Annotated in this window: 100 protein-coding genes and 3 pseudogenes (2 of these 103 only partly in view); 37 read left to right on the plus strand and 66 right to left on the minus strand. The window is 63.7% G+C overall.

The features are described 5' to 3' along the window. From ISS97_RS13350 to ISS97_RS13360, 3 genes are all read right to left on the minus strand, one after another. Nucleotides 1-637, minus strand: partial view of an isoaspartyl peptidase/L-asparaginase family protein gene (locus ISS97_RS13350; protein WP_379983998.1) — the 5' portion only. The gene continues 356 nt to the left of window position 1, outside the view; 637 of the gene's 993 nt are visible here — the first part of the coding sequence; it begins with the start codon at nt 635-637; the stop codon falls past the left edge of the window. A 117-nt stretch (nt 638-754) separates the two neighbouring features. Further along, a complete protein-coding gene (locus ISS97_RS13355; RefSeq protein WP_379983999.1) occupies nt 755-2,023 on the minus strand; it encodes a M56 family metallopeptidase in 1,269 nt (422 codons plus the stop codon). Further along, entirely contained in the window at nt 2,010-2,381 is a 372-nt protein-coding gene (locus ISS97_RS13360; protein WP_379984000.1) for a BlaI/MecI/CopY family transcriptional regulator, read from the minus strand. The genes ISS97_RS13355 and ISS97_RS13360 overlap by 14 nt, the downstream gene beginning before the upstream one ends. A 190-nt stretch (nt 2,382-2,571) precedes the next feature. Between ISS97_RS13360 and ISS97_RS13365 the strand changes: the two genes are divergently transcribed. After that, the gene (locus ISS97_RS13365) at nt 2,572-3,933 is read left to right on the plus strand and encodes a 3-oxoacid CoA-transferase (RefSeq protein WP_379984001.1); all 1,362 of its coding nucleotides are present in this window, start codon (nt 2,572-2,574) and stop codon (nt 3,931-3,933) included. Nucleotides 3,934-4,049: 116 nt separating this feature from the next. On the opposite strand, the gene ISS97_RS13370 is transcribed toward ISS97_RS13365, so the two are convergent. The 3 genes from ISS97_RS13370 to ISS97_RS13380 form a co-directional block, all read right to left on the minus strand. After that, complete coding sequence (locus ISS97_RS13370) at nt 4,050-5,015, minus strand: sensor histidine kinase (protein ID WP_379984002.1); 966 nt, start codon at nt 5,013-5,015, stop codon at nt 4,050-4,052. 28 nt (nt 5,016-5,043) lie between these two features. Continuing rightward, nucleotides 5,044-5,766, minus strand: a complete 723-nt coding sequence (locus ISS97_RS13375) for a response regulator transcription factor (RefSeq protein ID WP_090450813.1) — start codon at nt 5,764-5,766, stop codon at nt 5,044-5,046. Nucleotides 5,767-6,041: 275 nt separating this feature from the next. Next, entirely contained in the window at nt 6,042-6,653 is a 612-nt protein-coding gene (locus ISS97_RS13380) for an arylesterase (RefSeq protein ID WP_379984003.1), read from the minus strand. On the opposite strand from ISS97_RS13380, the gene ISS97_RS13385 reads away from it, so the two are divergent. After that, complete coding sequence (locus tag ISS97_RS13385) at nt 6,652-7,386, plus strand: ABC transporter ATP-binding protein (protein WP_379984004.1); 735 nt, start codon at nt 6,652-6,654, stop codon at nt 7,384-7,386. The two genes, ISS97_RS13380 and ISS97_RS13385, sit on opposite strands and share 2 nt — an antisense overlap. Beyond that, nucleotides 7,383-9,872 (plus strand): ABC transporter permease, encoded by a 2,490-nt coding sequence (locus ISS97_RS13390; protein WP_379984005.1) that lies wholly within the window; start codon nt 7,383-7,385, stop codon nt 9,870-9,872. The genes ISS97_RS13385 and ISS97_RS13390 overlap by 4 nt, the downstream gene beginning before the upstream one ends. Nucleotides 9,873-9,888: 16 nt before the next feature. Here ISS97_RS13390 and ISS97_RS13395 read toward each other — a convergent pair whose 3' ends face one another. The 3 genes from ISS97_RS13395 to ISS97_RS13405 form a co-directional block, all read right to left on the minus strand. Further along, the gene (locus ISS97_RS13395; RefSeq protein ID WP_379984006.1) at nt 9,889-10,479 is read right to left on the minus strand and encodes a 2-hydroxychromene-2-carboxylate isomerase; all 591 of its coding nucleotides are present in this window, start codon (nt 10,477-10,479) and stop codon (nt 9,889-9,891) included. Between the two features lie 37 nt (nt 10,480-10,516). Further along, the gene (locus ISS97_RS13400; protein WP_379984007.1) at nt 10,517-11,458 is read right to left on the minus strand and encodes a CmcJ/NvfI family oxidoreductase; all 942 of its coding nucleotides are present in this window, start codon (nt 11,456-11,458) and stop codon (nt 10,517-10,519) included. 119 nt (nt 11,459-11,577) lie between these two features. Next, the gene (locus ISS97_RS13405; protein WP_379984008.1) at nt 11,578-12,483 is read right to left on the minus strand and encodes a LysR substrate-binding domain-containing protein; all 906 of its coding nucleotides are present in this window, start codon (nt 12,481-12,483) and stop codon (nt 11,578-11,580) included. Between the two features lie 129 nt (nt 12,484-12,612). Between ISS97_RS13405 and ISS97_RS13410 the strand changes: the two genes are divergently transcribed. Both ISS97_RS13410 and ISS97_RS13415 read left to right on the plus strand, forming a co-directional pair. Continuing rightward, a complete protein-coding gene (locus ISS97_RS13410) occupies nt 12,613-13,242 on the plus strand; it encodes a glutathione S-transferase family protein (RefSeq protein WP_379984009.1) in 630 nt (209 codons plus the stop codon). Continuing rightward, nucleotides 13,239-14,360 carry an SLC13 family permease gene (locus ISS97_RS13415; RefSeq protein WP_379984010.1) on the plus strand — a complete coding sequence of 374 codons (1,122 nt, stop codon included), beginning with the start codon at nt 13,239-13,241 and terminating at the stop codon, nt 14,358-14,360. Before ISS97_RS13410 ends, ISS97_RS13415 begins: the two co-directional genes overlap by 4 nt. On the opposite strand, the gene ISS97_RS13420 is transcribed toward ISS97_RS13415, so the two are convergent. Further along, nucleotides 14,361-15,137: a GIN domain-containing protein gene (locus ISS97_RS13420; RefSeq protein ID WP_379984011.1), complete on the minus strand. Its 777-nt coding sequence runs from the start codon at nt 15,135-15,137 to the stop codon at nt 14,361-14,363. Nucleotides 15,138-15,269: 132 nt separating this feature from the next. Between ISS97_RS13420 and ISS97_RS13425 the strand changes: the two genes are divergently transcribed. Beyond that, nucleotides 15,270-15,812 carry a hypothetical protein gene (locus tag ISS97_RS13425; RefSeq protein ID WP_379984012.1) on the plus strand — a complete coding sequence of 181 codons (543 nt, stop codon included), beginning with the start codon at nt 15,270-15,272 and terminating at the stop codon, nt 15,810-15,812. 249 nt (nt 15,813-16,061) lie between these two features. Here ISS97_RS13425 and mazG read toward each other — a convergent pair whose 3' ends face one another. The 5 genes from mazG to ISS97_RS13450 all read right to left on the minus strand — a co-directional run bounded on the left by mazG (nt 16,062) and on the right by ISS97_RS13450 (nt 19,966). Next, the gene (gene mazG, locus ISS97_RS13430; protein WP_379984014.1) at nt 16,062-16,877 is read right to left on the minus strand and encodes a nucleoside triphosphate pyrophosphohydrolase; all 816 of its coding nucleotides are present in this window, start codon (nt 16,875-16,877) and stop codon (nt 16,062-16,064) included. Next, entirely contained in the window at nt 16,870-17,697 is an 828-nt protein-coding gene (gene cysQ / locus ISS97_RS13435; RefSeq protein WP_379984015.1) for a 3'(2'),5'-bisphosphate nucleotidase CysQ, read from the minus strand. The genes mazG and cysQ overlap by 8 nt, the downstream gene beginning before the upstream one ends. Then, the gene (nudE, locus tag ISS97_RS13440; RefSeq protein WP_379984016.1) at nt 17,694-18,251 is read right to left on the minus strand and encodes an ADP compounds hydrolase NudE; all 558 of its coding nucleotides are present in this window, start codon (nt 18,249-18,251) and stop codon (nt 17,694-17,696) included. Before nudE ends, cysQ begins: the two co-directional genes overlap by 4 nt. Before the next feature lie 117 nt (nt 18,252-18,368). Beyond that, on the minus strand, nt 18,369-19,193 hold the full coding sequence (locus ISS97_RS13445; RefSeq protein WP_379984017.1) for an inositol monophosphatase family protein: 825 nt from the start codon (nt 19,191-19,193) through the stop codon (nt 18,369-18,371). Next, a complete protein-coding gene (locus ISS97_RS13450; RefSeq protein ID WP_379984018.1) occupies nt 19,190-19,966 on the minus strand; it encodes a type II secretion system protein N in 777 nt (258 codons plus the stop codon). The genes ISS97_RS13445 and ISS97_RS13450 overlap by 4 nt, the downstream gene beginning before the upstream one ends. Nucleotides 19,967-20,167: 201 nt before the next feature. On the opposite strand from ISS97_RS13450, the gene ISS97_RS13455 reads away from it, so the two are divergent. Beyond that, nucleotides 20,168-21,535 carry an adenosylmethionine--8-amino-7-oxononanoate transaminase gene (locus ISS97_RS13455; protein WP_379984059.1) on the plus strand — a complete coding sequence of 456 codons (1,368 nt, stop codon included), beginning with the start codon at nt 20,168-20,170 and terminating at the stop codon, nt 21,533-21,535. A 261-nt stretch (nt 21,536-21,796) separates the two neighbouring features. On the opposite strand, the gene ISS97_RS13460 is transcribed toward ISS97_RS13455, so the two are convergent. Beyond that, a complete protein-coding gene (locus ISS97_RS13460) occupies nt 21,797-22,159 on the minus strand; it encodes a hypothetical protein (RefSeq protein WP_379984019.1) in 363 nt (120 codons plus the stop codon). Nucleotides 22,160-22,333: 174 nt separating this feature from the next. On the opposite strand from ISS97_RS13460, the gene ISS97_RS13465 reads away from it, so the two are divergent. Continuing rightward, nucleotides 22,334-23,068 carry a 16S rRNA (uracil(1498)-N(3))-methyltransferase gene (locus tag ISS97_RS13465; protein ID WP_379984020.1) on the plus strand — a complete coding sequence of 245 codons (735 nt, stop codon included), beginning with the start codon at nt 22,334-22,336 and terminating at the stop codon, nt 23,066-23,068. A 6-nt stretch (nt 23,069-23,074) separates the two neighbouring features. Here the strand turns inward: ISS97_RS13465 and ISS97_RS13470 are convergent, their stop codons facing one another. After that, entirely contained in the window at nt 23,075-24,664 is a 1,590-nt protein-coding gene (locus ISS97_RS13470; RefSeq protein ID WP_379984021.1) for an oleate hydratase, read from the minus strand. A 156-nt stretch (nt 24,665-24,820) separates the two neighbouring features. After that, entirely contained in the window at nt 24,821-25,741 is a 921-nt protein-coding gene (locus ISS97_RS13475) for a DNA ligase (protein WP_379984022.1), read from the minus strand. Between the two features lie 77 nt (nt 25,742-25,818). Here ISS97_RS13475 and ISS97_RS13480 point away from each other — a divergent pair, with 77 nt between their 5' ends. Together ISS97_RS13480 and ISS97_RS13485 are read left to right on the plus strand one after the other, a co-directional pair. Then, the gene (locus ISS97_RS13480) at nt 25,819-26,232 is read left to right on the plus strand and encodes a type II toxin-antitoxin system RelE/ParE family toxin (protein WP_379984023.1); all 414 of its coding nucleotides are present in this window, start codon (nt 25,819-25,821) and stop codon (nt 26,230-26,232) included. After that, nucleotides 26,229-26,531 carry an addiction module antidote protein gene (locus ISS97_RS13485; RefSeq protein WP_379984024.1) on the plus strand — a complete coding sequence of 101 codons (303 nt, stop codon included), beginning with the start codon at nt 26,229-26,231 and terminating at the stop codon, nt 26,529-26,531. The genes ISS97_RS13480 and ISS97_RS13485 overlap by 4 nt, the downstream gene beginning before the upstream one ends. 7 nt (nt 26,532-26,538) lie before the next feature. Here the strand turns inward: ISS97_RS13485 and ISS97_RS13490 are convergent, their stop codons facing one another. The 6 genes and pseudogenes from ISS97_RS13490 to ISS97_RS13515 all read right to left on the minus strand — a co-directional run. Beyond that, complete coding sequence (locus ISS97_RS13490) at nt 26,539-26,907, minus strand: hypothetical protein (RefSeq protein WP_379984025.1); 369 nt, start codon at nt 26,905-26,907, stop codon at nt 26,539-26,541. Between the two features lie 250 nt (nt 26,908-27,157). Then, a complete protein-coding gene (locus tag ISS97_RS13495; protein WP_379984026.1) occupies nt 27,158-28,744 on the minus strand; it encodes a DUF4034 domain-containing protein in 1,587 nt (528 codons plus the stop codon). A gap of 381 nt (nt 28,745-29,125) precedes the next feature. Beyond that, nucleotides 29,126-29,491 carry a hypothetical protein gene (locus tag ISS97_RS13500; RefSeq protein WP_379984027.1) on the minus strand — a complete coding sequence of 122 codons (366 nt, stop codon included), beginning with the start codon at nt 29,489-29,491 and terminating at the stop codon, nt 29,126-29,128. A 192-nt stretch (nt 29,492-29,683) separates the two neighbouring features. Further along, nucleotides 29,684-29,935, minus strand: a complete 252-nt coding sequence (locus tag ISS97_RS13505) for a hypothetical protein (RefSeq protein WP_379984028.1) — start codon at nt 29,933-29,935, stop codon at nt 29,684-29,686. A 1-nt stretch (nt 29,936) separates the two neighbouring features. Further along, complete coding sequence (locus tag ISS97_RS13510; protein WP_379984061.1) at nt 29,937-32,969, minus strand: RHS repeat-associated core domain-containing protein; 3,033 nt, start codon at nt 32,967-32,969, stop codon at nt 29,937-29,939. A 1,008-nt stretch (nt 32,970-33,977) separates the two neighbouring features. Further along, nucleotides 33,978-34,088: pseudogene (locus tag ISS97_RS13515) on the minus strand (DUF6531 domain-containing protein); the annotation flags it as partial. Between ISS97_RS13515 and ISS97_RS13520 the strand changes: the two are divergent. Then, nucleotides 34,047-34,178 carry a hypothetical protein gene (locus ISS97_RS13520; protein WP_379984063.1) on the plus strand — a complete coding sequence of 44 codons (132 nt, stop codon included), beginning with the start codon at nt 34,047-34,049 and terminating at the stop codon, nt 34,176-34,178. The pseudogene ISS97_RS13515 and the gene ISS97_RS13520 sit on opposite strands and share 42 nt — an antisense overlap. A gap of 779 nt (nt 34,179-34,957) precedes the next feature. Here ISS97_RS13520 and ISS97_RS13525 read toward each other — a convergent pair. The 7 genes from ISS97_RS13525 to pilG form a co-directional block, all read right to left on the minus strand. Then, a complete protein-coding gene (locus ISS97_RS13525) occupies nt 34,958-35,434 on the minus strand; it encodes a chemotaxis protein CheW (RefSeq protein WP_379984029.1) in 477 nt (158 codons plus the stop codon). Further along, the gene (locus ISS97_RS13530) at nt 35,431-37,200 is read right to left on the minus strand and encodes a chemotaxis protein CheB (RefSeq protein ID WP_379984030.1); all 1,770 of its coding nucleotides are present in this window, start codon (nt 37,198-37,200) and stop codon (nt 35,431-35,433) included. Before ISS97_RS13530 ends, ISS97_RS13525 begins: the two co-directional genes overlap by 4 nt. Continuing rightward, entirely contained in the window at nt 37,193-43,282 is a 6,090-nt protein-coding gene (locus tag ISS97_RS13535) for an Hpt domain-containing protein (protein ID WP_379984031.1), read from the minus strand. The genes ISS97_RS13530 and ISS97_RS13535 overlap by 8 nt, the downstream gene beginning before the upstream one ends. Before the next feature lie 116 nt (nt 43,283-43,398). Next, the gene (locus tag ISS97_RS13540; protein WP_379984032.1) at nt 43,399-45,429 is read right to left on the minus strand and encodes a methyl-accepting chemotaxis protein; all 2,031 of its coding nucleotides are present in this window, start codon (nt 45,427-45,429) and stop codon (nt 43,399-43,401) included. 125 nt (nt 45,430-45,554) lie between these two features. Next, the gene (locus tag ISS97_RS13545) at nt 45,555-46,088 is read right to left on the minus strand and encodes a chemotaxis protein CheW (RefSeq protein ID WP_379984033.1); all 534 of its coding nucleotides are present in this window, start codon (nt 46,086-46,088) and stop codon (nt 45,555-45,557) included. Nucleotides 46,089-46,096: 8 nt separating this feature from the next. Beyond that, nucleotides 46,097-46,468, minus strand: coding sequence for a response regulator (locus ISS97_RS13550; protein WP_090450845.1), 372 nt, complete (start codon nt 46,466-46,468; stop codon nt 46,097-46,099). A gap of 31 nt (nt 46,469-46,499) precedes the next feature. Then, nucleotides 46,500-46,856 carry a twitching motility response regulator PilG gene (pilG, locus tag ISS97_RS13555; RefSeq protein WP_114238650.1) on the minus strand — a complete coding sequence of 119 codons (357 nt, stop codon included), beginning with the start codon at nt 46,854-46,856 and terminating at the stop codon, nt 46,500-46,502. 380 nt (nt 46,857-47,236) lie between these two features. On the opposite strand from pilG, the gene gshB reads away from it, so the two are divergent. The 7 genes and pseudogenes from gshB to ISS97_RS13590 all read left to right on the plus strand — a co-directional run. Next, nucleotides 47,237-48,214, plus strand: coding sequence for a glutathione synthase (gene gshB / locus ISS97_RS13560; RefSeq protein ID WP_379984034.1), 978 nt, complete (start codon nt 47,237-47,239; stop codon nt 48,212-48,214). Then, nucleotides 48,211-49,077: an energy transducer TonB gene (locus tag ISS97_RS13565; protein ID WP_379984035.1), complete on the plus strand. Its 867-nt coding sequence runs from the start codon at nt 48,211-48,213 to the stop codon at nt 49,075-49,077. Before gshB ends, ISS97_RS13565 begins: the two co-directional genes overlap by 4 nt. Nucleotides 49,078-49,218: 141 nt before the next feature. Further along, nucleotides 49,219-49,788, plus strand: a complete 570-nt coding sequence (locus ISS97_RS13570; RefSeq protein ID WP_379984036.1) for a YqgE/AlgH family protein — start codon at nt 49,219-49,221, stop codon at nt 49,786-49,788. Further along, nucleotides 49,785-50,237, plus strand: coding sequence for a Holliday junction resolvase RuvX (ruvX, locus tag ISS97_RS13575; RefSeq protein WP_379984037.1), 453 nt, complete (start codon nt 49,785-49,787; stop codon nt 50,235-50,237). The genes ISS97_RS13570 and ruvX overlap by 4 nt, the downstream gene beginning before the upstream one ends. Nucleotides 50,238-50,253: 16 nt before the next feature. After that, nucleotides 50,254-51,180: an aspartate carbamoyltransferase catalytic subunit gene (locus tag ISS97_RS13580; protein WP_379984038.1), complete on the plus strand. Its 927-nt coding sequence runs from the start codon at nt 50,254-50,256 to the stop codon at nt 51,178-51,180. A 578-nt stretch (nt 51,181-51,758) separates the two neighbouring features. Further along, on the plus strand, nt 51,759-53,537 hold the full coding sequence (locus ISS97_RS13585) for a hypothetical protein (RefSeq protein WP_379984039.1): 1,779 nt from the start codon (nt 51,759-51,761) through the stop codon (nt 53,535-53,537). Between the two features lie 628 nt (nt 53,538-54,165). Next, nucleotides 54,166-60,591: pseudogene (locus ISS97_RS13590) on the plus strand (autotransporter-associated beta strand repeat-containing protein); the annotation flags it as partial. 114 nt (nt 60,592-60,705) lie between these two features. On the opposite strand, the gene ISS97_RS13595 reads toward ISS97_RS13590, so the two are convergent. Beyond that, on the minus strand, nt 60,706-63,768 hold the full coding sequence (locus ISS97_RS13595) for a TonB-dependent receptor (protein ID WP_379984041.1): 3,063 nt from the start codon (nt 63,766-63,768) through the stop codon (nt 60,706-60,708). Nucleotides 63,769-64,289: 521 nt separating this feature from the next. Here ISS97_RS13595 and ISS97_RS13600 point away from each other — a divergent pair. Further along, the gene (locus tag ISS97_RS13600; protein WP_379984042.1) at nt 64,290-64,658 is read left to right on the plus strand and encodes a BON domain-containing protein; all 369 of its coding nucleotides are present in this window, start codon (nt 64,290-64,292) and stop codon (nt 64,656-64,658) included. 73 nt (nt 64,659-64,731) lie between these two features. On the opposite strand, the gene ISS97_RS13605 is transcribed toward ISS97_RS13600, so the two are convergent. Both ISS97_RS13605 and ISS97_RS13610 read right to left on the minus strand, forming a co-directional pair. After that, nucleotides 64,732-65,898, minus strand: coding sequence for a PilT/PilU family type 4a pilus ATPase (locus ISS97_RS13605; protein ID WP_090450855.1), 1,167 nt, complete (start codon nt 65,896-65,898; stop codon nt 64,732-64,734). A gap of 38 nt (nt 65,899-65,936) precedes the next feature. Further along, nucleotides 65,937-66,974, minus strand: coding sequence for a type IV pilus twitching motility protein PilT (locus ISS97_RS13610; RefSeq protein WP_090450856.1), 1,038 nt, complete (start codon nt 66,972-66,974; stop codon nt 65,937-65,939). Nucleotides 66,975-67,783: 809 nt separating this feature from the next. Between ISS97_RS13610 and proC the strand changes: the two genes are divergently transcribed. Genes proC through ISS97_RS13625 form a run of 3 tightly spaced genes read left to right on the plus strand, consistent with a single transcriptional unit; the run spans nt 67,784 to nt 69,754 of the window. Next, a complete protein-coding gene (gene proC / locus ISS97_RS13615; protein WP_379984043.1) occupies nt 67,784-68,608 on the plus strand; it encodes a pyrroline-5-carboxylate reductase in 825 nt (274 codons plus the stop codon). Further along, complete coding sequence (locus tag ISS97_RS13620) at nt 68,605-69,180, plus strand: YggT family protein (RefSeq protein WP_379984044.1); 576 nt, start codon at nt 68,605-68,607, stop codon at nt 69,178-69,180. Before proC ends, ISS97_RS13620 begins: the two co-directional genes overlap by 4 nt. Before the next feature lie 22 nt (nt 69,181-69,202). Beyond that, a complete protein-coding gene (locus ISS97_RS13625; protein ID WP_379984045.1) occupies nt 69,203-69,754 on the plus strand; it encodes a hypothetical protein in 552 nt (183 codons plus the stop codon). A gap of 177 nt (nt 69,755-69,931) precedes the next feature. Here ISS97_RS13625 and ISS97_RS13630 read toward each other — a convergent pair whose 3' ends face one another. The 3 genes from ISS97_RS13630 to pdxH all read right to left on the minus strand — a co-directional run bounded on the left by ISS97_RS13630 (nt 69,932) and on the right by pdxH (nt 72,155). Further along, nucleotides 69,932-70,735, minus strand: a complete 804-nt coding sequence (locus tag ISS97_RS13630) for a cobalamin-binding protein (RefSeq protein ID WP_379984046.1) — start codon at nt 70,733-70,735, stop codon at nt 69,932-69,934. Nucleotides 70,736-70,823: 88 nt separating this feature from the next. Then, nucleotides 70,824-71,264: a secondary thiamine-phosphate synthase enzyme YjbQ gene (locus tag ISS97_RS13635; RefSeq protein ID WP_379984047.1), complete on the minus strand. Its 441-nt coding sequence runs from the start codon at nt 71,262-71,264 to the stop codon at nt 70,824-70,826. 303 nt (nt 71,265-71,567) lie between these two features. Beyond that, nucleotides 71,568-72,155, minus strand: a complete 588-nt coding sequence (gene pdxH / locus ISS97_RS13640; protein ID WP_379985872.1) for a pyridoxamine 5'-phosphate oxidase — start codon at nt 72,153-72,155, stop codon at nt 71,568-71,570. A gap of 39 nt (nt 72,156-72,194) precedes the next feature. Here pdxH and ISS97_RS13645 point away from each other — a divergent pair, with 39 nt between their 5' ends. Beyond that, nucleotides 72,195-73,025 (plus strand): kinase, encoded by an 831-nt coding sequence (locus ISS97_RS13645; protein ID WP_379985871.1) that lies wholly within the window; start codon nt 72,195-72,197, stop codon nt 73,023-73,025. Between the two features lie 171 nt (nt 73,026-73,196). Here ISS97_RS13645 and ISS97_RS13650 read toward each other — a convergent pair whose 3' ends face one another. From ISS97_RS13650 to ISS97_RS13660, 3 genes are all read right to left on the minus strand, one after another. Beyond that, nucleotides 73,197-73,400 (minus strand): dodecin family protein, encoded by a 204-nt coding sequence (locus ISS97_RS13650; RefSeq protein WP_379985870.1) that lies wholly within the window; start codon nt 73,398-73,400, stop codon nt 73,197-73,199. 121 nt (nt 73,401-73,521) lie between these two features. Further along, on the minus strand, nt 73,522-73,866 hold the full coding sequence (locus ISS97_RS13655) for a YbjQ family protein (RefSeq protein ID WP_379985869.1): 345 nt from the start codon (nt 73,864-73,866) through the stop codon (nt 73,522-73,524). 435 nt (nt 73,867-74,301) lie between these two features. Beyond that, nucleotides 74,302-75,129, minus strand: coding sequence for an SDR family oxidoreductase (locus ISS97_RS13660; protein WP_379985868.1), 828 nt, complete (start codon nt 75,127-75,129; stop codon nt 74,302-74,304). Nucleotides 75,130-75,155: 26 nt separating this feature from the next. On the opposite strand from ISS97_RS13660, the pseudogene ISS97_RS13665 reads away from it, so the two are divergent. The 8 genes and pseudogenes from ISS97_RS13665 to ISS97_RS13700 all read left to right on the plus strand — a co-directional run. Further along, nucleotides 75,156-75,626 (plus strand): annotated as a pseudogene (locus ISS97_RS13665) (shikimate kinase); the annotation flags it as partial. A 71-nt stretch (nt 75,627-75,697) separates the two neighbouring features. Beyond that, nucleotides 75,698-76,798, plus strand: coding sequence for a 3-dehydroquinate synthase (gene aroB / locus ISS97_RS13670; RefSeq protein WP_379985867.1), 1,101 nt, complete (start codon nt 75,698-75,700; stop codon nt 76,796-76,798). A gap of 24 nt (nt 76,799-76,822) precedes the next feature. Further along, nucleotides 76,823-77,071 (plus strand): hypothetical protein, encoded by a 249-nt coding sequence (locus ISS97_RS13675; protein WP_379985866.1) that lies wholly within the window; start codon nt 76,823-76,825, stop codon nt 77,069-77,071. Between the two features lie 109 nt (nt 77,072-77,180). Beyond that, complete coding sequence (locus ISS97_RS13680; protein WP_379985865.1) at nt 77,181-77,441, plus strand: hypothetical protein; 261 nt, start codon at nt 77,181-77,183, stop codon at nt 77,439-77,441. Nucleotide 77,442: 1 nt separating this feature from the next. Continuing rightward, nucleotides 77,443-78,513 carry a uroporphyrinogen decarboxylase gene (gene hemE / locus ISS97_RS13685; RefSeq protein ID WP_379985864.1) on the plus strand — a complete coding sequence of 357 codons (1,071 nt, stop codon included), beginning with the start codon at nt 77,443-77,445 and terminating at the stop codon, nt 78,511-78,513. Nucleotides 78,514-78,524: 11 nt separating this feature from the next. Next, on the plus strand, nt 78,525-78,878 hold the full coding sequence (locus ISS97_RS13690) for a DUF3147 family protein (RefSeq protein WP_379985863.1): 354 nt from the start codon (nt 78,525-78,527) through the stop codon (nt 78,876-78,878). A gap of 28 nt (nt 78,879-78,906) precedes the next feature. Continuing rightward, a complete protein-coding gene (locus ISS97_RS13695; protein ID WP_379985862.1) occupies nt 78,907-79,323 on the plus strand; it encodes a VOC family protein in 417 nt (138 codons plus the stop codon). Nucleotides 79,324-79,547: 224 nt separating this feature from the next. Then, nucleotides 79,548-82,376 carry a valine--tRNA ligase gene (locus tag ISS97_RS13700; protein WP_379985881.1) on the plus strand — a complete coding sequence of 943 codons (2,829 nt, stop codon included), beginning with the start codon at nt 79,548-79,550 and terminating at the stop codon, nt 82,374-82,376. A gap of 531 nt (nt 82,377-82,907) precedes the next feature. On the opposite strand, the gene rimI is transcribed toward ISS97_RS13700, so the two are convergent. From rimI to ISS97_RS13715, 3 genes are read right to left on the minus strand one after another with little or no spacing between them, the layout of a single operon-like run. After that, nucleotides 82,908-83,378 (minus strand): ribosomal protein S18-alanine N-acetyltransferase, encoded by a 471-nt coding sequence (gene rimI, locus ISS97_RS13705; protein ID WP_379985861.1) that lies wholly within the window; start codon nt 83,376-83,378, stop codon nt 82,908-82,910. Nucleotides 83,379-83,381: 3 nt separating this feature from the next. Beyond that, the gene (locus tag ISS97_RS13710; RefSeq protein ID WP_379985860.1) at nt 83,382-83,861 is read right to left on the minus strand and encodes a hypothetical protein; all 480 of its coding nucleotides are present in this window, start codon (nt 83,859-83,861) and stop codon (nt 83,382-83,384) included. Between the two features lie 5 nt (nt 83,862-83,866). After that, nucleotides 83,867-84,643, minus strand: a complete 777-nt coding sequence (locus tag ISS97_RS13715; protein WP_379985859.1) for a CDP-alcohol phosphatidyltransferase family protein — start codon at nt 84,641-84,643, stop codon at nt 83,867-83,869. A 106-nt stretch (nt 84,644-84,749) separates the two neighbouring features. Between ISS97_RS13715 and ISS97_RS13720 the strand changes: the two genes are divergently transcribed. The 3 genes from ISS97_RS13720 to ISS97_RS13730 all read left to right on the plus strand — a co-directional run bounded on the left by ISS97_RS13720 (nt 84,750) and on the right by ISS97_RS13730 (nt 87,615). Next, a complete protein-coding gene (locus ISS97_RS13720; protein WP_379985858.1) occupies nt 84,750-85,172 on the plus strand; it encodes a DUF4124 domain-containing protein in 423 nt (140 codons plus the stop codon). Nucleotides 85,173-85,312: 140 nt separating this feature from the next. Then, a complete protein-coding gene (locus tag ISS97_RS13725; RefSeq protein ID WP_379985857.1) occupies nt 85,313-87,010 on the plus strand; it encodes a proline--tRNA ligase in 1,698 nt (565 codons plus the stop codon). A gap of 281 nt (nt 87,011-87,291) precedes the next feature. Next, nucleotides 87,292-87,615 carry an H-NS histone family protein gene (locus tag ISS97_RS13730; RefSeq protein WP_379985856.1) on the plus strand — a complete coding sequence of 108 codons (324 nt, stop codon included), beginning with the start codon at nt 87,292-87,294 and terminating at the stop codon, nt 87,613-87,615. An 83-nt stretch (nt 87,616-87,698) separates the two neighbouring features. On the opposite strand, the gene ISS97_RS13735 is transcribed toward ISS97_RS13730, so the two are convergent. The 20 genes from ISS97_RS13735 to ISS97_RS13830 form a co-directional block, all read right to left on the minus strand. Further along, the gene (locus ISS97_RS13735) at nt 87,699-89,006 is read right to left on the minus strand and encodes a threonine/serine exporter family protein (RefSeq protein WP_379985855.1); all 1,308 of its coding nucleotides are present in this window, start codon (nt 89,004-89,006) and stop codon (nt 87,699-87,701) included. 74 nt (nt 89,007-89,080) lie between these two features. Next, a complete protein-coding gene (locus ISS97_RS13740; RefSeq protein WP_379985854.1) occupies nt 89,081-89,530 on the minus strand; it encodes an NfeD family protein in 450 nt (149 codons plus the stop codon). A gap of 116 nt (nt 89,531-89,646) precedes the next feature. Next, nucleotides 89,647-90,585, minus strand: a complete 939-nt coding sequence (locus tag ISS97_RS13745; RefSeq protein WP_379985853.1) for an SPFH domain-containing protein — start codon at nt 90,583-90,585, stop codon at nt 89,647-89,649. Nucleotides 90,586-90,651: 66 nt separating this feature from the next. Further along, entirely contained in the window at nt 90,652-92,034 is a 1,383-nt protein-coding gene (locus ISS97_RS13750) for a sensor histidine kinase (RefSeq protein ID WP_379985852.1), read from the minus strand. Between the two features lies 1 nt (nt 92,035). Next, nucleotides 92,036-92,353 carry a hypothetical protein gene (locus ISS97_RS13755; RefSeq protein WP_379985851.1) on the minus strand — a complete coding sequence of 106 codons (318 nt, stop codon included), beginning with the start codon at nt 92,351-92,353 and terminating at the stop codon, nt 92,036-92,038. A 626-nt stretch (nt 92,354-92,979) separates the two neighbouring features. Further along, nucleotides 92,980-94,320, minus strand: a complete 1,341-nt coding sequence (locus ISS97_RS13760) for a sigma-54-dependent transcriptional regulator (RefSeq protein WP_379985850.1) — start codon at nt 94,318-94,320, stop codon at nt 92,980-92,982. Between the two features lie 73 nt (nt 94,321-94,393). Continuing rightward, complete coding sequence (locus ISS97_RS13765) at nt 94,394-96,211, minus strand: DUF885 domain-containing protein (RefSeq protein WP_379985849.1); 1,818 nt, start codon at nt 96,209-96,211, stop codon at nt 94,394-94,396. Nucleotides 96,212-96,292: 81 nt separating this feature from the next. Continuing rightward, nucleotides 96,293-97,507, minus strand: coding sequence for an ABC transporter permease (locus ISS97_RS13770; RefSeq protein ID WP_379985848.1), 1,215 nt, complete (start codon nt 97,505-97,507; stop codon nt 96,293-96,295). A 7-nt stretch (nt 97,508-97,514) separates the two neighbouring features. After that, entirely contained in the window at nt 97,515-98,837 is a 1,323-nt protein-coding gene (locus ISS97_RS13775) for an ABC transporter permease (RefSeq protein ID WP_379985847.1), read from the minus strand. 112 nt (nt 98,838-98,949) lie between these two features. Beyond that, complete coding sequence (locus tag ISS97_RS13780) at nt 98,950-100,173, minus strand: ABC transporter permease (RefSeq protein ID WP_379985846.1); 1,224 nt, start codon at nt 100,171-100,173, stop codon at nt 98,950-98,952. A gap of 10 nt (nt 100,174-100,183) precedes the next feature. Beyond that, nucleotides 100,184-101,488, minus strand: a complete 1,305-nt coding sequence (locus tag ISS97_RS13785; protein WP_379985845.1) for an ABC transporter permease — start codon at nt 101,486-101,488, stop codon at nt 100,184-100,186. 27 nt (nt 101,489-101,515) lie between these two features. Beyond that, nucleotides 101,516-102,754: an ABC transporter permease gene (locus tag ISS97_RS13790; protein ID WP_379985844.1), complete on the minus strand. Its 1,239-nt coding sequence runs from the start codon at nt 102,752-102,754 to the stop codon at nt 101,516-101,518. Nucleotides 102,755-102,761: 7 nt separating this feature from the next. After that, nucleotides 102,762-104,075 carry an ABC transporter permease gene (locus ISS97_RS13795; RefSeq protein WP_379985843.1) on the minus strand — a complete coding sequence of 438 codons (1,314 nt, stop codon included), beginning with the start codon at nt 104,073-104,075 and terminating at the stop codon, nt 102,762-102,764. A gap of 46 nt (nt 104,076-104,121) precedes the next feature. Then, nucleotides 104,122-105,360 carry an ABC transporter permease gene (locus ISS97_RS13800; protein WP_379985842.1) on the minus strand — a complete coding sequence of 413 codons (1,239 nt, stop codon included), beginning with the start codon at nt 105,358-105,360 and terminating at the stop codon, nt 104,122-104,124. Between the two features lie 10 nt (nt 105,361-105,370). Next, the gene (locus ISS97_RS13805) at nt 105,371-106,684 is read right to left on the minus strand and encodes an ABC transporter permease (RefSeq protein ID WP_379985841.1); all 1,314 of its coding nucleotides are present in this window, start codon (nt 106,682-106,684) and stop codon (nt 105,371-105,373) included. A 64-nt stretch (nt 106,685-106,748) separates the two neighbouring features. Next, a complete protein-coding gene (locus ISS97_RS13810) occupies nt 106,749-107,471 on the minus strand; it encodes an ABC transporter ATP-binding protein (RefSeq protein ID WP_379985840.1) in 723 nt (240 codons plus the stop codon). 36 nt (nt 107,472-107,507) lie between these two features. After that, nucleotides 107,508-108,779: an efflux RND transporter periplasmic adaptor subunit gene (locus tag ISS97_RS13815; RefSeq protein ID WP_379985839.1), complete on the minus strand. Its 1,272-nt coding sequence runs from the start codon at nt 108,777-108,779 to the stop codon at nt 107,508-107,510. A 157-nt stretch (nt 108,780-108,936) separates the two neighbouring features. After that, complete coding sequence (locus tag ISS97_RS13820) at nt 108,937-109,512, minus strand: hypothetical protein (protein WP_379985838.1); 576 nt, start codon at nt 109,510-109,512, stop codon at nt 108,937-108,939. Nucleotides 109,513-109,617: 105 nt separating this feature from the next. Continuing rightward, a complete protein-coding gene (gene hemP / locus ISS97_RS13825; protein WP_379985837.1) occupies nt 109,618-109,836 on the minus strand; it encodes a hemin uptake protein HemP in 219 nt (72 codons plus the stop codon). A 111-nt stretch (nt 109,837-109,947) separates the two neighbouring features. Continuing rightward, nucleotides 109,948-110,916 (minus strand): potassium channel beta subunit family protein, encoded by a 969-nt coding sequence (locus ISS97_RS13830; RefSeq protein ID WP_379985836.1) that lies wholly within the window; start codon nt 110,914-110,916, stop codon nt 109,948-109,950. Between the two features lie 164 nt (nt 110,917-111,080). Here ISS97_RS13830 and ISS97_RS13835 point away from each other — a divergent pair, with 164 nt between their 5' ends. Continuing rightward, the gene (locus tag ISS97_RS13835; protein WP_379985835.1) at nt 111,081-111,494 is read left to right on the plus strand and encodes an SRPBCC family protein; all 414 of its coding nucleotides are present in this window, start codon (nt 111,081-111,083) and stop codon (nt 111,492-111,494) included. 100 nt (nt 111,495-111,594) lie between these two features. After that, complete coding sequence (locus ISS97_RS13840) at nt 111,595-112,680, plus strand: MBL fold metallo-hydrolase (RefSeq protein WP_379985834.1); 1,086 nt, start codon at nt 111,595-111,597, stop codon at nt 112,678-112,680. 10 nt (nt 112,681-112,690) lie between these two features. Here the strand turns inward: ISS97_RS13840 and ISS97_RS13845 are convergent, their stop codons facing one another. Together ISS97_RS13845 and thiL are read right to left on the minus strand one after the other, a co-directional pair. Next, nucleotides 112,691-113,188 (minus strand): phosphatidylglycerophosphatase A family protein, encoded by a 498-nt coding sequence (locus ISS97_RS13845; protein ID WP_379985833.1) that lies wholly within the window; start codon nt 113,186-113,188, stop codon nt 112,691-112,693. Beyond that, nucleotides 113,185-114,165, minus strand: a complete 981-nt coding sequence (thiL, locus tag ISS97_RS13850) for a thiamine-phosphate kinase (protein WP_379985832.1) — start codon at nt 114,163-114,165, stop codon at nt 113,185-113,187. Before thiL ends, ISS97_RS13845 begins: the two co-directional genes overlap by 4 nt. Before the next feature lie 142 nt (nt 114,166-114,307). On the opposite strand from thiL, the gene ISS97_RS13855 reads away from it, so the two are divergent. Beyond that, complete coding sequence (locus ISS97_RS13855; RefSeq protein WP_379985831.1) at nt 114,308-114,778, plus strand: nuclear transport factor 2 family protein; 471 nt, start codon at nt 114,308-114,310, stop codon at nt 114,776-114,778. Nucleotides 114,779-114,900: 122 nt separating this feature from the next. On the opposite strand, the gene ISS97_RS13860 is transcribed toward ISS97_RS13855, so the two are convergent. Beyond that, nucleotides 114,901-115,343, minus strand: the 3' portion of a protein-coding gene (locus tag ISS97_RS13860; protein ID WP_379985830.1) for a GNAT family N-acetyltransferase. 79 nt of this gene lie beyond the right edge of the window; the window shows 443 of its 522 coding nt (coding positions 80-522); the start codon falls outside the window, past its right edge; it ends in the stop codon at nt 114,901-114,903.

Consider the following 115,343-nt stretch of genomic DNA (forward strand, 5'->3'; position numbering starts at 1 on the left):
TCGGCGAATCGCCGACACGGCCCCAGCGTTTGTCGGTCATGCCGCCCGTGGACGTGCCCGCCGCCAGATGCCCCTGCGTATCCAGAGCCACCGCGCCCACGGTGCCGAAGTGCTTGGCTGTTTCCACGTCAGCGTGCGGCTTGCGCGCTGCATCTTCCTTCAGCGCCTTTTGCAATTGCTGCCAACGCTCGTCGGTACGGAAATACGAGGGATCGACCAGTTCGACACCAGCATCCTTCGCGAATGCCTCGGCGCCCTCGCCCACCAGCATCACGTGCTGGCTTTTGTCCATCACCGCGCGCGCCAGCAGGATCGGGTTCTTCACGCGATGCACGCCAGCGATCGCACCGGCCTTCAACGTGTAGCCGTCCATGATGGCGGCGTCCAGCTCGTTCTTGCCGTCATGCGTGAACACCGCGCCCTTGCCCGCGTTGAAGTTGGGATCGTCCTCCAGCACCGTGATCGCCGCCGTCACCGCATCGAGCGCCGGCTTGCCGGCCTTGAGCTGTGCATAACCGTTCTGCAGCGCCTGGGTCAGCGCCGCGCGCACCGCTTTCTCGCGGACCGGGTTCATTTCGCGCTTGATCACGCCGGCGCCACCGTGAATGACCAGCACCGGTGTAGCGGCATGGCTCATGGCGACAACTCCAAGGGCGGCAAAAGCAACAAACAGGCGGCACAGCTTCACAGATCACTCTCCCCGGATGGTCGGGGCGAGTATAGCCAGCTGTACCGCCGTACTCAGCCGAATGTCTCAGCAACCCAGGCGAGCCGTGACATCCAGCCTGATGGAATGATTGGATTTCACATCGCCGTGATGCACTTCACCCACTTCGATGGTGGCAGTCTGACCTGGCTGACCACGCACCTTGGGATGCACCGGCTCCTCCAAGGTGCCTCCACTCAAGTCGCCCTGCACTTCGAGCTGCCCGCCCTCCGCAGGCACTACCGTAAAACGTCCGTTCCAGGCCGCCACGCCCGTGGCGCTTCCATTCACCGTAACGTACTGTCCAGGTTTGAGACATTGCGCGAAGTGCGTTTCCGGTGCTCCGCCGTTGTAGGCCACATCTATGCTCAAGCCATAGTGATTCGGCGCCACGCCTTTCCCTTCAGGTACTGCCGGCGTGGCGGCATACACCATGCCAGCCAGCGTGCTTGCGCAAAAAGCGACAACATACCCGCCTATGCGGTGACGGGTCAGACTCGGCTTTTCCTTCAGCATGGCAATGCGCTCCGTGAGTGGATGGCGGGGAGACCACGCGCAGCCCACAGGAAGTGCGCTGGCTGCGGACAGGGTTTTCAACATCGCTTGGGCATAGCGGCGGCGAAGGCCGTGGTGATCGCGCATCACTGCCGCATCGCAGGCTAGCTCCTGATCCAGCCTAAACAGGCGCCATCCCAGCCATGCCAGCGTATGCGGCCAACACACGGCGACCACGACAACTGCACACAAGGACCACAAGCCATCGCGACGACGGGCATGCGCTTCTTCGTGGGCCAGAATCAATGCCTGCTCGCATTCGTCATAACGCGTTTTGAAATCCGCAGGCAAGATAATGCGCGGACGCCAGGCGCCGACCAGTGCAGGACCAAGCTCAGGCTCCGCGGCGAACAAAACCGGCCAGCGGGATGGCCCCGATGCTGGCGTTGCGTTCCGCAGTCGATGCCAATAGCGCGATTGAACAAACCATCCCAACAAGCCGACTGCCACCATGCCAGCCAACCATGCCGCGACAACCGCCGTGCGCCAGTCGGAAGACATCGTCGCCTGCGGCATCGCCGGAAACGCACCGCCAGCGGTCGCGACAATATGCACAAGCGTCGGTGGCGCTGCCGTGTGTGTGATCGCGTGCGGCAACTGACTCACCAGCATCGCCAATGGCGGCAGCATCCACAGTTGAAAACTGCGTTCCGCGCCCAACCATCGACGGCATGGCCGCCGCAGCAAGAGCACAGCGAGCACGGCCATCGTAAAGGCGAGCTGCAACAGCCACAGGCGTGAAATCCATTCAGAGCTGATCATCGCCCAGCTCCTCCAGCAGCTTCTTCAGATCGGCGACATCCTTGCGGCTCAATTTGCGCTGCTCGGAGAAATGCGCCACCAGCGGTGCAATCCGGCCGTCGAACAGGCGGTCCAGCAAGCCTTTGCTTTCCTGCGACACGTACTGTTCGCGGGTCAACTTAGGCATGTAGAGGTAACGGCGGCCTTCGCGCTCGGCTTTTACCGCTTTCTTTTTCAGTAGGCGGTTGAGCAGAGACTTCACCGTGCCCTCCTGCCAGCCTTGCTGTGGCCCGACTTCGGCAAGGATTTCCTCGGCACTGCGCGGGGCCTGCCGCCACAGCACTTCCATCACCACGGATTCGGCTTCACTGATTGACATGGCACACCGTTTACACGTGTAAGTGATAATTAAATTTACACGTGTAAACGGAATCGTCAAGTGTCCTCGATCCCGCCCGAGGACGGATACCCAGAACCCATCCTGCGTGGCTGCGACCTTGGTACAGCATGAGCCGTCACCGATCCGTCGTATCCTAGGCAGCTGGCTCTCCCTGCAAGAAGGCATCGCAATGGACAAGGTTTATGCAAGCGCGGCGCAGGCTCTGGACGGTCTGCTGTTCGACGACATGACCCTCGCTGCGGGCGGCTTCGGCCTCTGCGGCATTCCCGAAAATCTGATCGCCGCGCTGCTGGCGGCCGGCACCAAGGGGTTGACCATCGTCGGCAACAATGCCGGTGTGGACGACTTCGGCATGGGTCCGCTGCTGAAGACGCGCCAGGTGAAGCGCGTGTACGCCTCCTACGTGGGCGAGAACAAGGAATTCGAGCGCCAGGTGCTGGCCGGTGAGCTGGAGTTGCACCTAGTGCCGCAAGGCACGCTTGCCGAGAAGCTGCGCGCCGGTGGCGCTGGCATCCCGGGTTTCTATACGCGCACCGCGTTCGGCACCAAGCTCGCCGAAGGCAAGGAAACCAAGGTCTTCGACGGCAAGGAATATGTGCTGGAAGAAGCCATTCACGCGGACGTGTCGATCGTGAAGGCATGGAAGGGCGACCGCCTCGGCAACCTGGTGTTCCGCAAAACCGCGCGCAACTTCAATCCGATGATCGCTACCTGCGGCAAAGTCTGCGTGGCTGAAGTGGAAGAACTCGTCGAAGTGGGCGCTCTGGCGCCGGATGAGATCCATGTGCCGGGCATCTACGTCGACCGCATCATCCAGGGGCCGTCGTACGAGAAGCGCATCGAGTTCCGCACCGTGGCCGGCGCCAATACCGGCAAGGAAAGCCCGATCCGCACCGCCATGGCGCAACGCGCCGCGAAGGAGCTGCGGGACGGCTTCTACGTCAACCTCGGCATCGGTATCCCGACCCTGGTAGCCAATTACATCCCGGCGGGCATCGACGTCACCCTGCAGTCGGAGAACGGCCTGCTCGGTATCGGCCCGTTCCCGGACGAGGCCCATGTTGATCCGGACCTGATCAACGCCGGCAAGCAGACCATCACCACCCTGCCCGGCTCCAGCTTTTTCTCCAGTGCCGAATCGTTCGCGATGATCCGTGGCGGCCATATCGACCTGTCCATCCTTGGTGGCCTCGAAGTGTCGAGCCATGGCGATCTCGCCAACTGGATGGTGCCGGGCAAGATGGTGAAAGGCCCGGGTGGCGCGATGGATCTGGTCAGCGGCGTGAAGCGCGTAGTGGTGCTGATGGAACACACCGCGAAGGATGGCTCGCCCAAGATCAAGAACGAATGCGACCTTCCGCTCACCGGCAAGCAAGTGGTGGATCTGATCATCACCGACCTGTGCGTGTTCGAGGTGGAGAAAGGCGAGGGCCTGACCCTGATCGAACTGCAGGAAGGCGTGACGGTGGATGAGGTGAAGGCGAAGACCGGCTGCGGTTTCGTCGTATCGCCAAAGCTTCAGGCTGCCTAGAAAACACCGTAGGAGCGCACCCTGTGCGCGAAAGCCCCGCGCCAGCGGGGCTGCTCTTTTCTCGTACAGCAAAAGCGGCCCCGCTGGCGCGGGGCTTTCGCGCACAGGGTGCGCTCCTACACGTTCGCCGGTAGCGGCTTGGGAAAACGGATGCGCGCGATGTGCTGCTTGCCGTCGCGCGTCTGCAGCTCCAGCGGCCAGGCGAAGCGCTCGCTGATGCGCTGCGCGATCGCCAGCTCGAAACCGTGGCGATCCGCTTTGTACGTATCGGCTTCCATGGCATTGGTGACGGTCACCGCGCCAGGCAACACGGTAATGACCACCGTCCCCTGCTCGGCCTGCTGACAGGCATTGCGGATCAGCTGCCAGCACAGCACGGCAAAAACGCGCGGCGAACCGTGCAACGCGAAACGCGCCGGCTCGTCCAGGCGCAGGGTTATCGGCTGCCCTTCCAGCAGTTCGCGCGCGTCGATCAGTTCCCGCTCAAGCACATCGTTGACGACGAAGTCTTCTTCGGTGAGTCCGTTGTCCGATTCGCGAGCAAGAATCAGCAAGGCCTCGACCAGCGCCTCCATCTCGCGTGTAGCACGCTTGATCCGCTGCACTGAGCGCTGCCCGAACTCACCTAGCGCGAGCTCGTCCGCGAGCATGTCGGCAGACATCTTGATCACCGTGAGCGGACTGCGCAGTTCGTGGCTGGCGTCGCGGGTGAAATTGCGCTCGCGCTGGTTGTAGCCGGCAATACGACTGGCGAAGGTGTACAGGCCCTGGGCGAGCACCGCGACGTCGGCATCGGCTTGGCGCGGTAGCTGGCCCGGCTGCCACTGCCCGAGGTCCGGCTTGTGCTCGTCCCACTTCTTTACCGCACGCGCGAGCCAGCGTACTTCTTTCCACTGACGCCGCGTCACGAGCCAGGTAAGCACGCAGATCGCCACGATCAACAGCAGCGTCAGCGGCGCGGGAGCCAGTCCATACATGCCAAGCAGGCAAACCGCGACCACCGCCACCATCTGCAGGCCGAAAATCCATGCCAGGCGGCGATGGAATGCGTTCGCCGCTGTCGGAAAAGCACGGGAAGTCATCGCTACTTCATGAGGGCGCGCAACGCGCTCACGTGGCCGTGGCCGCTTCCGATTCGAGATCGGCCAGGCGATAGCCTGCAGAGTGGATGGTATGCAGCAACGGGCGATCGAACGGTTTGTCGATCACGCGGCGCAGGTTATAGAGATGCGAACGCAGGGTGTCCGAGTCGGGCAAGGTATCGCCCCAGATCTCGCGCTCGATATCGCGCCGGCTTACCACGCGCGGCGATTCGCGCATCAGGATCGCCAGCAGCTTGAGCCCGATCGGCGACACGGTGAGCTCCTGCCCCCCACGCACCAGACGCAACGTGGCGGTATCCAGCGTCATGTCACCTACGGTCAGCACTTCGGTGGAAACCTGGCGGCGGTCGCGACGGATCAACGCACGCAGGCGCGCCTCCAGTTCACGCACCTCGAACGGCTTCACCAGATAGTCGTCGGCGCCGGCTTCGAGGCCAACCAGCTTGTCCTCCAGCGTGTCGCGCGCGGTGAGCATCAGCACCGGAGTGGACTTCTTGGCCTCCTTGCGCAGCTTGCGGCACACCTCCAGGCCGTCCATGCCCGGCAACATCAGATCGAGCACCACCACGTCGTAACTGTTGGAGACGGCCAGATGCAGGCCGCTGACGCCGTCAGCGGCGTAATCCACCGAGTAGCCCCGGCGCTCCAGGAATTCGCCGACCATTTCGGCGATCTGGCGGTTGTCCTCCACTAGAAGGATCAGTCCGGCTTGTTCGTCACGAGAACTCATCCCTGCCTCCGCCGTCGGTCTTCACATAGGTGAAGGCTACCTTCGCGCCGGGTGAGCAATATGTGAAGACGCTTTCACAACGGGAGCAAAAAAGGGGGGCCTTGGGTATTCGTCATTCCGGCGAAGGCCGGAATCCAGTGAAGTATGCGTGCGCAGCACACAAAACCGCTTTTGAGTGCTTCGCACGAATTATTGAACTGGATGACCAGCTTCGCTGTTGTGAAGCGCCTCCGGCCTTCGCCGGAATGACGGGTCGTTGCGTCCCACCCTCTTACTTACCGCAACAGCGGCCGCAGGGCATTCCACACGTTATCCAGCACCTTGGGCTCCCCCGCCGCCGTGGGATGCAGGCCATCGTCCTGCATCAGCTTTGGATCGAGGGCGACCCCGTCGAGCAGGAAGGGCACCAGACCGGTGCGCTTCTGTTTGGCCAGGTCCGCATAGACCGTACGGAGACCATCCCGATATTGCGGCCCATAGTTCACCGGCAGCTCGATCCCCAGCAGCAGGACCCTGGCTCCGGCATGCTGGGCGGCGTCGATCATGCTGGTCAGGTTGTCGCGCAAGGCCGGCAGCGGCAGGCCGCGCAGGCCATCGTTGGCGCCCAGCTCGATCACCACCACGGCCGGCTTGTACTTGGTCAGCAGCGCCGGCAGCCGGTTACGTCCGCTCAGCGAGGTTTCGCCGCTGATGCTGGCATTGATCGCCGTCCAACCCGGCTCCATCTGTTCCAGACGTACTTCCAGCAGATGTACCCAGCCCTGTTCGGTCGCAATGTTGTGCGCGGCGGAAAGGGAATCGCCCAGTACCAGCACGGCCTTCGAAGGCGCAGCCTGCACGGCGCCAGCGCAACACAGCAACAGCAGAAGCCAAAGGATACGACGCATGAGTGATTCTTCTCCCGCGCTGGGTAGCGCCGATCGGGTCAGCAATGTTCTTCTCGATGCCCGCGATGTTAGCAAGTCAGTGCGCGGCCCCGAGGGGCAGCTGGACATCCTGCGCGGCGTGACCCTGCAGGTGCATGCGGGCGAGAGCTTCGCCATCGTCGGTGCTTCCGGGTCGGGCAAGACCACCCTGCTCGGCCTGCTCGCCGGGCTGGATACGCCGAGCAGCGGACATATCGCGCTGGACGGCCACGCCCTCCAACAACTGGATGAAGAGGCTCGCGCCGATCTGCGTCGCCGCCTGGTGGGCTTCGTTTTCCAATCCTTCCATCTACTGCCGGCACTGACCGCAGAAGAAAACGTGATGCTGCCGCTCGAACTGGAAGGCAGCGACGACGCCAGAAACCGCGCCCGTGCCGCACTGGATGCCGTCGGCCTGAGCCCGCGCCGGCGCCATTACCCCGCGCAGCTCTCCGGTGGCGAGCAACAGCGCGTGGCGATCGCCCGGGCCTTCGTTCACAGCCCACGCCTGCTGTTCGCCGACGAGCCCACCGGCAATCTCGATCAGCGCACCGGCCACCATGTCAGCGATCTGCTATTCGGGCTCAACCATGATCACCGCACCACCCTGGTGCTGGTCACCCACGATCCGCTGCTCGCCGAGCGCTGCGCGCGCCGGGTGGAATTGCACGAAGGTCGGGTGATCGCCCGCGGCCCGGCGGAGCTCACCGTATGAGGCTGCTGCGCCTCGCCCTGCGCAGCCTGCGCCGCGAATGGCACCTACCCGAACTGCGCACCCTGGCCGCATCTCTGACCCTGGCCGTGGTCGCACTCGGCGTGGTCGCCACCCTCGCGACGCGCATCGAACGCGGCATGCTGGCGAATGCGGCCGAACTGATCGGCGGCGACCTTGGCATCAGTTCGCCGCAGCGCTTGCCTGACGACTATGCCGCGCAAGCGCGCCAGAGTGGTCTTGCCATTACGCGCGGCGCGGGTTTTCCCAGCGTGGCGTTCGCCCACGAACAGAGCCAGTTGCTCGATGTGCAGGCCAGCGACCACGACTATCCACTGCGCGGCAAGCTGGAATTGCGCAACGCCGCGCAGGGCGACTACGTCGGCCATGGTCCAGCGACAGGTGAGGTATACCTCGACCATCGCGCGCTGGTCGCACTCAATCTGAAAGCCGGCGACCACGTGCAACTCGGCGGCCGCGATCTGCGCATCGCCGCCGAGCTGGTGCGCCAGCCCGATGGCGGCGAGCTGTTTGCACTGGCGCCGCGCGCCATCATGAATCTGGGCGACGCCGAACAGGTCGGCCTGCTTGGTGCCGGCAGTCGCGCCCGACATCGTTTGTTGATCGCTGGCGATCCCGCCGCCGTAGCGCGCTGGCGCACCTGGGTGCAGACGCAGAGCCTGCCGCAGGGCGCGGAACTGATCACGCCCGAGCAGACCCAGGAGCGCATGCGCACCGCTTTCGATCGCGCCAGCGCCTTTCTCCGATTGACCGCGCTTCTTTCCGCGCTGCTGGCCGGCGTGGCCATCGCGCTGGCCGCGCAACGCTATGCGCGGCGCAAGACCAATGAAGTGGCGTTGCTGCGCGCACTGGGCACACCACGCCGGCGTGTGCTCGGCTTGCTGCTCGGCACATTGGGTGCGCTGGCCTTGCCTGCTTCGCTGCTGGGCATCGTGCTCGCACTCGGCATTGCGCAGGGCGCATGGGTCTTCGCCAGCACGCTGTTCACCAGTGTTCCAGTGGCGCTGCCGCTCGCCCCCGCCTTCGCCGCCGCCGCGATGGGCGTGGCCGTGCTGGCCGGCTTCGCATTGCCGCCACTGGCACGCTTGGCGGAAGTGCCACCGGTGGCGGTGTTCCGCGAAAGCATGGCGCGCAAGGTGCGGCGTTTCGATGCGTTGTATGTGATTCCAGTAGCCGTCGCCCTGGTACTGATCTGGAGCCAGAGCGGCTCCGCACGCATGGCAGGCATTCTCGCCGTCAGCCTGCTCGGCGTCGCGGCCATCGCCGCGCTTCTCGCCGCCTTGCTGCTGTGGACAGCACGGCGCGTAGCACCCGGCGCGCATCCGGCCTTACGGCTCGGCCTGGCGGCGCTGGCGCGCAGACGCGGCATGAGCCTGCTTCAGGCAACCGCGCTCAGCCTCGGCCTGGTGGCGCTCCTGCTGCTCGCCATTGTCGCGCCGGCACTGCTCGAAGGCTGGCGGCGCGAACTGCCCGCCGATACCCCGAACTGGTTCGTGCTGAATCTGCAGGACGACCAGCGGCCCGGTTTTGAGCAGGCATTGGCTGGCATCGGCGGCCAGCAGCTCAACATGCTGCCGCTGGCCGTGGGCAAGCTCACCGGCATCAACGGCCACCCGATCGACCAGCTCAGCTTCAAGGACGAGCGCGCCAAGGAATGGGCCGACCGCCAGCTGCGCCTGTCCTGGGCCGGCGAACTGCCACCTGCGAACCAGGTGATTTCCGGCGCCTGGTCCGGACCGCAGCCGGCACAGCCCGAGATCTCCATCGACACCATGTGGCGCGACATGTTTGCGCTGAAGGTGGGCGATACCATGAGCTTCAGCATTGGCGAAGGCACCATCGACGCCAAGGTGGCGAGCATCCGGCAGGTGGACTGGAGCTCGTTCCGCGTCAACTTCTTCCTGCTGCTGGATCCGGCACACGCCAGCGAGCTGCCGCATACCTGGATCGCCAGCTTCTATGTGCCGCGCGGGCATGCCGAATCGCTGGCGAGGCTCTCGCGCGATTACAGCAACCTCAGCCTGATCGATGTGGATGCCTTGCTCGATCGCGTGCGCGAAATCGTCGATCGGGTCAGCCACGCCGTACGCTGGGTGCTGGGCTTCAGCCTGCTCGCCGGCGCGCTGGTATTGGCCGCCGCGCTCGCCGCCAGCGCCGCCGAGCGAAGGCATGAGGCAGCGCTACTGCGCACGCTGGGTGCGCGCCGCGCGCAACTCCGCGCCGCTGCAGCCTGCGAGTTCGCCCTGCTCGGCCTCGCCGCCGGCCTGACCGCGGCACTCGGCGCCGCTGGCACCGGCTGGTGGCTGGGGCGTGCCGTGTTTCATATCGAAGGCTTCGTGCCACCACTGTGGCCGTTGGTGCTGGCCGCACTCGCCGCTGCCGTGGTGGTGATGTTGCTTGGTTTGGCCGGCACCCGAAAGGTCACGCGGACATCGCCGATGCGGTTGCTGCGAGAAGGAGGCGGTTGAACGACCGCCCCCAGCTTCAGGCAGAGGCGGCGGCCCATGCCAGCGCATCTTCCAGGCGATCGTCGCCCCAGAACATTTCGTTGCCGGCGAAAAAGGTGGGCGCGCCGAAGATGCCACGCGCCTGTGCTTCTTCCGTCGCGTGCCGCAGTGCGAGCTTATTGGCCTCGGATTGTGCACCGGCAAGGATATCGGCCACGGGTAGATTCAGTGCCGCCAGCACTTCGCTCACGACTTCGGGCGAGTCGACCTCTCGGTCATGCACGAAATTCATCTGCATGATGCGCTGGCAGTAGGCCTCCATCCATGGCTGGTCGGCCCCAATCAGTGCCACGCGCATCGGCAGCAACGCCCGCCGCGGAAAATGGCTGGGCCGAACCCAGGGCAGACCGTACTTCGCGCTCCTGCGCTCCATGTCGCGCCAAACGTAGGCGCCCTTCTCCTTTTGCAACACAAAGGGGGAGCTGTCCCAACCGAACGATTTGAAAATCGGCGCCAACAGAAAGGGGCGCCATTGCACTGTCACTCCATGGTGCGCCGCGAGTGCTCCGATGCGCATCACGCTCAGATAGCTGTAATTGCTGCCGAACTCGAACCAGAACTCGATCATCGCCACACCTCAAGGTTGACTCGACTACACCATTGACTCACTCGTAAATCACCAGGCAACGCGTCTCGATGCTTTCGCGCAGCGGTGCATCGGCGGGTGCATGGGGATGATCGAACGCCGCGTGCGGCGTGAAGCGGGCCACGCCGCTCAGTTGCGAGTCGTACTGTTTGAATACCAGCGCCTCGTGACGATCCATCATCGAGAAATAAGACCAGCGATGCCGCAATGCATGCAGTGCGAGATAGATGTCGCCGGTGCGCTTGGGGTAGTGCACATCCGCGCTGACCAGATCCGTCGCGGCCACGGTCCGCGCATCGCATACCGCCAGCGGCGTATCCAGCACGGGACCTTTGATGGAGCGCCAGATATTGACGATGCTGTAGCGTGCACCTCGCATCGCCTCGGCGGCCGGGCCGAGTACAAGATCCCATCGCCGGCGTCCCGATTCCTCGGTGTAGTCGTTGTGGATGCGCCCGTTGGCGGCCGCCGGCCCGCCCTTCGCCGATCGCCCGAAGCCGAGTTCGGCACGATCCGCTTCCCGCCGACGCACCAAGTGGTCGAACACATAGGCGTATTTGGCGCCGGTCGCCGCGCAGGCCAGCTCCGCGGCTTCGGGGTAGTAGCGCCGGACGATCGCGTCGCGGTCAGTGAAGTCGCGCAGCGTGGAAGGAGCATCCCAGAGTTCGAAGCCCTCAGCGTGAACCGAGCTTCGCGTCGACAGAAACCGGGCGTCCGCAATGCGTACTTCGCGCGCCTCGTAACTGCCGCTCTCCCAAGGCGTACCTTCGGGCGGCGGATACGCGTACTGGAATGGCCGCTCCTGCGTAGGCGTGAGATAACTCAGGCGAGCCATGACATAGGGCATGTGCGCCGCCGAGGGCGCATAGCCGCGATCCAACGAGGCCAGGAAAATCTCACCGGAATCGCCGGATCCGATGCGCCCGGACGGGCGGGCTTCGGCAGTGTCGGTCGTGGTCATGGGCGTCACCGGAGATGGAAGATGCATCGCGCACCGATGACGGCATTGGGCGCCCGCCAAGGCACCGCTTCAAACGACTTTTCATGCCATGTCGCATGCATCAAGCGCATGCGAAAAATTCAGGCACCAGCCTCGCGGATCAACCAATCGATAACGGCCTGCACATGAGGGCGCGGCTTCGGCTCGACCTGCAGCAGCCAATAACCGTGGTTCGTCGCCGGCATCGAAGCCGAGGATGACAGGCGCACCAATCGGCGATCGGCCAGCATTGGCCCCAACAGGGCCAGCCGCCCCAGCGCAATGCCCTGCCCCGCCATCGCCGAATGCACCACCTGGTCGTACTGATTGAAGCGCAACACGCCTTTGGGTTTTATCCGGCGCCAGCCGATCGCTTTCGCCCACTCGCTCCAATGCAGCCATGGTCGCTGCGGATCGTCGAATTCCAGCAACACCTGACTCTCAAGTTGCTCGGGCGTGCGCAGGGTGCGCAGCTTCAGCGAAGGGTGCGCCACCGGTGCGACGGTTTCCCCAAACAGGCGAAGCGCACCCTCGGGCGCCGCGGCATCGGCGCAGTAACGGATCGCCAGATCGATGTTCTCCGCGCGCAGATCAACCAGACGATTGTTGGCAGCGATCCGCAGGTCGATCCCCGCATGCGCTTGCTGGAAATGCCCCAATCTCGGCAGCAGCCACAGGCCGGCAACGCCGATGCTCGCGGTAAGCGTGACGGGGCGCCGCTCCTTATGGCCTCCTACAGCCTCGAACGCGTCCTGCAACTGCTGCAAAGCCAGATCCGCGCTCCGGAACAACCGCTCGCCTTCAGCCGTGAATGCGATCGAGCGATGCCCGCGCACCAGCAACCGTACGCCGAGCCGAGCTTCCAGCGCCTGGATCTGCCGGCTCACCGCCGACTGCGTGAGGTAAAGGTCCTCAGCAGCCAGCGTGATGCTCATGCGCCGGCCAACCGCCACGAAACCGCGAATCGGCTCCATCAGCAAGGCCAGGGGAACGAGCGGAGATGACATGCGTGGCCCTCATGCGTACAGGGGGACCGTAGCCGCCGGGGAGCGGAGGGTCAACTCGGGTCGCCGGCCATACGAAGTTCACGGGCAGGCTCTAAGATGCTCGATCGCATCCATCGCCACGGAAGCCCCATGTACACCCTCTACTACTCCCCCGGCACCGCCAGCATGGTTGTCCACCTGGCGCTGCTCGAAATCGGTGCCCCGTACCAGCTCGAGCTGGTGGACTTCGACAAGAAGGCCCAGCGCGACCCCACCTATCTCAAGCTCAATCCCAATGGCCTGGTACCCACGTTGGTCATCGATGGACAGCCACGCGTCGAGTCCGCCGCGTTGCTGACGATGCTGGCCGAACGCCACCCGGAGGCCGGCCTGATGCCTCCTGCGGGTACACCCGAACGCGAGCTATGGCAGCAGTGGGTGGTGTATCTGAGCAACACGCTCATGTCTGCCTACCGCCTGTGGTTCTACCCCGAGGAATTGGGTAACGAGGAACATCCGCCCGCCGTGCGTGCCGCCCTGCAGCGCAAGATCGAAAGCGTGTGGGATCACCTCGACGCCCATCTCGCCGCCCACGGTCCTTATCTGCTCGGCGCTCAGTTCTCCGGCGCGGACCTGCTGCTGACCATGCTGATGCGCTGGTCGCGCAACATGCCGCGCCCGGTCACCGAATGGCCTGCGCTGAAGAACCTCGCCAATCTGGTCCGTGCGCGCCCAAGCTGGAAGAAATTGTACGAACTGGAAGGCCTTACCGAGTGGTGAACAAGCCGACCCACTGGCGCCAGCGCCTCAAGGACGAATGGCTGCTGCTTGCCTTCGGCTTGCTCGCACTGTTGCTTGCGCTGATCGACCCGCATCCGCTTGCCGACCACCAGCGCTGGCTGCAACTGCCGACGCTGGCCGGCTTGCTCGGTTTGCTGATCGCTATCCAGGGCATTCGCGACAGTGGACTGGTGCAGCATCTGGCCGGCGCGCTGGTGGCACGCGCGCATTCGCAACGTGTGATCGGCCTGCTGCTGGTGACGATCACCGCGTTGCTGTCGATGGTGCTGACCAACGACGTAAGCCTGTTCCTGATCGTGCCGCTTACGCTCGCTATCGGCGCCATCTCCAACCTGCCCGTACTGCGCATGGTGATTCTGGAAGCGCTCGCGGTGAACGCGGGCTCCACCTTGAGCCCCATCGGCAACCCGCAGAACCTGCTGCTCTGGCAATACGTGCGATTGCCTTTCGTGCAGTTCGTCACGGCCATGTTGCCGGTGGCGGCGACCATGTTCGCGCTGGTCGCACTGCTGGCCTGGTTCTGGTTGCCCAAGGGGCGCGTCACGCTGCATGCGGAGCAGATCGACGGGCACACCGTGTCTGCGTCGCAAGCGGTGCTTTCCATCGTTGCGCTATTGATGATGGTGCTGATGATGGAGCACGGCCATGCGGTACTGGGCGCTGCGTTGCTGCTGTTGCCGTTCGCCCTGTTCGACTGGCGCCTGCTGGCGCGCGTCGACTGGCTGCTGTTGGCCACCTTCGCCGCGATCTTCCTTGGCCTGGGCCACTTCGCCGAGCTGCCGCTGGTGAAACAGGGATTGGAATCGATCGACTTCAATCAGCCGCTGCGGCTCTACGCGAGCGGCATTCTCGCCTCGCAGCTGATCAGTAATGTGCCGGCTACGGTGTTGTTGATGGAGCGCACGCCGGATGCGATCGCGCTGGCGGTGGCGGTCAATGTCGGCGGCTTCGGTGTGGCCATCGGCTCGCTGGCCAATCTGATCGCCCTGCGCCTGGCGAAACAGCCGCAAGGTCTGCGGCTGTTTCATCTCGTATCCATTCCCTTCCTGCTGGTATGCGCGCCACTGGTCTATCTCGTGTGGCGCTGCCTGGGATGATCAGTCCCGATCGCGCGGGACGTTCACCTTGCCGCGCACACCCGAGTGATTCACATCGCCGCTGCCCTTGGCACCCAGGCTGAGATCGCCGTTGACCTCGCGCACAGTGAGGTCGCCCGAGCCCAGCGTATCGGCTTGCACATTGCCGCCGACACGCGACAGTGCGACGTCGCCCGAACCGATGCTGCCGACGCGCGCATTGCCTTTGATGCCATCGACCTTGAAATCGCCGGAGCCCACGGCGCCGAGGTCGAGGCTGCCGATATCGCTGGCATCGACATCGCCGGAACCGACGCTGGCCGAGAGCGGTCCGGCGATCTTGTTGACGTGCAGATCACCGGAACCGACATGCGCGTCCAGCCGCTGCAGGCCGGTCACCCAAGCGTCGCCAGAGCCGACATTGAGCGTCACGGGTAACAAAGCGGGCACTTTCAGATTGAGCTCGAGGTTGGTGTACGAGCGCCCCGTCAGATTGAACATGATGTGGTCCCTGCTGCCGCCGGCATCCACGATCAGCACATCGCCCTCGCGGCGCTGGGTCACCACCAGGCTGTCCAGCAACTGCTGATCGGAAGCGCAGGCGCGCCCCGTCAGTTCGCCCGTCCGCGCGCCGGCATCGCCGTTGAGATGCAGGTCATAGCTGTGCAAATCCACCTGCAGCGACTTCACCCCGGCCAGATCGAGCTGAAGGTTGCGCGGTGCCTGGAATTTGCAGTCGTCATGGGCCTGCGCAACGAGCGGGGCCAACAGCAGAGCGGCGAGAAATAGATGACGCATAGGGAAGCTCCTGGATGAACGGTCAAGCCTGAGATGCCGGCCGTGCCGAAAAGGTTGCAAGCCACGCCAAGCGGGTCAACCGCCATTCGGCAGGGGCGTTCAAATCGGGAATGCTCATCATGGAGTTGCACGATGTCACGCAAGACCCTGCTCGCTTCCACCCTGGCCTTGCTGCTGGCCGGCACGTCCGCCCTCGGGATCGCACAGGACGCCGCACCCGTGGCACCCGCCGCGCCACAAGCTGCCGCCAAACCCATGCCGCCGGGTGGCGCCAAGCCGGCCAGGATGTTGCGCACCGAGCGCCATGAGCGCGGCCCGGACAACGACGGCCCCGACTTCGGCGGCCGCGGTTTCGGTCCGGAATCACCCGTGATCTCGGATCTACGCGCGCTGGAGCGCCTGTACATGACCCAGGGCCGCATCAAGGAGCTGCCCGCGCTCTACAACGCCGTGCTGGCCAAATCGCAGGACCCGCGCGTGCGCACCTACGTTTACCACCAGCTGGCCCGCACGCAGATGGTGCCGGCCAATGCGGACCAGGCCATCGCCACGCTCCGCAAGAGCCTGGACGAAAACCTGGCCAACGAAGCCAAGCGTCGCGAAGAAATGGAAAAGATGCGCGCCGCGTGGGAACAGCATCGCGCCGACAAGACACCGCCGCCTCCGGCGCAGTAAGCCATGCCCCAGTTCAAATAACGAGAAAGGAAACACAGACAACGCTGTGTGCCCGCACAGTCGGATGGAACTTAAGGCGCGAGGACCCCAGACCTCGCGCCTTCTTTGTCTTGGTGGAACGGTAGGAGCCCACCTTGTGGGCGAAAGCCCTGCAAGGCAGGGCCGCTCTGTTCTCATCATGTGGCAAAAGCGGCCCTGCCTTGCAGGGCTTTCGCGCACAGGGTGCGCTCCTACCACGGGGCGGAACAATCAGCCGGTGACTTTCTCGCCGCGCTTGGCTTGCTGCCATAGCGCTTCCTGCGCGTCCAGACTGCGCTCCGCCAAAGGCGTGCCTTCGGCATGGGCGATGGCTTCCATCTCGCGGAAGCGCCGCTCGAACTTGGCGTTCGCATGACGCAGCGCCTGAGAGAAATCGACATCCGCGTGCCGCGCGAGATTCACCACCACAAACAGCACGTCGCCGATCTCGTCCTGGAGGCGCGCCTTGTCAGCACCTGCTGCAAACTCGGCGCGAACTTCTTCCGCCTCCTCGACCAGCTTGTCCAACACGGGATGGGCATCCGGCCAATCGAAACCCACTTTAGCCGCGCGCTGCTGCAACTTGAGCGCGCGCTTCCACTCCGGCAGGCCACGTGACACGCCAGCCAGCGCACTGTCGTCGTGCTGCTCGCCCTTGGCGGCACGCTCTTCCGCCTTGATCGCTTCCCACGCTTCCTTCTGCGCCTCGACGTCGTCGTAGCTGACATCGCCGAACACGTGCGGATGGCGGCGGATCATCTTGTCGCTGATGGCATGGGCGACATCGGCAAAATCGAACAGACCGGCTTCCTTGGCCATCTGCGCATGGAACACCACCTGCAGCAGCAGGTCGCCAAGCTCATCGCGCAGATCGTGCCAATCCTTGCGATCGATTGCGTCGGCGACTTCGTACGCTTCCTCGATGGTGTACGGCGCGATGGTGGCGAAGTCCTGCTGCACATCCCATGGACAGCCCCGCTGCGGATCGCGCAGGCGCGCCATGATGGCGAGCAAGTCGTCGAGGTTGTGCTTGGTCGTGTCAGTCATTGGCGTCCAGGTCGGCCGCACGCAGGCGTACGGCCCAGTCGATGGCCGTGTCGCCCACGGCGAGGAATTCCGGGTTGATCAGCGAATCGCCACGGTTGTAGCGCAATGGGCGCCCCGCTAGGTCCAGCACCGCGCCACCGGCGGCTTCGAGCACGCATTGGGCGGCGGCGGTATCCCATTCACTGGTGGCGCCGCGACGCAAATAGACGTCCGCATCGCCGCGCGCCAACAGGCAGAACTTCAGTGAAGAACCCATGGGCGATTCAAGATAGTCGTCACCCAGCAGCTCCTGCAGCAGAACAGCGCCATGACTGCCGTGCGAGCGGCTGCCCGCCACTACCGGCGGACTGGCCAGCGATCGTGTAGCGATGCGCTCCCAGGGAGCTGAAGCACTAACCTGTCGCCAGGCGCCACCACCGCGCTCGGCGGCATAGAGGTCGCCCGTCACCGGCGCCAACACCACGCCGAGCACCGGCGCATGCTGATCGATCAAGGCGATGTTGACGGTGAACTCACCATTGCGCTTCACGAATTCGCGCGTGCCGTCGAGCGGGTCGACCAACCAGTAGCGCGTCCATGTCTGGCGCTGCGCCCACGACGCGATGCGTGCCTCTTCCGACAAGACCGGCAGCACCTCATCGAGCTGCGCCAACCCGGCGGCAATCACGCGCTGCGCGGCAAGATCGGCGGCCGTGACCGGCGAGCGGTCGGACTTGTGCTGCACCTCGAAGTCCTGGCTATAGACCTCAAGGATGGCGGCAGCGGCGGCGCGTGCGATGTCGCCGATCTGCAATAACAACGGAGAGACGGGCGACTTCATGCCGGCTTGAAACGGCCAGCGAGGTACTCGCGGGCCATGAACAGTGCTGCGATGGAACGGCCTTCAGTCACGTCGTCGCGAGCAATCAGCTCATGCAGGTTCGCCAGCTTCCACGGCACCACTTCGAGCTCTTCCGGCTCGTCGCCTTCGAGCCGCTCGGGATACAGATCCTGCGCCAGCACCACATGCGCCATGTGCGTCATGTACGAGGGCGACAGCGACAGGTTGTGCAGGATTTTCAGCTGGCGCGCGCCGTAGCCGATCTCTTCCTTCAACTCGCGATCGGCCCCCTGCTCGGCGGTCTCGTCCTGATCCAGCCGTCCCTTGGGCAGGCTGAGTTCGTAACGGCCCACGCCAGCGCCGTATTCGCGCACCAGCAGCACGGTTTCGTCGTCCAGCATGGGCACGATGATCACTGCGCCCAGGCCGCCGCCCTTCAGGCGCTCGTAGGTACGGCGTTCGCCGTTGGAGAACTCCAGGTCGAGCTGCTCGACATGCAGGAAATGGCTGTCGTGCACATCACGGGTGGCATGGATGATCGGTGGTTTGCGCATCGGAACATTCTAGAGCCTGTTCAGAATCTCCGCCCGCTCCTTGTAGGAGCCCACCCTGTGGGCGAAAGCCCTGCGTAGCAGGGCCGCATTTGCCACAAGGAAAGGAAAGCGGCCCTGCTACGCAGGGCTTTCGCCCACAGGGTGGGCTCCTACAAGCGGTTGCGCGGCTGCGCGAAGGCGGGCCAGCGTATGCCTATGCAGCGCAGGGGTGCCCGCCAGCACACTGGTGGAATCCAGAGTAAGCGGTTGGCCGTCCAGGTCGGTAAACACACCACCCGCCTCGCGCACGATCACCGCCAGCGCCGCCACGTCGAGAATATTGACGTCCGACTCGATCACCAGATCCAGCCCGCCCCGCGCCAGCAAGTGGTAATGGCAGAAGTCCCCATAACCGCGGATGCGATTGCTGTCGCGGATCATGGCGCCCAGCTCGTCCCAGCGCGCATCGCGGGTCAGCGATTTGATATTGCCGGTGGAGATCGACGCCTGCGCCATCGCCTCGGTCGCCGCCACATGCACGCGCTCGCCCTCGAACCAGGTGCCGCCGCCCGCGCTCGCCCACATCGTTTCGCCATAGATCGGCGCACTCGATACGCCCAGCACCAGCTCGCCCCGCTGCATCAGTGCGATCTGGGTGGAGAAGAACGGCGTACGGCGCACGAAACTCTTGGTGCCGTCGAGCGGGTCGACCAGCCAGAGCAGCTCCTGCGTGCCGCCGTCGTGGCCGAATTCTTCGCCATAGATCGCCGCTTCGGGCAGCGCCTCGTGCAATACCTTGCGGATCGCCAGCTCGGCCTCGCGATCGGCAACGGTGACGGGCGTAGCATCGCTTTTTAGCTCCACCGCGACACCGCGGCGCCAGTAATGGCGAATCACTTCGCCCGCGGCTTCCGCCGCTTCGCGCGCTGCATGCAGGGCCGTGGACAGATTCAACGAGCTCATTTCTTCCCCTTGGAAGCAGCCGCGATGCCGCCGCTGCGTTGAACATGCATGGTGCCATCCGCACCGGTCGACCCGAAACCGGCAAGCCACTGGCTCAGCGCCGGATCGGGCTGACGGGGCTTGGCCTTGATGTCGTAGCGCCAGCCGAGCGGACTCAGGTCGAACTGGCCGGACAGTTGCAGCGGGCCGTTGCCGTCGTCCTGCAGCGTGGCCTGCACCACGCCGCCCTCGCCCTGCGCCTGCAACTGCAGGTTGCCCAAGCCGAAAATATGGTCCTGACCCAGCAGGCGAGCCTCGTCCCAATGCGCCTTCGCGTCGAGATCCAGCGGCCAGCGGCCTTGCAGCACCAGCCGCGCCACGTCGATCGCCAACAGGCCACGCAAGCGGCTGCCAACCGGAAGGAAGCGCTCCGACAGCGTTACCAGGTCGCTTTCGATATGCAGCGCGCTCCATTCCTCCCGCCGCGCATCGAGCTTATGCATCTGGCCACGGAAACGGCCCCACGCACCGAACAACTCCACCCCGAGCTGCGTGTCCCCGATCAGGGCGCGCCGCGAGAGCGTCCAGTCCAGCCGCCCCAGGTCGCTGCCATCGACAGCCAGCACTTTGTCGGCATGTCCCTGCCACACCGTGCCGCTGAGCCCTTCCAGACGCAGGCCGTGCAGGCGCGCCTCCAGCTGCGGCTTTACCCACGACGCAGGCAGGAAGGCCACCAAGGCCCCCAGGGCAAGCAGCACAACAAACAGGGCCAGAGCGGCGCGCGACCGGTTCAAACGTCTCTCCCAGTTAACAGGTATCTCTCAAGCCCGTCATTCCGGCGCAGGCCGGAATCCAGTGAAGCATGCGTGCGCAGCACACAAAGCCGCTTATGAGTGCTTCGCACAGGCTTTTTGACTGGATTCCGGCCTGCGCCGGAATGACGAGCTCAGGCAGCAGGCTTGAGCCGCCGTATGCCGAACAACGATCATAACCGGATGACCCCGAACGAAAGCCGCAACCGCGCCCTCGCCGCGCGCGACCTACGCCACCTGTGGCACCCCTGCACCCAAATGCATGACCACGCCGGCACCGTACCGATGCTGCCCATCGTGCGCGGTGAAGGCGCCTGGCTGGTCGACGCCGACGGCAAGCGCTACCTGGACGGCATCAGCTCGTGGTGGACCAATCTGTTCGGCCACGCCAACCCGCGCATCGGCGCGGCCTTGAAGCAACAGCTCGACACGCTGGAGCACGTGATCTTCGCCGGCTTCACCCACGAGCCCGCCATCGAACTGGCTGAAGAACTGGTGCGGATCACGCCGGCCGGCCTGGATCGCGTCTTCCTGGCCGACAACGGTTCGGCCGCGATCGAAGTGGCGCTCAAGATGAGCTTCCACTACTGGCTCAATCAGGGCCATGGCGAGAAAACCCGTTTCATCGCACTTACCGGCAGCTACCACGGCGAGACGCTCGGCGCGCTCTCGGTGAGCGACGTGGCGCTGTATCGCAAGACCTATGCGCCCCTGCTGCTCACCCCCATCCTCGCGCCCTGCCCCGATACCTACGAAGCCGAGCCGGGCGAAAGCCCCGAAGCCTGCGCGCAACGCCGGCTGGGCGAACTGCGCACATTGCTCGAACGCCATGCCCACGAAACCTGCGCGGTGATCGTGGAACCGCTGGTGCAATGCGCCGGCGGCATGCGCATGTACCACCCCGCGTACCTGACCGGCCTGCGCGCACTGTGCGACGAGTTCAAGGTGCATTTCATCGCCGACGAGATCGCCGTGGGATTCGGCCGTACCGGTACGTTGTTCGCCTGCGAGCAGGCGCATGTGTCGCCCGACTTCATGTGTCTGTCCAAGGGGCTCACCGGCGGCTTCCTGCCGTTGTCAGCCGTGCTCACTACGAACTCCGTCTACGACGCGTTCTATGCCGAGTACAACGCCGGCAAGGCGTTTCTTCACTCACATAGCTACACCGGCAATCCGCTGGCCTGCCGCGCGGCGCTGGCCACCTTGCAGATCTTCCGCGACGAACCGGTGCTGGAACGCAACCGCGCCCTCGCTGCTCATCTGGCTTACCGCCTCGCACCGTTACGCGATCACCCGCATGTGGCTGACGTACGCCAGACCGGCATGATTGCCGCGGTGGAACTGGTGCAGGACAAGGCGACCCGCCGTCCTTATGCCGCTGAAGACCGTCGCGGGCTGCGTGTGTATTTGCACGGACTGGAACATGGCGCCCTGTTGCGTCCGCTGGGCAACGTCATCTACTTCATGCCGCCTTATGTGGTTTCGGAGCAGGAGATTGATCATCTCGTTGACGTTGCCGTCGCTGGCATCGCGCTGGCTGTAGACGTCTAAACCGCTAAGAGCTCGCAAGACTTGCGGCCCTGTCGCAAGGGCTTACCCCCTCCCAGCCTCCCCCTGCGAGCAGGGGGAGGAGCCAAGGGCTCGTGACAACCTACCCCCTCCATTGCTTGCAGGGAAAAGAGCCAAAGGCTTGCGACAACTTGCTCCCTCCCCTGCTCGCGACGCGAAGCTAGTCCCGTGGGACAGGGGAGGGTTGGGGAGGGGTGAGTACTTGAGAAAACGTTTCGGAGAGGGTTTCTCAAGCCTCCAACCTCAATGCCCGCGCGTCGTAATACTCGGATCCAACTTCTCCAACGCAGGCCCCAGATCCCGCTCACCAGTACGGTCAATGTCATCCTTGGTATAAACCCGCCCGGCGATCGGCAGGCACTTCCCTTTCTTCGCCTTGATCAAACTGCCCGTTTCGCGCAGGCAATTTCGATCGTTGACCTTGGCAGCCGACTTATCTGTCTTGTCGTTGGCGTTAGCTGGATCGGGCTTGTAAGGACTGGTCTCCAGACCCTCGACCCGATGCGTGCGGGCATCGGTCGATGTGGCCTGGGTGCTCTGCGCAAAGGCACTGGCGCTTCCCAGCGCCACGAGCAACGTGGTGGCAATAATGGCTGGTTTGAACATGACATCGAACCTCATGAAAGGCCGTGGGGGACGGGCATCCAGCATGCTGCGCCTGATCCGGCCATGCCGGCAACGGCCGGAGCCCGGACATCTCGCGAAAATTCAGCTTCGCCAGCGCCTCGGCTATCCTCTTCGCCCTGTCTGAATGCCTTTCCGCCGAGTCGTTGAACCGCCATGCGCACTATCCGTATCCACGTCGATCAGCCCCTCGCCCCCGGCCAGGAACTGACCTTGCCGAGCCAGGCTGGCGAACATGTGGCGCGTGTGCTGCGCATGGTGGCCGGCGACGAACTCACCCTGTTCAACGGCGACGGCCATGACTACCTCGCCATCCTTGCTGCCGTGGGCAAGCGCGAAGTAAGTGTGAGCGTGCAGTCCGCACAGCCCGTGGATAACGAGTCGCCGTTGTCCCTCACCCTCGCCCAAGGTGTCGCACGCGGGGAAAAGATGGATCTGATCGTGCAGAAGGCCACCGAGCTGGGTGTCGCTCGCATCGTGCCGCTGCTCACCGAACGCTCTGAAGTAAAGCTCGACCCAAGCCGTGCCGAAAAGCGCCTCGCTCACTGGCGGGCCGTAGCCGCCAGCGCCTGCGAGCAGAGTGGCCGTGCGCGCGTACCGGAAGTGGTCGCCGCCCTGCCCCTGGAAACCTGGCTGCGCGACCTGCGTGACGACAGCGCGCTGCGCTTGGCCCTGTTGCCCGATGGCGATACGCAGGCACGCACACTGTCGTTCGATACCACTGGCGGCATCTTGGTTGTTGGCCCCGAGGGCGGCCTGGGCGAGCGCGATGTTACGGCGCTACGCGCGGCCCGCTTCCAGGGTTTGCGCCTGGGGCCGCGCATCCTGCGCACAGAAACGGCCGGCCTTGCCGCGCTGGCGGCGCTGCAGGCTCTGCACGGCGACATCTAACGCTCGCTAAGCCATGTCGTGCAGCGCCCGGAATGCAGCGAAAAGATGCCGCGGGTCGTACTGCCCCTTGTAGACAGCCGGCGGCTCTTTTTTCAGATCGAGCAACGTGTAGACCGCGGTCATCGCCGAACGCACCGAGTACTCCACGGTAAACACCACATCATCCGGCTGCTCGCAGAACTGGCCGACGATGGCGAGATTGCGGTAACCCTCCGGCCGTATCGCCGGGCGATCGCCATGCTTCCTGCGCAGGAACTGACTGGTAATGAACGGCATCATGCAAGGCAGGCAGATGCTGTTCTGGAGAATGGCCTCAGCCTGATCGACAAAGCCGAACTGACCCAACAACTCCGTCATCAGCTCGCGACCGCTGCAATCCGCCATCGGCTTCTTCACAAAGTCACCGGGCTTGTCCACCGCCAAGCCATACCCCCACAACACCTGCACGTCCTCCGGCTGGCCGATGAAATGCGGTTGATGCGGCAACACCACCGACATCAGCCACGCAGAGTCGGCGAACGTCACCAGACCACCTTCGCCGGGCACGTTGCCGGTGAACTCCATGATCTTCCGGAACAACAAGGGATCTTTCATCGTCGCCGTGAACGACACCCACCTGGACTCATCCACGTGACCCGCGAACGCCGCCGGGCTGCCTAGCTCGGGCCGCCACTTGGCCACCTTCTCCCATAGTGCCCACGCGCCGCCATCACGCCTGCCGAGCATCTTGGGCGCCTCGCCCATCGTGCCCATGCTGGATGCTTCGGTCATCGAGCCCAGGGTAGCGATCACCAGATCGTCCGGACCCACCGCGATCTCATCGGCAACGCCATCGCGCAGGCAGCGAATCGCATAGACCACCGTTTCATCCTGGTCATCCGAAAGCCCCAGGTCGGTGACCTGGCAGTCCATCCGGAACACCACGCCGCGCTCTTCTAGCCAGCGACGCAACGGCAGCACCAGCGAGTCGTACTGGTTGTATACCGTGCGCATGATGCCCTGCAGCTCGTTGAACCCCTGCACCATATGCGTGAACCGCAACAGGTAACGCCGGAACTCCGCCGCGCTATGCCACGGCTGGAACGCAAACGTGGTGCACCACATCAGCCAGAAATTGGTCTGAAAGAAATCATCGCCAAAATGATCGGAAATGCTGGTCGCACCGAGCAATGCCTCCGGCTCCATGGCCAACTTTTCCAGCGCCAGAATGTGCCGTTCGGCAAGACCGAATTCGGGCGCGTCGATCTTGTGTCTACCACGCACCAGCCGCGACTTTGAGCGCGTCTGCATGACCCGGTTCCACTCAAAGATCTCCTGCGTGACGGTCTGCTTCTTGTCGAGCGTGGGGATCGAATCAAACAGATCGTAGGTGCAGAGGTATTTGCTCTCGATCATGCGGCCGCCGCGAACCACATAGCCGTGCTCGGCGTCGCCCGAGCCGTCCAGGCTCCCGCCGAGGCGCCGGAGTTCTTCATAAATCGTGATGTTCTGCCCCGGCAGATCGCCATCGCGAATCAGTATCGCCGCCGCCGCCAAAGAGGCGATGCCGCCACCGATAAGGTGGGCCCGGGTCATGCTGCGATCTGGCTTCGACATATCCATTCCTGACGCCAACCGACAAGGCGGCCTGACACCAATCTAGTCAGCACGACCTCCGCCCATCTTGAGCTGCGTCAAGTTCGAGTCACTTAAGGCGGCGACAAACGCCACGCGACACCCACATAAGCCCACACCGGTCGCGCCGGAAGGTGCTTACTCCCGAACCCGTAGGAAACTCGCGAAGCGCGGCTTGCCCGCTGGCGTCATGCCACGAAACCGATAAGTCACCTGACTCCCCACAGCCGGCGGATGCCGGCGCTGCTCATCCGTAAACCCCGTACCAAGACGAAACTGCGCTCCATCGGGCATCTCCACCAACAGCGACCCCATCATGCCGGCGTATTTACCCTTGCCGGGCAAATGCGCAACCACACGAGCCTCGGCGTCTTCATACGGCTTGTATTTCAGCAAATCGTCGCTGCGGACGGCGCGATACAACGATGCTCCGCGGTGCAATACCAAGCCTTCGCCGCCCTCTTTAACTACTCGAGCAAGCTCCGCCTCCAACGCAGCCTCGTCGGCCACCTTGTATTGCCGCACCGCCTGCACCCACGGAACGTTCAGCTGAGTAACCAACCCATGAAGCGCCGGAATGCGCTCATCAAATATCCCGGGATGCCCCGGCAGATCGAACACCATGAAGCGCATACGCCGCCAAGCCGCATCGTCAGCAGGTTCCTGGCGAATGGTGGCTGACGCGACATCAAACTTTCCGCGCCCGGCCCAAAGCTCACCATCCATCGGCGTCCTGGGCCAATGCGCAGTGAACCAAGCGGGCGCATGGATCACTGCGCCGCTGCGAGCCAGAAGCTGCTCACCGTCCCAGTAGCCGCGCACGCCATCGTATTTTTCGCTCACCCAATACGCATCGAGCTTGATACCCGCGTGATAGACATTCGCCAGCATCACGGGCGCGGTGTTGTTGCCCGCGTTACAGGTCGGACTGACGAGTAGCCCGATTAGCATCAAGAGTGCGTGGAGTATGCGGAGCCATCGAACGAATCGCTGCATGACGTTTGCCGGAACGAAGCGTTGTGGAACATCGACAGGATCGAGACATGGCAGCTGCGGCATGGTGCTTGCGCTCGGGATGCGGAAGCCAAGCGTGCGATTACCAAGTTTGGGCGTCTGTCAGAAAGCGCCGCCACCGCATGACGGAGCCGCCCTCCTGCTTTCTGTCGATACACCGCCGCTCTCCGTCGCTTGAGCAAGTCCAGCGGCATGCAGAGCGCCATAAATCGATTGCGGAAATGTATCCTGTAGGCTACACTTCCGTCGTGAAGATCGAACGGACTGCCGAATTCGCCATCTGGCTGGATAGCCTGAAAGACTTGGAGGGCCGTGCCCGCATTCAAGCGCGTATCGCACGCTTGGCGGACGGTAACCCGGGACAGTCGCGCCACCTGACCGGCGGCGTGTCTGAGTTGAAAATCGATATTGGCCCGGGCTATCGCGTGTATTACACGCAGCGCGGCAACGTTCTCATCATCCTGCTTTGCGGCGGCAACAAGTCCACTCAGCAAGCGGATATCCGCAGAGCTCAAGCCATGGTGAAACAGCTATGACTACCAAGAAACTCAAAACCGTTTCCTACGATGTTGCCGAGCACCTGCGCACCCCGGAAGAGATGGCGCTGTATCTCGATGCCTGCATTGCCGAAAGCGACGGTGACGCCGCCTTCATCGCCAAGGCGCTGGGCGACATCGCCCGCGCTCAAGGCATGTCCAAAGTCGCGAAGGATGCTGGCGTATCGCGAGAGAGCCTTTACAAAGCGCTGTCAGGCGAACGCAACCCGGATTTCTCGACCATCCTCAAAGTGACCCGCGCACTTGGTGTGCAGCTGCACGCTACCGCTGCTCAATAAGAAAGACTCACACCTGGCGGGATGGCTCGTTCACATCGCCCCCGGGCACATCAAGCAAGGCCTGACTCAACACCTCGGCACGCTCGCTCAACACATAAAGCGCGGCAAACAAACCCTCGGTCGTCTGCGCATCCAACGGCCAATGCCCGGGCTCGACCCGCTGACTGTGCACCTGGGTATCACGTAACGCTTCGTTGTTGGCGAGGATGCGCGTGAGCGCGTGCAGACCCATCGCGATGCCGACGAGCGTGGCGGGAACGCGTTGCCCGGACTCCGCAGCAAGTGCTTCGATCCAGAACGGACGGCCAAGCGGATTGGTAGGTTTGGCAGGTGAAACGTAGGGACGTGCGGATGCCGTATGATCGGGCTTAGCCATCATCAACTCTCGATTAGTTGGTTTTGGTCAGCGGGTCGTATGGGTTGCCGCCCATGCGGCCCGCGTTTTTTCTACCGTGTTGTTGTCGCGATCATCGGCGACATCGCTTGCGAGATAACACCGATGATGGATCGAATGTAGCAAGCGACCCGGCGAGCGTCTGTCAGGTTTAGTCGCGTCGTGATGAGCGTTGATCGATAGGGCGACACGATGGCGCGAGCGATGGATCGATCATTCGTCATGCCACCGACTATCGAAGCTGCATCGCCCGCATCTGAGCCATTGCCCCTTGCTGAGCAGGATCACTTCCGAATCGAGAGATAAAATCGGAGACAGTCTGATCGAGCCCGTCTCGAGGCTGATTTTTCTGAATGCTCGCGCGAAGCAACCAGCCCTGGGGATCGTCTGGACTCACCTGGATAAGCCGATTGGCCACCGCCCAACCCTTATCCCAATCGTGAGTCGATCGCACATAAATGTCTCCAAGTCTCACCAGCGTCCACGTGTCCGTTGGATTCAGACGCAGTGCCCGCTCGTAGTCGTCGACGGCGTGAGAAAAATTTCCGGCTGACTCGTACGCCAAGCCACGCACCTCGAATGCATTCTCATCCTGCGGGCTAAGTGCGATAAGTGCATTACCCTCCGCAAGCGCCCAATCGGATTGACCCACCGCTGGCAGGTCAAATGCGCGACCTGCACGGTGGTCTAGCTTACTGGGATCAAAGCGGAGCACCTGAGAGCGATAGATAACCGAAAGCATGGGGAAGTTGCGATTCTTAGCGGCCCATCCCCCGCTCATCAACATACCCACCGGTGCCGCCTCGGCAAACACCTCTCGGTACAGATTGAACTCGGCTGCAGTGTCACAGCTGCAGTCCTCGACATAAGCTTCGCCACCACTACTTTCCGACGCGAGCAACTTAAGTAAGGGGTTCTTATCAGCGTGGTGCTGCGCGCTGATAATGATGCGTTGCATACCCTCCACCGACCCGCCCCATTTGGGCTGAGCCATCCAGACCAGGCGCGCGTAAATGGTGTAATTGGCCGGGTCGGCAGCAAGGCCACGCTTGGCCGCACTCATTGCGTACGCACCATCGCTTCCCAACGTAGCCGCGTAAATCATCGCCGTGTAGGCCGGAGTCAATTTCGGATTGAGCGTCGCCGCCTGATCCAGGTCTGCACGTGCGCGCTCCAGCAGGCGACTCATCGATTCGAAGGAGCTTTGCGATGTCTTCGACGCGTAGTCGGCTCCGCGTATCTGCTGCGCCATTTGTACGTAAGCCGTACCGCTGGCTGCCAGAGCAAAAGGACTCGCCGGTAACTGGCGTTTCCAGGCGTCCATGAGTGAACGGACTTCCTCCGACCCGTTCCTGAAGTCGATGTTGAACGTACGATCCAATGCCCCCTGCGCACCTGGCTTTGACGCCTGTGCCTCCATAGCCTCGGCCAAACGCCGGTCCAATTCCTCTGCATGACCGGCCTGTATGAGCCGGCGTGCGTCGTCCGGTGTCACCCACGGATCGAACTGATAGTGGCAGTACGCAGAGGTTACGGACTTTGACCAGGTCAGCCCTGGGGGATCCGGGTAGACCAGGCACCGCTGCAGCGGATCGGAAATCGTCTCTGCCTGTCGGGCGGCGGCCAGGAACTGATTGAATTGATCATCACTAAACGGCCGCACGTCCACGTTATGTGGCGGCGTCGGTCGCCTGGCGGCCGGATGCGCGATCAAGGTCACAGGAGGCCGAGTCTCGCTCGGCTGCCAGAGCAGCGCGCAGACCGCGACGCATATCAAGAGCACTCCGACGGCCAACAGCCAGCGCGCACGTGACGTCATGTCCTGCACTCCTTGTCGACCATCACTAAGTTTGGGCATACAAAACCGAGGTCAGGGTGCACTTCTGCAAACAACTCTCACCCTTGCCGGTTGATTGGTCTCGAAAGTTCAACCTGACCCCTGTTTTCGTTTTCTCGGCCATCATCCTCTGGCGGATATTCGTCAGGTAAGAATGGCCACACAACCGCATCCGCCTGAACATCTAGTTGGTTGTGGTTAGCGGGTCGCATGGGTTGCAGCCCATGCGACCCGCGCTTCTTCACTGCATTGGTGCGGTGATCACCGACGCAGCCCTTGATGAGGCTACGTCAGTGCCATCACGAAAAGCGAACCCAGCACCACCTCTCCCGCGCCAGGGCTCGGCCGAGGGCATTCGCCCAGTCAAGACCTAGAGACAATATCCGAGTACGGCATGACGACCAAACCAGCAAAAGCAATGGTACTTACTAGCGAGAAGATGAGAAGCAATGTCGCCGTCTTCGCATTCCTCGCACCACCTCGATACTTGATAAATACCCAAAGTCCGATTGCCACTGCTACAGCCACGATCAGATAAAGAAAAACGCCAAATCTTCCAAAGCTGATCAGGTGCGGCATAAATCCGCCCGCCTTATAAGCCATAGTGACAATGTGATAGACCTGACCCGCGGTATATAAGAACTGCAGGCCGATAACTATCGCAGATGCCAAGAGCATCGCCGCTACAAAAGCAGACTGCATGGCCGTGTTGCTGTTTCTTGCACTCATGGAGTCACCACCAGAGTCACTACCAATTTACCGTAATGCCTGACGGAAGTTCCGACAGGGCCAAGAACCGAGGCGAGAACTCGGAGGCGAGGTGCACTTCTTTCAAAAGGCCTCTCACACTTGTTGGCTGATTGGTCTCGAAAGTTCAACCCGCCCCTGTTTTTGCCTGTTTTGGCTCATTGGTTCAGGCAGCTACAACTGCGGAAACCAAACCCCTCTATTCGATGGCGTGGACATATTCGGTATCACATGCCCTTGATCAAGAGTATTGACATCGACGTCAGCAATCACCTCTAGAATATCTCTCGCTCCAAACACTGAAAAAATCTTCTCGCGCAGCAGGCTCTTGGCGTCGTCTACGTCATAAGCAGTTATCCCACACCCAATATTTAGCACCGAAGGCGTGCTGGTGCTGGACAACCTAAACCAGTAGCGATGCAACATATCAACCTCCTGGCGACGCGTATGGCGGCGCAAATGGCTCAAAACGAATTGATGGCCCGATATTGGGGTTTGCCAACCCCGGAATCATTCCTGTGGCCGGATCAATAGATGGCAATCCACCCTGAAGACCCTCGTAGTACGGCAAGCTACCTGGAGGAGCGATATAGTCAATATCGCTTCGCGTACCCGCGCCTTTTCCTATCGGAAAATTAGTTCCAACTCCGCGCCTGCTGCCCCTTGCCGCGGAGCCCACTATCTCCAGTGGCCTTCCTGCTTTGTTGACGACCCCTTGTATCGCATCTACCTCTGCGTTGGTTAAGTCTCCAAGCCCCGAAGCCGCGCCGCTTCCACGACAGACGGCCATGGAGGCAGTCGTGACTCCACTCATCATCTTGGCTGCCGCCATAAACTCAAATGGGGTAACGATCGACTGGATGGAATCATCACCAGGCCGATTACGCTGATTAACGTTCACTCCAAAAAGCAAGTACGCAAGAATCGCCCCATTGGTATCCGCCCTCTGCTCCCAATTCACTGCGTCGTTATTGACGGTCCCAGCGACCTGCAATCCGTCTCGATCAACATACCGCAGCGGATTGTTGCCGACAGCAGCATACGTACTGATACCTCCGATCAGACCTATCGGATCACTTTGCAAGAAGCGCCATGTATAGCGATCGCGCATTCGATAGCCATTGCTGTTCAAGCCGCTTTCTTCGTCGTAGTACTCGCCCGCCGAACGCAAATTGAATGCGTACCCCGCACTCGACGTCGGTAGCTGCTCCTGAAATGGATTGCCCTGATAGCTCAACTGCCAAATCGCAGCACCCGTCGCATCGGTGACGGCGCGCGGCGTACCCAGCCCATCGGCATGCACATAGCTCACCGTACTAGTGGTGCCTGCGGTATCGACCACCGCCACCGGCAGATCACCCAACCAGATGTAGTCACGATTCGTCGTGCCGTACTCGCCAATCAACTGACTAGCTTCGTCATAGGCAAAACGCTGATTGACGGTTTGCGGGAAGGTGCTGTTCTTAGCCACCCGCTGCCCCATCGCGTTGTAGCTGTAAGTGGCGACGGTCTGATTGTTCCGCTGCACCACCGTCATGCGGTTACGTCCGTTGTAGCCGTAGCCAAAGGTCTCGCCTGCCGCCGCACTCCCCGTGGTGTTGCCATTGGCATCGTAGGTGCGCGCGCTGCTCCCAATGCTGGTCAACCAGTGCGTCCCGCTCTGATAGCCGTACGTGCCTGTGGCTAGCCCACTCGCCGTCTTGCTCAACCGATCCCCAGTCTTGCTGTAGGTGTAGCTCTCGATGGCGTTACCGCTGGCATCTTTCAGTCCGGTGAGCCGATACAGCGGGTCGTAGCTGTACGTCTCAATGGCCGGGTTGGCCCCCGGTGCATTGCCCAACGCCGTGGGGTTGCCCATCGCATCCCGCGCAAAGTGCAGGTTGAGCGCTGGGCTGGTGACGTCGGTGAGAGCGTAGTTGGCGTCGTAGCTGCGGGTGATGGTCTGGCCGTTGCCCAGGGTGTAGCTGGCGATGGGGCCGAACGGCAGGTAGCTGATGTTGGTGACGACGTTGCCGGCCCCAGCGCCGGTGGTGCCGGGCGGCAGTGCGGTGACGCTGCTGATGCGGCCGGCGGCGTCGCGGTTGTATTGAATGGACGTGCCGCCCGGTGTGAGCGTGCTGGCGAGGCGGTCGGCCAGGGTGTAGCTGTAGGCGGTGGTGTCGGTCTGGGTGCCCTGGGTCTGGCGCTTCTGCACCACGTTGCCGCGCGCGTCGTAGCAGTAGGTGGTGCTGACGGCGGTCTCGATCACGCGGGTGAGACGGCCCACCGGGCGGGAGCCCACGCAGCCGGTGACAGTGCCGGGCTCGTCGTAGTGGTAGGCGACGTTGAGCGTGGCGTCGGCGTAGCTCACCGCGGTGAGGCGGTTGAGGGCGTCGTAGGTGCTGGTGCTGACCGTGCCCTTGGCGTCGGTGGTCTGGGTGCGGTTGCCGGCGGCGTCATAAACCACTTGCGTGGTGCCGGTGTCCGGGCTGTGCACGGCGGTGGCGTTGCCCAGGCCGTCGTAGTCGTAGGTGGTGTTGAGGCCATCCGGATCGCCCACGCCCAGCAACTGGTCGCGTGCGTCGTAGGCGAACACGCTCTGGGTGTTTTGGGTGGCGGTATCGGTGCCGTTGTAGTTGTCCAGCGTGCTGACCAGGCGGTTGAGACCGTCGTAGCCCTGCTTGCGCTGGATGCCCAGCGCATCGGCGCTGCGCACCAGGTTGCCGTTGGCGTCGTAGCTGTTGGAGAAGCTGGCGTCGAACACCGTGCGGCTCAGGCCATCCTTGATGCCGGTGAGCTGGCCCAGGGTGTTGTAGGTGCGGGCCAGCGAGCGGCGTAGCGTGCCGCCGGTGTCGAAGGTCTCTTCCTTGGTTTTATTGCCGGCCGCATCGAGGGTGTAGCGGATGCGGTTGCCCAGGGCGTCGGTGATGTCGGTGAGGCGGTGGGCGGGGTCGTAGGTGTAGGTGACGGCGATGCCATCGGGGTCGGTGATCGATTGCACTGCCGCGTAAGGGGTGTAGGCGATGGTGGTGGTGGCATCGCCGGCCGATGGTGTGCCACTCGCGTTGGCGCGCACGGTTCGCGTTTGCAGCATGCCGCGCGGGGTGTAGGTCAGATCGGTGATGACACCGTTGGTGTCCTTCTGGCGTACCACGCGGCCATTCTTGTCGTAGGCCACCATGGTGGTGACGTGGCCGAGAGCATCGGTGACTTGGTAGAGGTCACCGGCGCGATGGCAAGCGCCACCGGTGGTACCGCAACCGGACTCGTCGGTGGTGAGGTAGTAGCCATAGCTCATCGTGCTACTGACATCAGTGCGTGGACTAGTGGTGCTCAACAGCAGGCCGACGAGGGGGCATTGAGTGCTGTCGACGGCGTCGCAGTAGGTGTAGGTAGTGCGGCGGACCCGTGCGGGCGGCGTGCCGGTAGTGGCGCACGTGTAACCCGTTACCACGGGATCAATATCGCAGCGGGCCGTCACCTGGGCGCGGGCGTTGTAGACCCAAGCCGTGCGAGTCTGTACCGCGCCGCTTGCGTCAGCGATCGAACGAGTCAGCGGGACACGGTTAGCTGTATCCCAACTTGTTGAAGTCGTGCGCTGTGCGGCTTCGCCCGAAGCTTCAACTTGTGTGACAGGGAGGCCCTGAGCGTTATAGGTGGATTGAGTGACGTGGCCATTGAAATCCGTCGCGGATGACGGGTAACCGTTGGCGTCATAAACGACCGTGGCAAAGCCTAGGTTGCAGCTTGGCGAGCAAGGTTGACTGCTCTGACCAAATCGCAATGCACCATTAGGAATAACGCTTGTAAGGCGCGCCTGAACACCCAATGGGTATTGGACAGTGACGACGCCATTGGCTCCATAAGTAACCTGAGTCAGCTCACTAATCCCGCCTAGCAAAGAGGAGACAGCGCGCCCCTGAGCATCATAACGAACGTCCGCATACCGCCCACCCCGTTCGTCGATCACGCCTGTCAGCGCACTAGGCAGACTAACGGCCACATGGTCCGCCTCACCATATTTGTAGCCAAGCACGGATGAATCAGGATATGTAACTTGGCTCAAATTGCCTATCGCATCGTAGCCATAACCCAGCAACCCACCACCAGGCAAAGCCACCTGCACTATCTGATCATTACTGTTGTAGACAAAGTTTAACTGCCGACCAACAGGGTCTATAACCTCAATCAGCAAGCCAGCCCTAGACGCTACGGAAGGCGATGTCGTCGCATCGCTATAAGATAGGGTGGTGATCCTTCCATCCCCATGCTCTATTGATATCATTAACCCTTGTGCGTTGTAGGACTCCGTCTGTCTAGTGGATACGCAGAAGTAACGCCAGCCAACGAGATTCGAATGCGCGTCATCAATTTCAGTTAGCCGATCTGCGATATCCGGATCGGCCACCCAGTCACCATCAATCTTCTTAAAACGAATCTGCTTTCCGTCAGCGCGATATACCCTGACAGCCGCATACCCGTCGCTGGCGAGAAACTCAATACTTCGATCAAAGGTATGGCGCCAGCGAGTCCCTAAGTGTGACGAGACGGTCGCCGCATGGCTGTTGTAATAGCGATGAAAGCCCAGTCCTCCTGGCAACGCGATATCCGTTTCTTCACGGTATTCATTACCGGTACCGAGGTTGATCGGATCACCAGCAACAAGTTCGCTGCACGTTGGGCATCCTAAATTTTTGCCAGGCTCGTATGCATAAGCGGTTGCATAAGCAGGGTTACCACCACTGCAGAACCCATTGGGAGAGAAACCTGCAGCCTCAGAGCTATAGTCATTAGGCTCGCGATACTTGACTGTGTATGCGCACCAGTCCGTCAAAGAACCTTTGTAGCCGTAGTAACGATCCCAGTAGTAGCCGTATCCCTTCCACCAGTTCTGCTCTGCGTCACCAAGCGTCTCGTACAGGCCATCTGCCCAGTAGGTACCTGAGAGTATGTAGGGAGGTCCATAGTAGTGCGCTTGTGACGACGCCACACCGCACCAGAAAAGCATCACCCATAACAAGCTAACGGCGACTAATTTCACTACCTTCTCCCTGGTGGTTTTAGCTCTCAAAGGAAAAGGCTAAGTTCATTTGGCTCTAAAAGATGAAGCCACCACTTATCACCGCCCTGCCCGTTAGATTTGAACGCTATCAAGTCCTACTGGCTGCGTATAGAAGCGCCCCCTTACGATGGGCGTCGCAAATCTGTCAGCCTTGTCATAGCGAGCGCACTGTTATGCGTGCGGCGGAATTCGAAGCGCCTCCGAAAACTCTACAAACCAGCGACCGATGGACATGAAATGTCTTCGGCAGCTTCAGCGGGAACCGCAGAGCACCCTGAACTCCATCAATAGATCAAAGACACGGAAGCATAAGCAGTTTTGGCTACCCGCCCGAGTTATCAGCACCCATTCCGCAGTCATGTCACTTGCATCCGTCCATGGCAGACGCCATGAAGGCGCCGCGGTTCTCAGCTCGCCAAATCAAGCATCTCGACAAGCTGCTCTTCGATCCCTTCCAAATCCGGAATCACCGCCACGTCATCGCGCACCAGCACTTCGGCCTTGACGCCCGGCGGCAACGGCGTGCCGTCGTGGGTGGGAATGATCAGTTCGGCATTGAGCGTAGTGAGGCGTGGGAAGCCTTGGGTGACGACAGCGACGAACGGCAGTTTGGCGTGGCCGCCGAGTGCTTTCAGTACGGCGACACGCATGCTGAGCGAAGTGTCGCCCTCTTCCGCGCCGGCGAGTTTGGTGAAGGAGACGAGCGGTACGCGCCAGCCGCGCCAGGCGATGCGGCCGAGCAGCCAATCGGGTGCGCTCTCCACCGGCTCGGGTGTGGGCAGGGTGATGACTTCGGCGACGGTGGCGTTGGGTAGCAGCAGGCGCAGGTTGCCTACCGGGACCAGTACGCAGCGAATTTCGCGCGGTAACGGTTGCTCGCTCATCGCTGTGCCTCCACCGAAAACTCCTCGACCAAACGTGCCGCCAGTTCAAATGGCGTGCCTGAGAAACCTGCGAGGCGCTCGGCCTCGACTCCGTGCACCATGTCGCCGTAGTGCTCGCCCATGGTTTGTTCTACCCACACTTTGCCGCCACGGTCGTGCACGGCCTGCGCGCCTGCTACCGCATCAGTAGCGTGGCCAGCGAAGACGATGGCTACCGCGTCGCGGCCGAACACGCTGGCCGCGGTGGTGAAGCTGGCATCGATGGAGGGGTTCTGGAACGACGAGACTTCCACCGCTTCGCATTCGATGCGGCCGTCGCGCAGCAGGCGCACGTGGCGACTGGCGGGCACGACCAACACTTCGCCAGGACGTGCGCGCATGCCGTGGCTGGCAACGCGCACCGGCAAGACGGAATGCTTTGAAAGACGCTCCACCAGATCGTCGGCGGAGATGCCGCCCTGGTGCTGGGTGTGCAGCACGGTCATACGCAGGCTGGCGGGCAAGGCGGCAAGGAAGGCGCACACCGAGTCGGTGCTGTCCATGGTGGCGCCCAGCAGCAGCAGGCGGCCTAGTGCGGTTTCCAGCTCGCCAAGGTGCACTTCGTGGCTGTAATCCATGTTCTGCGGCGCGATGGCTTCTTCGATGGAGACCAGCTCCAGAGTCATGCCTGGCCGGATGATCGATTCGTTAGCGTCGCCACCTTCCGGCGCCAGGTAATCCGCAGCGCTCATCTTTTCGATGCCGAAGTCTTTCGGTGCGTCGCTGGTTTGCGCCACCGACGCTGCGTCATCGTCAACCAGCGACCAGCCGGTGTGCAGCGCCTGTGCGGGCGAGACTTTTTCAACGGTGATGGGCGTATCCAGCGGCGGCAGGAAGTTGTCGTCCAGTGGCGTCAACGCCATATGGTCAAGCTGGAAGGCCGGACGCGAGGCCGACTCGACGTTGGCTTGCGGTGGCGGCGGCAACGGTGCCGGGCCCTGGGTCATCAGGATGTCCGAACCGAAGTGGCCGTCATGCAGCTCTTGATGTTCGCTGATGTCGTAATTGAGGCCGCTGCCGAACTCGTCTTCAGCCGGCGCGCCTTCGTCGGCGGCGAGCAGGGCTTCCAGCTCGGCGGCGAGGGTTTCCGATTCTTCGGCGGCGTCGCCGTGGACGGGGGATAGCAGGACTTCGACGGTAGGTTCGGGTTCGACGGCGTCCAGCGCGGCTAGCGGCGCTATCGGTTCAACTTCTTGTAGGAGCCCACCCTGTGGGCGACCGAGCGCTGCGGCGTCATGCTCCGTAGGGATTTCGCGCACAGAGCCTGCCCCGGACTCGATCCGGGGGTGCACTCCTACAGAGGCGTGCGCGGGCGCGGGTTCGTGCACGGGCAAGGGGTCGTGGATGGGGGGCTCGAAAGCCGGGGCGTCGAGCGGGCGTGGCGGATCGATGTCGCCTTCGGCGAGCACTTTCACGGCGAGGTGGCGCGCCCAGCGGGCGCGGTCCCAGCCGTCCAGCTTGCGGCTGGCCTGGGCGTCGTTGAACACCACGCGCGGCTGGTCGCCATCGATCACGTCATAGAGATGATCCAGCGCATCGGCGGCTTCGTCGTCCAGATTGACCACGACGACCTGCGCGCCGGCGTTGACCAGCGTGTCGCGACTCAGCGTGGCGAGCGTACCTTCGTGGACGATCCGCGCCCCGCGTTCGTGCAGGGCTTCGCGCAAATGGGCACCCAGCTCTGCATCATCGAACAGCAGTGCGACTGCTGGTGCCGTTTCAGCCATTAGCCGACTCCATGGCCTGATCCTGCAAGGCGCGTTGTTCCAGCACTTCACTGATCTGCATCAGCAGTTCCGCTTCCTGATACGGCTTGCCGAGGTAGCGGTCCACACCGATGTCGAACGCGCGCTGGCGATGCTTATCGCCGGTACGCGAGGTGATCATGATGATCGGCACGCCACGCAGGCGCGGGTCGGCCTTCATGTGCGTGGCGAGTTCGAAGCCGTCCATGCGCGGCATCTCGATATCGAGCAGCATCAGGTCCGGCACGCGCTCGTGGAGTTTCTCCACCGCGTCCACGCCGTCCTTTGCCGTGCTGACTTCGTACTCGTGACGTTCCAGCACGCGGCCGGTGACTTTGCGCATGGTGATGGAGTCGTCGACCACCATGACTAGCGGCCGCACGCGTACTTCTTCCACCACCGGCGCCTGCACCGCGCTGAGGCCTTCGGCAAGGCGCTCCTGACGGCGCACGATGCCATGACGCACCAGCGGGGCGAGATCAAGAATGATCAGCACCGAGCCATCGCCCATGATGGTCGCGCCGAGAATGCCCGGCACCGAACTGATCTGCGGGCCAACCGACTTCACCACGATTTCGCGCGAGCCGATCACGGCGTCGATGCGGATCGCGGCGCGCAGATCGCCCGCACGCGTCAGCAGCAGCGGCAGCTGTTCGTCGCCCGGATGACCCGGCTGGATACCGAGCAGCTCGGCCAGATCGTGGATACCGTATTGCTCGCCGCCATACTGGAACGACGGCTCCGGCTCGGCCAGACGCTCGGCGAGTTCGGACGGGCTGATGCGCGCCACGCCTTGCACCGAGGTCATCGGGATGGCGAAGGTCGCCTCGCCAATACGCACCAGGATGGCCTGGGTCACGGCGAGGGTGAACGGCAGGCGCAGCACGAAAGTGGTGCCTTGACCCTGCTGCGATTCGATAGCGAGTGAGCCGCCGAGCTGCTTGATCTCGTTGGCCACCACGTCCATGCCTACGCCGCGGCCGGCCAGCTGGGTCACGCTGCTGGCGGTGGAGAAGCCGGGCTGGGTGATCAGGGCGAGCAACTGGTCGTCGCTGGGCTTGGCGTCGGCGCGCAGCAGGCCACGTTCGATACCGCGCTTGCGCACGGCCTCGCGGTCAAGACCGCGGCCGTCGTCGGTAACACGCACCACCACCTCGGTAGCTTCGCGCGCCACGCGGATGCGCACCGAACCTTCGGCCGGCTTACCTGCCTTGCGGCGCTCTTCCGGCGATTCGATACCGTGGGCTACGGCGTTGCGCAGCATGTGTTCGAACGGCGCCTTGATGCGGTCGAGCAGGTTGCGGTCCATTTCGCCGTGCGCGCCTTCCACGAACAGCTGGGCGCCCTTGCCCTGCTCTTGCGCAGCCTGACGCAGCGTGCGGCGCAGGTTCGGCACCATGGTGTCGAACGGCAGCATGCGGGTGCGCAGCAGACCATCCTGCAGTTCGGAGCTCACGCGGGACTGCTGCAGCAGCAGGGTTTCCGCCTGACGCGTCAGCTCGTCGAGCATGCTCTGGATCTGCACAAGGTCGGATACCGACTCGGCCAGCGCACGCGAGTACTGCTGCAGCTGCGAGTAACGGTCCAGCTCGAGCGGATCGAACACCGACAAGCCGGCTTCGCGATGCTCGCGCTGGAAGCGCGCGATGATCTGCGCTTCGGTTTCGATTTCCATCATGCGCAGCTGGCTGCGCAGACGCTGCACGGTCTGGTCGAGCTCGACCAGGTTGAAGCGATAGCCGGCTACCTGCTGCTCGAGGCGCGAACGGTAGATCGCCACCTCGCCGGCATGATTGACGAGGGTGTCGAGCAGTTCGGCGCGGACGCGGATCTGTTCCTGCGGGGCGCGCGCGTCGTCCTGCTGACCCTCTTCCGGCAGCAATTCCGGCAGATCGATCTGTTCTGCAGGCGCCTTGGCGACGACGTGCTCCTCCGCCAGGCTGGCGGTTTCGCCGGCCATGCCAAGGAAGTGGTCGATCATCGCCTGCGGGTATTCAATACCGCGGCCCTGCGACACGCGCTGCACCAGCACGTGCAGTTGGTCGAAGCCCGATTCCAGCGCACCGATCAGATCGCCGACGCGCGACGGGTCGTGACCCACCGGGCTTTCCAGCAAGGTTTCGATCGCGTGGGTCAGGTCGCCCACCGGCACCATGCCGGCGATGCGCGCACCGCCCTTCAGCGTATGCAGATCGCGCTGCACGCTGGCCATGTGTTCCAGCTCGCTCGGCTCGGCACGCCACTGCGCCAGCGCGCTGTCGGAGTGGTCGAGAATTTCGCGCGCTTCTTCGATGAAGATTTCCAGCAGATCGGGGTCGATCTGGCTGTTGGTCCAGGTGGCGGCGTATTCGCTGGCGACGGGCTCGGCTTCGGCTTCGACCGGCGCGATAGATGCAACGGTTTCTTCGACCGGTGTCTCGTGAACAGCTTCGGCCACCGGCTCCACGACTGGATGCGCTGGCTCTTCCACCGATGCGGCGTGTGTGTCGACTTCCTCGGTCGGCGCCTCGTGAACGATCTCGGCTGCCGGCTCTTCCACCGGCACGTGCGTTTCCACTGCAACGTCGGGGACGTGAGTAGCATCGAGCAGCGAGTGCGGTGCTTCGACAGCCTCATCGGCGGCCTGCGCGGCAACGTGATGCGCGGTTTCTTCGTGATGCACCGGCGCTTCGTCTTCCGGCGCCTGGAGCTCGATGGTCGGCTCCAACGGCTCGTCGATCAGGTCGCCGTAAAGCGCGGCGAAATCATCCTCATCTTCCTGCGTCGCGGCCGGTGTGGCAGCAACGCTTTCGTGCAGGGCCTCTTCATCGACAGCGCCAACGTCCGGCACGCCGGCTTCGGCGTCGAACTCGCCCAGCGCAGCCATCAGCTCCGCGGTGAAGTCGTCAGTGACCGGCTCGGCATGCACCACCGGCGTTTCGCCAGCGACCGGTTCGATGGCTTCATGTTCGGCCGGGTGCACCGGCATCGCAGCGTCAAGCGCGGCGGCCAGGGCACCTTCGTCTTCTGCGGTATCCGCACCCAGATCGTCGACGAGCGGCTCAAACACCACGTGTGCGACTTGCGGCTCGGGCTGGCCGTCACGCAGTTCGGTGATGCGCTGGATCAGCACGTCGAGATCCGGCAACTGCGGATGCTCGGCGTCGAACTGGGTCATGATGTGATCGACCGCGTCGGCGCTCTTGCCAAGCAGGTTCACGCCTTCCGTCGACAGCGGCTCGCCCGCGGCGCGCAGGCGCTTGAGCAGGCTTTCCAGCGGCGATAGCAGCTGGGTGAGCACGGGAATGTCGACCATCGCGATGGCGCCGTGCAGGGTATGCACAGCGCGCAGCAAGCCATCGTCGATACGCAGTTCGCCACTCACGCGGTTGATCGCGTGGCGGATGGTCTGCAGGTACTGAGCGACTTCGCTGCGCAGGATTTCCAGCAGCACCGGGTCCACCGGCGGCATCACCGGCGCAGCGATAACGTCGCGCTGCGGTTCCACGGCCGGTGCCGGCGAGGTCTCGATGGAGGCCAGGCTGGCGGCGGGAATCGCATCCGCGGCGACATTCACGCGCGGCACGCGACGCTTCACCACGCGGCGTACCGTTTCGGTGGCGGCCGGTGCGTGGTCGGCGATGCTGGCGTTTTCCTGACCGGCGCCGAGGCGCTCGGCCGTATCCATGATCGCGGCAAGCTGCACGTTGCCGGGCATGCTCTCGCCCATCAGCGCGGCGCGCAGCGGCGGCAGCGCCTCGATGGCGTGACGCACCAGCGCCTGCACGTTCTCGTTCGGCTGGATGGAATGATCGAGCACGCGGTTAAGCATGTTCTCGACCTTCCACGCGTACTCACCCAGCACCGAGGCGCCGACCAGGCGGCCGGAGCCCTTGAGCGTGTGGAAGGAGCGGCGGATGGGAGTGAGTGCCTCGATCTGCTGCGGGTCGGTCAGCCAGGTCTGCTGGGCGCTGCGCAGGTTGTCGATCTCCTCCTGCATTTCTTCCAGGAAGATTTCGCGGATGTCGTCGTCGATGCCTTCCGCGCCGAGATGGAAGCCGGCATCGGCACCTACGGCACCGGCTACCGGTACTTGCTCGACAATCTCTTCTTCGATCTCGACCCAGTCGTCTTCGTCGCTGCCACCGGTCTGTGCGGTGACGTGCTCCGTATCGACCAGTTTCAGGCCGGCCAGGTCATGCGCGGACGGGATCGGCGTGGCCGCTTCGCCGACCACCAGGCTGCCGAGATCGGCGCCATGGGCCAGGCTGACGGTTTCCGAAAGCTCCGGTTCGCCGGTGAAATCGTGCACGACGTGGAGTGCGGGCGTGGGCGCCGGTGCGACTTCTTCGATGTCCGCAAGGACGGTGCGCGCGGGCGGTGGCGGCCAGTAGCCGAGCGTGCTGAGGCTGTGCTCGGCGACGTCGAGAATATGTTCCAGGCCGCCGCGGTGTTCGCGCGCGGCTTCGAGGTAATACTCGAGCGCGGCGAGCGCATCGGCGAGGTGATCCATCTGCGCGCTGGTCGGCACGCGGCGGTCACTGAGCAATTCATTGCCGACAAAGCGGCCGATGCCTTCGGCCAGTTCGGCCGGCCGCGGCGCGGTGAGCATGCGCATGGCGCCGGCCACTTCGTCCATCAGGCCGGGAACGTCGGTGAGTTCCTGGTGGTGCCAGCCGGATTCGACGAAGGCGACGATGGCTTCCTTCACCTTGCCGGTGTTGGCGGTGGCCTCCTGCATCAGCGTGGCCAGAATGTGGCGCGCCTCGCTGCGCGGCAGCATGTTGACCGGCGCTTCGCTGGCGGTTTCCTCGTCGGCGCCCAGGCTTTCGATGTGGTCGTCCAGCGAGGCTTCGACGTAGAGCAGCGCGCCGGCGACGTCGAGCAACAACTCTTCGTCGGGTGCGCGCATGCGGCTGGCGATTTCTTCCAGCACGCGGCGCTGTTCGTTGACCACGCGGCGCGGCACGCCCAGGGCGAGCATGCCCAGGGTGTCGCCGACGCGCTCAAGTATTTCGGTTTGCTGGGTGAGCTGGGCCGGATCGGCTTCGGTCTGGCGCAGGAACAGATCCAGCGCCTCTTTCACGCGCAGCAGGTCGTCCTTCAATGCCTTCGCCACGGAATCGAGCAAGGCACGGTTGTGGCCGGACATGGAGCCGCGGGCGTGCTCCAGTTCGCTCGCATCGGGCAGCAAGGCATCCAGGCTGTAGGCCTGGGCGAGCTGGTCCATACGCGGGCTGCGTTGCTTGGACTGCGCCACCACGTAGAGCAGCTTGCGCGCCAGCTCGTCGGCGTCGCCGCCGCGCATGCTGGATTCGCCCTGTTCGATCAGCTGGCGGATGCTGCGATCAACCTTGCCGATCAACTGGCGCACTTCGCCAGCCTGACTCTTCAGCGTGCCCTGCTGCAAACCTTCCAGCACGCCGGCGGCAATCCACCACAGGCGGCGACCGGGAATGCTGTAGCAACGCGCGGCAATACCGTCGAGCGTCTGCCCCATCGCCGCCAGCTGATGTTCCGGCGACTGGCCACGGAACCAGGCCAACAGCTGTTGCTGGAAGCGCAGGCGCAATTCGGCGATCTGACCGTGCGCGCGCTCGGCTTCGTCCTGATTCATTGCCGCCGGCGCGTGGTCCGGCAGCACAGCTTCGAGGTTGGGTGAGAACAGCGCGGATTCGTGCAGCGCCTGCTGGCCGCGGCTGGCACGCAGATCGTTCAACAGCGGCAGCAACACCACTGGCACGTCGCGATGGCCGCCGGACAGGCGTTCCAGATAGTCGGGCAGCTGCATCAGGCCGCGCATCATCGCGGCATAGGCTTCCTCACGCTGGGCGACATGGTCCTCCATCAGGGAGATGGCGAGCGTTTCCATCTCCTCGGCGACCAGCGCGGCGCCGTACAGCTCGACCATGCGCAAGGTGCCCTGCACCTGATGCAAGTGGTCGGCGCAGGCGCGCATGACATCGCGGTTGCCCGGGTTGTCGACGTAGGACTCCAGCGCCTCGCGGGCTATCGCCAGAGTCTCGTCGAGCTCGGGCTTGACCCACTGCAGGGTGGTGAAATCGATGTGGTCTTGAAGTCTCATGCGCCTCTCTCAGCGGCTACGCAACATGCGTCACGCAACCGTCGAGGTTGCCCCCCTGTCATTGAACCTGCCTCAACGTGTAAGGCAGGTTCACACCGTTGTCTCATCAGGCTGCCTTAACCAGGCAGCTTGAAGTGCGCCACCGAACGCCGCAGATCGCTGGCCAGCTGCGCCAGGTAACCGATCGAGTCGGCCGTCTGGCTCGCGCCCTGCGAGGTCTGCGAGGTAATTTCCTGAATCGCGTTCATCGACTGCGAGATGTCCGTCGCCGCCACCGACTGCTGACGCGCGGCGGTGGAGATGTTCTGAATCAGCGCGGACAAGTCATGCGACACGCGCTCGATGTCACCCAGTGCGCTACCGGCGTCTTCCGCCTTGCGGGCACCGGCCACCACTTCCGCGGTGGTCTGCTCCATCGAGTTCACCGCTTCGTTGGTATCGGACTGAATCGCCTGCACCAGCGTTTCGATTCGCTTGGTCGCGCTCGCCGAGCGTTCGGCGAGGCGCTGCACTTCGTCCGCCACCACCGCGAAACCGCGGCCCGCTTCACCCGCCGAGGCCGCCTGGATGGCTGCGTTCAAGGCGAGGATGTTGGTCTGCTCGGCAATGTCGTTGATCAGTTCCACGATCGAGCCGATCTCTTGCGAGGACTCACCCAGGCGCTTAATACGCTTCGAGGTTTCCTGGATCTGGTCGCGGATCGAGTCCATGCCCGAGATGGTCTCGCGCACCACTTCGGCGCCGTGCGAAGCGATTTTCACCGAGCGCTCGGCCACGTCGGCCGATTCGGCGGAGTCCTTGGACACGCTATCCATCGAGCTGGCGATCTGGTTGATCGCCGAGGTCGCCGTGCTGATACGTGCCGCCTGGCTCTGCGCCGCGTCGGCCAGATGGCGCGCGGTGGTCTGCGTTTCCTGGGCCGAGGACGACACCTGCTCGGAGGTCTCGTTAATGGTGGTCACCAGGGTGCGCAACTCGTCGATGGCGTAGTTCACCGAGTCGGCGATGGCGCCGGTGATGTCTTCGGTCACCGTGGTCTTTACCGTCAGGTCACCTTCGGCGAGCGAACCCATTTCGTCCAGCAGGCGCATGATGGCCTCCTGGTTACGCTGGTTGAGCTCGGCCGAATCCTGGAAGCGGCGGCGCTGGTCGCGCACGAGGGTCACGACGAGCAGCAGTGAGAAAGCCACCGCGCCGATCGCGCCGAGCACGCCCCACCACACGTTCGGGAACAGGCGGCGCAACGGCAGCTTGCCGATCTGGTCGGCGAGTTCGTTCGCGCGCAGCAGCACGTTCTGCGAATCCAGCGAGGCCTGGTTGCCGGCGCGCTTCACGTCGGTGAGGTTGCCTGCAGCACTGACCAGCTTGGCGACCGGATCCTGCACGTCGCCCCACTTGGACTGCATTTCGGTGAGGATCTTGCGCGCGTTTGCGTCGCCCATGGAGCGCACGCCGACTTCCGTATTGCCTTCGAGCAGGCCCTTGAGCACGCTGCCGTAGAGCTGGCCGTCGCGGGACAGGCCGTCGGCGGCGGGCTGCGAGGCGTCGCCGCCCTGCAGCACTTCCTGCACTCGGCGGATCATACGGTCGGCCAGAAGCATCTGGCGGGCCGAGGTGTAGGTCTGCTCGGCGCTGCCGCCGCGCTGCTGCAGGATGTTCACCACCTGCTCCATGCTCGAGTTGAGCAAGGGCAGTTCGCGCGCCAGGGTGCCGGCGCGCTGGGCGGAATCGAGCACCAGTGCCTTGTTGGAAAGGATCTTGCCGATATCGGCGTCCAGCTGCTTCCAGGCGTTGCTCAGCGCGGACACCGCACGGCCGGCCGGGGAGGCGCTGTTGTCGGCATAAGCCTGCATGCCGCTCTTGGTGTCGCCCTTGTTCAGGCGCTGCACCGCCGAGTCGATCGCGTTGCGGTTGGTTTCCAGCTCCTTGAAGGAGTCCACATTACCGTCGGACGCCTCCAGGGCATATTTCGCTGTCTGTTGCGACAGCACCTGGATCTGTGTGGTCAGCGCGATAGCTTGGCGGTCCTCGCTGTTCTTCGCGTTGAGCATGAAGAAATCCAGCGCCGCAAAACCGATCGCGACCAGCAGCAAGACGATGAGGCCGGTATAGCCCCGCTCCTTGCCGACGCCCCCTGTAGTGCTCATGTTCGTTACCTCACCCGTCTACGACCTCACCGGCGATACCGGCGATGGCAGGAGCTTTGCCCCCGAAAACCGCTATTCCCGGCCGCGTCCCGGCACCGGTCCTACATAACTGTCGGGCTTACGCCTCAGGCCGCGGCCTGGCGGAAGTCCGGTGCACGCACCAGCCGGCCCATGCTGAATACCGCCAGCCGGGGCTCTCCCACACGATCGTCGACGAACCGCGCCAGGCGCGGATCGTCTTCACGTTCCGCCGCACTGCGCTGCTCCGCGTCCACCGTGCGCTGGCCGAAGACTTCGTCGACCAGCAAGGCGACGCTGCCCGTGCCCTGGCGCACCACCAGCAGGCGGCTGCGCTCGGAATGCAGGGTGCGCTCGCCGAACAGGAAGCGGCCAAGGTCGATCACCGGCACCAGGTTGCCGCGCACGTTGGCCACGCCGAGCAGCCACGACTGGGTGCCGGGCACTGGCGTGAGTACCGGCACGGCCAGCAATTCGCTGATCTCGTCGATGCCGCTGACGAACAGGCGGCTGCCCACGCGGTAACCGATGCCGCGCCATAGGCCCGGGGCCTCCAGCTTTTCCGGCGTATCGGAGGCGTGTACCAGCGAGAGGCGTTCGTAGCGGGCGAGGATCTCGAACGGGGTAAGCGCTTGGCTCATTCGTCGCCTCAGGCCGCGCTGGGCAGCAGGTCGTTGATACAGGCGAGCAATTCCTTCTCGTTCACCGGTTTGGTGATGAAGGCGCGCGCCCCTTGGCGGAGACCCCATACGCGGTCGGTCTCCATGGATTTGGTGGTGATCATCACGATCGGCACATCCTTGGTCACCGGGTCGCGCGTAAGGGTGCGCGTGGCCTGGAAACCGTTCATGCCGGGCATGATCACGTCCATGATGACCAGGGCGGGCAATTCGGCGCGCACGCGCTCGATGCCCTCCTCGGCGTTGCCGACGGAGCCGACCGTATGCCCTGCCCGTTCGAGCAGCGTGGTGAACACGCGCACGTCGGTCGGCGAGTCGTCAATGATGAGAATATTGGCCACAGGTCCCCCTCAGACCCTGTAGTCGCCGGTCTTACACCGTGCTGACATGTCGATGGATGGCACCAAGCAGCTCGTCTCGGGTGAACGGCTTGGTCAGATATTGTTCCGCACCCACGATGCGGCCACGCGCCTTGTCGAACAGCCCGTCTTTCGAACTGAGCATGATCACCGGCGTGCCGCGGAATTGAGGGTTGTTCTTGATGAGCGCGCAGGTCTGATAACCATCCAGGCGCGGCATCATGATGTCGACGAAGATGATGGCGGGCTTTTGGTCGGAGATCTTGGCCAGTGCCTCGAAACCGTCGACGGCCGTAAGCACGTCGCAACCTTCTTTCTTCAGCAAGGTTTCCGCGGTACGGCGAATGGTTTTTGAGTCATCGATAACCATGACCTTCAGACCGGCCAGGCCATTTCCACTTATGTTCAAGTTCACACACCCCCCTGCGACCCGCCCCAGGCTCAGGTAAGACACAAAACCGACAGCGCGGCGGCCGTCGGCTTCATGTGGACGAATAAAGATTCTTGCAAAAAAAATGCCCACCCGTAGCGACCGCTCGTTTGGCGGGCGCTTGTCCGTTGCTGTTTACCGCCTGACTGTCGTGACGTCAAGTTAAATGCGCATAAGTAACGCTCTACGTCACCTATTTGCGACGTGACGTGTCATGTGCGCCTTGCTGCCCGACGACCGTGTCGGCGAACATCGCGTATTGCCCTTGCGTGCTTTCCAGCCGCACCAACTTACGGGGCTCCCACTACCGGAGAATGACGATGGCCCTCTCGGTCGCCGTGCTGATGGACCCCATCGGCGCCATCAAGATCGCCAAGGACACCACCTTTGCCATGCTGCTGGAAGCCCAGCGCCGCGGGCACGCGCTGTTCTACATGGAGCAGGGCGACCTTGCCGTCCGCGACGGCAAGGCCTGGGCGCGGCTGGCACCGCTGCAAGTGAAGGAAGACCCGTCCGGCTGGTACAGCCTGGGCGAGGCGCGCTGGCAGGAGCTGACCGGGATGGACGTGGTGCTGATGCGCAAGGATCCGCCCGTGGATTCGCAATTCATCTACGACACCATGGTGCTGGAGCTGGCCCAGCGCGCGGGTGTGAAGGTGATCAACGACCCGCAGGCGCTGCGCGACTGCAACGAGAAGTTGTACGCGATGAGCTTCCCGCAGTGCATGGCGCCCACCCTGGTGTCGCGCGAAGCGGCTGAGCTCCGCCGCTTCGCCGCAGAGCACGGCGAGGTGGTGCTCAAGCCGCTGGATGGCATGGGTGGGCGCGGCATCTTCCGCGTCAAGACCGGCGACACCAACCTGAACTCGATGCTGGAAACCCTGCTGGCCGGTGGCCCGCATGGCGAAGGCCGGCACATGGTGATGGCGCAGAAGTACATCCCGCAGATCAGCGCGGGCGACAAGCGCATCCTGATCGTGGATGGCGAACCCGTGCCCTATGCGCTGGCGCGCATCCCGCAGGGCAACGAGTTCCGCGGCAACCTGGCCGCCGGCGGGCGTGGTGAAGGCGTGCCGCTGTCGGACCGCGACCGCTGGATCGTCTCCCAGGTCGCGCCGGAGCTGCGTCGCCGCGGCCTGCTGTTCGTGGGGCTGGACGTGATCGGCGACTACCTCACCGAGATCAACGTCACATCACCGACGTGCGCACGCGAACTGGACAAACAATTCGGGCTTAATATTGCCGGCCAGTTGTTCGACGTTATCGAGCACATCACCTCCGGAAACCGCGCCGCTTGAGTTCCCCCGCCCCTCGCACCACAGGCGCCGACCTGATCGGCGCCACCCTGCTGTTTTCGCTGTTGCTGCACGGCGTGCTGGTGCTGGGCATCACCTTCGGCTACGTGAAACCCAAGCCGAGCCTGCCCACGCTGGATGTGACCCTGGTCGATGTGGCCAACCGCGAGGCGCCGGACAAGGCCGATTTCCTGGCCCAGGCCAATAACCGTGGTGGCGGCGAGAGCGACAAGGCCGCCCGCCCCTCGCAGCCATTCTCTGGCCCGATGCCCAAGCCCGAGCCCGGTGTTGCCGCCCAGGCTCAGGAAGCGACCGCGACCAAGCCGCAGGACGCCACCGACGCCAAGCTGCTGACCACCACTGGCAACAGCCGTTTCAGCGTGAACTCCGACAGCGCGCATCCGCAGAAGACCGACAGCGACCTGCCTACCTCCGACGCCGATCGCGCACGCCTGGAAGCCGCCCAACTGGCTGCCGAGCGACGCCAGTTGCAGGAGGCTTATGCCAAGCGCCCGAAGAAGAAGTTCATCTCCTCCTCCACCCGCGAATACGCCTATGCGGCCTACATGCGCGGCTGGGTGGACCGGATCGAGCGCGTCGGCAACCTGAACTACCCCGACGCTGCCCGACGCCAGCAGTTACACGGTGACGTGTTGCTCACCGTCACCGTCGGCCGCGACGGCAAGGTGCTGAGCATCGAAGTCATCAACAGCTCTGGCCATCAACTGCTCGACAAAGCCGCCGAGCGCATCGTGCGCCTGGCCGCTCCTTTCCCGCCGCTGCCCACCGGCGGCGAGCGCGTGGACGAGCTGCACATCACGCGCACCTGGCAGTTCCAGCCGAACAACGTGCTGCATACGCGGTAAGGAACGGGGAACGGGGAACGGGGAACGGGGAACGGCTGGAGCTTCGACGCACTGCACGTTTCGCGTCTTTTGTTTCTTGTTCCTGCTTCCCGTTTCCCACCCCATCACACGCATCTAGCATGCAGCGCTTACAATGCGCGTATGAGCGTTCCCCAGCCCCAGTCGCTTGCCGGCCATTTCCTGATTGCCATGCCCAGCCTGGCCGAACCGCCGTTCTCGCGCGGCGTGGCCTTTATCTGCCAACACGATGAAGACGGTGCGGTAGGCCTGCTGGTAAACCAGCTGTCCGAATACCGCCTGGGCGATGTGCTGGCGCAGATGAAGCTGGAATGCGAAGACCCCGAAGTGGCTGATCTGCCCGTGCTGATCGGCGGCCCCGTGCAGCAGGAGCGCGGCTTCGTGCTGCATCGCGAGCCGGGTCATTGGGAATCGAGCTACCGCATCAACAACGATTGGTCGGTCACCACGTCGCGCGACATCCTGGTCGCCATGGCCGCTGGCGAAGGCCCGCGCCAGGCCATGATGGCGCTGGGTTACGCCGGCTGGAGCGCCGGCCAGCTCGAGCAGGAGCTGAAAGACAACACCTGGCTCACGGTCGAGGCGAACGAACGCGTGGTGTTCCACACCCCGCTGGAAGAACGCTGGAGCGCCGCCGCCGGCCTGGTCGGCGTGGATCCGCTGCAGCTGCCCGGCTACGCGGGTCACGCATGAGCTGTGTGCTCGGTTTCGACTACGGCAGCCGTCTGCTCGGCGTCGCGGTCGGCAACCGGTTCACCGGCCTCGCCCGCGCGCTTGCCGCCATTCCCGTACGCAACGGCGAACCCGACTGGCCCAAGCTCGATGCACTCCGCCAGGAGTGGCTACCTGACACCCTGGTGATCGGCCTGCCGCTGACGCTCGATGGCGAAGAACAAGCCGCCAGCCGCGGTGCCCGCCGTCTCGCCGAACGACTGCACGAACGCTATCGCCTGCCGGTGGCCCTGATCGACGAACGCCACAGCTCGCAGGAGGCCGCCCAACGTTTCGCCCAGGCACGCGCCGCCGGCCTGAAGAAACGCAGCGACGCCGCCACCATCGACGCCGAAGCCGCCGCCGTGATCCTCGAACGCTGGCTGGCCCAACCCACTGCGCCCGTCACCCACGACGCCACCTCACCCTGAGTCGACACCCACCGCCATGAGCCTACGCCTGCGCCACCTGACCACGCTCGAAAACCTGCCGCGCGCCACTATCGAACGCCTGCTCGACCGCGCGGTTTCCATGCGCGACGCCTGCGCTCATGGCACACGCAAGCTGGATCTGCTGGCCGGGCGCACCATCCTCAATCTGTTCTTCGAGCCCTCCACGCGCACGCGCACGTCGTTTGAACTGGCCGCGCGCCGCCTAGGCGCCGACGTCATCAACTTCGATATCGGCTTTTCTTCCACCAGCAAGGGCGAAGAGCTGTACGACACGCTGCACACGCTGGAAGCCATGCACCTCGACGCCATCGTGGTGCGCCACAAAACCTCCGGCACCCCCGACGAACTGGTGCGCCACGCGATGAGCGGCGTCTCGGTGATCAACGCCGGCGACGGCAACCGCGCGCACCCCACCCAGGGCCTGCTCGACGCGCTCACCATCCGCCAGCATCGCCCCGATTTCGAAAACCTCACCGTCACCATCTGCGGCGACGTGAAACACTCCCGCGTCGCACGCTCCGACGTCCACGCACTGTCCGCCCTCGGCACCAAGAACATCCGCCTGTGCGGTCCCGCCGCACTGATGCCCGCCGACACCGAACTCCCCCACTGCCAGCGCTTCACCGACTTCGACCAGGCCATCGAAGGCGCCGACGCCATCATCATGCTTCGCCTGCAAAAAGAGCGCATGGCCGCCACCGACCTGCCCGACGAAGCCGCCTACTTCCAACGCTTCGGCCTCGACAAACGCCGCCTGGCCCTCGCCGCCAAAGGCTGCCTCGTCATGCACCCCGGCCCCATCAACCGCGGCATCGAAATCGCCTCCGAAGTCGCCGACGGCGCGCAGTCGCGAATTCTTGAGCAAGTCGGCAACGGGGTGTTCGTACGGATGGCTGTTCTTGGGGAAATGCTGGCGCGCTAAGGCCGGCATGGCGGGTTTAAAGCAACAACTCTCTACGTAGCAGCAATATCCCGAGCACCCACACCCCTCCCCAACCCTCCCCTGCAAGCATGGGGAGGGAGCAAAAGCGATGCGCAAGCGAGCCGTTTGCTCTTGATCTTGGGGTCCCCTGTGGAGCGGTGAGGGTTGGACGATCAGGCCCCGAAGGGGGCATCGACAGGACGTCGATGCCTTTTCGACACGACAGGGACGTCGTGTCGAAAAGCCCGGCCAAGCCTCACGGACCCGTAGGCGTAGCCGGAGGGCGCGCAAGAGGGGTGCCCTCTCTTTTGGTTACTTTTCTCTGGGCAAGCAGAGAAAAGTAACTCGGCTCGCGGCAGCGAGACGAAACCCCGCCGCAGGCGCGCCCGGTCGCGACAACGCGAACATCGAAGCGCATCACTACTGGATGACCAGCTTCGCTGTTGTGAAGCGCCTCCTGCCTACGCAGGGATGACGAAGTAGGAAGCGATGTCGCAGAAACGCCCTCTCACGCCGCAGCGCAACACCGAAACAGGCATAATTCCCCCCGCAACACCACACCACTTCAGGGAATCAACATGCGATCGACAAAGCGCTACCTTGCGCTGGCCGTCGCCGGCGTGCTGCTGGCGGCCTGCGGCCACAAGGACAAGGATGCCCCCCTGGCTTTCGTACCGGCGGACACGCCGTACGTCGTAGCCAATCTGGACGTACTGGATGACGACACCCGCAAGGCCCTGCTCGCACAGGCCGACGCACAACTGCCCGCGCAGCTCGCACAGCTGAAGTCGACCGCCGAGGAAATGGCCGCGAAGGACGCCGATACGGCCAACCTGCTCAAGGCGATCATCGCCGAGCTGGATGGCAAGAGCATCGAGACCTTCGCGCAGAACGCCGGCCTCAACGTCAAAGGACGCTCCGCCTTCTACGGCCTCGGCCTGGCCCCGGTGCTGCGCTTCGAACTGAACGATGCGAAGGCATTCGACGCCTTCATCGGCCGCCTCGAAACCGCCTACGGCAAGAAATTCGATACCGCCACCGTGGACGGCCAGAGTTACCGCAAACACGTCGTCGCCGAAGCCGGCACCCAGGTGATCATCGCCGTGGTCGGCAAGCAGGCGGTGGCTGCTGTGCTGCCGGCTGATGCGGTGCAGCCGATGCTGCGTCAAGCGCTGGGCATGGATCGTCCGGCCAAGAGCATTCAGGACGACGATCGTCTGGAGAAGTTGGCCAAGGACAAGGGCTACCAGCCGTGGGCCATTGGCCAGCTCGACCTGACCCGCGCACTGCCGCTCGCCGCGGGCGGCAAGGATCCGTTCTTCAGCGCCGTGTTCAAAGCACATGCCGAAGCCGAGTCCGCCAAGACCGGCGAGCCGGTGGCGAACCGCCTGCAGATCCCGCCGAGCTGCGAAACCGATGCCGCGCGTATCGCTTCGCGCGTGCCGTCGATGAGCTTTGGCTACACCAAGCTCGACGCCAAGCATCAGGACCTGCGCTGGGACGTGGCGCTCGCCGATGACATCACCAAAGCCTTCTCGGGCGTGAAGGTAGAACTGCCCGGCCTCGGCGCCGCAGGCAATGCCCCGTTCGATCTCAGCCTGGCTTTGCCAGTGACTCAGCTGCGCACCTTCTGGGGCGCACAGGCCGATGCCGTCGCCGCCAAGCCTTTCAGCTGCCCGGCCATGCTCGATCTCAACGATACCTTTGCCAAGCTGGGCCAGGTGTCGCAGCAGGCCGCTATGCCGCCGTTCGGCGATCTGCTCGGCCTGCGCGTGGCGCTGGACAGCTTCGATGCGGGTAGCGAGGGCACCACGCCCAAGTTCACCGGCCGCGTAGTGATCGGCAGCAGCAATCCCGCCGCCCTGCTCGCCATGGGCCGTCTGGCTTCGCCGGCACTCGCCCAGCTCAAGCTGGCACAGGATGGCAAGCCGGTGGCGTTGCCGCAGGAAATGACCGCTGCGCTGGGCCAGCCCGTGTCGGTGGCGATGAGCGACAAGGCACTCGCCCTTGCCATCGGCCAGGGTGAAGATGCCAAGCTCGGCGAGGTGCTGAAGGCAGCTCCTGGCGACGCCGGCCGCATGACCCGCCTGCATCTCAACGGCGATATGTACCTGGCCTGGATCAAGGCTATGGAACAGAAGTCCGAGCGCATCGCCGAACTGGCCAACTCGATGGGTCACGAGGAAGGCAGCGAGGACGGCGACGACGCAGCTGCCACCCGCAAGGCCGCCGCCGAGCGCTCCAAGGCGCAGTTCGAAACGATGCGCCAGCAGGCCGAGCGCATCAAAACCATCGACGGCGAAATGCATGTGGAAAATGCCGGCATGGTGTTTACCAGCCAGACCGAGCTGAAGTGATCCGCAGCAAAAACTAGGCAACAAAAAAACGGGGCGCCAGCGGCGCCCCGTTTTTTTTGGGCAGGTCTTTTTCACTGCCCATTGACACTTTGCCCACCTAGAATCCGCTGCGCATCGCGTTTCACGACTTAGAGAAGTCGTAACCATGCCAAGCCGAAGGGCGATAAGGGCTAGCGCCACCGCCCGATTCGAACTCGACATCGCTGTCCACACGGGGGGTGTGATGACTGCCGAAGTCCGTCGTTGTTCGCAGGTCAAACCAGTCCGAAGGTTCCCACCGTTGCCGCATTCGGCCGATCGCGAATCGTCACGCCCGGACTTTATACGCACGCGCCAGGCGCGTTTCCTTTCCATTGCACAGGAGGTGTCAGATGGTTATCGCCCAAAGGATCGCACCCGCGCCTTATCGCCGCACGCCGCGGCGTCCAACTGCTGAGTCGCCATAGCGATATACGGCGGACTGGCTCCGCTCTCCCTTTTCTGCGTATCCGCATCGACACCGGCCAATCCGGCCACGTCACGCGCCTACGCAACCTGCACCACCGCGGCTCATAGGAGAGCCGCGACACACGCAGCGAAGCCGCCCGGCACCGGTCTTCATATCAGGGGGTACAACATGAATCGCACTTACCGGCTCGTCTGGAACCGCGCCCTGCGCGTGCTTCAGGTCGCTTCCGAACTGACTCGCGCGCACGGCGGGATCTCGACTCCGGCAAAGGCTATGCAACCGCTGTTGGCACGCCGCCTGCTCGTGCTGGCCTGCCTGGCTGCATGCGCCATCCCGATCGAGTCGGCGATGGCCAGCTGTACGCCTGTCAATCCAACCAATGGAGCGACCGTGACCTGCACGGGAGCCGCGAACCCGCTTGCTCCCTCCTACGCCGCGAGCGCCGACAACCTCACCGTCAACGTCCAATCCGGCGCCTCCACCGGTGTGCTGCTCGGCCTCGGCGGCACGGCCATGTCGCTCACCGGCAACGGCACGACGCTCAACAACAGCGGCACCATCGATCCCTCCCTGCTCGGACTGCTCAGCCTGCTCTCCTCCGGCACGGTGATCGGCAATCCGAATCTCGGCAGCGCGATCCCTGGCAGCACCGTGATCGTCGACAACCAGGGCACCATGAAAGGCACCACCGGCCTGCTGGGTTTGAATCTCTCCGACCTCACCGGCATGGCGCTGTCGGTACGCAACGGCGCGGGCGGCACGACCACGATCGCCAACTCCGGCACCATCGGCTCGTCCGCCCTGCTTGGCGTCTCCCTGCTACCGGCGGATGCTCCCGTGATCGCTGCTTATGGCGGCGCCCAGGTCAGCTTCACCAATACCGGCACGATCAGCGGCCGCACCGCGTTGGAATCTTCTGCCGCCGGTAACCGTTTCATCAACGCAGGCACGATCAGCGGCAGTGTGTCGATGGGCACCAACAGCACGAACACCTTCACCGCGGTGTCGGGTTCGAACGTCAACAATGGCGGCAGCCTCGGGCTGAACCTGCTCGGCGTGCTGGGCATCAACCTCAGCTTCGCACCGACCGGGCAGATCGACGGCGGCGCAGGCGGAAATAACACGCTGGTGCTGCAGAACGTGCTCTCCGGCCCAGGCTCGGGCACTGGCGGTCCCGTGACCGGCGCCTCCGCCGGCACCTACATCAACTTCCAGCACCTGACGGTAAACAGTGGCACCTGGAACCTGCAGGGCGCCCTGGTCAGTGGCGACGCCACGCTCAACGGCGGCCTGGCCAACTTCGACAGCGACGCCAATTTCGGCAGCGCGCCGATTACCGCCAACGGCGGCGCGATCGGCGCGAGCACAAACGGTTCGACGCTGAGCAAGGCGATCACACTGAATGCCGGCGGTCTCACCGCCCAGGTCGACAACAACTTCACGCTATCGGGCGTGCTGTCCGGCAGCGGTGCCCTGACCACGAACCGCACCACCATCGGCACCGGCACGCTGACCCTGACCGCGGCCAACACGTATACCGGCGGCACCATCATCGGAGCCAACAGCACCGTCGCGCTTGGAACGAACGGCTCGCTGGCACCCACCGGCATCCTCAACTTGCAGGGCGCCAACGCCGCGTTCGACATGTCCGGTGCCGGCGCCAACCAGACCATCGGTGCGCTGACAGGCAGTGCCAGCTCCCAGCTCAGGCTCGGTGCGAATACGCTCTCGCTGGGGGACAACACCAACACGACTTTCCTCGGCGCGATCACCGGCACGGGCGGCATCGTCAAGCAGGGCGGCGGCACGCTCTCGCTAGGGGGGGCGAACACTTACACCGGCGGCACCGCGATCAACAACGGTACTCTGGCCATCACCGGTGGAGGCAGCCTCGCTCCCACCGGTGCGGTCGCGCTGAATGGTGCTACCAGCATCTTCGATATCAGCAGCGCCGGCGCTGGCGGAACGATCGGCGCGCTTTCGGGTGTCACCGGTAGCCAAGTCGTGCTGGGCGTCAACACGCTCACGCTCGGCGATGCCACCAGCAGCGTCTTCGCGGGAGCCATCAGCGGCGCCGGCGGCATCGTGAAGCAAGGTAGCGGCACGCTGACCCTCAGCGGCACGAACACCTATGCCGGCGGCACCACCATCAATGCGGGCACACTGGCGCTGGGCGCCGGCGGATCGCTGGCGCCAGCAGGGCTGGTCACGCTTGCCGTGGGCAGCACCTTCGACGTATCGGCCGCCGGTGCGCAGACGCTCGGCGGACTCGGGGGCACCGGCGGCACGGTCAACATCGGCGCTAACGCACTGACGCTCGCGCCCTCGGGCAGCAACACCTTCGCCGGCGCGATCGCCGGCAGCGGCGGCGTGGTGATCAACGGCACCGGCACGCAGATGCTGACCGGCGTCAACACCTATACCGGCGGCACCAGCATCCAATCCGGCACGCTGGCGCTGGGTGCGGGCGGCAGCCTTGGCGCAGGCGGGTCGCTCACGCTTGCGCCCGCCGGCACGTTCGACATCACCGCCGCGGGAAACCAGACTATTGGCGCACTCGTGGGTACCGGCGGCGCCATCCATCTCGGCGCCAATACGTTGAGCGTGGCCGGCAGCGGCGGCGGCAGCTTCGACGGCACGATCGATGGCACGGGCGGTTTAACCAATACCGCTAACGCGCTCGTGCTCAATGGCGCAAACACCTATACCGGTGCGACGCAGGTACAGGCCGGCAGCCTGATGGTGGGCGACGCGGCGCATACGGGCGCGACCGTCGGCGGCGACGTTACGGTAGCGAGCGGCGCATCGCTGGGCGGCTTCGGCACGATCGGCGGCAGCGCCTCGGTCCTTGCCGGCGGCCACCTTGCCCCCGGCAATCCCACCGGCACGCTCACGGTAAACGGCGACCTGACGCTGGCCCAGGGCAGCCTGCTGGACTTCTCGTTCGGCGCGCCCGGACCGAACTTCAGCACACCGGGCATCGGCCACAACGTCGCCGTGGGCGGCAACCTCACCATCAACGGCGCCGCGGTGAATCCGATTGACGCCGGCGGTTTCGGCCCCGGCTTGTACAACCTGTTCACCTACGGCGGCACGCTTACCGAGACCAACGGCGGCATCACACCGCCGTCGGGCTTCACCATCCAGAACCTCACCGCGAGCAAGCAGGTCAACCTGATCAACACCAGCGGCATGGCTCTGAACTTCTGGAACGCCAATGGCCTGGCCACCAACGCCACCATGGGCGGCGGCAGCGGCACCTGGGCCGTCCCGCAAGCCAACTGGACGGATGCGGTGGGTTCGATCACATCCACGCGCCAGCCTGCCGATGCTTTCGCCATCTTTGGTGGCGCCGCGGGCACGGTGACGGTCGACGATGGCCCAGGCGGCTCGCAGCCAGTGACCGCGCTGGGCATGCAGTTCGCCAGCGACGGCTACCACTTGAGCGGCGGTACGCTGGCGCTGGTCGCGCCCACGCCCGGCGCGCTCAGCGAGATCCGCGTGGGCGACGGCAGCGCGGCCAGCGCCGGCTGGACCGCCACCATCGACAACACGCTGACCGGGCTGGGCATCAACAAGACCGGCGCAGGTACGTTGGTTTTGAACGGCAGCAATGCCTATACACAAGGCAGCATGCTCAGCGCGGGCACGCTGTCCGTGAGCGCCGACGCCAATCTCGGCGCGGCGAGTGCCGGCCTGGATTTCGAAGGTGGCACGCTGCGCGTAACGGGCACGGCGTTCCAGTCCACCAGTCGCGCGATCATCATGGGCGCGGCCGGCGCGGGCTTCGATATCGCGGACGCCGCCAACGTGTTCACGGTCAACCAGTCGTTGGGCGGCACCGGTGGCCTGACCAAACTTGGCGCCGGCACGCTGGTGCTGACGGGTGCCAACAGCTACAGCGGCGGCACCACCATCAGTGCTGGCACCCTGCAAGGCGATACCACCAGCCTGCAAGGCAACATCACCGACAACGCCTCGCTGATCTTCAACCAGGGCGCGACTGGAACGTTCGGCGGCGCCATCTCGGGCACCGGTTCGCTGACCAAGCTCGGCGCTGGCACACTCACGCTCAATGGTGCCAACAGCTATAGCGGCGGCACCACCATCAGCGCCGGTGCACTGCAAGGCGACACGACGAGCCTGCAGGGCAACATCACCGACAACGCTTCGCTGATCTTCAACCAGGGCACGAACGGAACCTTCGGCGGTGTCATCTCGGGCACTGGTTCGCTGACCAAACTTGGCACCGGTACGCTCACTCTCGGCGATGCCAACAGCTACAGCGGCGGCACCACTATCAGCGCAGGCGCGCTGCAAGGCGACACGACGAGCCTGCAAGGCAACATCACCGACAACGCCTCGCTGATCTTCAACCAGGGCACGAACGGAACCTTCGGCGGTGTCATATCGGGCACCGGTTCGCTGACCAAACTTGGCACCGGTACGCTCACGCTCGGCGGTGCCAACAGTTACGGCGGCGGCACCACGATCAGTGCCGGTGCCTTGCAAGGTGATACGACAAGCCTGCAGGGCAACATCACCGACAACGCCTCGCTGATCTTCAACCAGGGCGCGAACGGAAGCTTCGGCGGCGTCATTTCAGGCACCGGTTCGCTGACCAAGCTAGGCGCAGGCACGCTCACACTCGGCGGCGCCAACAGCTACAGCGGCGGTACCACGATCAGTGCAGGCGCACTGCAAGGCGACACCACCAGCCTGCAGGGCAATATCACCGACAACGCCTCGCTGATCTTCAACCAGGGCACGAACGGAACCCTCGGCGGCGTCATTTCGGGCACCGGTTCACTGACCAAACTCGGCACGGGCACGCTCACACTCGGCGGTGCCAACAGCTACAGCGGCGGCACCACCATCAGCGCTGGCGCCTTGCAAGGCGATACGACGAGCCTGCAAGGCAACATCACCGACAACGCTTCGCTGATCTTCAACCAGAACACTAACGGTGTTTTCAACGGTTCGGTATCGGGCAGCGGCTCGCTGCTGAAGTCCGGTAATGGCAGCCTCACTTTCAATAATGCCAATCCGTTCGCCGGCGCGGCCACCGTCGCTACCGGCACGCTGATCGTCGGCGACAACAGCCATCCGGGCGCCACGCTGGCCGGCGCGGTGACGGTAAACAGCGGCGCTACGCTGGGCGGCATCGGCACCATCGGCGCACTCGATCTTTCCGGCACGGTCGTGCCCGGCAACACCACAGGTACGCTGTCGGTGACGGGCAACGCGGTATTCCGCAACGGGTCCAGCTACCAGATAGGGGCGACACCGACCGGCCAGAGCAGCCGGATCGCCATTGGTGGCAACGCGTCCATCCTCGGCGGCAGTGTGCTGGTACTGGCGCAGCCGGGGAACTACGCGCCGCGTACTGACTACACCATCCTCACCGCCGCGCAAGGTGTGACTGGCCAGTTCGGCGGAGTCAGCGCCAATCTGACGTTCCTCACGCCGGTGCTCAGCTATACCGCCAACGCGGTGAACCTCTCGCTACAGCGCAACAACATCAGCTTCGAAAGCGTCGCTGAAACCAAGAACCAGAAGAACACTGCCGGTGCGCTCGACCATCTCGACCCAAACTCGCCGGTATACGACGCCCTGCTCGGCCTCGACGCGCCGACCGCGCGTCACGCCTTTGACCAGCTGTCCGGCGAGATGCACGCGAGCACCACGACAGCGCTGTTCGACGACAGCCACTACGTACGCGACGCGATCAACAACCATCTGCTCGGCGCCAACTACGGCGGCCAGAACGCCGAAGGTGTGACGGGGAGCGGCACCATGGTGTGGAGCTCACTGTGGGGCCACTGGGGCGATCACGACAGCGACGGCAACGCGCACGACATGAGCGCGAATGGCAGCGGCCTGCTGGTGGGTGCGGATACGGCATTCGACGCGCTGCGCGTTGGCGGTGTCGTCGGCCATGGCCAGAACAGCCTGCGCGTGGACGAGGTCGGCTCCAACGCGCACGCCAAGGCCAACTACGCCGGCCTGTACGCGAGCTGGAACCTGGGCAACGTGCGCCTGCGCGGCGGCGTCGCTTATGCCTGGCAGAAGATCGACACCACGCGCCGCATGGCCTTCGGTCCGTTCTCTGGCGTGGCGCAAGCCAGTTACGACGCCAACACTGCACAGGCCTACGTCGACGGTAGCTATGTCTTCCAGCTCGGCCGCGGCACGGTCGAGCCCTACCTCAACCTCAGCCAGGTGCATGTGCGCACGGATGCGTTCACCGAACGCGGCACGCCCGCCGCGCTCGCCGTCGACAAGAGCTCGTCCAACCTCACCGCCGCCATCGCCGGTGTGCGCGGGACAATGGAGCTTGCACCGGGCGGGCTGCACGCCTACGCCGGTGTGGGTTATCAGCACGCCTGGGGCGACCGCGTGCCGGAGCGCCAGCAACGCTTCGTCGCGGGCGCAGACCATTTCACCGTTTATGGCGTGCCGGTGGCGGACAACGCCGCCGTATTCGACCTTGGCCTGCGCTTCCCGCTCAGCCATATAGTGACGGTGGACTTCGGCTACCACGGTCAGTTCGCCAGCGACGCGCGCGACCAGTCGGCGCGGCTGACGGTGAACGTGGCGTTCTGAAGCCGGCACACGGCCCCGCCAGTGGCCGAAAAAAAACCACCGGCGGACGCCGGTGGTTTTTTTTACTTCGCCGGAACGAACCGACGCCGTCGGGCGCCGGTTTGTCCATCCCGCTTAGAAGTCGTAGCGGGCGGTGATACGGAAGTAACGCGGATCCGTGTAGTTCAGCTCACGACCGTACAGCGGATTCACCGTGGTGCGGTTCAGCGCGTAGCGGTAGTTGTACATCGTCGCCGTCTGGCGGTTCAGTACGTTGATCGCGTCGAGCTGCAACGTCAGCTTGTTGTCCATCCAACCCGGCGTGTAAGCCACGTTGAGGTTCAGCTGGTAGGTCCACGGCGTCGTGCCGTGCGAACCGCGCGGCGAGATCCCGTAGCCAGCCTGGCCCGGCAGGCCGCAGAACCAGTACGTGGAGCTGTTGTACAGACCCGCGTCAGCGGTCGGATAGAAGCTGGTGCAGTTCTTCGGGCGACCCGAAGCCGCAATCAGCGTGGCACCGGTGCGCCACTCGGGCGTCAGCTGGTAGTAGCCGAACGCCTTGATCTGATGCGCACGGTGGTTCGGCAGTACGCCGTTGGAACCCACCATCAGCTGCGGCAGATCCCAGTCCTGCGTACGCGACACGTCGGTCTGACCGCCCGTACCGGTATCCAGGTCGGAAGCCAGCTGACCTTCGGTGTTGCCGTAGTTGCGCGAGAAGGTGTACTCGACCTTGCCGTACCACTTGTCGGCGAACGGATGCTCGACGAACAGATCGACAGCGTAGTACTTGCGCTTCAGATCGGGCAGGTTCAGATCCTTCTGGCTCAGGTACACCTGTTTCAGGCTGCCATCGGCCTGCGGCACCATGAAGGTGTTGCCCTTGCCCGGATTGAAGGTGAGGCACTTGTTGCCGAGCGCCTGGATGCAGGTGTCGTCGATCGCGCTCATCAGCTTGCGGTAGGTCAGCTTCGCGCCCCAGTTGAAGCTCGGGCTGATCTGCTGCTCCATGCCGAGGATGTACTCATCCTGGAAGTGCGAGCGAAGACCCTTGGCCGCCACCGTGCGCGGATCCGGAGCCTGGCCGCACTCCTTGTTGGAGGACACACCGCCGGTGTTGGCGCAGATGAACGAGCTGGTCGGGTCCACGGCGATCGGCTTCAGACCGACCGGCACGCCGCTATTCGGATCCACACCCGTGTAGGTGAAGTACTGGTTGCTGATCAGCGAACCGGACACGCTGCGCACAGCGGCGTTGTTCGGCACGGCCAGGTGGTAGCGGCCTGCGTTCGCGAACACCTTCAGCGAGGAATCGCCGAACACGTCCCACGAAGCGCCCAGGCGCGGCGCCAGCTGGTGACGCTGCTTGATGTAAGCGTCGCCGTTCTTGTTGTAGTTGGTGAACTGCTCGTTGCGCAGGCCGAGCGACAGCAACCAGCGATCGCTCACCTGCCAGCGGTCTTCGATGAACTGCGCCGCCTGGTCGGTTTCCACGCCGGCACGCTGCGTGTTGTAGGCCTTGTAAACGTAGTAGCCCTTGGTGCCGAGGCCACCGGCCGCAGCCGGCGAACCGATCACACCAAGACCCTTGTCGATCGCAGCGTTGGGATCGGTCTGCTTGCCATACACCCACGCGTAACCGCCGGCGTACTCCTTGCCGGTGAACGACTTGGCGTTCTGCGCGTCATAACCGAAGCGGATGTCGTGGTTACCGATGCGGTACTCGATATCCAGGCGCCAGCCCTTGGTCTTGTCGTTCGCGCCATCCAGCGGGAGGGTCGAGGTCACCGCAGTCTGGCAGCTGTTGTACACAACGCCAGGAGCCTGGGCATTCGAGCCGACCGAGATGTACGGGCAGTTCGGGTTGTAGCCGTAGTTGGTCTGGACGTGATCGATTTTCTGCGTGCCGTACAGCGCCGACACGGTCAGGTCGTCGGTGATGTAGCCGGTGTACTTGGCGATATACAGGTCACCGCCATCCTTGGTGTACACACCGCCGGTCTGGTTGGTGCCGTGGCTCATCGACTTGTAGTCGTAGGCGTAGCGGGCGGAGGTGTACTCGGTCTTGTCCGACACACCCGTGAACTCGAGGATGTGGTTGTCGGTGATGTTCCAGTCGACCTTCGCCGTCCAGCGCGGGATCTTGTAGCTGTAGTCGCTATAGCCGATCTTCGAGGCCGAGGCCGCCGAGTTGGAGAACGACAGGGTGCTGGCGCCTTCCTGACGGTTCACTTCCGCGTCGATGTAATAGAACAGGCGATCCTTGATCAGTGCGCCGCTCAGGTAGGCGCCGATCGTGGACTTCCAGTACTGGTTGCGGTTGCGGTACTGGTACAGCGTGCCGTCGGTGCCCGCGTTGGTGGCTGCGCCGGTCTTCGGGAAGTAGTTATTGCGCGGGCTGGCGCGCAGCGCTTCCGGTTCCCAGATGGAGTAGATGCCACCCTTGGTCTGGTTGCTGCCGCGCTTGGTGACGATGTTGATCACGCCGCCGGTGGAGCGGCCGAACTCGGCACCGTAACCGCCGGTCAGCACCTGCTGCTGGTCGATCGCGTCGAACGGCAGCTGGGTGAAGCCGATCGAGGTCAGCGGGTTGGTCACGGCATAGCCGTTGATGAAGTAGGCGTTCTCGGACGAAGCCGCGCCACCGAAGCTCGGCACGCCGTAGCTGGAGTTGGCAACCACGCTCGGCGCCAGCAGCGCCGCAGCGCCGATGTCACGGCTGATCGGCAGCTTGGCCAGCTGCTCGGAGGTCAGCACGGTGCGGGTGTCGACCGAGGACACGTCGATCGCCGGCAGGGCCGAAGCCACCACCGAGACGCCGTCCAGGTTCTTCGCATTGTCGGCGACAGCAGAGGCGCCGCCGAACGAGACTTCGGTACCGCCGGCGATGCTCAGCTCCACGTTGTCGCGGGTGCTGACGTTGGAGCCGTTGTTCTTCAGGGTGACCTGGTAGCGACCGGTCGGCAGCGAACTGAAGCGGTAGCGGCCAGCATCGTCGATCGTGGTCGAACGGGTCAGGCCCGTGTCGACGTTCTTGATCTCAACGGTGTTGCCAGCCTGGGCGGCAACCTGACCGAAGATCGAGCCGGTGATGTTGGACTGAGCGAGGGCGCCGGTGCTTGCCAGGGCAAGGGCAACGGCCAGGGCCAGGGACGAACGTCCCCCAGGCCGCTTGGTGAAAGCAGCGAAATAACTCACGAGTTGTACTCCCATCAACTTGTTTGCAACGCATGATCCGCAAGCAATTGCGGACCGGGGATGTGGGTCTTGCGAGCCCTGGGGCCCTGCTCAGAGAAGATCAACTTCGCTTCTGGACGGAAACCACGTACGCGGGCCTGCAACGAGCCCCCCTTCCGTCACCGTCCAGCCCCAAAGAGCAGCCGGCTGTATAGCGCAACAAACTGCGAAGCACAACGAATTCGTAACCGAAATTTCCTGACCATGTCACAGGTAATGGCTTGATTGTGCGACGCAAAACCACCTAAGCCACTGTAGGAATTAGCCTAGTTTGTCGTCGCAAGCTTGGCGCAAGCTTTTGCGAAACATCCTGACTACTTCGCCATGACGCCTCCTGCGCAATCGCGATCGCGCACTGAACGGCATCACCCTGCAGCCAAACGGGATTCATCAGCGAAGTGTTGGTATGCACCCTGGATGCGGCATCGCCGCCGCGCCCGACTGTCTCTCCGGACAGCGTCCCCACACTTCAGGAGAGTGCCATGCGAATCACCACCCTCACCCGCAAGACCCTCGCCGCCGGCCTGGCCATGTGCCTCGCCGCCATGCCATTCGCGCAGCTCGCGGCGCAGGACGCCGGCGCTATGCAGAAATCCGCAGCGGAACAGCAGACCGTGCCCGGCAAGGCCGCCGATGCCTGGATCACCACCAAAGTGAAATCCGAGCTGGCCACCACCAAGGGCATCAAGAGTAATGACCTTTCCGTCACCACGACCGACGGCGCCGTGAGCGTCACCGGCACCGCCAATAGCGCCATGGAAAAAGCCAAGATCGAACAGGTCGCCAAGGCCGTGAAAGGCGTGAAAAGCGTCGATACCGGCGGCGTTATCGTCAGCGATGCTGTGAAGTAAGCACTGTCATCGCTTCACCCAAAAAGAAAGGAGCCTGCGGGCTCCTTTCTTTCGTCCAGGAAAACCGGCCCGATCAGCGCTGCAGCAGACCGCCGCCGAAATTCTGCGAGTCGCGGGTCTCTTCCAGCTCCACGCCATCCAGGCCCTGCGATAGCGTGTGCGCGTCGCCGCCCTGCGCCAGCTTGATGCGCAGGCGCACTTCGTTGGAGCTGTCGGCGTGGCGCAGTGCGTCTTCGTACGAGATCTCGCCAGCGTGATAGAGCTCGACCAGACTCTGGTCGAAAGTTTTCATGCCGAGGTTGGTGGATTCCTTCATCACTTCCTTGAGCTTGTGGATCTCGCCCTGGCGGATGTAGTCCTGCACCAGCGGCGTACCCAGCAACACCTCGACCGCCACACGACGCGCCTTGCCATCCGGCGTGGGAATGAGCTGCTGGGCGACCACGCCCTTGAGGTTCAGCGACAAGTCCATGAACAGCTGTTGGCGACGATCTTCGGGGAAGAAATGCAGAATGCGGTCCATTGCCTGGTTGGCGTTGTTCGCATGCAGCGTGCACAAGCACAGGTGACCGGTTTCGGAGAAGTTGATGGCGTGTTCCATCGTCTCGCGCGTACGCACCTCGCCGATCATGATCACGTCGGGCGCCTGGCGCAGCGTGTTCTTCAGCGCGTTCTCCCAGCTGTCGGTGTCGATGCCGAGTTCGCGCTGGGTGATGATGCAGCCTTCGTGCTTGTGCACGTATTCGATCGGGTCTTCGATGGTGATGATGTGGCCGGTCGAGTTGGCGTTGCGATAGCCGATCATCGATGCCAGCGAAGTGGACTTACCGGTACCGGTACCGCCGACGAAGATGATGATGCCGCGCTTGGTCATCGCCAGCTGCTTGATCACCGGCGGCAGGCTCAGCTCTTCGATGGTCGGAATCTTCGACTCAATCCGGCGCAGCACCATGCCCACGCAGTTGCGCTGGTAGAAGCACGACACACGGAAGCGGCCCACGCCCTGCGCCGAAATGGCGAACTGGCATTCGTGGGTTTTCTCGAACTCCTCGCGCTGCGAGGGCGTCATCACGTTGAGTACCATGTCGCGCGACTGCTGCGCGGAGAGCGGGCTCTGCGTGATTGGCACGATGCGTCCCTGCACCTTCATCGAAGGCGCGACACCGGCCGTGATGAACAGGTCCGATGCCTTCTTGTGCACCATCAGTTTCAGGAACGAGGTGAAATCGAAATCACTCATGGCACCGACCCTCTGGATTCAACACGAACAACCACCGCTTATTTGAAGACGTCCTTGTTCTTGGCGTAGCTCGCCGCCTGCTGGCGGGTTACCAGGCCACGCTTCACCAGATCCTGCAGGTTCTGGTCGAGCGTCTGCATACCGTACTGCTGACCGGTCTGGATCGACGAATACATCTGCGCCACCTTGTCCTCGCGGATCAGGTTACGGATCGCCGGGATACCGACCATGATCTCGTGCGCGGCCATACGGCCGCCGCCCACCTTCTTCAGCAGCGACTGCGAAATCACCGCGCGCAGCGATTCGGACAACATCGAGCGCACCATCGGTTTCTCACCCGAGGGGAACACGTCGATGATACGGTCGATGGTCTTGGCGGCCGAACTGGTATGCAGGGTGCCGAAGACCAAGTGGCCGGTTTCCGCGGCGGTCAGCGCCAGGCGAATGGTTTCCAGGTCGCGCAACTCACCCACCAGGATGAAGTCCGGATCTTCACGCAGCGCGGAACGCAAGGCCTCGTTGAAGCCGTGGGTGTCGCGATGCACTTCGCGCTGGTTGACCAGGCACTTCTGCGAGGTATGCACGAATTCGATCGGGTCCTCGATGGTGAGGAGGTGACCATATTCGTTCTTGTTGATGTGATCGACCATCGCCGCCAGCGTGGTCGACTTGCCTGAACCGGTAGGGCCGGTGACCAGGATCAGGCCCTGCGGCTGTTCGATCAGCTCGCGGAAGATGCGCGGCGCGCCCAGGTCTTCCAGCGTCAGTACTTCGGACGGAATGGTACGGAACACCGCGCCGGCGCCACGGTTCTGGTTGAACGCGTTGACGCGGAAACGGGCGAGGCCGGGAATCTCGAACGAGAAGTCGACCTCGAGGAATTCTTCATAGTCGCGGCGCTGCTTGTCCGACATGATGTCGTAGATCAGCGAATGGACCTGCTTGTGCTCCAGCGCGGGGATGTTGATGCGGCGCACGTCGCCGTCCACGCGGATCATCGGCGGCAAGCCCGCGGACAGGTGCAAGTCCGAGGCTTTGTTCTTCACCGAGAAGGCAAGCAGTTCGGCGATATCCATCAGGTTCCCCTTCAACCGATCATCAGAATGGCACGGTGCGGTCGCCGCTTCGGTGAGGGTGGGCGCAGACGGCGCTATGCAGCGCCCGGATGCGGCCCGAACAGTGAAAAACCCCGATTCCCCTTGCAGCGCGCCGATACTACTCGCGGCGAGGGCGGCGGGACCAGTCTTTCGTCTGGGGTATCGCTGAAAGTGATGACGGGGTTGCAGAAGTGTGGGGGTGCGCACGGCGTGCGCTTTTTTCCCCTCTCCCTCTGGCGACTCGAAGGCAGTCCCTGTGGGAGAGCCGGGCCGGGGGTGCGGGCTCGGCCCTTGCGATTCACCCGCCTATTTCGTCATACCGGCGTAGGCCGGAGGCGCTTCACAACAGCGAAGCTGGTCATCCAGTAGTGGTGCGCTTCGGTTTTAACGGCTGCGTGCCCTGGCTCGCCTGCCGCGGGCTTCCGAACCGCTGCCGCGGTCCGGGTCACTTTCTCTTTGCTGGCCCACGCACCCGCAGGAGCGGGTGCGAACAGCGCAGCTGGCCCGAAGGGCGGAGGGCATGGATGCCCGGAGTCAAGAGAAAGTAATCAAAGAGAAATGGCCCAAGAGCAGGCGGTGGGCTTCGTAGCTCCGCCTTGTCCAGTGTCAGACCTCGGGATGCTGTTGTTCACCACTTGATTGCCGCGCCTCGCTCTTGCTCCCTCCCCTGCTCGTAGGGGAGGGTTGGGGTGGGGTGAGTACTTGAGAAAGCGCCCCAGCCCCACCCTCTGCTCCGCCTTCACCTCCCTCTCCGGTAAGGTATGGATCTGATTTCGCGAGGAACCCGCATGACACGTATCGCTTTTATCGGTGGCGGCAATATGGCGCGCAGTTTGATCGGCGGCTTGTTGAAGACCGGTATCTCGGCGTCCGCCATGACGGTGGCGGAGCCGCGCGCGGAGGCGCGGCAGGAGCTGGGGCGGGATTTCGGGGTGGCTTGTTTCGCGGAGAGCCGGCTGGCGGCAGCGGAAGCGCAGGTGCTGGTGTTGGCGGTGAAGCCGCAGATCATGCCGGCGTTGCAGGGTGAGTTGCGCGATACCTTGCAGCGCAATCGCCCGATGTTGATTTCGATTGCCGCGGGTGTGCGCGTGGATCAGCTGGAGCGCTGGTTCGGTGGGTTGCTGCCGATCGTGCGCTGCATGCCCAACACCCCTGCCTTGATCGGCGCCGGCGCTACGGGCCTGTATGCGAATGCGCGCGTGAGTCCTCCGCAACGGGCGCAAGCGCAGCACATCCTGGATGCGGTGGGACTGACGCAGTGGATCAACGATGAAGCCTTGATGGATACGGTGACGGCGGTCTCCGGTTCGGGGCCGGCGTACTTCTTTGCCGTGGTGGAGGCGCTGGAGGATGCCGCCGTGGCGCAAGGCATGCCACGCGAGACGGCGCGCGCGCTGGCCGCGCAGACCTGCCTGGGTGCCGGTCGCATGCTGACGGAAAGCGGTGAGGATCCCGGTGAACTGCGCCGGCGCGTCACCTCGCCCAACGGCACCACACAGGCGGCGCTGGAAAGCTTTGCCGCCGACGGCCTGCCGCGCATCGTCTCCCGCGCCGTTGCCGCGGCCACTCAACGCGGCGTCGACATGGCCGCCGCTCTGGATAACGCCTCGTGACTTACTTGCTCGACGCTTTCTCATTCCTGATCGACCTGCTCTTCGATGCCGTGGCGACGCTGTTCGTGCTGCGTCTATTGGCCGAGGCTTGCCGCGTCGACTTCAACAATCCGCTCAGCCAGTTCGTCTACCGCTATACGAATCCGGTACTGGCGCCGATCAGGAAGCTGTTGCCCAACTGGCGACGGATCAATCTGGCAGCGCTGCTGGTAGCGTGGCTGCTGATGCTGATCAAGCGCGGGTTGCAGTTTGCGCTGCTTGGGATCGCGCCCGGCATCGGCGGCTTGCTGCTGCTTTCGCTGGCCGACCTGATCGACTTCGTGCTGGTGTTCTATCTGGTGCTGATCTTTGTGTGGTCACTGATGAGTCTGTTCCAGACCGATCGCCAGCATCCGGTATTGCGCCTGATCGGCAGCCTGGTGAATCCCCTGCTGCGTCCGCTGCGCGGCAAGCTGGTGGTGGGGATGCTGGATTTCTCGCCGTGGGTGGTGATGATCGCGCTGGTGCTCGCACGCATCCTGCTAGTCGCGCCACTGGCCAACCTGGGCACCACGATGGCATTGGGCGGCTGAGTCGGGGGAAAGGAAAATGGCGATGCCTATTCGACTGTTCCTTGCCCTGCTCGCCTTCCCGATCATGCTGTCCGCCGCGCCCATCGACCCGCCACAAGTAACGCTGCAGGGCACGATCCACACGGGGCAAGGCGACCGTCCGGCGCAGCTCAAACTGATCTGCACGCAGGGCAATGGCGGCGCACTCACCTTGCAACTGTGGCTGCCCGGCGAGCGGCTGGCTGACTTCGATCTCGATGCCTATGAGGGCCCCGGCGCGCCAGCCGCGCAACGCGCATCGGCGCATTTGCGCATGGGAGACCGACAACTCCCCGTGGCCAAAGTCGGTGGCTGGTACACCAGTGAAGTGGCCGATGCACCGCTGTCCTTCGTGTTCGGTCTTTCCAGCCTCGCGGCCCGGACCGGAACCGCGGCAAGCGCAGCACAGGCCCTGGGCAAGAATGGCGCGACGCTTCAATGGACCCAGGACAATCCGAAGTCCGGTGGCCAGCCATTGAGCGCGAGCTTCAGCCCTTCCGCTGCCGAAAGCGCGCAGATCGCACGCATCACCGCGCCCTGCTTACCTCACCGCTGAAGACAGACTCTCTGTAGGAGCGCACCCTGTGCGCGACAAACCGACAGGACAGTCCGTTTGCACGGCGAAGCCGCCCTAAGGGCGAGGGCCGTGGATGGCCCGAGTGAAACGGCCCCATGGGCCGCGTTCTTCGAAGGCGCCCTGCTAACGCAGGGCTTTCGCGCACAGGGTGCGCTCCTACGCCTGCCGCGCGGCCCAGGCAGCAATGTGTCCATGGATGGCATCGAGCCCGTCGAACAACGCCGCCGGACCGGGCTGCAGGATGAGGGGCGACTTGATCTCGTAAAGGTCGCCGTTGCGCACGGCGGGAATCGCTTCCCAACCCGGCCGCGCCGCGACCCGCTCCGGGCGGAAGCGCTTACCGCACCAGGAACCGAAGATGATGTCGGGCGCCTGCCGCACCACCTCTCCAGTGTCTTCGAGGATACGGTGCTTGGCCAATGACTCGCCGGCCTGGTGTGGAAACACGTCATCGCCGCCGGCGATGCGTACCAGCTCCGCCACCCAGCGGATACCGGTGATCAGCGGCTCGTCCCATTCCTCGAAATACACCTTGGGACGTTGCGGCAGCTCTGCCGCCGCGGCGTGGATCGCTTCGATATGCTGCTCGGCCTTGCGCGCATACGCCTCGGCCTTCTCCGCTACGCCGACCATGGCGCCAAGCCGGCGGATGTAGGCGAGGATGCCATCCACGCTGCGATGGTTACTGATCCACACCTCTACCCCGGCCTTGATCAGCTCGCGCGCAATGTCGGCCTGGATGTCCGAGAAGCCGATGACCAGATCGGGTTCCAGTTTCAGGATGTCGTCGATCTTGGCGCTGGTGAAGGCCGAGACCTTCGGCTTCTCCTTGCGCGCTCGCGCTGGCCGCACCGTGAAGCCGGAGATGCCGACGATGCGGTGCTCCTCACCGAGCGCGTACAGCACTTCGGTGGGCTCTTCGGTGAGGCAGACGATGCGTTGCGGGAAGTGATCGGCCATTACGCGAGAAACGAGTGGAGAGGAGTAAGTAACGAGTATGGCGCGCTCCGCCGCTCTTTTCTCACTTCTATCTGTTCTCGACTCGCCTTCAGTGCCCCAGCACCGTCACGGTGACCTTGCGCTGGTGAGGGTCAATGCGGTGCTCCCACAGATAAAGCCCCTGCCACGTACCGAGCTGCAATTTGCCGCCGTGCACCGGCACGGTGAGGCTGACGCCGGTGAGGATGGAGCGCACGTGGGCCGGCATGTCGTCCGGCCCTTCGGCATCGTGCTGGAAGATGCTGTCGCCATCGGGCACGGCGCGGGTGAGCCAGCGCTCCAGATCCGCGCGCACCGCGGGATCGGCGTTCTCGCTGATCAGCAGCGAGCAACTGGTGTGCGCAGTGAACACCTGGGCGATACCGGTCTGCACGCCGCTGGCCGAGACGATCTCGCCCACCTTGTCGCTGATCTCGCTGAAGCCGCGACCGCGCGTATGCACGGTAAAGCCAGTTTGCGCGACATGCTGGGCAGGCGTGGCTCGGCTCATGGCTAGGGACCCTCTGGTCTATTCCGCGTAGGCGGCATGATATCCAGAAAGCGCGCGGCGGGCGCCGCGTGGCGCAGCGCCTGACTGGCCGTCAGGTCCAGCCGCGCGGCGCCCGCCGCGCGCTTTCTGGATATCACCCCGGCATCTATAAATAAAAGGTAGGGGCCGTTGCTGTTTGCGCGCAGCTCACCGCCGCGCTGTCTAGACAGACGTCCAGTCTGCCGTCGCCAGCGCAACAGCGATCTGCTGGCAAACAGCAACGGTGACGCCTGCGTGGAATAGACCAGAGGGTCCCTGGCTTCCTCAGGGGTAGAGCATCCGGCTGGTCCAGGTCTGGCCGTGGCGGCTCCAGCGCATCCGCTCATGCAGGCGGAACTCGGCGCCGTACCAGAACTCCACCATGTCCGGCTCCACCACATAACCGCCCCAATGTGGCGGGCGCGTGACGTCGCGGCCTTCAAATTCGTGTTCGTAGCGCGCCACGCGCTGCTCGAAGGTCTCGCGGTCCGGCAGGGTCTGGGATTGCAGCGAGGCCCAGGCGCCAATCTGGCTCAGGCGCGGACGACTGGCGAAGTAGGCATCGGACTCTTCGTCCCGAAGCTTGCGCGCCACGCCTTCCACTCGCACCTGCACGCCTTCGCGCAAGGTTTTCCAGTGGAAGCACAGCGCCACCTGGGCATGCGCCTCCACTTGCGTGGCTTTGTCGCTCTGGTAGTTGGTGTAGAAGCGGAAGCCGCGCTCGTCGGCCCCCTTCAACAACACGATGCGAGAGCTCACCCGGCCGGCGCTGTCGACGGTGGAGAGGCTCATGGCGGTGGGATCGGGATCGCCGCCTGCACGGGCGTCGTCCAGCAGTTGCAGGAAGGTGTCGAGGATCTCAGGTTTCAGCATAGGTCTTGAATCGTGGCCGCCGCGCGCCATCATGCACGGATGGTTAACGATGCTAGCACGCAGAATTCGACCCTGGCGGGCCACTTGCTCGATCAGTACGCAGGGCGCATCGCCCGCTCCAAGCGCCCCTACCTGCTCGGCTTGTCCGGACTGCAGGGCAGCGGCAAGAGCACCCTGGCGCGGGAAATGAAGGCCCAGGCCGAGGCACGCGGCTGGCCGACCGAAGTGCTATCGCTGGATGATTTCTATTACAGCCGCAGCGAACGTGACGTGCTGGCCCACCAGATTCACCCGCTGTTGCGCACCCGCGGCGTGCCCGGCACCCATGAAATCGAACTGCTGATGTCGGTGCTGGCCGCCCTGCCCCAGGCATCCGAAAAACTGCCGGTACCGTATCCGCGTTTCGACAAGGGCCGCGATACGCGCGTGCCGCCCTCGCGCTGGCCCAAGGTCGCACGGCCGCCGAAGCTGGTGATTCTGGAAGGCTGGGCGCTGGGTATCCGTCCGCAATTGCAGGCCGCACTGGAAGAGCCGGTCAACGACCTTGAGCGCACCGAAGATCCCGACGGCATCTGGCGCCACTGGGTCAACAAGCAGTTGCGCGCCTATCAGCCACTATGGCGCAAGCTCGATGCCTTGATCGTGCTGCAGGCACCGAACTGGGACGTGATCCGCCAGTGGCGCAGCCAACAGGAAGAAGCGTTGCTCGCGAAGCACGCACCGCTGGCGATGGATGCCGAGGCGATGGTGCGGTTTCTCGCTCATTACGAACGCCTAAGCCGGCACGCCCTCGCCACGCTGCCCGCGTTGGCGGACAGTTGCGTGGAATACGACACGCAACGCCACGTCACCGGCCTCAGCCATTTCTAGAACGCCCCCGTAGGAGCGCACCCTGTGCGCGAAAAACCTACGGAGCGTGATGGCCATATGGGGTCGCCCACAGAGCCTGCCCCGGACCCGATCCGGGGGTGGGCTCCTACAGAGTCCGTGATGCACCGTGCCGGCCTGGCGGGCACCGGCACGACGCCTCGATGCCCGCCGCTACTCGATGACGAAGTTGATGCGCATATTGACGCGCCATTCGGTCACGGCGCCCTTGTCGTCGGTGAGCACCTTGATGTCGTTCACCCACGCACCTTTGATGTGCTTCACCGTCTTGGCCGTCTTCTTCAACCCTTCCTTCACGGCGTCCTCCAGACCTTTGGTGGACGAGGAACTGATCTCGATGATCTTGGCTACCGACATGGCATGACCTCCGGCAAGCCGCGCATGCGGCGCGGCGACGCTCCCCCGAACGGCCAGTCTGTTGCGCGGAGGTGCCGGCGGCAAGCCGCAGCGCGGCAACGTCAAGGCGGCGTCAAGAGATTCAGCCCGCCGGCTCCACCAGCACTGCGGTGCCATAGGCAAGCACTTCGGTCACACCTTCGGCTACGTCGTTGGCGTCATAGCGCATCGCGATCACCGCGTTGGCACCATGCTCGGCGGCGTGCTGGAGCATCAGTTCGAAGGCCTCCTCGCGCGCCTTCTCGCACAGTTCGGTATAGATCGAGATATTGCCGCCCACCAGGGTCTGCAACGCTGCGCCGAGATTGCCGATCACACTGCGCGAACGCACGGTGATGCCACGCACGATGCCCAGCGGGCGGATGATGCGGTAGCCGGGGATTTCGTTGCTGGTGCTGACGAAGGCGGGCTGGATGCGGGTGGGCATGATGGGCTCCTTGGGTTGGGTGGCGGGATCGTCCCATAGCGGGGAGGTGGTGGCATCTGTCGCTAGTCGTGGTGCGCACTGCACCCTCTCCTCTCGGGAGAGGGTTCGTTCTCACGACGTCGTTTCTACTTCGTCATTCCGGCGTAGGCCGGAGGCGCTTCACAACAGCGAAGCTGGTCATCCAGTGGCGTTATCGCTCGGTTGTCGCGTCTGCGTGCCTTGGCCGCTTATGCAGCGGGCATTTCGGACGCCTGCCGGCGCCCGAGTTACTTTCTCTTTGCTGGCCCAAAGAGAAAGTAACCAAAGAGAAATGGCCTCAGAGCAGGCGGTGGGCTCCGTAGCTCCGCCTTTTCCAGTGTCAAACGTCGGGATGATTTTCTTCGGCTCCGGCCTTCGCATGCGCCCAACGCTTTGCCTCGCAGTGCAGCCAGGTTGTTACAGCAGTGCAGCGTAACCATCGCGCGCATCGGGCCAGTGCCATTTGAAGCCGCTGGCCCGAAGGCGCGCGTTGCTCAGGCGCTTGCTGCCGATGCCTGCGGGAGCTGGGCCTTCGGTGGGTGGTGGTGCACCGGCAAGCATGGCTAGGTGGTCGTAGAGAACATGCATCGGCAAGGGTGTGTCGTCGACGCCGATGTATAGCGATTGCAGCTTTGTCTGCGCCAACAGGTATGCGATGGCCGATGCGGCATCGTCGATATGGATGCGGTTGGACCAATGCGGCGTGGTGCGTGGCGCATGTGCTAGACCGGCGCGCAAGCGGTCGATCAGTTGGAGACGGCCGGGGCCGTATAGGCCGGCAAGTCGCAGCGATGTGGATGGCACTGTTTGCTCATGGAGCCAGCGCTCCGCGTCGAGCAATACCCGACCGTTGAAGCCCGGTGGATCGGTTGGTGTGTCTTCGTCGACCCAGGCATCGCCGTGTTCGCCGTAGACGGCGCTGGAGGAGACGAACAACACTCGCTTCAATGCATCACCGTGGGCGGCTTCCATCAGATGCCGCAGCCCATCGCCGAACACCGCGCGATAGGCGGTTTCGTCGCGCGCATCGGGTGTCGGTGAGTACACGAGCTGCGTGATCCCGAGCGGCAGATCACGCAGCGTTGCTGGCTGGGTCAGGTCGCCAGCCAGCCAGTGGATACCGCGGCCTTCATCGCCGGGTGGGTGCCTTCGCAAGGCCCACACTTCATCGCCACGCGCCAACAAACGCTCCGCCACGCGCTGACCCAGATCGCCACATCCCGCGAGCAATACCCGTTCGGTCATGTCGGCCCTGCTGTTAAAGTCGGCATATGAATCCTTCGTGCAACCTGTTCATCGTCGGCCCGACCGGCGCCGGCAAGACGTCGATCGGTCGACGCCTTGCCGCGCATTATGGGCTGCCTTTTGTCGATCTCGACCAGGAAATCGAACAGCATTGCGGAGCCAGCGTGAGCACGGTGTTCGAACTGGAGGGCGAGGCCGGGTTCCGCCGCCGCGAAAGCGCGCTGCTGGAAGAATGCAGCGGGCGCCAGGGGGTGGTGCTTGCCACCGGTGCCGGCGCGGTGCTTGATCCAGCTAACCGACATCGGTTGATGGAGCGCGGTTATGTGCTGTGGCTGCAGGCCACGGTGGAGCAGCAGCTCGACCGCCTTGCGCGCGACCGCAGCCGTCCGCTGCTGGCCGGCGAGGATCGCCGCGCCAAGCTGGAGGCCATGGCGCTCGCGCGCACACCGATCTACCAAGACATCGCCGACCTGATCATTCCCGGCGAATACGAACTCATCCACGAGGCCAGCGAACACAGCATCGCCCTGATCGATGCGCACTGGCAGCGCCAACACGCCGCATGACCATGACTGACACCTCAAACTTCCGCCATATCGACGTCGCCCTCGGCGAACGCAGCTACCCCGTCTGGATCGGCCAGGGGTTGCTCGACGATCACGCCCGCTGGCGCAGTGCCCTGCGCGGCAAGCATGTACTGGTGATCAGCAACACCACCGTGGCGCCGCTGTATTTGGACCGCGTGGCGAAAGGGCTGGATGGCCTGCGCTGGTCGTCGTTCCTGCTCGACGATGGCGAAGCGCACAAGACCTTCGCCAACGTCGGCCTCGCGCTCGACGCACTTGCCTTGCTGGGTGCCACACGCGATGCCTGTGTGATCGCACTGGGCGGCGGCGTAGTAGGCGATCTCGCGGGCTTCAGCGCGGCGTGCTGGATGCGCGGCATCGACTTCATCCAGATGCCGACCACCTTGTTGGCGATGGTCGATTCCTCCGTCGGCGGCAAGACCGGCGTGAACCTGCCGGCGGGCAAGAACCTGGTCGGCGCCTTCCATCAACCGCGTGCGGTAGTGGCCGATATCGATACCCTCGCAAGCTTGCCCGACCGCGAATACCGCGCCGGCCTGGCCGAAGTGGTGAAAGGCGCGGCTATCGGCGACCTGCCCTTCTTCGAGTGGCTGGAACAAAACGCCGAGGCGCTCGCCGCGCGCGAGAAAGCCCCCTTGATCGAAGCCATCGCGCGCAAGGTGCGCTACAAGGCCGGCGTGGTCGCCCGCGATGAAACCGAGCAGGGAGAACGCGCCCTCCTCAACCTTGGCCATACCTTCGGCCACGCGCTGGAAACGGCCGGCAAATACACCACCTTGTTGCATGGCGAAGGCGTGGCGGTGGGCATGGTGCTGGCGGCGCAATTGTCGGAACGGCTGGGCATGAGCCAGGCGGCCGATACCACGCGCCTCCACCGGCTGCTGACCACACTGGGCCTGCCCACGGCGATTCCGCCGGGCATGGACCCGGAGCAGCTCCTGGCCTTGATGCGGCTGGACAAGAAGAACACCGCGGGCACCTTGCGACTGATTTTGTGGCAGGGCATCGGTAAAGCAGAAATTATTGGCGGCGTAAGCGACGAAGCTGTTCTCGCAACGATCAAGGATGCCTTGACAACCTGATCATCGCCGGCACGGGAGCACCTGATGCATGAACTTCTCAGCTATGCGAGCGATGCCGTCAGATACGTACTGCGCGGCATATTCTGGGACGTCGTGCTGTTCCAATTGGGGCGTGCTGCGTTGCTGTTCTTCACGCTGGGCCGATATCCGCGAGGATCGAAGCTGGACGAGCACTCCGACCGGATCGCAGGAATGGGCTTATTCGTACTGGCACTAATCTGGGCGACCATCGCCCTCTATAACTATCGGCTCCCAGGTCTTCACTCCGCCTGACAGGAGAGGCCCAGCCGCCTGCGGCATCCCCACACTCGCTACAAACAGCCCGGCCTCCTAGAATGCATGGCCTGCGGCACGCCGTGCCGCACCTATCACACTGGCTTCCATGCGCCTCTACCTGCAAACCGCCCCCGCCACCAGCGAAGCGCCCCGCTACGTCCAGATCGTGCTGGAGCAGGACCTGCTCGGCGGCTGGACGCTGTATCGCGAATCCGGCGTGCAGGGCGGCAAGGCCACGCTCAAGCGCGAGCAGTTCCTGGAGCGCGACGATGCCATCGCCGCCTTCGAGAAAGCGCGCGATGCCCAGATCAAGCGCGGCTTCCGCGTGATGTTCAGCCAAGGCCTGGAAGGCCCTTACGGACGTTGAGATGAGTGACGTTTTGAAGAACGACCGCTTCCTGCGCGCGCTGCGCCGGGAGCCGACCGATACCACCCCGATCTGGGTCATGCGCCAGGCGGGCCGCTATCTGCCGGAGTACCGCGCCACCCGCGCGCGCGCTGGCAGCTTCATGGCGCTGGCGCAGAATCCGGAACTGGCTTGCGAAGTCACGCTGCAGCCGCTGGAACGCTTCGACCTCGACGCCGCCATCCTGTTCTCCGACATCCTCACCATCCCAGACGCCATGGGCCTCGGCCTCAGCTTCGCCCATGGCGAGGGCCCGCAGTTCGCGCATCCGGTACGCAACCAGGCCGATATCGACAAGCTCGGCGTGCCCGATATGGAAGACGAGCTGCGTTACGTGATGGACGCGGTGCGCCTGATCCGCCAGGAGCTGCACGGCCGCGTGCCGTTGATCGGCTTCTCCGGCAGCCCGTGGACGCTGGCCTGCTACATGGTGGAAGGCCAGGGCTCGCGCGATTTCGCCACGCTGAAGGCCATGTGCTGGAACGCGCCAAAACTCGCCCACCAATTGCTCGACACGCTGGCGCAGTCCGTGACCGCCTACCTCATCGCCCAGGCCGCCGCCGGCGCCCAGGCGCTGATGGTGTTCGACACCTGGGGTGGGCTGCTGGGCCCGGCGGCATTCCATGAGTTTTCCCTGCGCTACATGACTCAGGTCGTCGCCGCGCTGAAAGCCGATCCGCACGCCGGCGAACTGCCAGTGATCCTGTTCTCCAAAGGCGCCGGCCAGCATCTCGCCAGCATGGCCGACACCGGCTGCGCGGGCCTCGGCGTGGACTGGACCATCGACCTCGCCGATGCTCGCAAGGCCGTCGCCGGCCGTGTCGCCCTGCAAGGCAACCTCGATCCCGCCGTGCTGCGCTCCAACCCCGACACCATCCGCCGCGAAGCGCGTGCGGTGCTGGACAGCTACGGTGACCATCCCGGCCACGTTTTCAACCTCGGCCACGGCATCACGCCGGAGGTCGATCCGGAACACGTGAAGGTGCTGGTGGACGAAGTGCACGCCTACGGGCGCACTCTGCGCGGAAACTGAGAGCGACCGCCATGGCGTGGATGGTCACCAAATACCTGCTGACCGCCGCCGTCGTGGTGATCGTGTCCGAAGCGGCCAAGCGCAGCGACAAACTCGGCGGCTTTATCGCCGCGCTGCCGATGGTCACCGTGCTGGCGTTGATCTGGCTGTACGTGGAACGTCAGCCGCAGGAGAAAATCGCCAATCATGCGTGGTACACGTTCTGGTACGTGGTACCGACGCTGCCGATGTTCCTCGCTTTTCCGGTGTTGCTGCCACGCATCGGTTTCTGGCCGACGCTGCTTGCCTGCGTCATCATCACGGTGCTCTGTTTTGGTTTGTTCGCCCTGCTGATGAAACGCTTCGGGATCGAACTGCTGCCCTAGGGCCTGTTCACGCTATCGAGGTATGACCATGCGCCACAACCGCTCCATACCTGCAAGTACGATCATCCCGGTCCTTGGCTACGCTGATGTAGCGCAGGCGGCCGAATGGCTGTGCAAAGCCTTCGGCTTCCGCGAACGACTGCGCATCGGCGATCACCGCATCCAGCTGCTCTGCGGTGACGGCGCCATCGTGGTCACCAACGCCGGCCCCGAGCATTCCGCGCCGCCGACGTATTCGGTGATGGTCCGCATCACCGACGCCGATGCGCATTTCGCGCAAGCCCAGGCCGCAGGCGCCAGAGTCCTCGGACCGGCGGTGAGCCATCCCTATGGCGAGCGACAGTATTCGGCCGTCGATCCCGGCGGGCACGTCTGGACCTTCTCCGAAAGCATCGAGGACGTCGACCCTGCGAGCTGGGGCGGCGAGTGGGTGACGCCCGACTAGGATGCTCGCTGGACAAGGCCTGCGCGTGCCCGCCCAGACGGCAGCACGCCCGGCCGGCTGAGGGCGTAGCCGTCTCACAGATGCATTTGAGGCCTCCCGCCCCCCTCTTTCCCGTCCAGGCCCGGCCGACCGGCTTTTTGGCAGCCTTCGGTCCCGCCCCGTACAATCGACCTCTTTGAATGCCCACCCGCGCCCGATTCATGGCGCGCAATGACGAGCCCCCGATGGACAAGAGTTTCGAGCCCCAACAGATCGAGTCGAAGTGGTATGCGCGCTGGGAAGCCAGCGGCGACTTTCAGCCGTCGGGGCATGGCGAGCCTTACTGCATCCTGCTGCCGCCGCCGAACGTCACTGGCACCCTGCACATGGGCCACGCGTTCCAGCAGACCGTGATGGATATGCTGATCCGTTACCAGCGCATGCGCGGTATGAACACGCTGTGGCAGGTGGGCACCGACCACGCCGGCATCGCCACGCAGAAGATCGTGGAGAACCAGCTCGCCGCCGCCGGCCAGACCCGTCACGACCTGGGCCGCGAAGCCTTCGTCGAGCGCGTGTGGCAGTGGAAGGAGGAATCCGGCTCCACCATCACCAACCAGATGCGCCGCCTCGGCGTCGCCGCCGACTGGTCGCGCGAGCGCTTCACCATGGACGAGGGTCTCTCGCTCGCGGTGCGCAAGGTGTTTGTGGAGTGGTACCGCGCCGGCCTGATCTATCGCGGCAATCGCCTGGTGAACTGGGATCCGGTGCTGGGTACGGCCGTCTCCGATCTCGAAGTGAACAACGTCGAGCGCGATGGCCACATGTGGTCGATCCGCTATCCGGTCACCGGCAGCGATGAAAGCGTGGTGGTCGCCACCACGCGTCCGGAAACCATGCTGGGCGACGTCGCCGTCGCCGTGCATCCCGACGACGAGCGCTACCAGCACCTGATCGGCAAGATGCTCACGCTGCCGCTGAGCAACCGCCAGATTCCGGTGATCGCCGACGACTACGTCGACAAGGATTTCGGCACCGGCTGCGTGAAGATCACGCCTGCGCACGACTTCAACGACTACGCCATCGGCCAGCGCCATGGCCTGACGCCGATCGAGATCTTCACGCTTGAGGCCAAGGTCAACGGCAACGCGCCGGCGAAGTACCAGGGCATGGACCGCTACGAGGCGCGCAAAGTGGTGCTCGCCGATCTCGAAGCGCAAGGCCTGCTGGTCGAAACCAAGCCGCACAAACTGCAGGTGCCGGTGAGCCAGCGCTCGGATGCGGTGATCGAGCCGATGCTGACCGACCAGTGGTTCATCGATCTGACTTCGGACGTCCAAAAGGATGGCCGCCCCGGTGGCCGCAAAGCCATCACCGAACCCGCGCTCGACGCTGTGCGCTCGGGCGAGGTCAAGTTCGTGCCGGAAAACTGGAGTACCACCTACACGCAATGGCTCGACAACATCCAGGACTGGTGCATCAGCCGCCAGCTGTGGTGGGGCCATCGCATTCCGGCGTGGTACGACGAGGCCGGCAACATCTTCGTCGGCGACGACGAAGCCGATGCGCGCAAGCACGCCACCATCGCGCCGGTCGGCGCGCTGAAGCAGGATGACGACGTGCTCGACACCTGGTTCAGCTCGGCGCTGTGGCCGTTCTCCACGCTCGGCTGGCCGGCCAACGGCCCGGTGAAGAACGAGCGCGGCGAGATCGTCGCCAACTGGGAAACCGACAAGATCTTCCTGCCCAGCGCCGTGCTGGTCACCGGCTTCGACATCATCTTCTTCTGGGTCGCGCGCATGGTGATGGCGACCAAGTACTTCACCGGCAAGGTGCCGTTCCGCGAGGTCTACATCAACGCCATCGTGCGCGATGCGGAAGGCCAGAAGATGTCCAAGTCCAAGGGCAATACCCTGGACCCGCTGGACCTCATCGACGGGATCGAACTGGAGCCGCTGGTGGAGAAGTCCACCAAGTCGCTGCTGATTCCGCAGGTGCGCGAGAAAGTCGAAAAACGCATCCGCAAGGACTATCCGGTTGGCATCCCCGCCATCGGTACCGACGCGCTGCGCTTCACCTTCGCCGCGCTCGCGAGCTATAGCCGCACCATCAACTTCGACATCAAGCGTGCCGAAGGCTACAAGGCGTTCTGCAACAAGCTGTGGAACGCGGCGCGCTTCGTGCTGATGAACTTGCCCGAAGGCGAGCTGCCACCTGCTCCCGCTGCGCCAGCAACCGAAGCGGAACGCTGGATCCTCACTCACCTCAAGCAGACACTGGTGGAGGTGGAGCAGCATTTCGTCACCTATCGCTTCGACCTGCTCGCGCAGGCGCTGTACGAGTTCACCTGGAACGAGTTCTGCGACTGGTTCCTCGAACTGTCGAAGCCTGCGTTGAATGGCGATGATGCCGTCGCCGCCGCATCGACCCGCCACACCTTGCTGGTCGTGCTCGAAACCGTGTTGCGCACACTGCACCCCATCGTGCCCTTCATCACCGAAGAAATCTGGCAGCCGGTTGCGCCGAAACTCGGCATCAAGGCCGAAGGCATCCTGCAGCGTCCGTGGCCGAAGGCCGACGAGATCCCCACCGACGAAGCCGCCACGGCCGAAATCGAGTGGTTCAAGAACGTGCTGAGCGGCATCCGCCGCATCCGCGCGGAAATGAACATCGCCCCCGGCAAAACCATCCCGCTGCTGCTTGCCGATGGCGACGCCACCGACCGCTCGCGCGCCGCCAAATTCGCTGCGCAGATCAGCTTCCTCGCCCGCGTCGAAGCACCGCAATGGATCGCCTCCGGCGCCGATGAACCCGCCGCTGCCGCCGCCGTCGTCGGCTCCATGCGCGTGCTGATTCCGCTGGCCGGCCTGATCGACCTCAGCGCAGAGAAAACACGTCTCGCCAAAGAGATCGGCCGTATCGAAGGCGAAATCAAAAAGTGCGAAGGCAAACTCGGCAACGCCAACTTCGTCGCCAATGCCCCCGCTGAAGTCGTCGCGCAGGAACGCCAGCGCATCACCGACTGGGGCGTGCAGCTCAATGCACTGCGAGAGCAGGCGCAGAAGCTGGGTTAAGTGGATGGCGGGTTGATGTGTTTGCGCACATCAGCCCGTCCATAGCAACGATATCCCGAGCACCCGCCCCTCTCCCCAACCCTCTCCCCAGAGGGGAGAGGGAGCTGCTCTTTCTTTTTCTTTGAAAGGCGATGCGAAGCGAGCCCGTATCCGGGTCCCCTGTGGAGCGGTGAGGGTTGGACGATCAGGCCCCGAAGGGGGCGCAGGCAGGACGCCTGCGCCTTTTCGACACGACATGGATGTCGTGTCGAAAAGCCCGGCCAAGCCTCACGGACCCGCAGGCGAAGCCGGAGGGCGCGTAAGAGGGGTGCCCTCTCTTTTGGTTACTTTTCTCTGGGCAAGCAGAGAAAAGTAACTCGGCTCGCGGCAGCGAGACGAAACCCCGCCGCAGGCGGATCAGTGTGAGACAACGCGACAACCGAGCGACAACGCCACTGGATTCCGGCCTACGCCGGAATGACGAAGTAGAGACGGTATCGCAACGCCGAACCCTAACCCCTGCACTCTCCCAAAGGGAAAGACAGGAAAGCGCTAAGGCGCCACCAACTCCAACGCCATCACAATCGCATCCTCCCTACCCTGCCTGGCCGGATAGTAATTAGGCCGCCGCCCAATCTCCGCAAACCCCGCCGACTGATAAAGCGCCTGCGCCACCGGATTGGAAGGCCGCACCTCCAGAAACACCCGCTGCGCACCATTCCAGCGCGCCACATCCAGCAGACGCTTCAGCAAATGCCGCCCCAGGCCCAGCCCGCGATAGGCCTGCCCGATACAGAGATTGAGTACATGCGCTTCGCCGGCAGCCACGGACAGCACGCCGTAGCCGGCCATCTCACCTTCCACCCACAGCACCCAGCACGGATGCCCCGCTTTCAGGCAGTCGCTGAAGATGCCTTCGCTCCACGGGAAGTCGTAGGAAGCACCTTCCAGTGCCGCAATGCCGGGCAGGTCGTCCCGCCGCATCGCGCGGACTTCCGCATGGGGCCGGGCGACGGCGACCATCGGTTAAGCCCCGGATTGCGCCAGCGCGCGGCGCAGGTTGCGCAAGGCATGCCACAAGCGCCGCTTACCCGCAGCGGAGGCATGCACGCCGGCCGGCTCGTCGGCCAGCACGATATGCGCCTGATTGAGCGTGGCTGCCGGCAGCTCGCGGCCCAAGGCATGCGCCTGTGCCTCGCCGAAAACCAGATAAGCGCGCGCCACAGGCGCCGCGGACAACTGGCCGTCGCGCACTTCGATACGCGCAGCGCGTGCCAGCGCGGGGCCGAAAGCGTGCAAAGCGCGGCCCAACAGATCGAGCGCCTTGGTATCGCAACCGGCCGGCAGCAGCACGACGCAATCGCCTATCTGCACGTCAGGCACAGGTGTCGCCACCATGGGCGTGTCATCGGTACGCGCTGGCGCGGCACGTTGCACCCAAGGCATCACGCCGAGGGCGCGCAGCACCCGCGTGCGATGCAAAGGGCTGGCAGACAGGTGAGCCATTGCGCTCAAGCCGCTCCGCGGCGGCGGCGATGGGTGGCCCGGCCCCACAGGGTCATGGTGGGACCGGACAACAGATACAGCGTGAACACCACGAACAGTACGCGCGGCGGATCCACAAAGAACGGAATCAGGATCAGCAGACCCACGATGATCCACAGAAACGGCACGCGGTCGCGGTCGCCCATCGGCAGCGACTTGAAGCTGAAGTAGCGGAAGCGGCTGACCATCAACAGGCCCACGATCACCGCCATGAATGGGGTGAAAAAACACACCTCTTCGCCGACCACACCGAATTTGTCCATGCTCCACACGAAGGACATGCACACCGCCGCCGCAGCCGGACTGGCCAGTCCTTGGAAGTAGCGCTTGTCGATCACGCCGACCTGCGTGTTGAAACGCGCCAGGCGCAACGCCGCGCAGGCGGCATAGATGAAGGCGGCGGCCCAGCCGATCTTGCCCCACAGCGGACCGTACGCCTTCAGCGCCGACAGCGACCAGGTGTACATCACCAGCGAGGGCGCAAGGCCGAAGCTGACTAGATCGGACAGAGAGTCATACTGCACGCCAAATTCGCTCTGCGTGCCGGTGGCGCGCGCCACGCGGCCGTCCATACCGTCCAGCAGCGCCGCCACGAATACCGCGATGGCCGCGTCGCTATAGCTGCCGCCGATGCTCGCGATAATGGCGTAAAAGCCAGCGAACATGGCGCCGGTGGTGAACAGATTAGGCAGCAGGTAAATGCCCCGATGCCTCGGCGTACGGGCTGGTGTGCTCTCGCTCATGGATCAATCCGTGACGGAATGCGCGCAGTGTAAACCATCGCTTGAGTCCGGTCCGGCGGGGTGCTAACAAGGGCGCCACTTGCTTTCGAACCCTCCGGAGAAACCCATGCGTCGCCCGCTGACCGCTGTCGCCCTGCTGCTGCTTGCCCCCCTGGCCATGGCCCAGGCCTACAAGTGGACCGATGCGAGCGGCACCGTGCACTACGCCGACAGCCCGCCGCCGAAGGGCACGCAGTTCAAGCGCGTCACTACCACCGGTACGGTCGAATCGGCCGCCTCTCCGGCGGCTGCGGAAAAACCTTCCTCCGCAAGCACCTCCATGGAGCCGCCGCCGAAGCCGGTGGCCGACACCCCGGAAAACCGCACCAAACTCTGCACCACCCTGAAGAGCAACCTGGAGCTGTTGCGTAGCAAGCAGCCTGTGGTGACCCAGGAAGGCGGCCAACAGAAGCTGCTGGACGACAGCCAGCGCAAGCAGCAGCAGGCCACCGCCGAAGGCCAGTACAAGCAGTTCTGCCCTAACCAGTAAGCACCCTACGTAGGAGCCCACCCTGTGGGCGACCGGCGCCACGCCAGGTCGCTCTCAGAGTGGGCTCCTGCGCTTTTAGGGCGGAGACGGCACGAAGCCCCGCTATAATCGGCTTCTTTATCACGCCGGAATGCCCCCGCATGCGCCTCAGCCAGTTCCACTTGGCCACCGTCAAGGAAGTGCCCGCCGACGCCGAGATCGCCAGCCATCGCCTGATGCTGCGCACCGGCATGATCCGCAAGCTCGCCGCCGGCCTGTACACCTGGTCGCCGCTGGGCCTGCGCGTACTGCGCAAGGTGGAAAAAGTGGTGCGCGAGGAAATGGACCGCGCCGGCGCCGTCGAAATGCTGATGCCGACCATCCAGCCTAAGGAGCTGTGGGAAGAAAGCGCCCGCTGGGCGAAGTTCGGTCCCCAGCTGCTGAAGATCAAGGATCGCAAGGAGCAGGAGTTCTGCTACGCGCCCACCGCCGAGGAAGTGGTCACCGACTTCGCGCGCAATGAGCTGAAGAGCTACAAGCAGCTGCCGGTCAACTTCTATCAGATCCAGACCAAGTTCCGTGACGAGATCCGTCCGCGCTTCGGCGTGATGCGTGCGCGCGAGTTCCTGATGAAGGACGCCTACTCCTTCCATCTCACCCAGGAATCGCTGCAGGAAACCTACGACGCGATGTACCAGGCGTACTCGCGCATCTTCACCCGCCTGGGCCTGAAGTTCCGCGCGGTGCAAGCCGACACCGGCGCCATCGGCGGCAACGCCAGCCACGAGTTCCAGGTATTGGCCGACTCGGGCGAAGATGCCCTCATCTTCTCCGACGGCTCCGACTACGCCGCCAATATCGAGAAGGCCGAGGCACTCGCGCCCGCCGCCGCACGCCCCGCCGCCGCGGCTTCGCTGCAGCGTGTCGATACGCCTACACAGAAAACCATCGAAGACGTGGCCGCCTTCCTCAAGGTGTCGCCGCAGCAATGCGTGAAGACCATCCTGGTCCAGGGCAGTAAAGGCCTGGTAGCGCTGTGCGTGCGCGGCGACCATGAGGTCAACGAAGTGAAGGCCGGCAAGCTGGCCGAGCTTCCCGGTGCATCCGTGCTCGCCACCGAGGCCGAGATCCTCGCCGTCACTGGCGCCCGGCCCGGCTTTATCGGCCCGGTCGGCCTGCCGGCGGAAATCCCGGTGATCGTGGATCGCGACGCGGCCGTGCTGGCCGACTTCGTCTGCGGCGGCAACCAGGACGGCACCCACTACACCGGCGCCAATTGGGAACGCGACGCGCGCGTCACCCGCGCCGAGGACATCCGCAAGGTCGTCGCCGGCGATGTCTCGCCGGACGGCAAGGGCACCCTGCAAATCGCGCGTGGCATCGAAGTCGGCCACGTGTTCCAGTTGGGCAACAAATACGCCGAAGCGCTCGATGCCACCGTCCTGGACGAGCAGGGCAAGAAACAGGTGATGCTGATGGGCTGCTACGGCATCGGCGTCAGCCGTATCGTCGCCGCCGCCATCGAGCAGCGTCACGACGAGGCCGGCGTGATCTGGCCGGAGCCGATGGCACCGTGGCGTATCGCCGTGTGCGTGATCAACCCGAAGAACGTGCCGGAGGTCACGCAGGCAGCCGAAGCGCTGTACCAGCAGCTCAACGAGCGCGGCATCGAAACCGTGCTGGACGATCGCGGCCTGCGCCCGGGCGCGATGTTCGCCGATATGGAACTGATCGGCATTCCGCATCGCGTGGTGGTGAGTGAGCGCGGCATCGCCGCCGGCACCCTGGAATATCGCGCGCGCCATGAAGCGGAAAGCCGCGCCATCAGCACCGACGAGCTATTCGCCCTGCTCGGCTGAGCCGGCTGAAAACCGCTATTGAAAACGGCCGCGTCATGCGGCCGTTTTCATATCCGGCGCCATTAGTACCGCATTGAATTTTCCTAAATAATCCCGGTCAATATGCGTTTGCGAAAGCGCCACGCAAGTCAGCCACCATTAGCAGTCTGATAATCCGAATGGCTTAGCGCTTTGCATTTGGCGAAAAGATCGTACAGAATCAAACAGGCAACCTACCGCGTTTGGTTTCACTTAAAACAACAAATGCCTGCTAATGGCTCATTGTCATCCCGGGAGCAAATATGGCCGTCGATATAAAGAATCTCAATCACAACCAGCTTAATGACCTGATCAACAAGGCACAGGTTCGCCAGAACGAACTGCGCAAGGAAAAGGTCGGCAAGCTGCGCGAAAAGATCCATGCGCTGATCAAGGCCGAAGGCTATGCGTTCGAAGACATCTTCGGCCACGGCCGCGGCAAGGCCCGCAAGTCGGGCGGCACAGTTCCGCCGAAGTACCGCAACCCGGCCGATCCGGAGCAGACCTGGTCCGGCCGCGGCAAGCGTCCGCGCTGGTTCAACGACGCGCTGAAGGCGGGCAAGAAGGAAAAGGATCTGGCGATCTGATCTTATTCAGTTCGTCTTATTCAGCTCGTTCGATAAAAAACGCCGGCTTCGAGCCGGCGTTTTTTATAGGCCCAATCACCCATTCAAAGCGAGCGACGCGGGGCCACCAGCAAGTCGCCGAACAGCAAGCCCGCCACCAGTGAAATAAGCAGTGTTATCAGTAATAAGCCGGTATCCAGCCCGAGCGTGGTATCGCGCTCCAGCAGATACGACACACTGCGGAATCCCACACTGCCGGGCACCAGCAGAATGATGCCCGGCTCGCGAATCACCGCGCCTGGACGATGCGCGTAACGCGCATAAACATTGGCCAGTGCGCTCAGCAGAAAACCACCAAGGAATACGCCGAAAGGCGCCGCCGGCAAGGAGCCGGAAATCAGGCCGCCCCAGCGCGTGGCGAGATAACCCAGAACCACCGCAGCCATCACGACCAGCCAATCCTTGCGCGCCGCGCGGAACGTGATGGCGAAAGCAAAGGCCGCCAACAGCAGCGCCGGATAATCGGTCCAGGCCGGCAACGGCGGCAACGCATAGTCGCGCGGGTAAATGCCCACCGCCGCGCAAAGCTGCGTGCCAGCCACGGTACCGAAGGTCAGCTTCAACAGACTGGACACCGCCCCGCCCATTCTCGCCATGCCGGCCACCAGATGCTGGCTCGACACCTCTCGCACGCCCGTAGTCAGCGCCATACCCGGCATCAGCATGATCAGGCCCGCCAGCACGACCGACTTGATCGCCAGCGGCACCACAAAGGCGCTCACTACGATCGCTACGACGGCACCGACCAGCGCGCTGATCGCTTCGCTCGCCACCGCCAGGCGCGGGCGGGTGGCCGACAGCACCGTGATGCTGCCGATGATCACGCCGATCAGCGCCGTCGTGAGCAGATCCGCCCAGGAGCTATGCAGCAGCAGCGCCACCACGCTGGCCGCCGCCAGACCGTAGCAGGCGATCAGGCCGGCCTGCGCGCGCCGCGTATCCGGCTTGCCCAGCTCGCGCAGCAGGCGAAAACCCTGGCGCATATCGAGTTCGCCAGCGATCACCTGGTCGGCGATCAGATCCGCCTGGCACAGGCGCGCCAGATTCACGTCGCCGGGCGGAAGGCGCATCACCTGGGTGACCTGCGCCAGGCCATCCTCACCCTGGGCCAGATCAGCGAAGGAAATGATGATCGCGGTAGGACTGGACCAGACGTCTGCCACCAGCCCCAACCGCTGCGCGGAGCCGGAGATCGCCATCTCCAGGCGCGGTGCCGATGTGCCGTACTGATGCAGCCGGCGCGCCAGCTCCACCAGGAAGGCGATGCGCGTATTCAACGCGGTGGTGGCGAACTGGCTGACGGCCGCGTTGGGCGGCGGCGAAGCGGCAAAGGAGGCGGGCGACAAAGTCATGTCGCATTCTTACCCGGAAGCCGGCAGCTTGAATACGTATGGCCGTCTAATTCGGAGAGTCGGCCAGCCTGCCATCACGCGACCGGCCTGACCTTGAGCGTATTGCCGTCGACCGCGACCACCTCGACCGTGCTGCCCACCGGCAGATCCGGCCCGCTGACCAGCCATAAGCCATCGCCCACTTGCGCCTTGCCGCGTCCGTTGACGATGGCTTCGGACAGCACATAGCGCTTGCCGATGTTCTGCTCGCCACGCCGGTTCAGACGCGCATCGCCAGGCTCGTCGCGCTGCAGCCTGGGTCGCAGGAGGTACCAATAGGCGGCGCAGGACAAGAACGCCAGCACGACGAAAGCGATCGCCTGCGACAGCAGCGACAACTCGGGAAGTATCAGCATCAGCACGCCAGTAACCGCGGCGGCGATACCGATCCACAGCATGAAATAGCCGGGCAGCATCACCTCCAGTGCGATCAGCACCAGGGCGAGAATCCACCACAGATAATGCGTTGCAACACTTGCGACCATGAAACACCCCCAAAAGAGACACCGAAGATGATGCTGTAGGAGCGCACCCTGTGCGCGAAAGCCGGAATGTCATTGCCGCGGCTTTCGCGCACAAGGTGCGCTCCTACCCGAGCCCGTCAGGTACGGCGGGCGGCTGCCTTCTCTTGCTGCTGTCCCAGTGACTCCTTGGCCAGTTCGGCGATGCCGGCGAGCGAACCCAATATGCCGGTCGCCTCCAGCGGCAACATCAGCATCTTCTGGTTGGGCGAGTGCGCCATTTCCTTCAGCGCCTCAACGTATTTGTTGGCGACAAAATAATTGAGCGCATTGACGTTGCCGTTGGCGATCGCGTCGGAAACCATCGATGTGGCCTTGGCCTCGGCTTCGGCCGAACGTTCGCGCGCCTCCGCGGCGCGGAACGCCGCCTCCTTCTCGCCTTCGGCGGCCAGGATCACCGACTGCTTCTCACCCTCGGCCTTGAGGATGGCCGCCTGACGGAAGCCCTCGGCTTCAAGGATGTTCGCGCGCTTCTCACGCTCCGCCTTCATCTGTCGCGCCATCGAGTCGATCAGGTCGCGCGGCGGCGCAATGTCCTTGATCTCGATGCGGTTGACCTTGACGCCCCAGGGATGAGTTGCCTCGTCCACTACGCGCAACAGCTTCGCATTGATCGCATCGCGCTGGCTCAGCGACTCATCCAGATCCATCGAACCCAGCACGGTACGGATATTGGTCATCACCAAAGCCAGAGCAGCCTGCTCCAGGTTGGCCACTTCATACGCCGCCTTGGCGGCATCCAGTACCTGATAGAACACCACACCGTCCACACGCACCACGGCGTTGTCTTTGGTGATGACGTCCTGCGAAGGTACGTCGAGCACTTGCTCCATCATGTTCATCTTGCGGCCGATGCTGTAGATGAACGGAATCAGGAAATGCAGGCCGGGGGTCAGCGTGCGTGTGTACTTGCCGAAACGCTCCACCGTCCACTCGTAACCCTGCGGCACGATGCGAACCAGTTTGGCGATCACGATGATCGCGACGACAACAACGACGAGTGCAAAAAGCTGTCCCATGGCTACCTCCTGTCCTTGATCAGGCCATGAGTATAGGCGAGTGCGAGGCACCCGCTGGTTACGTGATTACGTAACGTTGAGCGGTAACAACAGGCTAACGCGAAGGCCACCCTGCTCCCGGTTGGCCAGGGTGATACGCCCGCCATGCGCCTCCACGATCTCACGTGCCAGCGCCAGCCCCAGGCCGGTGCCCGAGCGCTTGGTGGAATAGAACGGCAGCAATGCCTGCGCCAGCACGGTTTCGCTCATGCCCGGGCCACGATCAGCCACTTCGATGCGCAAGTCGCGTCCGATCACCGTCAGCGACAACGCCACCTCATCGTCAGCGCTGCCCGATTCGTGCGCGTTCTTGATCAGGTTGATCAACACCTGCTCGATCTGCGCGGCATCGAACCAGCCCGGTTGCTCCGACATGTTCCCCTGCAACTTGAAAACGCAATGCAGAGCAAGGCCATCAAGGAAAGGCTTCCACTGGATCGGCACCGGCTGCGGCGTCGGCAGTTTGGCGAAGCTGGCGTAGCCGGCAATAAAACCATGCAAGTGACGCGCACGCTCGCCGATAGTGGCGAACACACCGGGTAAACGCGCGGTATCGCCACGCCGCGCCAGCTCTGCGCCGGAATGCGACAGCGACGAAATCGGCGCCAGCGAATTGTTGAGCTCGTGGCTGATCACACGGATCACCCGCTTCCACGTCGCCACTTCCTGCCGCGACAGCTCGCGCGTCATGCGCCGGAACAATTGCAAACGGTGCGGCCGCCCCTGCAGGCGGAAGCTGCGCTGGGACAGATGGAAGGTCTCTTCGCTGCCGTCCATCTCCACCGTCAGCAACGCATCCTCACCGCTCTTCACGGCGCGCCGCAGCGCTTCCGGCGAGCCCTCGATCAACTCCATGAAATCCAGCCCCTGCAGGGTGCGTCCTTCATTGAAGAGATGACGCGCCGCGATATTGGCGTAGGTCACGCGACCGGTCGCATCAGTCAGCACCAGCGCTACCGGTGTGTTCTGCACCACCGTATCCAGCAGCAGCTCACGCTGCGCCAGATGCTGCCGCTGCTCACGCAAGGTCTGCCCCAGCGCGTTATGCATGCGGATCAATTCACCCAACTCATCTCCACGCGTCGCGGCAATGGAGAAACTGAAATCGCCATCACGATAACTGGCAACCGCGCCCTCCAGCGCACGCAGCAACCGGCTCAGCGGATGCATCACCCGCCCCGCCAACCAGATCGACAACGGCAAGGCCAGCACCGCGCTGACCAACAGCCCGCTCCACACACCCATATGCGCCGGCGCCTGCACCGTCACACCCAGATCGTGCTTCATCCACTGCAGCAACTGCGGCAACGGCCACTGCGTCACGCCAACATAAATCAGCGCACCCGACACGTAAGCCAGGCACAGCAGCAGCGCCAGCCGCGCCTCCAGCGTATTCAGGCGACGCCACACGCTAGCGGACCGAAACCGGTTTGGTACTGGGAATCAAGCAGGACGACGCCGACGGATTCAACTCGCAGGTACGCTCCGGCCGCCCATACGTACGCTTCGGCGACTGCATCTGAATGCGCGGCCTGTACGCCTTGTCGTCATCCTTGAACCGGAAACTCCCCACCTGCTCACGCGGCAAGCTGGCACTGCCGCCATAACTCACACTCCCCGCACGCGCCGGCGTCGACCAACGATCACTCGCCGGCACCGCCGACTGCCCTTGCGCCACCGCCGCGAACAACAAGGCGCAAACCATGCCCGCCACCACCATCGAACGCATGACAAGTTCCCTGACCAACAGCAATGCCCGGCATCTTGATATGCCCCACCCACAACGGCAACCATCTTTCGGCATGCGTGAGTGAAGCTTGTGAAGTAGCAACGCGATCCCAAGCACCCACCCCTCACCCCAACCCTCTCCCCGGAGAGGAGAGGGAGCTGGCTCTGCTGCCTTCGCCGTTGCTCGGCGATGCGAAGCGAGCCCGTAACGGGTCCCCTGTGGAGCGGTGAGGGTTGGACGATCAGGCCCGCAGGGGAACCGGCATGGATGCCGGTTCCTTTTCGACAGGACAGGGATGTCCTGTCGAAAAGCCCGGCCAACCCTCACGGACCCGCCCCACGGGACTAGCTTCGCGTCGCAGGCGAAGCCGGAGGGCGCGTAAGAGGGGTGCCTTTTCTTTTGGTTACTTTTCTTTGGGCAAGCAAAGAAAAGTAACTCGGCTCGCGGCAGCGAGACGAAACCCCGCCGAAGGCGAGCCCGGTCGCGACAACGCGAACATCGAAGCGACAACGCCACTGGATCCCTGCCTACGCAGGGATGACGAGTAGGAAAGCGAGTCTCAAGCCCTGACCCTTTCCCGAGGGAGAGGGAGCTGGAGCGAAGTACCGATCAGCCGCGCAACAACATCAACTCTGCGCCGCCAACCCATACCTCTCCATCCGCCGATACAACGCCTGCCTCGACAACCCCAACGCCTGCGCCGCCCGGCTAACCACCCCATCCGCCTTGCTCAACGCAACCTCCACCGCCTCGCGGCTCGGCTCGTCCAGATTGCGCGCCGCATTCATCGGCGACTGCGGCAGATTGAGTTGCTCCGGTGTGACGCGGCCATCGCCGGCAAGCAAGGCCGCGCGTTCGATCGCATTCTTCAACTCACGCACATTGCCCGGCCAGGAGTACGACAGCAGCGCCTCGCGCGCCGCCTCACCCAGCACGGCACGGCCACCCAGGAAGTGCTCCGCCAGCGGCAGGATGTCGTCGGTGCGATCAGCCAGCGCCGGCAGATTCACTTCGATCACGTTGAGGCGGTAATACAGGTCTTCGCGGAACGTGCCGGCACGGATCATTGCCTTCAGGTCGGCATTGGTCGCGCTCAACACACGCACCTTCACCTGCCGCGTGCGGCCGGAACCCAGCCGCTCGAACTGCCCGGTTTCCAGCACGCGCAGCAGCTTCACCTGACCCGACAGCGGCAGATTGCCGATCTCGTCGAGGAACAGCGTGCCGCCATCGGCCAACTCGAAGCGCCCTTCGCGCGCCTTGTTGGCGCCGGTATAGGCACCCGCTTCGGCACCGAACAACTCCGCCTCGATCAGTTCACCCGGCAACGCGCCACAGTTCACGGCGATAAAAGCCCCGCGTTTGACGGCGGAATTCGCATGCACGATGGCCGCAATGCGTTCCTTGCCGGCGCCGTTGGGTCCGGTGATCAGCACCGGCACATCCGAACGCGCGACCTGGCAGGCCAGCTCCAGCGTGCGGGCCATCGCTTCGGAAGCGAAGACAAGGCTATCCAGATCATAACGGCGCTGCAGATCTTCACGGCGCTTGCGACGTTCATTGCGCGCGCGCGCCACCTCGCGAGTGGATTCCGACAGCTCAAGCAGGTTCTCCACCGTCGCTAGCAGCTTGGCATCGTCCCAGGGTTTGGCGAGGTAGTCGGCAGCACCGGCTTTGACCAGTTCCACGGCGGTCTCCAGATGCGTCCAGGCGGTGAGCAGAATCACTGGCAGGTCCGCATGCCGCTGGCGAATGGCACGGAACAGCGCTACGCCCTCCTCGCCCGAGGTGGTGTCCGCGGTGAAATTCATATCCTGAATCACCACGTCGATGCGCTCGCGTTCGAGCAACTCGAGACCCTGCTCCGGCGTCAGCGCGGTCAGGGGGCGGATTTCGTGCAGGGAGAGCGCCAACGACAGCGCCTCCCCCACGGCCGGGTTGTCGTCAATGATCAGGACAGTACGCATCGGACTCTTACGCATGCAGACATGGATGCATCCTGCCGGCAAAAGGTTGTAATGACCATTGGCCTAGCCGGGCTCATGGCGCCGCCACCGGGTGTGCGGGCGCCTTGCCGGCCTGCACGGCGGTGATCCAGGCATCGGCACGAGCCTCCAGCACGTCCAGCGGCAGCGCGCCACCGCCGAGGATTTCGTCGTGGAAGGCGCGGATGTCGAACTTGTTGCCCAGCGTCTTTTTGGCGCGCTCACGCAGCTCGAGAATCTTCAGCTGCCCCATCTTGTAAGCCAGGGCTTGGCCCGGCCAAGTCACATAGCGGTCGGTCTCGGCCTGCAGATCCGGTTCGTCCTGGCTGGAATGGGCATGGAAGAAATCCACCATCTGCTGGCGCGTCCAATGCTTGTAATGCACGCCGGTGTCGAGCACGAGCCGGTTCGCGCGCAACAGCTCATCGGACAGGCGGCCGTAGTCGGAGATCGGATCCTTGTAGAAACCGATGTCCTTGCCCAGGCGCTCCGCATACAGCGCCCAGCCCTCGATGTAGGCGGTGTAGCCGGCCTGCTGGCGGAACGGCGGCAGCGCCGGCAGGGTCTGCGCGATCGAGATCTGCATGTGATGGCCGGGAATCGCCTCGTGATACGCCGTCGATTCGATAGTTGGCGTGGTGCGGTTGGCGAAGTCGCCGGTGTTGACGTACACCTGCCCCGGCCGCGAACCGTCCGGCGTGCCCTGGTGATATTCGGCGCCGGGCGCTTCCTTCTCGCGGTACGCCTCGACCGGCAGCACTTCGACCTTGGTCTTCGGCAGCAGGCCGAACAGCTTCGGTAGCTCTGGCTGCATCTGTGCGATATAGCCGCGGTAGCGATTGAGAATGTCCTCGCGCGAGGTCGGGTGCACCTTCGGATCGGTCTTCAGCGCCTCGCGGAAGCTCGCCAGGTCCTTGTAACCCTGTGCCTTGGCGATGGCAGTCATCTCCGCCTCGATCCGCTTCACCTCGGCCAGGCCGAGCTCATGGATATGCTCCGGGCTTTCCTTGGTCGTGGTCATCTGTTCGACGTCGTAGCGATAGATCGCATCGCCGTTGGGCAGTTGCCAGATACCCGGCTGAGTGCGGCCGTGCGGCGCGTAGTCCTTGGCCACGAACTCGCCGAGCTTGCGATACGCCGGGCGCACATCGTTGTCGATGGCAGCGACGATCGCGTCGTGCAGGCGCTTGCGGTCCGCCTGCGGAACGGCGTCTGGGAAATGCTTCAGCGGCTCGGCGAACGCGTTCTCCTCGCCCGCTGGCTTGGCAATGTTGTCGATCTGCACCACCACTTTTTCCAGCAGGTAGCGCGGCGGCATCATGCCGTCCTTCATGCCCTGCCGCGCCACCGCCGTGGCCCGCTCCAGCACCTGCGGAATAGCACGCAGGCGGGCCAGGTAGTCCTCATACTGCTTGGTGGTGTCGAAAGGAATCGAGCTGACGAAACCCGGCAGCTGCAGATGTATGCCGCTCATCTGCTCCAGCGGCATCTCGTACAGCTTGAGGTCGACGCCGCGCAGGTTGTCCTTGAGCTGGCGGACCATCAGCTGCTGGTTGAGCTTGTCCTCTTCCGAGAAGCCGGTGGTGTCGATCGCCTCGAAGCGCTTGAGAAAACCTTCGGTAACTTTGCGCTCCGCCGCCACATGCGCCAGCGACGTGTCGCTCCAGCGATCGTTGTAGCGGAGGTCGCCGAGGATGGTGGCGAACTCCGGCGCATTTTCCAACGAATGCTGCCATTGCTCGGCCAGCAGCGCGTTGAGGGCCTTGACCCGCGTTGCCACGTCGGCCTGCGCGGGTTTCGCCGCCGGTTCCGCCGACGCCAAGGCGACCGAGCCCATCAAGCTCGCGCAGATCAACAACGACACCAACTTCATAGGCAGACCTCGGATGCGGAATACAGAAAACCTATTGTGACCGCTTCGGAGCCTTCCATCACCTGCCAGAGAGCACGCGGGTCACACCGACCGCGTCGCCACCACCGGCGGCACCGCCGCTGCCCGCAACGCCGGCCCCAGCACGGCCAGCTGCCCCAGCGCCCACAGCACCACTGCGCCCACCGGCAGATAGAACAACGGCAGTCGCGGCAACTCATAGAACTTCATCAGCACCAGATTCAGCCCAAACGCCATCACCATGCCGAGCGCAATGCCGCCGGTGACGATCAGGAAGTTCTCGGTCTGGAAATAGCTGAGGATATCCTGCCGTGTCGCGCCAATGGCACGGCGGATGCCGATCTGCTTGCGGCGCTGCTGCACCCAGAAACTGGCCAGGCCAACGATACCGAGCGCCGTCACCATCAGCAGCGCGACAATCACGCCGACCAGCATGCCGGTCATGACGCGATCCTGCTGAAAGAACGTTTCGCGCAGATCGCTGACGGTCTGCGTGCCCTGCTGATCGAGCACGGCATCCGGCACCGCTTTGGTGATGATCTCGCGCGCATCGCGCAACACGCGCTGGATATCGGCCGATGCGGCCTTGATCAGATAGTTGCCTGAAAGCATCGGCCCCGGCTGTCCAGGAACAAACACCGACCAGCCCTTCGCGGCGTCACCGCGCATGCCCGGATCGGGCACCACCAGATGATCGATGACACCGACCACCTGATAACGCCATTTATCCATCCAGATCGACTTGCCCAGCGGGTCAGCACCGGGCCATAAATGCTCGGCCAACTCGCGTGTCATCAGTATCGACGCCGAACTCGGAAAAACGCCGGAGAACGGCTGATAGTCACCCGCCTGCAACGCCCGGCCAGCGACCACATGCAGCCCCAGTGCCTCGGCACTGCCTGGGCCACCCAGATACAACTCGATCACTCCGCCGAAATGCTTCCCCTCGGCATCGGTGGCGACGCCCGCCGTGCCCCGTCGCTCACCGAACGGAATGGAGTTGAGCACGCTGACCGATTGCACGCCGGGAATGGCTCGCAGGCTGGCCGTTACCCGTGCATTGATATCCACCGACTGGCTGTCTTCATAGCCATTGATCTTCAACGACGCGAGCGAGGCCTCGTCGACGCCGCTTTGAACATGGATGTCCTGGACACGATTGGCGATCAGGAAACACGCATTGCACAGCACCGCGCAGGCCAGCGCGATCTCCAGCCCGATCAGCAGCGTGGCGAGCCGGTGGCGACGAAGAGCGGCGAGTATGGGTCGTATCTGCATGGGATCCTCAGAGCGTCTTCAGTTGCAGGCCTGGCGCTACGCGACTCGCCCGCGCCGCAGGCAGCAAGCCCGCGGCGAGACTGGTGGCGATGGCAAGTGCGAAGGTGAGCAGGAACATGGTGCTGTCCAGATGGGCCAGGTCGGCGAAGGCCACCGGCTGACTACGCACCACCCGCAGCCCGAGCATGGTCAGCAACAACCCTCCGATACCGCCCAGCAATCCCACCATGCCGGCTTCGACCAGGCATTGCGCGAAGATGGCCGCGCGGCTGGCACCCAGCGCGCGGCGCACGCCAATCTCGCCCGAACGCCGCAAGAATTTCGCCAGCAGAAGCCCGATGGTGTTGAACAGGCAGATCGCAAGAAAGGCAAAGGCGAGCCAGGTCTGCAGGCGAACGTCGCTCGGCACCACACCGTTGAAATCCAGCCATTCCATCAAGCTGCGCAGCCGGGTGTTCTGTGGCCTTACGACGCGACCCAACGTTTGCTGCTGCGCTGCATAGCCGTCGAGAAATTGCTTGAATGCCGCCACTTTGGCCGGGCTACCCAACTGCACCCACACAGCAAGCCACACACAGGGCGCGTTCTTCAGATGCCCCGGCGTCGGCACAGGATGCCAGCAGGTGTATTGATAGAAATTGCCGTCATTGATCTCCAGGCCGCTGGTGAATGGTGTGAACACATCCTGCGGCTTGCTGTAGAAGTCGGCGGTCTTGCCGCCAGAGAAGCGGCCACCGGCCACGGTGTAGAACTGCGGTGTGGGCCGCCACGGCGCCAGCACGCCGACGATACGCACGTCCGTGTCGCGCAAGCGCAGCGTGCGGCCCACGCTGTTGGCGCCGCCGAACAGCTTGGCGTTGAGATCGGAGGAAATTACCGCCACGCGCGCATGCCTGTCGTCATCTTCAGCACGCCAAGCCCCACCGTATTGGAATGGCACGTCGAACATCGTGAAGAAGTCCGTCGTCGCGGACAGCATCGAGAGCATCAGCGGCGGCAGCTGCGTATCCGGCGCGCGCAGCTTCACCGGACTATCGACCACTACCGTCTGTCGATCGGCCAGGTGCGCGTTCAAGATGTCCATGGCCGTCGGATAATCGAGCTTGTCCAGCGGCTGCTTGCGGTTGCCCGGCGTGGGATCCGTGTCGACCTGCGGATAGAACAGCGAACCGCTACGCCCCGGCAGCGGATCGCCGGAAAGCAGATGCATCACCGTGAGCGTCGTCATGCTCGCGCCGATACCGACCGCGATGGCCAGCACCATCAACAGGGTGAGCACCTTGTTGCGCTTGAGGCTGCGCAGCGCAAGGTCGAGGTAGTAACCGAACATGTCTTACTCCATCGACAAAATGATTCACCGTAGGAGCGCACCCTGTGCGCGATGCTCTTCGTCACGCGCAGAGCAGTCGCGCACAGGGTGCGCTCCTACGGGTTAGCGGATTTCATACGGAACGTGTCGCCACCACCGGCGGTACCGCCGCCGCGCGCATGGCCGGGCCAAGCACGGCCGCCTGACCTATGAGCCACAACAGCACCGCACCCACAGGAAAGTAGATCCCCGGCAATCGCGGCAGCTCGTAATGCACCATCAGGAACAGGTTGACGCCATAAGCCAGCACCATGCCGAGCACAATGCCGATGGTGGCCAGCAGGAAGTTCTCGGTTTGGAAGTAGCGCAGGATGTGTCTGCGCGTAGCACCCAGTGCGCGCCTGACGCCGATCTGCCGACGCCGCTGCGCGACCCAGAAGCTGCCCAGACCGACGATGCCCAGTGCCGTCACGATGAGCAGCGCGATACATACGCCAACCAGCAAACCCGTCATGGCGCGATCGTTCTGAAAGAACTTCTGGCGAATCTCGTCCCAGCTCCGTTTGTTGAGCACCACGCGGTTCGGGTTGGCCTGCTTGAGTTTTTCCAGCGCCGTCTTGAGTACGCGCTCGCGCTCTTGCGGCGCGGTGCGAACGAGATACTGGCCGGCGGAGACCCGCACCGGTAACAGCATGCTGTACTGGGCTTCCGCATCGCGCCAGATTTCGGGGCGAACAAGGTCCTTCACCACACCCACCACCGTCAACGGCAGCGCGGCCCCCATGTAAACCTGTTTGCCCAAGGCGGATTGCCCAGGCCACAGCCGCTCCGCCAAGGTGCGCGTGACCATGACCGTGTTGGGCACGTGCTTGTAGTCGCCGGCCGAGTACGCCTTCGATACCGCATCGAGATCCTGATACTCGTCGGCCTGGAAATAGCGGCCAGCGATCAGCTCCAGGCCCAGGGTCTGCGCGATGTTCTCGCCGAAATAGGTCGTAGCCTCCAGCGTGGATTGCCGCTGGTCCCGATCGAGCCTGACCCCACTGTTCGACGATGAATGTCCAAACGGCACCTGATTGACCGAGGCCACGGCGGTAACGCCCGGTATCTGTCGCAGCGCGGCGAGATCTTCCGCGGTGCGTGCCTTCTCGTCGCTCTTGGCTCCGATGTCCGCCAGCCTCACCTGCAGCAATTCATGCTCAGCCACACCGCTGGTCATATGGATGCGATCCAGCCGCTGCGTGATCAGGAATACCGCGTTGCACACAATGGCGCAGGTCAGCGCAATCTCCAGAATCACCAGCACGGCGGTGGTCTTGTGGCGGCGCAAAGTGGAAAGGATCGGAAAGATGTCCATGTCATCGCCCTCACTGACTCTTCAATTGCAGCGCCGGAGTGATCTGGCAGGCACGCCACGCTGGCAACCATCCCGCCAGCAGGCTGGACACCAGGGCCAAAGCAAACGTGGCAAGCAACATCCGCAGGTCCAGGTGCGCCAACGAGGCGTAGTCGGCTGGCTGTTGGCGCACCAGCCATAAACCGCCGAAGGCCAACAGCAAGCCACCGACACCGCCGGCGAGGCCAATGACACCCGCCTCCACCAGCAGCTGCGTAAAGATCCTGAATCGCGACGCACCCAACGCCCGGCGCACCCCCAGCTCCCCGGAGCGGCGCAGGAATTTCGCCAGCATCAGGCCGACGGTGTTGACCAGGCAAACCACCAGAAAGCCGAGCGCCAGCCAGCTTTGCAGACGCACATCACTCGGTACGACCTGATTCACATCCAGCCATTGCATGACGTTGGATAGCCGCACGTTGGAGGGGCGCTGGAAGCGGCCGAGCGCCTTCTGCTCTTTCGAATAGTTATCCAGGAAGACGCGGTAGTCGGCAGCCTTGGCCGGACTCTCCAGCTCTACCCAGAATTGCAGCCAGACGCAGGTGGAGCTCTCCAGCTCGTCGTCGCCGCCGGCGCCGTGGCCCCAGCAATTCATGCTGCCGTCGCGTTCGAGCTTCACATCGCGCGAAGTCGACAGTGGCAGAAAGATATCCTCTGCTCCCGAATACTCGCCCGTATTCAGGTCATAGAAATGCGGGTTGGGACGCCAGGTGTCCAGTACGCCGATCACCCGAAAACCGGTGTCCTTCAAGCGCAGTATCTGGCCGGTGCTGTCCTTGCCGCCAAACAATTTCTCGTTCAGCGCTCGCGTGATCACCACCACGCGCGCCTTGCCGTCATCTTCGCTCTCACCCCATCCGCGCCCATAGAGAAACGGTGTTTCGAACATCGGAAAGAAATCGGCGGTGGTGTAGCGCGCATCGCTGAAGAACGGATCCAACCCGGACTGCGCGGGCTGCACTGGCACCGAACCGCCGGTCATCAATGCCTGCCGTTGACCGCGCTTGGCCTTGAGCAGGTTCATGCCATCAGTCCAGGTGAGCTGACGTGCAGGCTCCATGCCCGGCTGATAGTCGTCCATGTCCTTCGGGTCGATCTGGGGATAGAACAGGCGTGCGCTCTTGTCCGGAAGCGGATCGCCGGAAAGCACATGCAAGACGGTGAGCGTGGTCATGCAGGCACCGATGCCCAGCGCGATGGCGACCACCATCAGCACCGTCAGCACCTTGTTGCGCTTCAGGCTGCGCAGCGCCAGATCCAGATAGTACGAAAACATGCGCCCCCCCTTGTCGTTTCGACGCGCTCAGACGGAGCGCGTGGCTTCCACCGGCGATACTTTCGAAGCGCGGATCGCGGGCGCCAGCACCGCGCCCTGCCCCAGCAGCAGCAACAGCAACACACCTGCCAACACATAGAACAGCGACAATCGGTGCATCTCGAAACGCGTGACCAGCCACAGGTTCATGGCAATGGCCAACATCACGCCGACCACGGCGCCACCGACGCTGATCAACAAGTTCTCGGTCAAGAAGTAGCCCAGGATGTCGCCCCGGGTCGCGCCCAGCGCGCGGCGTACGCCGATCTGTTTGCGGCGCTGGCCGACCCAGAAACTGGTGAGACCCACGATGCCCGCAGCGGTGATAGCTAGCAGCACAGCACAGACGATACCCATCAGGATCGCCATACCGTAATCGCTGTCGTAGGCCTTCTGGCGTATCTGGGCGTAATCCATCACCCCGCCATCGTTATTGATGATGCGCATGCGGTTCTGCGCATAAAGCGTCCTGACCGCATCCTTCCGCACCGCGGCAAGCTGACCGGGCTTGGCGCGCAGGATGTAGTAGATACCGGTTTCCGAAGCCGCGCGTAACGGCCAGATCAGCGATTCGTAGGCATGCTGCATCTGCCAATTGGACAGGCTCTGTGTCTGCAAGACATCGACGATGCCGACAATCACCGTAGGCGTGTTGCTCATCGCATAGATCGACTTGCCGAGCGCCGATCCATCGGGAAACAACTTGTCCGCCAGCGTCTTCGTAATGATCGTCACGGGCGGCATGACATTTTCGCGGTTGCCGATCGGGTGAATCTCATCCGGGCGGAAGTTGCGGCCCGCCACCAATTTCACCCCAAGGGTGTCCAGAAAGTGTTCGTCCCCCAGGTAAACCGACGCGTCACCGGTCGGCGTGGTTTGATCTGGAGTTAGCGTAATGAACTGGTCCCAGCCGCCTCCGCGCATGGGGTAGGCGTTGCTGGCGACGGCATCCTGCACGCCGGGGAGCTGACGCAATGCCATCAGATCCGCCCTCACCTGGGCGTCGGCTTCCTGGGTGTTCCACTTGTTCGCCCAGCCGTTTTCGATCACCACCAGGTTCGCTTCATCGATACCGCTAGGCGCGGAAAGGTGAGCAACCCGCTGCTGGATGATGAATAGCGCATTGCAGACGATGGCCAGGGTCAGTGCAATCTGCAATCCGATCAACAGCGCTCCGGCCTTGTGCCGGCGCAGTGCGGAAAGTATGGGTTTGATCTGCAGCATCATGGCACCCTTAGTTGGACTTGAGCTGCCACGCCGGCTGCACTTGGGCGGCGCGCCAGGTGGGATACAGCGCGGCCACCAGCGTGGCGAAGACAGATACCAGCAGGGTCAGACCCACCAGCGTGAGGTCCAGATGCGCCAACCGCGCAATCTGCGGCTGGAACAGCAAGCCGACGCCGGAGATGCCCAAGGCCGTAAGCAGCAGGCCGAGCACGCCACCTGCCAAACCAACCGCGCCGGCCTCGATCAGGTACTGCAGATAGATTTCCCTGCGCGATGCGCCCAGCGCACGGCGCACGCCGATCTCGCTCGCACGACGAAGGAATTTGGCTAGCAGCAGGCCGATCGTGTTGATCAGGCAGATCGCGAAGAAGCCCAGCGCCACCAGTAGCGAAACGCTGCTTTCCTGCGGCACTACCTGTAAATAATCCAGCCACTGCATCACGTTGCGCAGACGCACATTGGGCGCCCAGCCGTAACGCCCAGCACGCTGCTGATCAGCCGCGTACCCTTCGAGGAATTGGCGGTATTGCTCAACCTCTGCTGCGCTGTCCAGCTGGACCCAGGGAATGACCCACACGCAATTGCTTTGCAGCCAGCCATTCCAGTCTCCGTAATCGATACGGCCGCGGCAGCTGTTGTTGCCTGCGGTATCGATCCTCCGATCCAGGGCGTGGCTGATCGGAATATAGATATCCGAAGGATCGCCGAAAGTGGTGCCACCCCAGGCCGCGAAGAAACGCGGCTTGGGATTCCAGTTCTCGGTGACGCCCACCACACGGTAGTTATGCCCGCTCAGTGTGATATCTCGGCCCAGGCTATTGGCGCCGCCAAAGAGCTTGTCGTTGAGCTTGCGGCTGATCACCACCACGGCTGCGCGCTGCTCGTCATCCGAGGCGGCCCAGGCATTGCCGTAGATGAAGGGCACATCGAACATCGCAAAGAAATCACTTTGCGCCGTAAAGCCTTGCACAGTAAACGGCATGGACTGGCCGCCCTCGGGCAAGGCCGACATCCACACCGGATACAGCATGGTCTGGCGCTTGGCCTTGTGCGCACGCATCAGCTCCATGGCGTCGACGTAGTTCAACGCGTAGGGCGGCTCGTTGCCCACCAGGTTGTACTTCGGACCCCAGCTATCGATCTGCGGTATGAACAGCCGCTCCGACTTCTCCGGAATGGGATTGCCCGAGACCGCGCGGAACACCGAATAGGTGATCATCGAGGCTGCCACACCGAAGCCGATCGCCATGACCATCAGGGCGGTCAACAACGGGTTGCGGCGAAGACTGCGCACACCAAGTTGGAGGTAGTAGGAAAACATCAGTTAGATACCTTTCACCCTTTTATTGTGGGGTCACCGCAGGGCTTCACACCGAGCGCGTCGCTTCCACCGGTGGCACCTTCGCCGCACGCATCGCCGGCGCCAGCACAGCCGCCTGACCGAGCAGCAGCAACGCCACTACACCTGCAAGCACGTACACCACCGACAGTCGCGCCATCTCGAACTGCGTGACCATCCACAGGTTCAGGCCGATCGCCAGTCCCGCGCCGATCACCACACCGGCAATGCCGATCATCAGGTTCTCGGTGAGGAAGTAGCTGAGGATGTCGTGCTTGGTCGCGCCCAGCGCGCGGCGCACACCAATCTGCTTGCGGCGCTGGCCGACCCAGAAGCTGGTGAGGCCCACGATGCCCGCCGCCGTAATCGCCAGCAGGATCAGGCAGATCACGCCCATCAGGATCGCCATGCCGCGATCGTTCTTGTACGCATCCTCACGCACCTTCTCGAAGGTACGGATCGCGCGATCGCCCGAGATCACCCGCATGCGGTTGGTCTTGAGCAGGGTTTCCGGTGCGCTCTTGGTCACCGAGGCGAGCTGGCCCGGCTTGGCGCGGATCAGGTAGATGCCATAGGAGCCGGTCAGCTGTACCGGCAGCAGCGTGGCGTTCTCCACGAAGTCGTTGGACCAGGTGCCCGACCACGGCACCTGCAGTCGATTGACGATGCCGATGATGGTGCTGGGCGGCACGTCCTTGCCGGATAGGTACATCAGCTTGCCCAGCGCATCGCCCTTCGGGAACAGCTTGTCGGCAAGCGCCTTGGTCACGATCACCTGCGGCGTGGACTTGATGTCTTTCGGGTCGGCGACGATGACTTCGTCCGCGGTGAAATTGCGGCCGGCGATCAACTGCGTTCCGTAGACGGAAAGTGCATGGTCGTCCACGAAATAAAGCGTCGTCTGCGCCGCCGGCTTGCCGGTCTCCTTCGGCTGGAGGTTCACGCCCGTGGACCAGCCGCCACCGCGCAGCGGGAAGGAGTTGGTGCTCATCGCGTCCTGCACTCCGGGCAGCTGGCGCAGCGCCTGCACGTCGGTCTTGGTCAGCGAGGCGGTGTCTTTGTCGTTCACCGCGACCCAGCGATTGGCGATGGCCAGCACGTCGCTCTCATTCATGCCGCTGGGCCGCGACAGGCGTTCCACGCGTTGCTGGATGATGAAGAGCGCGTTGCACACGATCGCCAAGGTCAGCGCGATCTGCAGTGCGATGAGGATAGTGCCGGCCTTGTGGCGCTTGAGGGCGGCGAGAATGGGTTTGATCTGCAGCATGGTCGTCGCCTCAGTTGGATTTCAGCTGCCAGGCCGGCTGCACCTGTGCGGCGCGCCAGGTGGGGTAGAAGGCCGCGATCACCGTGGACAGGATCGCCACCAGCAGGGTCAGCAAGACCAGCGGCACGTCCAGCGTGGCCAGGCGCGCAACCTGCGGATCGAAGATCAGCGAAATGCCGAACACGCCCACACCGGTCAGCAGCAAACCAAGCACACCCCCGGCCAGACCCACGGCGGCAGCCTCGATCAGGAACTGCATGTAGATCTCGCTGCGCGCCGCACCCAGCGCACGGCGCACGCCGATCTCCGACGAGCGGCGCATGAACTTGGCCAGCAACAGACCGATGGTGTTGACCAGGCAGATCACCAGGAAGCCCAGCGCAACCATCAGCGAGATCTTGGCTTCCGGCGGTACCACTTTCTCGAAGTCCAGCCACTCGACCACGTTGCGCAGGCGTACGTTCGGTGCCCAGCGGAAACGGCCGGCACGCTGCTGCTCAGCGGCATAGCCAGTGAGGTAGCTGCGGTACGCATCAGCCTCGGCCTTGGTGGGGAGTTCGACCCAGTAACCCAGCCAGATGCATTCCGAATGCAGCCAGTTGTCCCAGCCCTGGCCGGGATCCTTGTTGCAGTTGTTGTTGCCGTTGGTGGGCACCTTCAATTCGATCATGCGGGTGAACGGCACGAACAACTGCGTCGGATCATCGAAACCACCGGTATTGACCGCGTCGAAGAACAACGGCTGCGGGTCCCAGTGATCCATGACGCCGGTGATGCGGTAGCTGCGGCCGTCCAGATTGATCTCGCGGCCGACGCTGTTCTCGCCATGGAACAGCTTGTCGTTGAGGTCCTTGCCGATCACCGCGACTGCGGCGCGCGAGTTGTCTTCGGCCGCGGTCCAGCCACCGCCGTAACGGAACGGGATGTCGAACATGGCGAAGGCGTCGGCGTAGACGCCATAGGTGTTCTCGTGGAACGGCAACTGATTGGCATCGGCCGGCACGATCGACAGACCGGCGGGATACAGCGCGGTCTGGCGCTTGGCGCGATGGTCGCGCATCAGCCCGATGGCGTCGGTGTAGCTCATCGCCTGCGGCGGCTCGCCGTTGCTGCGCTGGGCATCTTCCGGTCCCCAGTTGTCGATCTGCGGCACGAACAGCTGCGAGGATTTTTGCGGAATCGGATTGTTGGACGTGGCGCGGAACACCGAATAGGTGGTCATCGATGCCGCCACACCGAAGCCGATCGCCATCACCATCAACGCGGTGAGCAATGGATTCTTGCGGAGACTGCGCAGGCCGAGCTGGAAGTAATAGGCGAACATCGAGGGCGTCCGTCGAAGAGAGGGACCTCCCGCCGCAGCGGGAGGGATCCAGGGCGTGCTGTGGTCAGGCCGGGGTGCCGGCGTGCGCCGCGTGCTGCGTGTGGTGGAAGCGCGGATCTTCGGCGAGATCGACCACCTGGCCGTCGATGATGTGCACGTTGCGCTGGGCGCGTGCCGCCAATTCCGGATCGTGCGTCACCATCACGATGGTGGCGCCTTCGCGATGAATCTCTTCCAGCAGCTCCATCACGCCACGGGCCATCTGCGTGTCCAGGTTGCCGGTCGGTTCGTCGGCGAGCAGCAGGCGCGGCGAGCCAGCCAGGGCACGGGCGATAGCGACACGCTGCTGCTGACCACCGGAGAGTTCCGCCGGATAGTGCTTGGCGCGCGAGGCCAGACCGACACGCTCCAGCGCATCCATGATGCGCTGCTTGCGCTCGGCGGCTTTCATGCCGCGATAGCGCAGCGGCACTTCGACGTTGTCGAACACGTTGAGGTCGGGAATCAGGTTGAACGCCTGGAAGATGAAGCCGATTTTCTCGTTGCGGATCTTGGAGCGCGCGTTGTCGTTGAGGTTGCTCACCTCCACGCCGTCCAGGTGATATTCGCCGCCGGTGAAGGTTTCGAGCAGGCCAGCGATGGTGAGGAAGGTGGTCTTGCCGGAGCCGGACGGACCGGTGACGGCGACGAACTCGCCCTCCTTCACGTCGATGTTGAAATCGCGCAGCGCGTAGGTCTCCACCACTTCGGTGCGGTAGACCTTGGACAGGTGAGTCATCTTGAGCATGGTTATGCGTCCTTCGGTGATGAGCGTGGTGGTGGATCAGCGGCTGATGGCGACGCGCGCCGCATTCTTGAAGCTGTCGGTACCGGAGATCACGATGCGGTCGCCTTCTTTCAGGCCGTCGAGGATCTCCACCTTGTCGATGCTGCTGGCGCCGACGCGGATCGGGTGTTTCTCGGCGATGCCGTCGCGCACGATGTAGGCATAGGCGCCACCGGATTCGTCGACGAAGGAGCCGCGCTGCACGGTGAGCACGTTGTCGCGCTTGTCGAGCAGGATGCGCACGGACAGGCGCTGGTTCTGGCGCAACTGCTTGGGCGTATCGCCTTCGAAGCGCAGGCGCGCAGCCACTTCGCCATTCACCACTTCCGGGGAGATGGCGCTGACCAGGCCCTTCCAGGTGTTGCCGTTGCCGGTGATCTCGCCGCCCATGCCGATACCCAGATCGCGGGCGAAGCTTTCCGGCACCTTCATCTCCACTTCGAGCGCGGAGAGGTCGATGACGCTGAGCAGCTGCGCGTCCTTGGCGACGGTGGCGCGCTCGGCGATGAAGAGCTGACCGACCTGACCGTCGACCGGCGACTTCACGTTGAGGTCGTCGACCTGGCGCTTCAGATCTTCCACTAGCAATACCTGGCGATCATGCGCGAGCTTCTTCGACTTGATGTCGAAGTTGAGACTGTCGCTGTCCGTGCCCAGGTCGGCCTTGGCATGCAGCGTGGTGATCTTGGATTTCTGCAGTTCGTCCTTCGCCTTGTCCACATTCATGCTGGGCACGGCGCCCTGGCTGAATGCCTTCTGGTAGCGCGCCAGGTCGCGCTCGGCGCCCTGCTGATCGATCTGCGCGTTGTCGTAGGCCTTTTGCAGTTCGCCGCGCTTCTTGCGAGCGTCAATCTGCGCGCGGAGGTAATCCACTTCCATCGCGTCGGCGGCACTCTGTTCCTGCGCCAGCTTGTTGGTGAGCTCGGGGCTGACGATGGTGGCGAGCACCTGGCCCTTCTTCACCGCATCGCCGGCGTGCACCTTCAAGGTGACCGCGCCGCCGGAGGTGGCATAGAGCGTGGGGCTGACGGCGGCGACGACCTTGCCTTCGGCAGCGATGTCGCGCACGAAGAGGCCGCGCTCCACTGCGGCGAAGGCGAGTCGGGAGGCGCTGACCGAAGCGTCAGCCGAGAACAGCCGGCTGGCCTGCGGCAACACGAAGGCCAATACAGCCACCGCAGCCACGCCGGCACCGATCAGCATCAGGCGGCGCTTGCGGTTGGGTTTGACCTCGACCAGGCGGTCTTGAGCAGAAGTATCGCGAATCATGGAACGGTCCCTGGCCACAAACCGTGTGGCCCCGAACCGATTTGAGCAAGCCGCGTGCCAAGCTTGACGAAGCTTTTAATTCAATGGTTTGGCGATGATTTTCGCGCCGCATGCGCTGTCCGCGGACAACTGCACGGACAGGCGGACAAGTGTCCGGTCAGTCTGACCGGCTTAGTTCGAGGGCTTCGGCTTTGGCGACTTCACGCGCGATGCCCTGCCCCAAGGCCGACAGATGCACAGTCTCCGTGCAGCTCAGGACATGGAGGCCACTCATCTGTTTATGGCGGAAGCCGAACAGACGCGCGCAGGCCGCGCGGAACGGCCGTTGCACGCGACCGAAGGGCGGCGCGACGATCGGCTCGCCGGCCGACAGCAACACATCCCAGGCGAGATAGTCGGTGTCGGGCAACAGATGCAGGCGGGCGCGCAGACAACCATTGGCGTCGACGCATTCGATCCATTCGCGCGGCCCGTCGGAGCCGATCACGCAGGCCGCAAGCAGCCAGTGCGTATGCAGCAGGGGAATCAGTTCCACACGATCGGCCAGCCAGCCGCGCGCACTGTGTTCGGCCGAAGCGTCGCCAGCGTGCATGGGGAGGTAGAGCACGCTGCCGAGCAAAGGCAGGCGGGAGACCAGCGCTTCGGGTGCGATACGCAGCCAGCGCGGCTGGCCGGCCGGCGTGTGGAAGTGGGGACAGACCGTCGCGAGTGCGTGAGTCAGCCAGCCGAACATAAGCGCTCCTTAGGCTAAGGAGACCTGGCTGGCGTGAATAAGAGCGACGCTGGCGATAGGCCTGTGATGCGGATTGAAGGACGGGCGTTAGCAGCCGCCCGGGACTTATTTGGTGAGAATGAGCTTGTCGTTGCGGGTCAGGCGCAGGTGGTATTCGCTGCCCTGATGGGTGATGACCAGCTCGCGCTCGCCGTCCAGCAGGAGCTGGCTGGAAACGCGGCGGGTGGAGGCAGCGGCGGGCGCCGCAGGTTTCAGGCGCAGCAAACCGAGCGGGCGGGCGAGCAGGTCGACCGGCTGTGGCAGAGAAAGGGAGGACATCGGCATGAGCGGACTCCGCGATTGGTCAATGGGCGGAGTTGATGATAATCATTCTCATTTAAGAGTCAACCGGTCCCCTCCCCCTGCCTGGCTCGCAGAGGGAGGGGCAAAGCGTGCTTACGCCACCGCCTGCTCGATTTTCGCCAGTACCGCCTTATCCAGCTTCGGCAACAGCTCCAGCGCATCGAGGTTGTGCTCCAGCTGCTCCAGCCGGCTCGCACCCAGCATCACGGTGGACACGTGCGGGTTCGCCAGGCACCAGGCGATCGCCAATTGCGCCTGCGTCGCGCCGAGCTCTTCGGCGATCGGTTGCAGACGGCGCACCTTGGCGATGCGTTCCCCACCCTGCTCCAGCAATGCCCGGCGCAGCCACTCGTAACCCGGCTGTCCCAATCGCGCATCGCTGGGTACGCCATCGTTGTACTTGCCGGTGAGCAGGCCCGAGGCCAGCGGCGACCAGATGGTGGTGCCCATGCCGAAGTCGCTGTAGAGCGAGGCGTATTCCACTTCCACGCGTTGGCGGTGCAGTAGATTGTATTCCGGCTGCTCCATGGTCGGCGCGTACATGTGGTTTTCGCGCGCGACCTTGTGCGCTTCGCGAATCTCCTCCGCCGACCATTCGCTGGTGCCCCAATACAGCACCTTACCCTGGCGCACGAGCGTATCCATCGCCGCCACGGTTTCCTCGATCGGCGTATCCGGATCGGGGCGATGGCAGAAGTACAGATCCAGGTGTTCCACACGCAGACGCTGCAAGGCCTGATGGCAGGCTTCGATCACATGCTTGCGCGACAGTCCGCGCTGCGTCGGCAGCGGATTGTTGCGAGCGCCAAAGAACACCTTGCTGGATACGCAATAGCTGTCACGGGGGAAACGCAGATCGGCCAACACATCACCCATCAGCGTCTCGGCGACCCCATGGTTATAGACCTCGGCGTTGTCGAAGAAATTGACGCCACGGTCATGCGCCAATGCCAGCAGGTCACGCGCCAGCGAACGCCCCACCTGCTGCCCGAAGGTCACCCACGCACCGAACGACAGCGCGGAAAGCTGCAGGCCACTTTTGCCAAGACGACGATATTGCATGGGGAAGGCTCCAGTCCGGGGGATAGGTCAGCATGCCAAGAGCGCGGCACCAACGTCCATGCCTGGATGGGAGCTGGCCGTGCGATGCGTGAACGGTTCGCTTGACCGTTGTATCGCCAACTACCCACGATACGCGCCCACCAGTCTCCCGGAGATACATCATCGTGTGGACTCACGAACACAGCACCGAGATCAATGCAACGCCAGCACGCATCTGGGCGCTGCTCTCCGACGTACCGGGATGGAAGCACTGGAATGCCGGTATCGAAGACATCCGCATGCATGGCCCTTTCGCCGCAGGCACCACGTTTACGATGAAGCCACCGGGCGAAGACGCCTTCACCAGCACGCTGATTGAAGTCGTTGCGCAGGAAGTATTCACCGACGAAACCATCATCGACGGTACCCGCGTGGTGGTAATCCATCGCATCCTGCCGCTGGCGCCCGACCGCGCCAAAGTCAGCTACAGCACCCAGATCACGGGGCCGGCGGCAGAAGCGTTCGGTCCCATGGTGACTGCCGACTTTCCCGAGGTATTGGGCGCCCTGAAGCGCCTGGCCGAGCAAACCGCCGGCTGAGCCACCGAACGGCTGCGGCTTGGCCGCCATTGAGTCGCCGCCGTTCGCCCCCAGCTCTGCCCGCATGCGCTCAAGCGCACCACGCTCAGCGAGGCAGATCATGGCCATGTTTTCCCGGGAAGCCACGGGGCTCCGGCTCGAACGCATGCGTGCTTCCGCGCAGTATGCGGACGGCCATTTCGTCAACACCTATCCCAGCAGCGCTCCTCCCGCCACCGGGGATCGGCCGACGCTGCGCGACTTCTTCTTCCGCAACGAAGGCCGTGAGCCTACGCAGCCGCTACCGGCACTCGATCCGCGCGCCGCCTGGACGCGGCCCGTCTCGACCGGCCTACGCACGACCTGGCTCGGCCACTCCACCGTGCTGCTGGAGATCGACGGCGTGCGTGTGCTGACGGATCCAGTGTGGGGCGAGCGCGCGTCGCCGTTTTCGTTCATGGGGCCCAAGCGATTCCAGCCGGTGCCGGTCGACATCGCTGCCCTGCCCCCGCTCGACGCGATCCTGATTTCGCACGACCACTACGATCATCTGGACTATCCGAGCATCCGCGCACTGACTGCGCTGGGCGTGCCCTTCATCACCTCGCTGGGCGTCGGCATGCACCTGGAAGCCTGGGGCGTGCCGGCCGATCGCATCATCGAACTCGATTGGTGGGAGCACGTCAGCTTGCCGCGCGGGCTGACCATCACCGCGGCGCCGTCGCATCACTTCTCCGGTCGCGGCCTACGCGATCGCAATACGACGCTATGGTCTTCCTTCGTCTTGCGCGGCGAGAAACATTCCGTGTTCTTCAGCGGCGACACGGGATTGTCACCGGCGTTCGAGGAAATCGGCCGCAGGCTCGGACCCTTCGACGTCGTGATGATCGAAGTCGGCGCGTTCCATCCCTCATGGGGCAACGTGCACCTGGGGCCGGAAAACGCGCTGCAGGCCTGGTCGCAACTCAGCAGCGGACGCCTGTTGCCGGTGCATTGGGGCACCTTCAATCTCGCCATGCATCCATGGGAAGAGCCTGCGGAAGTACTGCTGGCCAACGCTCCCGAAGGTTTGCTGATGCCGCGGATCGGCGAAGCGGTCGAACCCGCGCTGGTGGAAACGGTGCAACCGTGGTGGCGTGGTGCGGTGGCAAGCCGCGGCAAACATGTCACACCACGCATCCCGGATCTGCTGGTGCAAAAAGACTAAGCGCGCGTCGTCACCACCACGTCAGCACGAAGCCCAGCACGACCGCGGCGAACACCCCCGCCACGACGTCGTCCATCATCACACCCAAGCCGCCCTTCAAACGCCGGTCGAGCCAGCCGATCGGCCAGGGCTTCCACACGTCGAACAGGCGGAACAATGCGAAGCCGGCGATGACGGCCCACCACGGCGCCAGCAACGCAGGAATCAGTGCGATCCACTGACCGATGAATTCGTCCCACACGATGCTGCGGTGATCGTCCACGCCCAGCGCGCGACCAGCGACGTTGCAGGCCCATACACCCAGCGCAAAGCCAAGCACGATCACCAGCCCATACAGCGGAAGGCTCAGTTGCCGCAGCAGCAGCCACGGTAGCAAGGCGGCCAGCGAGCCGAAGGTGCCTTGCGCCACCGGCGCCAAACCAGAGCCGAAGCCGCAGGCGATCCAGCCAGCGACGGATGAAGTCAGCGCGCGGCGCTGGGTATCGGTGAGGGTCTTCTTGTCGTTCATGCGGCGAAATGATCCCAGCCTCGCCGCCCCGGTTCCAGCCATGAGCCATCCGGCTCGCGTACGCGCACACCTTCGCCTTCGACAATGCGGCCGATACGCGTGGCACCGCAGCCGAGGCGAGCCAGATCGGCCTGCACATCGGCGACACGCGCGGCAGGCACGGTGAAGCACAGTTCGTAATCGTCGCCGCCGCTCAGCGCGAAATCGCGCGCGCTGGTTTCGTCGAACAGACCGAGCAAGGCCGATGAGCGCGGCAGCCATGCACTATCGATCTCCGCGCCGACACCGCTCTGCGCGCAGATATGGCCCAGGTCCGCGAGCAGGCCATCCGAGATGTCCTGACACGCATTCGCGCGCGCGCGCAAAGCTACGCCTGCGGCCAAGCGCGGCGTGGGACGGTTAAGACGTTCGATCAGGTACTCGCGCCGTGCATCGCCCGCTTCGACGCGCGACGCGTGCTGTAGCAGGTACAGGCCGGCCGCCGCATCGCCCAGCGTGCCGGTGACCAGCACCACATCGCCGACCTTGGCGCCCGCGCGCCTCAGCGCCTTGCCCGGCGGCACGAAGCCATGCACAGCCACGCTGATGGTGAGCGGGCCGCTGGTGGTGTCGCCACCGACCAGGGCGAGCCGATGTGGCTGCGCCAGCTGCGCGAAACCTTCGGCAAAACCGTCGATAAAGGCTTGCGTGGATTCGACACTGGTCTTTGGCAGCGTCAACGCCAACAAGGCCCAGGCAGGAGTAGCGCCCATCGCGGCAAGGTCGGAGAGATTCACCGCCAGCGACTTCCAGCCGATGTCAGCCGGCGCAGTGTCGCGCGGGAAGTGCACGCCTTCGACCAGGGTGTCGATGGCCACCGCCAGCTCCTGCCCTTCGGGCACGGCCAGCAGTGCGGCGTCGTCGCCGATGCCAAGCCGTACATCGTCGCGACCTTGCGCGGTGCGCTCGCGGATGCGGTCGATCAGGCGAAATTCCATAGGCTTCAGAGCTCGGCAAAACAGGGGCAAGCAGACCATCTGGCGCTGCGCTGTGCAAGTTCGTCTAGGTCCATGGTCATGCAGTCACGCCCAGGACGCCTCGATAGAATCGCGCGATCCCGAACGGTCCGGAGGTTCTGCCATGGTTCGCCTGTCGTCCATGTTTCGCCATACCGCCGCGCCGCTCGGCGCTGCGCTGATCGCCCTGATGTCGGCCGCGCCGGTGCACGCCGCCAGCCCGGAAGAGCAAGCCGTGCTCGCGCCGTTCCAGTCGATACTCGACGCCATCGCCAAGCGCGACCGCAATCTGATGCGCGACAACATGCTGCCAGGCGGCATGGCCACGCTCAAGCGCGGCGACAAAATCACGCAGCTGCATTTCGATTCGTTTATCGATCACATTCCGGTGACTGGCACGCAGCAGTTGCAGGAACGCATCTACAACCCGCTGGTGAAGATCGACGACGACATCGCCGTGATCTGGACGGAATATCAGTTCTTTATCGACGGCAAGGTGGACCACTGCGGCACCGACATCGCACACCTGGTCAAGCGCGACGGCCGCTGGCTGGTGGCGGGCATCGCCGATACGCAGCGCAAGGATTGCCCGTAGGAGCGCACCCTGTGCGCGAAGGGCCGCAAAGCGGCCCTGCGTTGTACGCAAATACCTTACAAGAAAGAGCAGGGCCGCTTTGCGGCCCTTTCGCCCACAGGGTGGGCTCCTACAGTGGCACGCTAGCGGCTGAAAACGACCGTTGGCCTGCCGTGGTACGTGGTGCGCTGCCACTCGCGGAATCCGGCTTTTTCAGCCACGCGGATCGATGCCGTGTTCTCGGGCGAAATAATGCATACGGCGCGCAAATGGCCGTGGTTTTCCTGCGCCCAGGCCGTGGCCGCCGCCACGGCTTCGCTCGCATAGCCCTTGCCGTGCGCATGCGGGGCAAGCACCCAGCCGAACTCGAGCATGCCATCGAGGCTCGGCACGATGTGGCGCTTCAGATCGGCATGGCCGATATCGCCGATGTAGCGACCACTGGCTTTTTCCTCGACGGCCCAATAACCGTAACCGAGCATGCCCCACATGCCGAGATAGCGCAGCATGCGGTCCCACACCTCTTCGCCGGTGGAAGGAACGCCGCCCATATAGCGCTTGACCTCGGGATCCGACCAGATCGCCA

The organism is Dyella koreensis (genome assembly GCF_044904565.1).
Taxonomy (GTDB): domain Bacteria; phylum Pseudomonadota; class Gammaproteobacteria; order Xanthomonadales; family Rhodanobacteraceae; genus Dyella_D; species Dyella_D koreensis.

Excerpts from the sequence above, each read along its gene's own strand:
- ISS97_RS13720 (WP_379985858.1), top strand. The coding sequence starts at position 84,750 with ATGCGTCGCCCGCTGACCGCTGTCGCCCTGCTGCTGCTTGCCCCCCTG.
- ISS97_RS13495 (WP_379984026.1), bottom strand. The coding sequence starts at position 28,744 with ATGACGTCACGTGCGCGCTGGCTGTTGGCCGTCGGAGTGCTCTTGATA.
- ISS97_RS13780 (WP_379985846.1), bottom strand. The coding sequence starts at position 100,173 with ATGGACATCTTTCCGATCCTTTCCACTTTGCGCCGCCACAAGACCACC.
- ISS97_RS13355 (WP_379983999.1), bottom strand. The coding sequence starts at position 2,023 with ATGATCAGCTCTGAATGGATTTCACGCCTGTGGCTGTTGCAGCTCGCC.
- aroB (WP_379985867.1), top strand. The coding sequence starts at position 75,698 with ATGACTGACACCTCAAACTTCCGCCATATCGACGTCGCCCTCGGCGAA.
- ISS97_RS13675 (WP_379985866.1), top strand. The coding sequence starts at position 76,823 with ATGCATGAACTTCTCAGCTATGCGAGCGATGCCGTCAGATACGTACTG.
- cysQ (WP_379984015.1), bottom strand. The coding sequence starts at position 17,697 with ATGAAGTCGCCCGTCTCTCCGTTGTTATTGCAGATCGGCGACATCGCA.
- ISS97_RS13690 (WP_379985863.1), top strand. The coding sequence starts at position 78,525 with ATGGCGTGGATGGTCACCAAATACCTGCTGACCGCCGCCGTCGTGGTG.
- ISS97_RS13390 (WP_379984005.1), top strand. The coding sequence starts at position 7,383 with ATGAGGCTGCTGCGCCTCGCCCTGCGCAGCCTGCGCCGCGAATGGCAC.
- proC (WP_379984043.1), top strand. The coding sequence starts at position 67,784 with ATGACACGTATCGCTTTTATCGGTGGCGGCAATATGGCGCGCAGTTTG.
- ISS97_RS13360 (WP_379984000.1), bottom strand. The coding sequence starts at position 2,381 with ATGTCAATCAGTGAAGCCGAATCCGTGGTGATGGAAGTGCTGTGGCGG.
- ISS97_RS13545 (WP_379984033.1), bottom strand. The coding sequence starts at position 46,088 with ATGAGCCAAGCGCTTACCCCGTTCGAGATCCTCGCCCGCTACGAACGC.
- ISS97_RS13530 (WP_379984030.1), bottom strand. The coding sequence starts at position 37,200 with ATGGCTGAAACGGCACCAGCAGTCGCACTGCTGTTCGATGATGCAGAG.
- ISS97_RS13845 (WP_379985833.1), bottom strand. The coding sequence starts at position 113,188 with ATGAACGACAAGAAGACCCTCACCGATACCCAGCGCCGCGCGCTGACT.
- ISS97_RS13570 (WP_379984036.1), top strand. The coding sequence starts at position 49,219 with ATGAGCGTTCCCCAGCCCCAGTCGCTTGCCGGCCATTTCCTGATTGCC.
- ISS97_RS13535 (WP_379984031.1), bottom strand. The coding sequence starts at position 43,282 with ATGAGACTTCAAGACCACATCGATTTCACCACCCTGCAGTGGGTCAAG.
- ISS97_RS13540 (WP_379984032.1), bottom strand. The coding sequence starts at position 45,429 with ATGAGCACTACAGGGGGCGTCGGCAAGGAGCGGGGCTATACCGGCCTC.
- pilG (WP_114238650.1), bottom strand. The coding sequence starts at position 46,856 with ATGGTTATCGATGACTCAAAAACCATTCGCCGTACCGCGGAAACCTTG.
- ISS97_RS13655 (WP_379985869.1), bottom strand. The coding sequence starts at position 73,866 with ATGCCCACCCGCATCCAGCCCGCCTTCGTCAGCACCAGCAACGAAATC.
- ISS97_RS13460 (WP_379984019.1), bottom strand. The coding sequence starts at position 22,159 with ATGTTCAAACCAGCCATTATTGCCACCACGTTGCTCGTGGCGCTGGGA.
- ISS97_RS13735 (WP_379985855.1), bottom strand. The coding sequence starts at position 89,006 with ATGACTTTGTCGCCCGCCTCCTTTGCCGCTTCGCCGCCGCCCAACGCG.
- ISS97_RS13635 (WP_379984047.1), bottom strand. The coding sequence starts at position 71,264 with ATGAGCCGAGCCACGCCTGCCCAGCATGTCGCGCAAACTGGCTTTACC.
- ISS97_RS13710 (WP_379985860.1), bottom strand. The coding sequence starts at position 83,861 with ATGGCTCACCTGTCTGCCAGCCCTTTGCATCGCACGCGGGTGCTGCGC.
- ISS97_RS13365 (WP_379984001.1), top strand. The coding sequence starts at position 2,572 with ATGGACAAGGTTTATGCAAGCGCGGCGCAGGCTCTGGACGGTCTGCTG.
- ISS97_RS13600 (WP_379984042.1), top strand. The coding sequence starts at position 64,290 with ATGCGAATCACCACCCTCACCCGCAAGACCCTCGCCGCCGGCCTGGCC.
- ISS97_RS13585 (WP_379984039.1), top strand. The coding sequence starts at position 51,759 with ATGCGATCGACAAAGCGCTACCTTGCGCTGGCCGTCGCCGGCGTGCTG.
- mazG (WP_379984014.1), bottom strand. The coding sequence starts at position 16,877 with ATGACTGACACGACCAAGCACAACCTCGACGACTTGCTCGCCATCATG.
- ISS97_RS13405 (WP_379984008.1), bottom strand. The coding sequence starts at position 12,483 with ATGTCATCTCCGCTCGTTCCCCTGGCCTTGCTGATGGAGCCGATTCGC.
- rimI (WP_379985861.1), bottom strand. The coding sequence starts at position 83,378 with ATGGTCGCCGTCGCCCGGCCCCATGCGGAAGTCCGCGCGATGCGGCGG.
- ISS97_RS13650 (WP_379985870.1), bottom strand. The coding sequence starts at position 73,400 with ATGTCGGTAGCCAAGATCATCGAGATCAGTTCCTCGTCCACCAAAGGT.
- ISS97_RS13700 (WP_379985881.1), top strand. The coding sequence starts at position 79,548 with ATGGACAAGAGTTTCGAGCCCCAACAGATCGAGTCGAAGTGGTATGCG.
- ISS97_RS13475 (WP_379984022.1), bottom strand. The coding sequence starts at position 25,741 with ATGCCGCAGCTGCCATGTCTCGATCCTGTCGATGTTCCACAACGCTTC.
- ISS97_RS13765 (WP_379985849.1), bottom strand. The coding sequence starts at position 96,211 with ATGAAGTTGGTGTCGTTGTTGATCTGCGCGAGCTTGATGGGCTCGGTC.
- ISS97_RS13465 (WP_379984020.1), top strand. The coding sequence starts at position 22,334 with ATGCGCACTATCCGTATCCACGTCGATCAGCCCCTCGCCCCCGGCCAG.
- ISS97_RS13370 (WP_379984002.1), bottom strand. The coding sequence starts at position 5,015 with ATGACTTCCCGTGCTTTTCCGACAGCGGCGAACGCATTCCATCGCCGC.
- ISS97_RS13790 (WP_379985844.1), bottom strand. The coding sequence starts at position 102,754 with ATGATGCTGCAGATCAAACCCATACTTTCCGCACTGCGCCGGCACAAG.
- ISS97_RS13815 (WP_379985839.1), bottom strand. The coding sequence starts at position 108,779 with ATGATTCGCGATACTTCTGCTCAAGACCGCCTGGTCGAGGTCAAACCC.
- ISS97_RS13610 (WP_090450856.1), bottom strand. The coding sequence starts at position 66,974 with ATGGATATCGCCGAACTGCTTGCCTTCTCGGTGAAGAACAAAGCCTCG.
- gshB (WP_379984034.1), top strand. The coding sequence starts at position 47,237 with ATGGCCCTCTCGGTCGCCGTGCTGATGGACCCCATCGGCGCCATCAAG.
- ISS97_RS13820 (WP_379985838.1), bottom strand. The coding sequence starts at position 109,512 with ATGTTCGGCTGGCTGACTCACGCACTCGCGACGGTCTGTCCCCACTTC.
- ISS97_RS13580 (WP_379984038.1), top strand. The coding sequence starts at position 50,254 with ATGAGCCTACGCCTGCGCCACCTGACCACGCTCGAAAACCTGCCGCGC.
- ISS97_RS13755 (WP_379985851.1), bottom strand. The coding sequence starts at position 92,353 with ATGCGTTCGATGGTGGTGGCGGGCATGGTTTGCGCCTTGTTGTTCGCG.
- ISS97_RS13490 (WP_379984025.1), bottom strand. The coding sequence starts at position 26,907 with ATGGCTAAGCCCGATCATACGGCATCCGCACGTCCCTACGTTTCACCT.
- ISS97_RS13400 (WP_379984007.1), bottom strand. The coding sequence starts at position 11,458 with ATGACCACGACCGACACTGCCGAAGCCCGCCCGTCCGGGCGCATCGGA.
- ISS97_RS13795 (WP_379985843.1), bottom strand. The coding sequence starts at position 104,075 with ATGTTTTCCTACTACCTCCAACTTGGTGTGCGCAGTCTTCGCCGCAAC.
- ISS97_RS13770 (WP_379985848.1), bottom strand. The coding sequence starts at position 97,507 with ATGCAGATACGACCCATACTCGCCGCTCTTCGTCGCCACCGGCTCGCC.
- ISS97_RS13625 (WP_379984045.1), top strand. The coding sequence starts at position 69,203 with ATGCCTATTCGACTGTTCCTTGCCCTGCTCGCCTTCCCGATCATGCTG.
- ISS97_RS13630 (WP_379984046.1), bottom strand. The coding sequence starts at position 70,735 with ATGGCCGATCACTTCCCGCAACGCATCGTCTGCCTCACCGAAGAGCCC.
- ISS97_RS13385 (WP_379984004.1), top strand. The coding sequence starts at position 6,652 with ATGAGTGATTCTTCTCCCGCGCTGGGTAGCGCCGATCGGGTCAGCAAT.
- ISS97_RS13500 (WP_379984027.1), bottom strand. The coding sequence starts at position 29,491 with ATGAGTGCAAGAAACAGCAACACGGCCATGCAGTCTGCTTTTGTAGCG.
- ISS97_RS13715 (WP_379985859.1), bottom strand. The coding sequence starts at position 84,643 with ATGAGCGAGAGCACACCAGCCCGTACGCCGAGGCATCGGGGCATTTAC.
- pdxH (WP_379985872.1), bottom strand. The coding sequence starts at position 72,155 with ATGCTGAAACCTGAGATCCTCGACACCTTCCTGCAACTGCTGGACGAC.
- ISS97_RS13805 (WP_379985841.1), bottom strand. The coding sequence starts at position 106,684 with ATGTTCGCCTATTACTTCCAGCTCGGCCTGCGCAGTCTCCGCAAGAAT.
- ISS97_RS13730 (WP_379985856.1), top strand. The coding sequence starts at position 87,292 with ATGGCCGTCGATATAAAGAATCTCAATCACAACCAGCTTAATGACCTG.
- ISS97_RS13830 (WP_379985836.1), bottom strand. The coding sequence starts at position 110,916 with ATGCAATATCGTCGTCTTGGCAAAAGTGGCCTGCAGCTTTCCGCGCTG.
- thiL (WP_379985832.1), bottom strand. The coding sequence starts at position 114,165 with ATGGAATTTCGCCTGATCGACCGCATCCGCGAGCGCACCGCGCAAGGT.
- ISS97_RS13420 (WP_379984011.1), bottom strand. The coding sequence starts at position 15,137 with ATGCGTCATCTATTTCTCGCCGCTCTGCTGTTGGCCCCGCTCGTTGCG.
- ISS97_RS13760 (WP_379985850.1), bottom strand. The coding sequence starts at position 94,320 with ATGCGTACTGTCCTGATCATTGACGACAACCCGGCCGTGGGGGAGGCG.
- ISS97_RS13840 (WP_379985834.1), top strand. The coding sequence starts at position 111,595 with ATGGCCATGTTTTCCCGGGAAGCCACGGGGCTCCGGCTCGAACGCATG.
- ISS97_RS13810 (WP_379985840.1), bottom strand. The coding sequence starts at position 107,471 with ATGCTCAAGATGACTCACCTGTCCAAGGTCTACCGCACCGAAGTGGTG.
- ISS97_RS13740 (WP_379985854.1), bottom strand. The coding sequence starts at position 89,530 with ATGGTCGCAAGTGTTGCAACGCATTATCTGTGGTGGATTCTCGCCCTG.
- ISS97_RS13520 (WP_379984063.1), top strand. The coding sequence starts at position 34,047 with ATGGCTGTTGTAATAGCGATGAAAGCCCAGTCCTCCTGGCAACGCGAT.
- ISS97_RS13855 (WP_379985831.1), top strand. The coding sequence starts at position 114,308 with ATGGTTCGCCTGTCGTCCATGTTTCGCCATACCGCCGCGCCGCTCGGC.
- ruvX (WP_379984037.1), top strand. The coding sequence starts at position 49,785 with ATGAGCTGTGTGCTCGGTTTCGACTACGGCAGCCGTCTGCTCGGCGTC.
- ISS97_RS13695 (WP_379985862.1), top strand. The coding sequence starts at position 78,907 with ATGCGCCACAACCGCTCCATACCTGCAAGTACGATCATCCCGGTCCTT.
- hemE (WP_379985864.1), top strand. The coding sequence starts at position 77,443 with ATGAGTGACGTTTTGAAGAACGACCGCTTCCTGCGCGCGCTGCGCCGG.
- ISS97_RS13410 (WP_379984009.1), top strand. The coding sequence starts at position 12,613 with ATGTACACCCTCTACTACTCCCCCGGCACCGCCAGCATGGTTGTCCAC.
- ISS97_RS13725 (WP_379985857.1), top strand. The coding sequence starts at position 85,313 with ATGCGCCTCAGCCAGTTCCACTTGGCCACCGTCAAGGAAGTGCCCGCC.
- ISS97_RS13470 (WP_379984021.1), bottom strand. The coding sequence starts at position 24,664 with ATGTCGAAGCCAGATCGCAGCATGACCCGGGCCCACCTTATCGGTGGC.
- ISS97_RS13505 (WP_379984028.1), bottom strand. The coding sequence starts at position 29,935 with ATGTTGCATCGCTACTGGTTTAGGTTGTCCAGCACCAGCACGCCTTCG.
- ISS97_RS13525 (WP_379984029.1), bottom strand. The coding sequence starts at position 35,434 with ATGAGCGAGCAACCGTTACCGCGCGAAATTCGCTGCGTACTGGTCCCG.
- ISS97_RS13660 (WP_379985868.1), bottom strand. The coding sequence starts at position 75,129 with ATGACCGAACGGGTATTGCTCGCGGGATGTGGCGATCTGGGTCAGCGC.
- ISS97_RS13485 (WP_379984024.1), top strand. The coding sequence starts at position 26,229 with ATGACTACCAAGAAACTCAAAACCGTTTCCTACGATGTTGCCGAGCAC.
- ISS97_RS13680 (WP_379985865.1), top strand. The coding sequence starts at position 77,181 with ATGCGCCTCTACCTGCAAACCGCCCCCGCCACCAGCGAAGCGCCCCGC.
- ISS97_RS13455 (WP_379984059.1), top strand. The coding sequence starts at position 20,168 with ATGACCCCGAACGAAAGCCGCAACCGCGCCCTCGCCGCGCGCGACCTA.
- ISS97_RS13480 (WP_379984023.1), top strand. The coding sequence starts at position 25,819 with ATGACGGAGCCGCCCTCCTGCTTTCTGTCGATACACCGCCGCTCTCCG.
- nudE (WP_379984016.1), bottom strand. The coding sequence starts at position 18,251 with ATGCGCAAACCACCGATCATCCATGCCACCCGTGATGTGCACGACAGC.
- ISS97_RS13605 (WP_090450855.1), bottom strand. The coding sequence starts at position 65,898 with ATGAGTGATTTCGATTTCACCTCGTTCCTGAAACTGATGGTGCACAAG.
- ISS97_RS13745 (WP_379985853.1), bottom strand. The coding sequence starts at position 90,585 with ATGGGACAGCTTTTTGCACTCGTCGTTGTTGTCGTCGCGATCATCGTG.
- ISS97_RS13445 (WP_379984017.1), bottom strand. The coding sequence starts at position 19,193 with ATGAGCTCGTTGAATCTGTCCACGGCCCTGCATGCAGCGCGCGAAGCG.
- ISS97_RS13645 (WP_379985871.1), top strand. The coding sequence starts at position 72,195 with ATGGTTAACGATGCTAGCACGCAGAATTCGACCCTGGCGGGCCACTTG.
- ISS97_RS13395 (WP_379984006.1), bottom strand. The coding sequence starts at position 10,479 with ATGATCGAGTTCTGGTTCGAGTTCGGCAGCAATTACAGCTATCTGAGC.
- ISS97_RS13785 (WP_379985845.1), bottom strand. The coding sequence starts at position 101,488 with ATGTTTTCGTACTATCTGGATCTGGCGCTGCGCAGCCTGAAGCGCAAC.
- ISS97_RS13375 (WP_090450813.1), bottom strand. The coding sequence starts at position 5,766 with ATGAGTTCTCGTGACGAACAAGCCGGACTGATCCTTCTAGTGGAGGAC.
- ISS97_RS13425 (WP_379984012.1), top strand. The coding sequence starts at position 15,270 with ATGTCACGCAAGACCCTGCTCGCTTCCACCCTGGCCTTGCTGCTGGCC.
- ISS97_RS13775 (WP_379985847.1), bottom strand. The coding sequence starts at position 98,837 with ATGTTCGGTTACTACCTCGACCTTGCGCTGCGCAGCCTCAAGCGCAAC.
- hemP (WP_379985837.1), bottom strand. The coding sequence starts at position 109,836 with ATGCCGATGTCCTCCCTTTCTCTGCCACAGCCGGTCGACCTGCTCGCC.
- ISS97_RS13380 (WP_379984003.1), bottom strand. The coding sequence starts at position 6,653 with ATGCGTCGTATCCTTTGGCTTCTGCTGTTGCTGTGTTGCGCTGGCGCC.
- ISS97_RS13800 (WP_379985842.1), bottom strand. The coding sequence starts at position 105,360 with ATGCTGCAGATCAAACCCATTCTCGCCGCCCTCAAGCGCCACAAGGCC.